The organism is Micromonospora sp. NPDC050695 (assembly GCF_040654415.1).
Taxonomy (GTDB): Bacteria; Actinomycetota; Actinomycetes; order Mycobacteriales; family Micromonosporaceae; genus Micromonospora.
In genome coordinates this window covers 57,672-170,768 of record NZ_JBFAHZ010000006.1, presented here as the reverse complement: position 1 = coordinate 170,768, position 113,097 = coordinate 57,672, and the positions used below count along the sequence as shown (strand labels likewise).

Below are 113,097 nucleotides of genomic sequence, written 5' to 3'. Positions count from 1 at the left end.
AGGGTGGTGACGTCGGCGCCGTCGAGAAGGTGGCGCAGCCGCTGCTCCGGGAAGCCGGGGTCGAGCGGCACGTAGGTGGCGCCTGCGGCGAGCGTGCCGAGGATGGCCGCGATGGTGCCGCCCCCGTGGGCGGTCAGCAGGCCGATCCGGTCGCCGGGCCGTACGCCGGCCGCGGCCAGCAGGTCGGCGTGCCCTCCGGCGAGACCGGCGAGGGTGGCGTAGTCGAGTGGATCGGTGTCGCCGAGCACGGCGGAGCGGTCGCCACCGCGGGCGGCGGACTCGCCGAAACGGTGGACCAGGGTCGAGGTCTTCATCTCAGAACGCGTACGAAGATCCACTATGGACGGACGCGCGGCGATGGACAGCGGTGATCATTCATCCCCCCCAGGACTTCACAATGGAAGGAGCATAGGGTTCGATGGGTGACGCGATAGATCATTGACTAGAGTCGACCCGAAGGGTCTACCGAAGGCTCCGACGAGGGACGGCGAACATCGTCCGATCATCCCCCTGGCGCGGCGCTTGATTTTCGCCTAAAGCGGCCAGCCGCAACCATTCTTCCGGCTCCGTATCATTTGCGTTGAGGAATTTCCCGGCCGAAAGCGCCTCGTCCGAATGACGACATCGAAGCGTTCAGTCCCCGACAGATGGCGGAACGGCAGGGGTCACGCCGCCATCCGGATCGCGCGACAGGCCGTCCACCATCTGCCGGAACTCGCGCACCGTGACGGCCTCGCGCAGGGTCGCGAAGACCGCCCCGGTGCCGGCTCGGGCGGTCGCCTCGTCGACACCGGCCCGCTCGCCGACCCGCCGCAGGAACTCGGCCGGCCCCGGAGCCGGCGGCACCGATCGGGCCGCGCTCCGACCCGCGCCGCCGAGGTAGCCGTCCACCTCGTCGGGGAGATGCCCGGCGAGGTCGGTGGCCGAGCCACCGGTCACCCGTTCGGCCATCGTCTGGAGAACGGCGCGCGCCACCACGGCGGCCTGCTCGGGCGGCAGCCCGGAGCGCCGGGACACCGCGTCGATGAAGCGGGGGAACCGCACACCGTCCTCCTGTCCACCACGGGTCGCGCGCTTACCCGGGCAGGCGGTCGGCAAACGGCGGTGCGGTCAGCGCAGTAGGCCGGTGGCCCGCAGGTGGTCGAAGATGATCTGGTCGACCGCGGAGGTGCGGTGCCGGTCGGCGTACTCCAGCCAGGCCGTCTCGGCGATCTCGTTCGCCGGGCGCAGGCGCCCCTCGTACCCGGCCCGGTAGCAGGTCATCCGCACGGTGACGCCGGCCGCGTGCCCGTGCGCCTGAGCCGTGAACGTGCCCAGGTGCACGGCGTCGCGCACGTCCACCTCGACGCTCAGCTCCTCGTCGATCTCCCGGCGCAGCGTCTGCAGGTCGGTCTCCCCCGGCTCGCGCTTGCCACCCGGCAGATACCACACGTCCTTGCCCCGCGACCGGGTGCTCAGCACCCGTCCGTCCTCGATGAGGATCCAGGCCACCTTGTCGATCTCGGACACGCCACCCTCCCGCCCGCGCAGAGCGGGCACGCTACCACCCGATGCCCGCCCGGAGCCCACTCAGTCGGCCAGCAGGTCGAGCAGCAGCGCCGCGGTCCACCCGAACGCCGGTGAGCCCAGCCCGACGCCGGTGTCCGGGTGGAAGTACTCGTGGCAGCCGGCACCGGCCACCAGTCCGATCATCGACCGGCGCAGCCCGGCCGCCAGCTCCGGGTGCCCGTGCACGGCGAGCCCGCGACGCACCAGCCAGCCGATGTTCAGCCAGCTCGGCCCCCGCCAGTAACGCAGCGGCTCGAAGTCCGCTGCGGTGCGGTCGTGGCTGGGCAGCGGCCGATCCATCCGCCGGGCCACCCCGAAGCGCGCCGACGTCGCCTCGACGACCACCGCGTCGACCTGCCGGGCCGGCAGGTCGGGCAGGATCAGCGGCGTCAACCCGAGCACCGTCCGGGCACCGACCAGCCGGCCGGTGCGCAGGTCACGCGGCTGGAACGTGCCGGTGCCCGGGTCGTACAGCCGGCGGACGAGGGCGTCGGTGATCCGGGCCGCCCGGGCGCGGTGCGGGCCCGGGTCGGCGCCGATGAGCGCGGCGATCTCCGCGAGGGCGTGTTCGGCAGCGCCGAACGCCGCGTTGAACAGCGGGCACTCCACCAGGAACGGATGGCCGTCGGCGAGGCGCCGGTCGGCGTAGCCGTGGTCGCGGTAGGCGTCGACGATCGCCAGGTAGCGCGCGTAGTCCAGGTCCGTGGGGCGGTGCGCGGCGTCGGCGTGCGCGGTGTCGTGCCGGCGGTACGCGCGCATCACCGCTGCCTCGGCCCGGACCGCGGCCATCGGCTCGTCCCAGGCGGGGCTGTTGTCCAGCCCGGACTCCCACGGGTGCACGATGCAGACCAGGCCGTCGCCAGCCACGTCCCGCCGCTCGGCCAGGTAGCGCTGCTGGGCCACCAACGCCGGATAGAGCCGGCCCAGCGCGGCCCGGCCGGCCTGCCCGGGTGCGCGCCGGTACGCCAGCCACGCCGCGAGCGCGTGCACCGGCGGCTGGACCAGGCCGGACGTGTCCACGGCCGGAGCGCCCTCCGCGTCCGCCGAGCGCCACAGATCCGGCCCCGGGAAGTACGCGCCGACCCGCAGCGCCGGGTTGAACACGATGTGCGGCACCCGCCCGTCGGCCCACTGCGCCCGGAACAGGCTCGCCAACTCCTGCCAGGCCCGTTCGGGGCGGACCTGGGCCAGCCCGACCGCGATGAACGCGGAGTCCCAGCTCCACTGGTGCGGGTAGAGCGTGCGCGACGGCACGGTGTGGTCGTGCTCCCAATTGGCCTCGAGCGTGTCGACCGCGAGCTGGCGCAGCCCGGCCGGGTCGGCGGGACCGCCGGCACGGGCCATCGTGGTCCCGCCGACGCGTGTCGGCCCGGCGTCGGCGCTCACGCGGCGGCCCGCCGGGGCAGCGCGTGCCGCAGCACCGTGGCGGCCTCCTGCAGGGCTCGGACCGGGTCGCCGCGCAGCCGGCACTCCAGGGCCAGCCAGCCCTGGTAGTCCAGCTCCAGCAGGGTGCGCATCAGTGCCGGCCAGTCGAGGTGCCCGGCGCCCGGCTGGAAGCGGTTGGAGTCGCTGACCTGCACGTGCCCGAGGTACGGCGCGGCGGCGCGCAACGCCCGGTGCACGTCGTCCTCCTCGATGTTCATGTGGAAGGTGTCGGCGACCACCCGCACCGAGGGCAGTCCGAGTGCGGCGCACAGCGCGACCGCCTCGTCGAGGCGGTTGACCATGTGGTCCTCGTACCGGTTGAGGGGTTCCAGAAAGAGGGTGACGCCCTCGGCCTGGGCGTGATCGCCCAGCTCGCCGAGGGCGTCGAGGAGGACCTGCCGGTCGCCGGCCGGCGGGCGCGGCGGCTCGAACGGTGGCAGCCGCCGGGAGAACATCCCCCAGGCCGCCGGTGTCATCACCCCGACGCCGCCCAGCTCGGCGATGACGGAGAGTTGGGAGCGGAGGTTACGGACGGCGTCGGCGGACCGGTCCGGGTCGAAGTCGCCGATGAAGTGGCCCATCTCGACGCAGACGGTGGGCATCACCACCCCGGCGGCGCGGGCCCGGCGCAGCTCGGGCAACCGGCGGGCGAACGCGAGGTCACCGCGACCGCGCAGCTCGATCCCCTGGTAACCGAGGGCGGCGGCGAGGGCGTACTTCTGGATCAGGTTGGCGCCCGGCAGGAGTTGTTCCTGGCAGGCCAGCGCGATGGTGATCATCTAGAACCTCAGCACCACTTGGAGGACGTCACCGGCGCCGCGGTCGAGCAGCGCGAGGGCGTCGGCGACCGCGCTGGCGTCGACGATGTGGCTGACCAGCGGCAACGGGTCGACGCTGCGCTCAGCCACCAGGTCCATGAAGGTCTGCGCGACCCGGTCTCCGGTCCACCGGCCGGCCATGCTCGGCGCGGGGGTGGGCCCGGAGACCTGGGCGGCCACCAACTGGATGCGGTTGTGGTGGAACTCCTCGCCGAGGCCGAGTGCGTCGGCCTGGCCCTGGTAGAAGCCGGCGGCCACGACCCGACCGGCGTGTGCGGTGGACCGGATCGCCTCGTGCAGCGCCGGGTACGCCCCGGACAGCTCCAGGCAGACGTCCGCGCCCCGGCCACCGGTGGCACCGCGCAGCACGGCGGCGGCCGACTCGGCGGACACGTCCACGGTGGATCGGGCACCGTAGCGGGCGGCGTGCTCCAGCCGGCCGGGCATCCGGTCGACGGCCACCACCCGGGCACCGGAGAGCACCGCGAGCCGGGTGGCGAGCAGCCCGATGACGCCCTGCCCGAAGACGCCGACCCAGTCGCCGAGGTGCAGGTCACCGGCGAGCACGGCGGTCAGGGCGATGGCGCCGGGCCGGGCGAAGACCGCGACGAGCGGGTCCAGCCCGGCGGGCAGCGGACGGACCGTGTCGGCGGCGAGCACCGCCTCGGCCCGGTGACCCCAGATGCCCCAGACGAGCTGCCCCGGATGCCGGTCGGCCACGTCGGGCGCGACCTCGATGACCTCGCCGACCTCCTCGTAGCCGAAGCCGATCAGCGGGTAGGGCACCGGCGTCTGGCGGGGGACGAACATCCGGGCGGCGTCGTCCCAGTCCTTGCTGAGTCGGGGGTTGCTGCCCCGGTAGAGGGTCAGCTCGGTGCCGGCGGAGATGCCCGAGTAGCAGGTGCGGACCCGGACCTGGCCGGGGCCGAGCGGATCCGGCGGGCAGGGCTCGAGGCTGATCCGTCGAGGCCCGGCGAGAGAGACCACCCAGTTGCCCATGTGTCACATCCCGGTAGCGCTGGGCTCCAGGATAGACACAAAATCGCAATATGTCTTGTTATTGATCTATCGAAGGTGTTGAATCCGGTATGTACCCTTCGAGAGGAGTGCCACCGATGTCAGCACCTCCGAGGCGGATACTCGCCACCACCCTGATCATGACACTGGCAGCGTCCACCCTGCTGGCCTGCGGAGATGACGGATCCGACAGCAACAGCAAAAAGATCACCGTTTGGAGTCTGGAGGACGTCGCCGACCGCGTCACCGCCACCAAGGCGATCATCGCCGACTTCACCGCCAAGACCGGGATCCAGGTCGACCTCGTGACCGTCAACGAGGACCAGTTCCCCTCGCTGATCGCCGCCAACGCCGCCGCCGGCGAGCTGCCCGACGTGGTCGGCTCGGTCTCCCTGGCCGGCATCCGTACGCTCGCCGGCAACGAGCTGCTGCACGCCTCGGCGAACGCGGAGGTCGTCGACAAGCTGGGCAAGCAGACGTTCTCCCCCCGCGCGCTGGAGCTGACCTCCGACGACGGCAAACAGCTCTCCGTGCCCAGCGACGGGTGGGGGCAGCTGCTCGTCTACCGCAAGGACCTGTTCGCCGCAGCCGGCCTGCCGGTCCCCGACACGTACGAACGGATCACCGACGCCGCGGCGAAGCTGAACACCGGCGGCGTCGCCGGGATCACCGCGGCGACCAGCCCGAGCGACGTGTTCACCCAGCAGACCTTCGAGCATCTGGCGCTGGCCAACGGCTGCCAGCTCACCGGCGACGACGGGGCGGTCACCCTCGACTCACCGCAGTGCGTCGAGGCGTTCCGCTTCTACGGCGATCTGATCCGCACCAGTTCGGTGAAGGGCGCACAGGACGTCGACACCACCCGGGCCACCTACTTCGCCGGCAAGGCGGCCATGGTGATCTGGTCGCCGTTCATCCTCGACGAGCTGGCCGGGCTGCGCAACGACGCCAAGCCGACCTGCCCGCAGTGCCAGGCCGACCCGTCGTTCCTCGCGAAGAACAGCGGGTTCGTCACCGCGATCAAGGGCCCGAACGGCACCGAACCGGCGCAGTACGGCGAGATCAGCTCGTGGGCCGTGCTGGACGGCGCGGCGGCCGACCCGGCGAAGTCCTTCGTGGAGTACATGCTCGGCGACGGCTACCCGCGCTGGTTCGGGATGTCCCCGGAGGGCCGCTTCCCGGTACGCAAGGGCACCCCGGCCGAGCCCGAGGCGTACCTCAACGCCTGGAACACCAGCCAGGCCGGCGTCGACGCCAAGAAGCCTCTCGCCGACGTGTACGGCGACGAGGTGCTGGCCACGCTGCGCCGCAGCCCGGACACCTTCCAACGCTGGGGGCTCAGCCAGGGGCAGGGCAAGCTGGTCGGCGCGATGCTCGGCGAACTGCCGGTGCCCAAGGTGCTGGCCGACCTCATCGCCGGCAAGTCCGACGCGGCAGCCGCCGCCGGTCGGGCCGAGAAGGACGTCGACGCCATCAAGCAGGGCGTCAATTGACCACCACCGCGCCCGGCCCCGGCCGCTCCCCCACCCGGGAGCGGCCGGCGCCGCCACGGCGCCGACCACTGACCCTGCGCCGCCGTGAGTCCCGTGCCGGGCTCGCGCTGGTCGCACCGACCCTGCTCGTCACCATCGCGGTCATCGGCATCCCGATCGTGTGGACCGTGCTGCTCGCCTTTCAGCGGGTCCGGCTCGCCACGCTGCGCAAGACCGGCCTGTTCGGCGAGTTCACCATGGACAACATCGACCGGGTGCTGCACACCCCCGGCTTCGCCGAGACGCTGTGGGTCACGTTGATCTACAGCATCGGCGGCACGGTCGGGTCGATCCTGCTCGGCCTGGTCGCCGCCCTGGTCGTCCGCCGGCCGTTCCGGGGCCGCACCCTGGTCCGGGCGTCCATGCTGCTGCCGTACGTGGCACCGGTGGTCGCGGTGACCTTCGTCTGGCAGGTGATGCTCGACCCGCAGCTCGGCATCGTCAACGAGTGGGGCCAACGCCTGCTGGGCTGGGACGCCCCGGTGCCGTTCCTCACCCAGGAGTCCACCGCGCTGGCCACGGTCATCGTGTTCGAGGCGTGGCGGTACTTCCCGTTCGCGTTCCTGTTCCTGCTGGCCCGGCTCCAGGCGGTGCCCGGCGAGTTGGAGGAGGCCGCCCGGGTCGACGGCGCGACCCCGACCCAACGGTTCCGGCACATCCTGCTGCCGCAACTGCTGCCGGTCATCGCCCTGCTGGGCGTGCTGCGCTTCATCATGACCTTCAACAAGTTCGACGACGTCTACCTGCTCACCGGTGGCGCGGCCGGCACCGAGGTGGTCAGCGTGCGGGTGTACGACTTCCTCACCGCGCGTACCGACATCGGCGCGGCGGCCGCGCAGGCGGTCGTGCTGGCCGTCGTCCTCATCGTGTTCGTGCTGATCTATCTGCGCTTCTTCGGACGGAGGGTCGGCTGATGGATCGGGACGTCGTCGAGACGGTGAGCCTGCGTTGGCTGCGCCGCCTGGTGATCGCCGCGTTCCTGGTGGTCACCGTCTTTCCCTTCTACTACATGCTGATGCTCTCGGTGCGCCCCATCGAGCGGCTGCTGCTCGACCCCGGCGCGCTCGTGGTGGGCTTCGGCGAGCTCACCGTCGCCACGTACGCCGAGGTGCTGAAGGCCACCGACGACGGCGGCCAGGGTTTCCTCACCTTCATCCGCAACAGCGGGCTGGTGGCCGTCGCGGCGACCGTGCTCACCCTGGTGGTGGCGATCCCCGGCGCGTACGCGGTGGCCCGGCTGCGGTTCTTCGGCCGTCGGCAGGTGGACTTCCTGTTCCTGGCGGTCTACCTGTTCCCGTCGATCGTCATCGCGATCCCGCTGTTCGTGGTCTTCACCCGGGCCGGGCTGCGCGGCTCCCTGTTCGGTCTGGTGCTGGTCTACATCTCGCAGACGTTGCCGGTCTCGGTCTACATGCTGAAGAACTACTTCGAGACCATCCCGGTCAGTCTGGAAGAGTCCGCCGCCATCGACGGCGCCGGACGGCTCGGCATCATCCGCCGCGTCAGCCTGCCCCTGGCCATGCCGTCGATCATGGCGGTCGCGCTCTACGACTTCATGATCGCCTGGAACGAGTTCCTCTTCGCGCTGCTGTTCCTGGTCGACAAACCCGACCGGTGGACGGTGTCGCTGGGGTTGTCCCTGCTCGCCGACGGGGTGGAGGTGCCCAAGACGGTGCTGATGGCCGGGTCGGTCGTCCTCACCCTGCCCATCGTGATCCTCTTCTTCGCCAGTGAACGGCTGCTCACCGAGGGGCTGACCAGCGGCGCGGAGAAGGGCTGAGCGACGGCGTACGGGCGCTGGGCGGCGGGCCGCCGCCCAGCGCCCCACCGTTCCTTGATCGGTGGCAGCTGAGCGACTCGACACGCCGGGCACCGCCCCGCTGAGCCGCCACCGATCGGTGCGCCCGACCGGCCTCACCCGTCGCGCCCCGTCCGGCGCGGTTACCGTGGCCGTATGGCCAACCCGACCCGCTGGGCGACCGACACCGGTCCGGAGCACTCGCAGTGGTACATCGACCGGTTCCGCAAGCTCGCCGCCGAGGGTGCGGACCTGGCCGGCGAGGCCCGTCTGGTGGACACCCTGGTCGCGCCGGGGTCGCGGATCCTCGACGCCGGCAGCGGCACCGGCCGGGTCGGCGCCGCGCTGGCCCAGCGCGGGCACACCGTGATCGGGGTGGACGCCGACCCCGCGCTGGTGGAGGCCGCCCGCGCCGATCATCCCGGCCCGCGCTGGCTGGTCGCCGACCTGGCCGAGTTGGACCTGCCGGCGATGGGCGAGGCGGAGCCGTTCGACGCCGCCGTGCTCGCCGGCAACGTCCTCGCGTTCGTCGCGGCCGGCACCGAGCCGGAGGTGCTGCGCCGGCTGGCCGGGCACCTGCGCCCGGACGGCGTCCTGGCGGTCGGCTTCGGCACCGAGCGCGGGTACCCGCTGACCGCGTTCGACGCCGACGCGGTCGCCGCCGGCCTGCGCCTGGAACACCGCTTCGCCACCTGGGACCTGCGTCCGTGGCGGGACGACGCGGCCTTCGCGGTCAGCGTCCTGCGCCGCCCGGCCGACTGACCCGCCACGTCCTCACCCGGGGGCGGCGACGGCCCGCGCGGCGGCCGGATCCAGGGTCGCACCGGCCGGCACGAGGCTCACCAGGCCGGCCGGCAGCCGCACCGGACGCACACCGCGGTAGCCGAGCATGGTGAGCACACCGCGGTCGGCCAGCACGTACCGCCGGCCCAGGTCGGTCACCACGGACACCGCGCCGCCGGACGCACCCGGCGCCGCGGCGGCCTCGACCACCGCGCCGCGACCCGGCTCCACCACCACGTGGTCGGCCAGGACCGCGCCGCCGGCCGGCGCGGTCCGTGGCACGGCCGCCAGGTCCGGCAGCGGTACGCCCCACCGCACCTCGCCCACCCCGCCGTCGTCGCCGACGCGCGTGCACAGGCCCGCGCCATCGGCCGCCGCGAGGCGGGGCGGGGCCGTCGGTGGGGCCGTCGGCCCGCTCGGAGCCAGGTCGGGCACCGTGGGAAGCGCGGCGAACTGACCGAGTGTCATGGGCGCGGGCTCGCCCTGCGCGGTGCTGGCCAGCAACAGCCCGGCCTGCAACTCGGTGATCCCGGCCAGCCCGGCGTCGAGCACCACCGCGTACTGCCGGCCGCCGCCGGAGTTGCGCACGAGGTAGACCTGACCGACCGTGGCACCCGGCACCCCGGTGCTGGGTCTGCCCAGATCGGGCAGGGCGAGCGGGGCCAGGTCGACGCCCGCGGGCAACGAGTTGAGCAGCGCGGGCGCCACCGGCACCGCGCGCGTGCGGGTGGTGGCCAGGGCCGCCAGCACCCGGTTGGGATCGCGGATCAGATAGCGCCGCTGGTGCCAGACCAGGTGCAGCCCACCGTCGGGATGACGCAGCAGCAGCGCGTCCTCGCCCAGCGGCTGCCCGCCGCCGGGTTCGGCGCCGATCAACAACGCGGAGTGGGGCTCCGCACCGCCCGCGCCGGCCGGGACCGCCGAGCACACCGTCCACGCCGTGGTCGCGAGGCGGCCCGGAGCCGGCAGCGAGTCCGGGGCGTCGGCGATGCCCAGCGGCAGACCGCGCGGCACGCCGTCGATCGAGCGTCGGGAGACGAGCACGGTCTTCGCGGAGTCCGCGCCGACGATCAGCAGCGCCGAGGCGTAGTTGAGCACCGGGTGTAGCTTCTCCTCGCGGTAGACGAACCGGGCGCCGGACTCCTTCTCCACGATCACCGCGCCCGGGTCACGCCACCCCTTGCCGCCGCCGGCGAACAGGCCGTAGAGCGCGAAGCCACCCAACCCGATCGCCGCGACCAGGACGCTGGCCAGGCCGGCGCCCGCCAGCCGCCGAAACGGCGACTGCGCGGGGTCGGTCTCGCGCATGACCAGGGCGGCGACCGCCCGCTGGACGCTGAACTGGTAGGAGTGCAGCTGGTCCTGCCGCGACGGCATGAGGTCCCTTCCCGCTGGATCGGCCGGGCACAGGATATGCGTTGCGTCGATGTCCCGTGGACCCTGCGTGGCCGGGCCGATCCCGACGGGTACCATCCGGGGACGAATCCGGCGGCGAGAGGGCACCGTGGGCGCGCGTTTCGAAGAGCTGGCCTGGCGGGAAACTCCGATCGGCGGGATCAGCCTGCGCCGGCGTCTCGACCCGGCGCTCCAGGTCGAGGTGTACGAGGTCAAGCTCGACGACGAGTACCTGATGTCCAGCCTCTTCCCGGTCGCGGAGATCGAGCTGGCCCGGCTGGGCCTCGCCGAGCTGGCCGGCGACGCCGTGGACGTGGTGGTCGGCGGCCTCGGCCTGGGCTACACGGCCAAGGCCGCGCTGGACGACCCGAGGGTACGGTCGTTGCTGGTGGTCGAGGCGATCGAGGATGTCATCGACTGGCACCGGCGAGGGCTGTTGCCGTTCACCGCTGGGCTCGCGGAGGATCCGCGGACCCGGTTCGTCCGGGCCGACTTCTTCGCGGCGGTCGCCGGCGACACCGGCTTCGACGCCGACGCACCCGGCCGGCGGTTCGACGCCGTACTGCTCGACGTCGACCACTCCCCGCGCAACGTGTTGCACCCCAGCCACGCCTCCTTCTACACGCCGGTCGGGCTGCGCCGGCTGGCCGCGCTCCTGCGCCCGGAGGGCGTCTTCGCGCTGTGGTCGGACGACCCGCCGGACGCCGAGTTCACCGCGACCCTCAGCCAGGTGTTCACGACGGCGCATGCCCACGTGGTCCCGTTCGCCAACCCCCTGACCGGCGGCCAGTCCGCCAACACGGTCTACGTAGCCCGCCCCTAACCTCCCACCCCACCCCCTCCCCGGCGTCACCCGCCCACGCCTCGCCCGCGCCCCCGCCCCCGCACCCCGCCCGCGCCCCGCCCGCGCCCCCGCACCGCTCCCCCGCGTCGATCTTGCACATTCTGTCGTCGTTCTGCCCCGTAGGTACCTTCTGTCGGGACAGGAAGTGCAAGATCGGCCGCGGGTCGGGCGAGGCCCGCGTCGATCATGGAGTCGTGGTGGGCGAAATGTTCATCTATGCCCCATTTGTGAGGCACCACAACTCCATGATCGACGCGGGGCGCGAGGGCGCGAGGGCGCGGGCTTGTGTTTTGGGGGGGCGGGATCGGGAAGGGGAGCCTTGGAGTCGCCGCATCGCGCCGCGGCTGGTCACTGGAGGTTCTGATGCGTGCCATGCTCTGGGTCGTCGGCGTTGTCGCCGGCGTGCTTATCCTGCTCGGGCTGCTCCTCGAAGCGGTCCGTTGGCTCATCATCATCGGGTTGATCGCGCTGGTCGTGGTGATCGTGCTGGGCGTCGTCAAGGGACGGCAGGCGATGCACCACCAGACCCGGCGACGCTGAGGCGCGGGTCGGCTCAGAACCAGTCCGCGCGCATGTCGAGGGCGGTCCGGTCCCGGCTGTCCAACAGGTCGAACTGCGGGCCGGTGCGGGCCAGCTCGACTGTGAGGAAGTAGCGCGCCGCCTGCCGCTTGCCGGCGTGGAACGCGTCCCCGGTGTCCGCCGAGGGCAGCGCCAGCGCCTGCTCGAGCCACATCCACGCCACCACCACGTGTCCGACGGCCTCCAGGTAGACGCTGGCGTTGGCCAGCGCCAGCACCGGATCACCATCGGCCCAGAGCCGGCGGGTGACCGCGACCACGCGGTCCACCGCGTCGGTGATCCGGTCGGCCCACTCGTCGGCCTCACCGCCGACCCGCCGGGCCCGCTCGATCGTGTCCCGGATCGTCCCGGTCAGCAGGTCGAGACCTGCGCCGCCGCCCATGGTCATCTTGCGGCCCAGCAGGTCCAGCGCCTGGATGCCGTGGGTGCCCTCGTGGATCGGGTTGAGCCGGTTGTCCCGGTAGTGCTGTTCCACGTCGTGGTCGCGGGTGTAGCCGGCACCGCCGAGCACCTGGATCGCCAGGTCGTTGGCGACCAGGCACCACTGCGACGGCCAACTCTTGGTGATCGGGGTGAGCACCTCCAGCAGCAGGTGCGCCCGTTCACGGTCGGCGTCGGCCGGCGCGGTCTTCTCCTCGTCGAGCAGCCGCGCGCAGTAGAGCACCAGCGCCAGCGCCCCCTCCACGTAGCTCTTCTGGGCCAGCAGCATCCGCCGGACGTCGGGGTGGTCGATGATCGGCACCTGCGGTGCGGCGGGGTCCTTGGCGCCGACCGGCCGGCCCTGCGGCCGTTCCCGGGCGTACGCCAGGCTCTTGAGGTAGCCCGTGTAGCCGAGTGCGGTCGCGCCGGCCCCCACGCCGATCCGCGCCTCGTTCATCATGTGGAACATCTGGGCCAGCCCCTGGTGCGCGGCCCCGACGAGGTGGCCCACCGCCCCGGGGCGGCCGCCCGGGGTGTGCCCGCCGTCGCCGAAGGTGAGCAGGGTGTTGGTGGTGCCCCGGAAGCCCATCTTGTGGTTGAGCCCGGCCAGCACCACGTCGTTGCGCTCGCCGAGCGACCCGTCCGGGGCCAGTAGCACCTTCGGCACGATGAACAGCGAGATCCCCTTCACCCCGGGCGGGCCGCCGGGGATCCGCGCCAGCACCAGGTGGACGATGTTCTCGGCCAGCTCGTGGTCACCACCGGAGATCCACATCTTGGTGCCGAAGAGCCGGTACGTGCCGTCGTCCTGCGGCTCGGCGCGAGTGGTGATGTCGGCCAGCGAGCTGCCCGCATGCGGCTCGGACAGGCACATGGTGCCGAAGAACCGACCGTCCAGCATGGGCCGGACGTACGCGTCGACCTGTGCGGCGCTGCCGTACGTGAGCAGCAGGTTGGCGTTGCCGAGGGTGAGCATCGGGTACGCGGAGGTGGCCACGTTGGCGGCCTGGAACCAGGCGAAGCAGGCTGCCGCGACGGCGTGGGGCAGTTGCAGGCCGCCGACCGACTCGTCCAGCCCGGCCGTGAGCAGGCCGGTGCCGGCGAAGCTGTCCAGCGCCTCGCGGATCTGGGGGATCAGCCGCACCCGCTGCCCGTCGAAGGTGGGTTCGGTGAGGTCGGCGGCCCGGTTGTGCGGGGCGAACTGTTCGGTGGCCACCCGCTCGGCGAGGTCCAGCGCGTCGTCGAAGGTCTCCCGGGAGTGCTCGGCGTAGCGGGGACGCTCGACGAGGTCAGACACCCGCAGCCAGTCGTACAGCAGGAAGTTCAGGTCGCGGCGGGAGAGCAGGTTGGACGGCACGGTACTCCTCAGCGGGCACGGGGTGTGTCGGTTCCGGGCGGCGGCCCGCGTCGCCACGGCCCATCCTGACGGATCTCTCGGGCGCACACCACCGCCCGCGGAGGCGGTGACGTGTCGTACCGGCCCGCTAGGGTCCCTGGCCGTGACCGCACCCGGAGACGTCGACCCCGAGGTCCTCGACCGGCTGCGCCCGGTCTGCCTCGGGCTGCCGGAGACCTACGAGGAGCCAGCCTGGGTGGGCACCCGCTGGCGGATCCGCAAGCGGACCTTCGCCCACGTGCTCACCGTCGACCCCGCCCGCCAGCCGGCGCACGCGCGCGCCGCCGCGCTGGACCGGCCGTCCTGTCTGCTGATCTTCCGGTCGCCGCCCGACGAGATCGCCGGTCTCCTGGGTTGCGGGTACCCCTTCTACAAGCCGGAGTGGGGTCCGAACGTGATGGGCATGGTCCTGGACGACGACACCGACTGGGGCGAGGTCGGCGAGCTGCTCACCGAGAGCTACTGCGTCCTGGCGCCGAAGCGGCTCGCCACCCTGGTCGACCGACTCGACTGAGCGCTGACGGTGCCCGTCGGCCGGCGTTCGCGGTGTCCGGCCCGGGGATACCGCGCGGGCGGCGGCCGGGCCGACCGGCGCCGGCGGCGGCGACGTGAGGAGCGGGCCCGTGTCCATGCATCCCACCGAGGAGGATCCTCGGTTGACGCCGGCGCTCACCGAGGACCGGGTGTGCACGGGTGTGACCACGCTGCGGGGGCGCGTCTTCCTGAGCTACCCGTCGGCGGAGGGGCCGGGTGTGCAGGTGGTGGAGGCCCTGCCCGACGGTGGCCGGATCCCGTACCCGGACGCGACGTGGAATCGGGCGGACCAGTCGCCGGACGCGGCGTTCGTGCACGTCAACGGGCTACGGGCCGGCCCGGACGGCCGACTGTGGATCATCGACTCGGGGGCGCCGCAGATCGGCGGCCAGCAGGTTGCCGGCGGCGCGCGGCTGATCGTGGTCGACGTGGACGGCGACCGGGTGGACCGCGTCTACCGCCTCGATGCGGCGGTACGTCCGAGCAGCTACGTCGACGACGTCCGGTTTCACGGCGACACCGCGTACCCGACGGGCGGTGGCTGTACTACCAACCGGCGTCCGGCGGCATGTCCCGGATCGGCACGCGCTGGTTGGACGACCCGACGGTGCCCGCCGACGAGCTGGCCCGCCAGGTGCAGCCGTGGTGCGAGACGCCCAGCACCGGCGGCACGGCGATCGACGCCACCGGCACCGTCTATCTCAGCGATGTGGAACGCCGACGAGTCCTCGCCGTGGCACCGGACCGCAGTGTGTGGACGGTCGTCGCCGACCCTCGCCTGGCGTGGGTGGAAGCTATGTGGCTCGACGCCGACGTACAGCTCTGGATGCCGGCGGCACAACTGCACCTCACCGCGGGGCTCAACGGCGGGCGGTCGGCGGTCGACTATCCGATCCGGGTCTACCGGATGCCGGTGGAAGCTGGCCCACCTCCGGTGGACCATTCCTGAGCGTACGGTCCGGGCGTGCACCCCAGGGGTGCCGAATCTCGGTGGAGCGGTCGGGCCCGATCGGTGACCATCGGGGTGTGTCCGTACCCGTCCGTCAGATCCGTGCGCGCCACTCGGCCGACACGATCACCGTGTACCAGGCGTACCCCCCGGAGGTCGCGCTGCCGGCGGTCGCCGCCGGCCGATTCGTGGCGCCCTTCAAGCGGGACCGGATGACCTGGATCAAGCCGTCCTTCCGGTGGATGATGTACCGCTGTGGCTGGGCCAGGAAGCCCGGCCAGGAACGCGTGCTGTCCATCGACATCACGCGGGAGGGCTTCGAGTGGGCGCTGGCGCGAGCCTGCCTGAGTCACTACGACCGGGAGGTGCACGGCGACCGGGCGACCTGGTCGCGGCAGCTGAGGAGCAGCCCGGTGCGGGTGCAGTGGGATCCGGAACGGACACTGCACCCGCGTGCCCTGCCGTACCGGTCGTTGCAGGTCGGGTTGTCCGGCGAGGCTGTCGCGCGCTACGTCGACGACTGGGTCGTCGCCGTCACCGACATCACCCCGACCGTGCACCGCGTCCGCGATCTTCTGCGCGCCAGTGAGGAGCGGGCGGCCCGGGACCTGCTGCCGGTCGAGCATCCCTATCCCCTGCCGGCGCAGGTCGCTGCCCGCCTCGACGTGACGAGCGACGGGTAGGCGTCGTCGGTACCCTGTCCCGCATGCATCGAAGCCGCGTGTACGCGTTGCTGATCGACGCTCCCGAGGCGGAGGCCGCCCGCTCGGCGGAGTTCTGGTCGGCGGCCCTGGGCGTGCCCACCCGCACCCATCCCAGCGAACCGCAGTTCGTCGGCCTGCACGAGGCGCTGCCGGGGCTGGTCACGGCGGTCCAGGCGGTCGACGACGTCGCGCGCTATCACCTCGACATCGAGACCGACGACGTGGCGGCCGAGACCGCGCGGCTGATCGGCCTGGGCGCCATTGAGGTGACGCGGTGGCTGGAGTGCCGGATCCTGCGGGCACCCGGTGGCCACCTGCTGTGCGTGCTGCCGGTGGAGAGCCCACCGGAGGTCTTCGCGGCGCAGGCCCGCACCTGGCCGTGAGCCGCCGGGGTTGTCACCGGTCGACGCTAGGGTCACGGCATGGCCGAATTCGTGTTGGTGGCGGGGGCGTGGTTGGGGTCGTGGGCATGGGACGAGGTGGTGCCGTCGCTGCGCGCGGCGGGCCACGGTGCCCATCCGCTGACCCTTTCCGGCCTGGCCGAGAGGCGGGACGCGCCCGCCGGGCAGCAGACCCACGTGCAGGACATCGTCGGTGAGATCGAGCGACGGGGTCTGCGCGATGTGGTGCTGGTCGGGCACAGCTACTCGGGCATCCCGGTGGGTCAGGCCGCCGAGCGGATCGGCGACCGGCTGGCCCGGGTGGTCTTCGTCGACTCGGAGGTGCCGGTCGACGGCGGGTCGTTCGCGTCCGGCTGGTGGCAGGGCCGGGAGGTGTTCGAGGCGCTGCTCGCCGACAACGGCGGCTACTGGCCGCCGGCGGGCCCGGCCGATTTCGACGGCCAGGGGCTCACCGACGGGCAGGTCGCCCGATTCATTGAGGGTGCCACCCCGCACCCGGGAGCGACGCTGACCGAGCCGGCGGTGCTCGATCGTCCGCTGGGCGGGTTGCCGGCGACGTATATCAAGTGCCTGCTCGACGGCCCGGAGCCCAACGACACCGTGGCCGAGCTGTTGACCAGCGAGCACTGGCGGCTGGTCACCATGGCCACCGGCCACTGGCCGATGTTCTCCCAGCCCACCGAGCTGGCCGAGCTGCTGGTGGCGCAGGCCAGCTGACCGCGGCGGCCGGTGTGGTCAGGTCGCCGGGTCGTCGAGGGTCCTGATGTGGCGTACCGGTGACGCGAGCAGCCAGAGCACGGCGACGGTGCCGCCCAGCCCGGCGACGGCCAGGGTCGGTCGCAGCCCGATGGTGGTGCCCAGCGCGCCGCCGAGCAGCGCGCCCAGCGGCCGGATGCCGTAGTTGACGGCGCTGTACGCACCGGCCCGACGGCCTCGCGCGTCGTCGGGCGTGACGGCGGCGATCAGGGCGTTGAGGTTGACGTCCATCAGCATCACCCCGACGCTGGAGACCAGCTCGATGGCCGCCAGCATGGCCACCTTCGCCCAGGTGGGGCCGGTGATCAGGGCGGTCAGCGCCAGCGGCGCGGGAAACAGCACCACACCGATCATCGCGGTGCGGCCGAGCCCGATGGCGCGCGAGATCCGTGGGGCGAGCGCGGCGCCGGCCAGCCCGCCGAGCGCGCCGACACCGAAGGCGACGCCGATGGCGCCGGGCGACAGGTGCAGGTCGTTGCTGGCGTACAGCACGAGCAGCGCGGCGGTGATGAAGGTGAAGAAGTTGACCGTGCTGGTGCAGCCGAGCGCGGCGCGCAGCACCGGGTGGCGCAGCACCAGCACGAGCCCTTCGCGGACCAGGCGGAGTGTGGACGGCTGGCTCGGCGGTGGAGGCGGCTCGGTGACCGGGATGCGACCGAGCAGCAGTGCGGAGCCGAGGAAGGAGACCGCGTCGGCGACGATCGCGACCGGCGCGCTGAGCGCCTGGACCAGCCCACCGCCGACCGCCGGGCCGGCGATGAAGGACAGTGACCGGCTCATGCTCAGCTTGCTGTTCGCGTCCACGTACGACGATCGCGGCACCAGGGCGACGAAGAACGCCTGGTGCGCCATGGCGAACAGCACCGCTCCGATGCCGGTGAGCAGCGCCACCAGGTAGAGCTGGGTGAGGGTGACCGCACCGAACAGGTAGGCCACCGGCAGGCTGAGCAGCACCCCCGCGCGGATCAGGTCCGCGATGATCAGGAGTCGGCGCTTGTGGGTGCGCTGGTCCACCCACGCGCCGAGGAACAGGCCCAGCAGGTTGGGCAGCCAGATCAGCGCGGTGAGGACGCTGACCTGCGCGGGTGTCGCGGCGAGCAGGGTGACGGCGATCAGCGGCAGGGCCAGTTCGCTGATCCGGTCACCGAACTGGGAGATCGTCTCGCCGATCCAGAAGGTGCGGAACCGCCGGTCGCGGTGCAGGGCCGGTGGGGGCGCGGTGTCGACGGTGGTCATGACGCGGGCCGGTCGTCGCCGGGATCGGGCAGCAGGTAGCGCAGCATCCGCACGAGTTGGGCACCGGCCGGTGGCGTGTCGTCGTCCTTGCGTAGCACGTACGGGGCGAGCAGCTCCTCGATCGCGGTCTCCAGGTGCCGCAGCTCGTCGGGGGTGGCGAGGAACTGCGTGTCGGCCAGTCCGGCCAGCCCGCGCCACTCGTCGTTCAGCCGGGGTTCGTCGTGCAGCATCCACTGTTGTGGTGTCTCGGCGTACCGGGCGAACATCTCGCCGCGCAGCTGCCGGCCGGCGGCCTGCCCCTCGGCGTCGTCGGGCGGCGTGAAGCGGAAACCGCGGGAGGCCGCCCGCCACCAGCGTTCCCGCTTGTTGGCGGTGCCCTGGGCGTCGAGGACCAGGCCGAACGTGGCGAGGTGCCGCAGGTGCCAGCTGACCACCGACGGTGTGGCGCCGACGTGCGGCGAGAGCCCGGTGGCGGTGGCCGGGCCGTGCCGCTGGAGCCGGTCGAGGATGGCCAGCCGGACCGGATGGGCCAGTGCGCGCAGGGCCTGCGGCTCGGTGATCTCGAAATCCCCGTACGGATTCTTGAGAGACATGTTTCGAAAGTAGTCTCTCAGATCAGTCGGGGCAACCCCGGCACCGTCGTCAGCTCACCCCCAGTCGAGCCAGCGGCTCGACCAGCTCGCGCTCCTCGTAGCTCAGGTGCGACAGCAGGGTGTCGGTCAGCAGGTTCACCGCGGCGCGCAGCGCGGCCAGACCGTCCGGCGCTCCGACGTACGCGACCAGTGCCTGATCGACCCCCTCCAGCACGTCGTGGATGACGTGGTGCTCCTGCTCCAGCCGGTCGATGACCGGACGCAACCGCGGGTCGGCCTGCCGCAGCCGCGGAAAGAGCGCCTGGTCCTCGATCGTGTGGTGGGTGGTGACGATGCGGCAGTACGACTCGCAGTAGGCACCGAGCGTCCACCGGTTCTGCCGCATGGTCATCGTGTTGATGTGGGAGCGGGCGGCACCGGCGTCGATCTCACCGGCGGCGACCTGCTCGATGAGGTCGTGGATCTGGGCCAACTCGCCGCGCAGGCCGTCGTGCACCTGTACCAGGTGCTGACCGTTGGCCTGCTCGTGCGCGGTGTAGGTGCGCGTCGGATCGGGCGCCGGCCCGGTCGGGCGGGCCGACTCGTCCCAGACCTGGCGGTCGCTGAGCCGCCGGCCGTCGTCGGGCGTCGGCACCACCGCGAAGGCCCCCGCGGTCACCCTCGCGCGGGCCGGCCGCGCGGGAGGCGCGACGACCGCCGCCGGCTGCGTCGCCGCGACAGGTTCGGCGGGGGTACGCGCCAAAGCGCCGCCACGATCGCGTTCGGCCGCCACCAGTTCGCGCACGGCGGGGGCCACCTCGCCGGCGAACCGGCGCAGGGCGTCGGGGTCGTCGCTGGCGAGGATGAACGTGCCGACGCCGTCGCCCAGCGCCAGCTCGGTCAGCTCCCGCACCCACTGCTCGGCCGGCCCGTCGAGCGGGCCGCGGCCGACGGTCGAGAACGTGCCGGAGATGTTGAGCAGCCGGCGGACGTCCCGGGGCGAGCGACCCGCCTCCCGCGCTGCCTCGTCGATGATCGCGTTGCCCTTGGCCAGGTCACCGGGCTGGAGGTAGCCCAGCGAGGGCAGCCAGCCGTCGGCCCGACGTCCGGTGAGCTGGAGCATGCGCGGCTTGTACGCGCCCAGCCAGATCGGCACCGCGTGGGCGGGGGCGGGACCGCGCTTGGCGCCGACGACCCGGTGGAACTCGCCGTCGACACGAACGCCACCGCGCGCCTCGGCGTCCCACATCTGCCGGATGACCTCGATGGCCTCCTCCAGCGCCCGTACACCCTCACCCGGGGTCAGCCGTCGACCGCCCATCGCCTCGATGGCGTCCCAGAACGCCCCCGCGCCGAGACCCAACGCGACCCGACCGCCGGTGAGCAGGTCGAGGCTGGCGATGCTGCGGGCGAGCACCGCCGGCGGGCGCAGCGGCAGGTTCGTGACGTTCGCGGACACGTGCACCCGACTGGTTCGCGCCGCGACGAAGCTCAGCAGCGTCCAGGTGTCCAGGAACCGCGGCTGGTACGGGTGATCCTGGAAGGTCACCAGGTCCAGGCCGGCCTGCTCGGCCAGGACGGCGAGGCCGACGGTGCGGTCCGGATCATCCGTGCCGGGTGTGGTGAACGAGCCGAAGACCAGGTCGTGGCCGTAGTCGCTCATCTGCGAGCCTCCCGTTCCGGGTAACGCGTCATAACCTCAACCTTATGTCATACAGAACATCTGCTTCCAACAAGGTATGCCGAACTGCGGTATTGTCGGGGTATGACGGGTACCACTGACCGGCGGGACCGGCCCGATCCGCTCGACGACGACCTGGGCTGGATGCTCGGGATCGTCTTCCGGGGCTACGTCCGGGCGGCCGAGCACGCCCTGGCCGACTTTCCCAGCGGCCCGCGCGGCTACCAGGTGCTCACCGCCGCGGTCAACGGACCGGCCCGCAACCAGGGTGCGATCGCCGAGGAACTCGGCATCGACCGTACGGTGCTCACCTACCTGATCGACGACCTGGAGCGTCCCGGGTTCGTCGCCCGTCGCGCGGACCCGGCCGACCGGCGCAGCCGGCTGGTCGACGTCACCGACGCCGGGCGGGCGGCCTGGGAGCAGCGGCAGCGGGCGCTGCGGCAGGTCGAGTCGCACCTGCTGGGGGCGCTCACCCCAGCCGAGTCGGCGACGCTGCGGGCCCTGCTGCAACGGGTCGCCTGTTCGGCCCAGGCGATCGACCCGCTACGCGACCTCTGCCAGGTGGTGGAGCAGGTGCAGCCCGAGCCGGCCGCGACCGGGGCCGGTGAGCGCAGGGCCGGACGCCGCCGCGGCACCACCTGAACCTCAGCGTCCGAGGGCGGCCGGCGGTCGGGACGGAGACGGCGGGGCCCGCCGGCGCCACCCGACCGTCGTACGGCGGGTGGCGCTGACGGGCCCCCTGGTGTGCCGGGTCAGCGAACGTGCACGAACACCGGGTTCGAGTAGAACCACAGGTCGTCCCACGGGCTCTCCAGCCCGTCGGCGAGCGGCTCGGCCTCGTCCGTGCTGGTGCCGCGCACCCGCGCGTACGTGTCGGCCTCGACGTCGCGCAGGGTGTGCCGGATGACGTAGTCCGCGCCCTGCCGACGCCAGTCGCGCGGACCGAACCGGGCCACCACCTTGGTGGTGGGGTTGGTGTCGGCGTCCAGGTTGGCGCTCGGCCCGGTGATCTGACCGACTATCAGGTCGACCCGGCGGACCTCGGGGCGGTCCCCGTTGGCGTTCACGCCGTCCAGCGGACGGAACCGGATCTCGATCTCGACATCGGTGCGGCTGCGGCGGCTGACCGTGATGGTCTCGCCCACCTCGGCCGTCCGCCCCTGCGACCTGGCGGTCACGTCGAGGCTACGGATCAGGTCACCGGTGGTCACCCAGATCCGGCCGTTGCGCAGGCCGTCCATGATGTCGCCGTAGTCCTGGCGGGCGTGCACGTAGGTCTTGCTGTACTCGCCCGGCCAGAAGTCCGAGCCACCGCGCGTCCAGTGCACGTGCGAGTCCGAGGTCGCGGTGATCCACCAGCGCCGGCCCTCACCGAGCAGCGAGTCCCAGAGCCCACCGACCCGGGCCGTCATCTGGTCGAAGCCACCGTAGGTGGGGTGGTTGCCGTACCCGCCGCGCTTGCCGCCGTTGAGCGGACCGGCCTGGTGCCCGGGCGCGCCCTCGAAGCCGATGTAGACGTCCGGGGCGGCGTTGTTGCCGTTGCGGAACTCGCGCGGGGTGTCCTGGCCGTATACGCCGAGACCGGGCGCCGAGCGGGACGCGTGGTGGGCGATGACCAGCGGCTTGTGCGGCATCCCCCGCGCGACCTTGAGGAACTCCACCATCTTGGCCTCGGTGTCACGGGCCGGGTCGGTCGGGAACGCGTCGTACTTGGCGAACCGGCTCTCCAGCTCGAAGAGCTGCTTCGCCTCGTCGTCGTGGCGCGGGATCATCAGCGTGTGGTGGTCCAGCGAGGGCGCGTCGAACTCCATGCCCCAGAACTGGAGCACCTCGGGGACCAGCTTGCGCGAGCGCAGCAGGTCCGGGTACGCCTGCTCGATGTTCACCTTCGAGTGGGTCGGTCCACCGTGGTCGGTGCACATGGCCCAGGTCAGGCCGAAGTTCTTGGCCATGATGGCGTTGGTGACGATCGGGTAGACCGCGTCCGCGCCCTTGTGGAAGACGATCGGGCTCTTCGTGGTGTCGAACTCGCCGCTGTACTCGGAGTGGACGTGGTGGTCGCCGGCACGCCACGTCCGGTTGCGGGAGCCGCCCCGGTCGTTCGCCTCGTCGGCCGGCCGGCGCTCCTCGTCGGCCCACGCCGCACCGGCGCCCACCAGCGGGCTGGCGGCGGCCAGCGTCGCGCCGACGCCCGCGTACTTGACCAGCTTGCGCCGGGACAGCTGCGCGTGCTCGGTCTCTTCGGACTGCTTGTCTCTCACGTGAGAGCCTCTCCTCGATCAAGCGGGTGCTCTTTCGATCAAGAAGCCTTGAAGAGGCCGATGAACAGCCGTTGTACGCGACGCGGGGCCACGATGAACACCCTGCTCCGGCCCCGGGTCAGGGCACCTGCCGGACGCCCTGGGCCGTACGGGCGGCCGACGGGTCATCACATCGATTTCCTTTTTGCCTGGTACCGACTGCGGCGCGTCGTGGTCAGATCCGGGCGCGCGGCAGCCAGCCCAGGAATCGGAGCCGCGTCCGGGGCAGGGGCAGCGTCGGCAGATCCTGGGCGGCGGCGACGAGGCAGGAGCCGAGATAGACGGCGAGGGCGGCCCGCGCGCCCCCGAACTCGGCGAGCAGTTGACTCTGCTTGGTCGCGCAGGGCCACTCCCGCCCACATCCGGTGCACGTCCAGCTTGGCGGGCTGGGCAGGTGTCCGGGCAGCGTCGTGCGCCGGTACCGGCCCACGACGCTGTTGTCCGCCCGCACCGCCGGGGCTCGGGGCCCGTGTTGCGATGCGTGGACAGGGACCGGGGGGCGGGCAGCGGGCAGGGGCGAGCCCCGAGTGTACGGCACACAGATCCGCTGTGGACCCGACGGCCCCGTGCCGGCGACCCCGATCCGGGACGAGGCGGGTGTCGAGCGGCGCCGGGCCGACGCCGGCCTGCCGACGCTGGCGAGCTACCTGGCCGAGATGACCACGATCTGCGCCCAGGACACCACCTAGTAGAGCGTCGTGTCTAACGTTCTGGGCATAGGTGGCGGAGTCGGGTGCGGGCGTCGCTGGTGGTGAAGTGCCAGTTCACCTGCCGCTGGTCGGTGTTGGTGCTGTTCTGCCAGGCGGCCAGTTCGGTCTTGAGGACATCGATGTCACAGGCATGACCCAGGAGTTGGTAGGGCTTCTCGTCCATGCACACCACCGGCGCCGCCGGATCATGCGGGCGGGCGTAGACGTTGAACCCAAGAGCAAGCGCCTACGTTGTCACTAGAGAGCCGTTCATGGCAAGAACAGGCAAGCCAGGCTCGACACAAACAACCTGGCAACAGACATCCGCTCGATTGAAAGGAAAAAAAATGAAACCGGTATCCTACGAACGTGCAGCGCAGCTATCAATGGCCTACATCGACTATTACGACCGGTGCAGGGAGGGTAGGTATGATTGGCTTCGAACTGTGCAGCTTACGGAAGCAGAGCGTACTTGCGTCGCCAGTTTTTACCAATACTACTGGGTCGGGGAAGGTCGGGAAGAGACTTTCCCTCATATGCCCGACGAATATCAGAATAAGGCAGTAGCGATAATGCATAAGCACCAGATGAGCGGCCTTCATGCTATAGACAATGTGGCTCCTCATCCAGAACAGCGGCAGTCAACACCACAACCGACGCACGCAACGCCATCGACGTCCGCAACACCAGCCCCGCACCCGGCATCACCGCCAGCACCGCGGCACCTAACACAGCAACAGCAGTGGACGTACTTTGCGCATCAGCAGTCCATGCACTTCCCATCGGCACCGACGCACGCAACACCACCGACGTACGCAACACCGCAGCACCAGCAGACTACTAATCGGAGGCCAGCCGGGCTGTGACCCACGGCCCCGGCGTTGGGAGTGCGGATCTAACGGGTGTTTCCCGCCTGACCCATCGGGCGTTGCGCGCCTGGTGAGGAGGGTGCCGTGATGACCGCGACACTGAACGACCAGACCGGACGTAAGAAGCGGGCGGAGCCGTCGGCGGAGGCGAAGGCCGCCGCCGAGCTGGTCCGGGCGGCGAAGGAACAAGGCCTGTCGCTGACCGGTCCGGACGGGCTGCTGAAGCAGTTGACCAAGACGGTCCTGGAGACCGCGTTGAACGAGGAGATGACCGAGCACCTCGGCTATGAGCACGCCGCGTCCGCCAGGTGCCCACCCGCATCCGGATCGGCACAACATGAGTCGGCTGGGATGGAGTCGGGCAACGTCGCCAGGGCGAAGACGGTGCTGACCGACGCGTCGGGGCCGGTGCAGATCGACGTGCCGCGGGATCGGGCTGGCACGTTCGAGCCGCAGATCGTGCGTAAGCGGCAGCGCCGGTTGTCAGGCGTCGACGAGGTGGTGTTGTCGTTGTATGCCAAAGGCCTCACCACCGGGGAGATCTCGGCGCACTTCGCCGAGATCTACGGCGCCTCGGTCAGCAAGGAGACCATCTCGCTGCACCGCATCGGCTGGTCGGTGCAGGTGCCTCGCATCGGCCCCGTCGAGCGTGACGAGGAGGCGGTCGCGACGTGGCGGCGGGAGGTGTGGCCGGCGGGAAAACGGTAGCGGCGCAGCGCGAGGCGTGATTCTGCTTCGAGGACGAGGCCGGTCAGACGCTGCGCCCACCGAAGGACCGCACCTGGGGCCGACGCGGCCACACTCCACAGATCCCGGTATCGGGCAAGGGCTCCGGACGAGTATCGATCGCCGGCCTGGCCTGCTACAAACCCGGCCAGCGCCCCGGTTGATCTACCGCACGATCACCCATCGGGGCCGCAAGAACGAAAGGCGCAGCTTCGGCGAACGGGACTACATCAGCCTGCTCGACGCCGCCCACCAGCAGCTGCGCGGGCCGATTGTGCTCGTCTGGGACAACCTCAACACCCACATCAGCGTCGCCATGCGGCAGATGATCGCCGCTCGAGACGGCTGACCGTGATCCGCCTGCCCGCCTACGCCCCCGACCTCAACCCCACCGAGCAGGTCTGGTCACACCTCAAGCGCAGCATCGGCAACCTCGCCGTCCGCGGCGTCGACCACCTCCTGGCGACCGTCCGCAACCGGCTCAAGCGCATCCAGTACCGCCCTGACCTACTCGAAGGCTTCTGACCCACACCGGCCTGGTCCTCGAACCCGACTCAAGCCGACCATTCTACTGCCGGTTCAGCGCAGGGCGCGGGCGAGGCGGCGGACCGCCTCGTCCATGAGGTCGGGTGCGGCGGCCGCGTAGGTGAGGCGCAGGTGCGCGGCCGGGGGTTCGGCGGCGTACCAGGGGCGGCCCGGAAAGACGATGACGCCCTCGGCGGCAGCCGCCGCGGCCACCGCCGCGTCGTCGGCGCCGTCGGGCAGGCCGACCCAGAGATGCAGGCCCCCGCGCGGGATCGACCGCGGGTACACGTGGGGAAGGTGTCGACGCAGCGCGGCCAGCAACGCCTCGCGGCGGGCCCGGAGCGCCGTGCTCAGGGCCCGGCGGTGCCGCGGCCACGCCGGGGAGGTGAGGAACTCCAGCGCCGCCTGTTGCAGTGGACCGGCCACGAAGAAGTCGTCGAGCAGGCGGGCCGCCCGCAGGCGGGCACCGGCCGGGCCGCGGGCGCCGATCGCGGCGACGCGCAGCCCGGGCGCGGTCGACTTGGTCAACGAGCGCAGGTAGATGACGTGCCCGTCGGGGTCGTCGGCGGCCAGCGGAGGTGGGGCCGGACCGTCGATGGTGAGGTCGCGCGCGTAGTCGTCCTCGATCAGGAACGCCCCGGCGTCGCGTACCGCGTCGGCGACCTGCGCCCGACGGTCGCCCGCCAGGGTCGCGCCGTGCGGGTTGGCGTGCAGTGGCTGGCAGTAGAAGAGCCGCGCCCCGGTGCGGGCGAACGCCGCGACGAGCTGGTCGGGGCGTACCCCGTCGGCGTCCGCCGGCACCGGCACCACCCGGAGTCCGGCCGCCCGGGCCACGGCCAGCGCGCCCAGGTAGGTCGGCGACTCGACGAGCAGGGCGTCGCCGGGGGCGGAGAGCGCCCGCAGCGCCGACGACAGCGCGGCCTGCCCGCCGGGGCAGATCACCATGTCCTCGGCCCGCAGGCCGGCCCCGGCCTCGCGGGCGAACCAGGCGCGCAGGTCCTCGCGCCCCTCGACCGGCCCGCGCTGCCAGGTCGCGGGCTGACGGGCGGCACGGGTGAGGGCGGCGCCGAGCGCGGCGGCCGGCTGGAGATCCGCGTCCAGGTAACCACCGGAGAGCGGGATCGCACCGGCGCGGGGTAGCGCCAGTAGCGCCTGCATCTCGTCCTCGCCGGCCGGGCGGGGGCCGAGCGCGACGGTCTGCCAGGACAGGTCGGGTACGCGCCGCTCGTCCGGCGGGGCGGCCACGAAGGTGCCCCTGCCGGGTCGCGCCTCGATCAGCCCCTGGGCCACCAACCGGCGGATGGCCTCGGCGACGGTGACCGGCGAGGCCTGGTGCCGGGCGGTCAGCTCCCGGACCGAGGGCAGCCGGGTGCCGGGTGCGGCGGCGGCCACCAGCCGGCGTAGATCTTGGATAACGCGCTGCGCTGCGTTATCGTTCTCCATGAGGGACAAGAGTAGCGCTACTGCAGCCGCCACGATAACAACGGATCGGGCCGGCGGCCTCGCCCTCGGCGCGCTGGGCGTGCTCGGTTTCAGCCTCTCGCTGCCCGCCACCCGCCTCGCCGTGCAGCAGCTCGACCCGTGGTTCGTCGCGTTCGGTCGGGCCGTCGGCGCGGGGCTGCTGGCGTGGGCGTACCTCCGGCTCACCGGCGCGCCGCGGCCCACCCGGGGGCAGTGGCGGCGACTGGTGGTCGTCGCCCTCGGCGTCGTGGTCGGCTTTCCGTTGTTCACCTCACTGGCGCTTCTCACGCAGACCTCGGCGCACGGCGCGGTCGTCATCGCCGCGCTGCCCGCCATGACGGCCGTGTTCGCGGTGCTGCGCGCCGGCGAACGTCCGCCACCGCTGTTCTGGGTCGCCAGCGCCGGCGGACTGCTGGCGGTGCTCATCTTCCTCGGTGCCAGTGGTGCGGTACGCGGCGCGTTCACCCGGCCCGACGCGTTCCTGCTCGCGGCGGTCGTGCTCTGCGGGCTGGGCTACGCCGAGGGTGGCGCGCTCGCCCGCGAGATGGGCGGCGCCCGGACGATCTGCTGGGCGTTGCTGCTCGCGCTGCCCGCGACGGTGCCCATCACGGTCGTCGCCGCGGTGGCCGACCGGCCGCACGCCGACGCCGTCGGGTGGTCGGCGTTCGGCTACCTGACCGTCGTCTCGATGTTCCTGGGCTTCTTCGCCTGGTACGCGGGCCTGGCCCGGGGCGGCATCGCACAGGTCGGCCAGGTCCAGCTCGCGCAGCCGGTGCTCACCCTCGGGTGGTCGGCGCTGCTGCTCGGCGAGAGCGTCACCCCCGCCTCGATCGGGGCGGCGCTGGTGGTGCTGGGATGCGTCGTGGTGATCCAGCGCACCCGCCGGTCGGCGCGCCCGGCGGGTGCGGACCGACCCAGTCCCGCTCGGGTCTAGTCCCGCTCGCGCTCGCGGGCCGTCTGCAACTCGGGCACCGCCGCCTCCAGCAGGTCGGCGAGGCCGCGTAGCTGCTCGGCGACCCGCGTGCCGAGGGGGGTCAGCGAGTATTCGACGCGCGGCGGGATCGCGGTGAGCACCTCGCGGGTGAGCATGCCGTCGCGTTCGAGGGTCTGCAGGGTCTGGGAGAGCATCCGCTCGCTGACCCCGTCGATGCGCCGGCGTAGCGCGTTGAACCGGTACCGGCCCTCGCCGAGCGCGAGCAGGGCGAGCGAGGCCCACTTCGAGGTGACGTCCTCGAAGGCGGCGCGGGAGGTGCAACCCCGCGCGAAGACATCGCTGACGAGTTCCTGGGTAGGCCCCGCCGGGTCCTGGGCCGGCATGTCGTTCACCTCACCAGCCTACCCGACGCTTACCAACCGATAGTGCTGTAGATTCGTAAGTGCTTGCAGACCGTCATCGCCCTACCGGAGGTTTCCATGCCCACCTATGCCGTCACCGGCGCCACCGGCCGGCTCGGCCGCCTGGTGATCGAGCAGCTGCTCGACACCGGCGTGCCCGCCAGCGAGATCGCCGCCATCGTCCGCACCCCGGAGAAGGCCGCCGACCTGGCCGCACGCGGGGTCGAGGTCCGCCGGGCCGACTACGACGACCCGTCGACGCTGCCCGGCGCCGTGGCCGGCGTCCGCCGCCTGCTGCTGATCTCCGGTGACACGCCCGGCCAGCGGGTCGCCCAGCACACCGCGGTCATCGACGCGGCCAAGCTCGCCGGCGTCGAGCGCCTGGTCTACACCAGCATCCTGAAGGCCGACACCACCACGAACCCGCTCGCGCCGGAGCACAAGGCCACCGAGGAGGCCCTCGCCGCGTCGGGCCTGCCGTACACGGCGCTGCGCAACAGCTGGTACACCGAGAACTACACCGACCAGCTCCCGCAGTACCTGCAGACCGGCGCGATCCTCGGCGCCACCGGCGGCAGCAAGGTCTCCGCCGCGCCCCGGGTCGACTACGCGGCCGCCGCGGCGGCGGCGCTGACCCGCGAGGAGGACGGCAACGCCGTCTACGAGCTGGGCGGCACCGCGTTCACCTTCGACGAGCTGGCCGACGCCGTCAGCGAGGTCACCGGCAGCACGGTCGTCCACCGCGACCTGTCGGCCACCGAGCTGGCGTCGACCCTGCAGAACGTCGGGCTCGACGCCGGCACCGCCGGGTTCGTCGCCGCGCTCGACCACTCGATCGCCCTCGGCGAGCTGGCGACCGACAGCGACGACCTCAGCCGGCTGATCGGCCGGCCGAGCACTCCGCTGCGCGACGCCATCCGGGCCGCGCGGGCCTGACCGGCCGCGGTTCGTCCGGGCGGGCCACGGGGGTACGCCCTCCGTCGCCCGCCCGTCGCGCGGTCACTCCGCCTCGTCGTCCGGTTCGGTGAGGTCGGCCAGCATGTCGGCCGCGTCCCGGTTGCCGCTGTCGGCGAGCCGTCGAAGTTCGCCGACATCGGCCCTCTCGGCCGCCAGCTCGACGAGCTGGTCGACCGCGTCCCGGTCGCCGTTCGCGGCCCGTTCCCGCATGCCGACAAGATCAGAATCTGACACGCGCACCCCTCTCCCCACCGAAACCTAGACCAGCCGAGGTCGCCCCGGACGGTGGAACGCCCGACCGCGCTCGGCTCAGGTCGCTTCCGGTTCCGGGGATGCGGTGAGCAACCCGGTCAGCAGGCTGCGCAGCGCCCGCTCGAAGAGGTCCGTGCGGGGCGGTGCCGCCGGGAGTTGGCGGAACGCCGTGACCAGGTGCGGGTACGCCGCGAGGTCCGCGCCGGCGAAGCCGGGCGGCTCGGCCGCCTCGCTGCGGGCGAAGAGGCTCACCACGCCGGTCATCATGGCGATCGCCTCGAACTTGGCGGTGACGGCGCACCCCACGGGTTCCAGGATCCGGATGCAGGTGTCGAACCAGGCCAGGCTCTCGGGGCCGACGCCGGACGGCCGGTGAATCACGTCCAGCAGCCACGGGTGGGCGCGGAACAGTGCCAACTGCCGGCGGGCCAGCAGCAGCATCGTGTCCAGCCAGTCGACCTCCGCCCGCGGGTACGGCCGCAGCTCCCCCACGACCCGGTCCGTCATCAGGTCCAGGAGGTCGTCGCGGGACGACAGGTACCGGTAGAGCGAGCCGGCGCCGGTGCCGAGCACGTTGGCGACGGCGCGCATGGACACCGCGGCGATCCCCTCGGCGTCGGCCAGGGTGATGGCGGCCGCGACGATGGCCTCGCGGCTGTGCGTCGGGGCGGGGCCACGGCTGCCCCGTTCGGGTCTGGCCCAGATCGGCTGCCGGTCGGTGTCGCGGTCGCCGGGTCTCCGGGGTGCGTCGGTCACCGACCCACTCTAAATTGCGAACGATGTTCGCAGTTAACGGGTCCGTCCGCGTTCCTTGATCTTGGCTAGGCTGGCGGCCATGCCCCCGCACCGCCGGCCCGCGCTGGCCGACGCCTGCGCGCGGCTCGCCCGATCACGTCCCTGCGAGATCGGCATCGTCGTCGTCATCCTCGCCAACGGGATCGTCCTCGGCCTGGAGACGTACGACGGGCTGATCCCCGCGGGCACCGCGCTGCACGGACTGGAGCTGCTGTTCCGCGCCGTCTTCGTCGTGGAGATCGGCATCCGGCTGGCGGCCTACGGCCGACGTCCGCAGGACTTCTTCCGGCACGGCTGGAACGTCTTCGACTTCGTCGTGATCGCGGCCATCTTCATCCCGGGCCTGCACGGCGACTCGGCGCTCCTGCGCGTCGTGCGGGTCGCCCGGATGGTCCGGCTGGTGCGGTTCTCGCCGGGCCTACGCACCATCGTCTCCGCGCTGTGGCGCAGCCTGCCGGGCGTCACCGGGTTCCTCGCGCTGGCCGTGGTGACGCTCTACGTGTACGGGATGGCCGGCTGGCTGATCTTCGGCAACCGCTACCCCGACGAGTACGGCGACATCGGACGGTCGCTGCTGACGTTGTTCGTGCTGCTGTCGCTGGAGACACTGCCCGACCTCATCGAGCAGGGCCTGGCCATCTCACCGTGGACGGTGCTCTACTACGTCAGCTACGTGGTGATCACCGTCAACCTGCTGCTCAACATCCTCATCGCGGTCATCGTCAACTCGATGGAGGAGGCACGCCGGCTGGAGATGACCGAACGGCTGGCCCCCGGCTACGACGAGGACGGCGACGGCGTACCCGACGAGGTGGACCGCATCGCGCTCACCCAGCGACTGGACGACCTGCGGGCGGTCATCGCCGAGCTGGAACGGGAGCTGCGCATCGACCGGGAGGACGGGCACGGCCGGGCGCACCGCGAGGACGCCCACTCCAGGCGGTGATCCGGCGCCGTCCTGCGGCGTACCGTGGAAGCGCCATGACCTCCGAATCCAGCGCCATCCGTGCGGACCTCCGTCGACGACGTGACGAGACCGCGGCCCAGGTGGCCGCACTGGAGGACGACCTGCGGAGCCTCTTCGAGGCGTCCCGGTCGTCCAACGCCGACGACGAACACGACCCCGAGGGCAGCACGATCGCGTTCGAACGGGCACAGCTCACCGCCGTCCTGGACGCGGCACGCCGGCGCCTCGCCGATCTGGACGCGGCCCTGGACCGCGTCGACGCCGGTGGCTACGGCGTGTGCGAGCGGTGTTCCCGCCCGATCCCGGCCGAGCGGCTGGCCGCCCGCCCGTCGGCGCGTACCTGTGTGGCCTGCGCCAATCGACGGTGACGGCGCCCCACCGGACCAGGCGGGCCGCCGTCACCGTGCAGGTGGTCAGCTGGCGCAGCAGCCGCCGGCGGACGCGCTGTCGACGGCGACGAGGCTGAGCAGCCCTCCCGTGACGCCGGTCGCCAGCCCTCGTCCGGCCGGCTCGGGCTCCGCCGCCGACGCGCAGCAGCTGTCGCCGGTCGCCGAGTCGGCCGCGGTGCTGGTGCACACGCCAGTCTCGGGAAGGTCGAGCTGGACGTCGCGGGCGGCGGCCCAGTCCCCGGCGAGGGCCGCGACGACGGAACGGACCTGCTGGTAGCCGGTGGCCATGAGGAACGTCGGCGCCCGACCGTAGGACTTCATGCCGACGGCGTGGTAGCCGCTCTCCGGGTGGGTGAGTTCATCGACGCCGTGCGGAGGCACGGTGCCGCAGGAATGCTCGTTCGGGTCGATGAGCGGGGCGAGCGCGCGGGTGGCGCCCAGCACCGGGTCCAGGTCCAGCCGTAGCTCGGAGGTGATCGAGTGGTCGGGGCGGAAGCCGGTGGCGGCGACGACCCGGTCCACGAGCACCGACTCCTCGCCGCCGTCGGCGTGCCGGACGACCACCTTGACGCGCCCGCCGGCCGGGGTGAGGGCGTGCACCCAGAAGCCGGTGAGCAGCCGGATCCGGCCGGCGTCGACGTGCTCGCGCAACCGCGAACCGAGCGCACCGCGCGCCGGCAGCGCGTCGGCGTCCCCGCCGCCGTACGTCCGCGCGGGCGTGGCGGTGCGGATCGCCCAGGTCACCTCGGTGTCGGGCTCGGCGGCGGCCAGGTCCGCCAGGGACAGCAGGGTGTTCGCGGCGGAGTGGCCGGCGCCCACCACGAGGGTGTGCCGGCCGGCGAAGCGGTCCCGGTCGACGCCGAGCACGTCGGGCAGCGCGTGCTCCAGGTACGCGGCGACATCGGCCTCACCCCGGGCGGGCAGGCCGGACGCCCCGAGGACATTCGGGGTGCCCCAGGTGCCGGAGGCGTCGATGACGGCGCGAGCCAGCAGCTCGGTGCCGTCGGCGAGGCGGACCAGGAACGGGGTGGTGTCGCGGCCGGCGCTGCGCAGCCGGTCGAGGCCGAGGCGGCTGATCGCCTGGACCCGGGCGCCGTAGCGCACGTGCGGCTTGAGCTGCGGCAGCTCCGCGAGCGGCTGGAGGTAGGCGGTGGCCAGCTCCGCCCCGGTCGGCAGTGCTTCCGGGTCGGGGGCGACCCAACCGGCCTCGTCGAGGAGCCGACGGGCGGCCGGGTCGATGTTGTAGCGCCAGGGTGAGAAGACCCGGACGTGCCCCCACTGCCGCACGGCGGCGCCGGGGGTGTCGCCGGCTTCCAGAACGGTGTACGGCAGGCCGCGTTCGTGCAGGTGAGCGGCGGCGGCGAGACCGGTCGGGCCGGCACCCACGACCACGACGGGAAGGTTGTCCAGAGCGTTCATCGGGAGACTCCTTGTCAGGTGACGGTGGGGCTGCGGCGTTCCAGCAGGACGACGTCGCGCCAGCGGCCGTGGTGGCGGCCGACCCGCTCCCGCACGCCGATGACGCGGAAGCCGGCCCGCTCGTGCAGGGCCAGGCTCGGGGTGTTCTCCGGGAAGATGCCGGACTGGATCGTCCAGATGCCGGCGGCCTCGGTCGACGCGATCAGCGTGTCGAGCAGCAGTCGGCCGACCCCGCGCCCCTGGGCTGCCGGGTCGACGTAGACGGAGTGTTCGACCACTCCGGCGTAGACCGGGCGGCTCGATGTCGGGGTGACGGCGATCCAGCCGAGGATGGTGTCGTCGGGCTCGACGGCCACGAAGCGGTGCTCGGTCAACCGGCTGGCGTCGAACGCGGCCCAGGTCGGGGCGGTCACCTCGAAGCTGGCGTTGCCGGCGTCGAGGCCGGCCTGGTAGATCGCCAGGACCCGGTCGGCGTCACGGGTGGCCATCGGACGCACGGTGAGGGTGGCCATGGGCGGGCTCCGTTCGGTGTCGGCGCGCTTCGCGGGCACTGTCTCGACGTCTGTCGAATCAGACACTTGCACACTGATTAGATCTCTGTCAACCTAGAGCAATGTCGAAACAAGCGGCCGTGGACGCGCCCTGCTGCCCGCCCCTGACCGAACGGCGTGTGCCGGCCGAGACCGCCGCCGTGCTCGCCCCCGCGTTCAAGGCGCTCGGCGACCCGGTCCGTCTCCAACTGATGTCGATGATCGCCTCGGCCGAGGGCGGGGAGATCTGCGTGTGCGACCTGACCCCCGCGTTCGACCTGACCGGCCCGACCATCTCGCACCACCTGCGGACGCTGCGCGAGGTGGGGCTCGTCGACGCCGACCGCCGCGGCACCTGGGTCTACTACCGCGCCCGCCCGACCATCCTGCGCCAGCTCGCCGGGTTGCTCGGCGCCCTGCCCGCCGGTGACACAGTCGACGAGCCGCCGCACCAGGCACCGGCCCGACGGGATTGTTCGTGAGCACCGGCACGATCCCCCGGACCGACCCGGCCGGGAGTGCGGTGGTCGGTCGCCTCTCCCGACTCGACCGGTTCCTGCCGGTCTGGATCGGGCTGGCCATGGTCGCCGGGCTGCTCCTCGGCCGGCTGATCCCCGGCCTGGACAGCGCGCTCGACTCGGTGACGATCAGCGGCATCTCGCTGCCCATCGCGATCGGCCTGCTGATCATGATGTACCCGGTGCTGGCGAAGGTCCGCTACGACCGGCTCGACACCGTCACCGGTGACCGGCGGCTGCTGGTGTCCTCACTGGTCCTCAACTGGCTCGTCGGTCCCGCCGTGATGTTCGCCCTGGCCTGGATCTTCCTGGCCGACCAGCCCGCGTACCGCACCGGTCTGATCATCGTCGGCCTGGCCCGCTGCATCGCCATGGTCATCATCTGGAACGACCTCGCCTGCGGCGACCGGGAGGCCGCCGCCGTCCTGGTCGCGCTCAACTCCGTCTTCCAGGTCGTCGCCTTCGGCCTGCTCGGCTGGTTCTACCTCTCGGTGCTTCCCGACTGGCTGGGGCTACCCGGCGCCGAGCTGACCATCTCCGCCTGGGACATCGCCCGCAACGTGCTCATCTTCCTCGGCATCCCGCTGCTCGCCGGCTACCTCACCCGCCGCCTCGGCGAACGCGCGAAGGGCCGCACCTGGTACGAGGCCCGCTTCCTGCCCAGGATCGGCCCCGCCGCCCTCTACGGCCTGCTGTTCACCATCGTGATCCTGTTCGCCCTCCAGGGCGACGCCATCACCAGCCGCCCCCTGGACGTCGCCCGCATCGCCCTGCCCCTGCTGGTGTACTTCGCGCTCCTGTGGGCCGGCTCCTACGCCCTCGGCCGGGCCATCGGTCTCGGCTACGAACGCACCACCACCCTGGCCTTCACCGCCGCCGGCAACAACTTCGAACTTGCCATCGCCGTCGCGATCGGCACCTTCGGCGTCGCCTCCGGCCAGGCCCTCGCCGGGGTCGTCGGCCCGCTGATCGAGGTGCCCGTCCTGGTCGGACTGGTCTACGTCTCGCTGTGGGCGCGCCGCCGTTTCTTCACCACCGGATGATCGAGAGGCACCATCATGAGCGACAAGCCCAGCGTCCTGTTCGTCTGCGTGCACAACGCCGGCCGGTCCCAGATGGCCGCCGGCTGGCTGCGCCACCTCGCCGGTGACGCCGTCGAGGTCCGCTCGGCCGGCTCCGCGCCGGCCGAGACGGTCAACCCCGCCGCCGTGCAGGCCATGCGGGAGGTCGGCATCGACATCACCGACCAGACCCCCAAGCTCCTGGAGTACGCCACCGCGGAGTCGTCGGACGTCATCATCACGATGGGATGTGGGGACGCCTGCCCGGTCTTCCCCGGCAAGCGCTACGAGGACTGGAAGCTCGATGACCCGGCCGGCCAGGGCGTCGAGGCCGTCCGACCGATCCGCGACGAGATCCGTGACCGGGTGGAGAAGCTCCTCGCCGGGCTTGCCCGCTAGGACCTCCCGCACACCACGCGCCGGGACGGCGTCTCAGCGGCCACCGGCGGCCAACTCGGCGAGCATCCCCTCGCAGCTGCGGACGACCACCTCCGCGCCGCGTCGCTGGGCCAGTGGGAGCACCGGATCCTCCGCCCGGTCCCGCCACCGCCACTGCGCGTCGGCGGCGACCTCCCAGAGCCGTTGCGCGGTCGCCTCGTGCTCGACGCCGAGTCGGGCGGCGAGCCCCACCCCGTCGCCGCCGATCAGCCGCTGCGCCTCCGCGGCCAGCTCGGCGTCGAACCCGAGTCGGGTGTGGCGCAGCGCCACCAGCAGGCGCAACTCCCGGAACTCGTGGGCGCCGGCGAGGATCTGCTCGATCGCGCCGGCCAACTCGTCGGAACCCCGCACCGGTTCGGCCCGCAGCAGGGCCTCCACGGCGGCCAGCGCCGACCGGGCTTTGAGCGTGTCGCGGCGGTCGATGAAGCAACGGGTCATCGACTCCCGCAGCTCGGTGAGCCCGCTGCGCCGGATGAGTTCGGCGGAGAGCTTCACCCGGTCGTCGAAGCCGGACCGGATCAGGGTGGTCGCCAACCGGATCCCGAAGAGCCCGAAGCGGTCCAGCAGGGCGGTGCGCAACTGCGGGTCCATCGCGACCGGCAGTTCGCCACGGCTGAAGCGGTCGGCGGAGAGCAGGTGGGCGTCCAACTCCGCCCGGGGCACCCGGGCCAGCGTCGCGAGGGCGGCGACATCCGACTCGCTGAGCATCCGACCGGCCAGGCCGATCGACCCGCTGCACGCCACCACGTTCACGGCGAGGGTGCCCACCCGGGGATCGCGGTAGTGCCGTCGAGCCAGTTGACGTGCGGTGAGCAGGCCGTCGATCCGGCCACCGCCGGTCTCGTCGGCCCGGGACAGCACCATGATCACGTTCACCGGGGCGGCCTGACCGACGGCGCTGTCCCGGCCGGACTCCAGCACCCGCAGATCGCTGTCACGACCATCGCGGGTCAGGAACAGCACCGCGTCCGCGTCGCGCAGCACCCGATCCATCACCGACACGCGACCCCGCTCACCGGCGCCGGTCAACGCCGGGGTGTCGATCAGCGTGACCTGGCGCAGAGCCCGCGTCGGCCACTGCACCACGATGTCGCGTACCTCCCCCGCGCGCCAGCCCAGATCCACCCGCATCCCGGTCGCCGACTTCACCACGGTCAGCTCCTGCGCGGGCTGACCGACCGGGTACGCGGTGGCGCGCGGCGCGGCGCCGTCCTCGTACCAGGTGAAGGCGCCATCGGCGCCCTCGACCGGCGCGACCTCCTCACCCATCAGCGCGTTGAGCACCGTCGACTTCCCGCACCGCCAGGGGCCGGCGACCGCGATCCGCAGCGGCTCCTCCAGCCGGGCCACCTGGTGGCGCAACTGCCCGACGGCCCGGGGATTGTCCCGGTAGAGGTCGAGGGCCTGGTGCAGCAACCCCCACGCCGCCTCGTCCAGACGCACCCCGACGGTCATGCCCGAGGCTCCAACTGCACCCCAGTGGCACGGGCACCGCTCACCTGTTGGGCCTGCTCGTAGAGCGCGGCCAACCGGGTCATCTTCAGTCGGATCTCGCGCTGCCGCTGCTCGCGTAGGGCGACGTCGGTGTCGGCCTCCTGCTTCGCGCTGCGGAACGACTGGACGATGGCCTCCTGAAGCTCCTCGGTGAGCCCGGTGAAGTGGTCCCGCAGCATCCGCTGCACCTGCCGCACGGCGTCGCGGCAGTCCCGGATGACGCGCACGAAGACGTCGTCGACGTGCCGCTGGATGGCCGTCTTCACGGTCGCCTGCCGACGGCGCAGCAGTTGCTTGCTCTCGTCACGGATGCTCTTGCCGCCGAACAGCGCGCCGATGCCGACCGAGACCGGGTTGATCATCGGCATTCCGGCCAGGGTCGTCGCCAGGCCGAACATCAGCATGCCGCCGTACGAGCCCTTCATGCCGGTGAACAGCTTCTGACCGGTGGTGAACCGGTCGACCTTCGGCCGCTCCAGCTCGGGCAGTCGTTCGCCGATGTCGTCCGGCATCGTCATCGACCACGGTGGCAGCACGTCGTAGCCGTAGCGGGTGAAGTTGGCAGCCACCCGGCGGGCGATCCAGTCGCAGCGCTGGATCAGCCACTCGTGGTTCGCCTCCGCCGCCTCCACCAGGCTGCGCTCCAGCCAGTCCTGGAAGGTGTCCCAGGCGACCAGCGGATCCGCCGTGTCGAACGCCTCGTCCACCGCCCGCAGGATCTGCCGGGTCCGGTCACGCAGGTCGTACTCGATGTCGGAGAGCAGGTCGGCGACCTCGTCGTTCAGGGTGTTCTGCCAGCGGGTGGAGCAGCGGCGCAACTCGTCCACCTCACGCTGGGCGGCGTGCAGACGGGAGATCGGCCCGGACTGCTCCTCGGCCTCCTGGGTCGCCAGCTCGGCACGCAGCGGCGCCGCCAACTGCTCCACCACCGTCCGGGCCACCGCCTGCACCGCCACCCGGGCCACCTGATCGGCCTTGCCGGACATGTCCCGCTGCAACCGGGCGATCAGCGCGGGGAAGCCGGACTCCGCATTGAGGACCCGGTCATCGGCGGCGGCCGCGCGCAGCCGCAACGCCGCCGAGACCGGGATGACCGGCGCCGGGATGCCGGCGTCGGCCAGGTGCTGCCGGTTGCGCTCGGCCACCGCACGCCAGTCCGCCACGAGGTCGGTCTTGCTCTGCACCACCACCACGTTCGGGTGCGAACGCATGACGTGCAGCAGCATGTCCAGCTCGGTGACGGAGAGTTCCCGGGTGGAGTCGGTGACCAGCAGTACCGTGTCCGCGCGGCCGGGAGACGCGACCGTACCCGCGCCACCGACAGCGGCGACCTCGTCGGTGCCGGGAGTGTCCACCAGCACCAGTCCGGCACTGAGCAGGGCGCGGGGCACGCCGATCTCGACGTACGCCGGACCGCCCCCCGGCCGACGCCCGACGGTGCCGGCCACCCCCGCCGCGACCTGGTTGAGCGCCACCGGCGTCCGCTCGATGGCGACGGCGGCCGCGGTGCCGGCGGGCCGCCCCGGCGCCGGTGGCGGAGCCTGGGCCACCGCGGCGTACGCGGCCTCGGCGTGCTGCACCACGGTCGGCAGGACGGTGGTGCGACCGTCGCCCACCGGGCAGGCCGGCGCGTTGATGATCGCGTTGATCAGCTGACTCTTGCCCTGGTTGGGCTCGCCGACGACCAGGACGCGCAGCTTCGGGTCCAGCAGCTGGGCACGCTTCTGCCGCACTGTCTGGAGCAGGTCGTCCCGCCCGTGAGAGCTGCACGTACGGGCGATCTCGTCCAGCACGTCCAACCAGATCCCCGCCATCACCGCACCAAGTGTGCTGATTTCGGCTCAATTATCAAGAGGGACCGGTTGGGGAACTGGAGAGGGCCGGACCGCCCGATACGGTCCGACCCCCCGCTCCAGGTGGGAAAACCCGTCAGAGCAGGCCCCCGGTGATACCGAGCAGGCCGTGGTCCGACGAGGCGGGGCCACCATCGTGCGTGTCGCCGAGCACACCGTCGGTGACGCCGCCGGTCACGTCACCGACCGTGCCGGTGACACCGGGGAGGAGACCCTCCACCTGGTGCGTCACACCATCCACAGTGGACGGAACATCCAGCGGCGGGACGACGCCGCCGTGGTCACCGAGGCCCAGCCCGCCCAGAGTCTCGCCGACACCGAGGGAGCCGACGACACCGCCGAGGTGACCCTGGGTGCCGGACAGCACGCCACCGGTCACGTCGCCGCCCAGCAGGCCGTGGTCGGTGGTGTCGAGCAGACCGGCCGGGTGGCCGACGGTGCTGGTGACGTCGCCGAGCACCGGGTCCGCGATGCCGTCCACCGGCTGCACCACGTCGGCGTCGAGGGTGTGCGCCACGTCGTTCACGCCGGTCAGGTCGGTGTCCAGGCCGCTCGGGCCAACGCCCAGCCCGATCCCCGGCAGCACGGTGACCCCGGCCGCGACGGTGTTCGGGTCGACCGCGATGGCACCCAGCACGCCCGCCTTGACGTCCACTCCGCTGGGCGAGCTGGTGATGCTGATCTGCTGGGCCACACTCTGCAGCTGGCCGACCACGTCAGTGGTGTCGGTCACCAGCGGGTCCAGTCCGAGGTGGCCGATGGCCGGGGCGAGCGGCGCGACCGCCCCCGGCGCGTAGTCGACCACCAGCGGGACGACGTCCTGCACGTCCGCGGCGGTGATGTCGGTGAGCCCCGCGGCGTGCAGCGCACCCTCCGGGTCGAGGTCGAACGCCGACCGCGCGTCAGGGTTGGTCAGCAGGTCGAGCACGAAGTCGTGGAGGGTCTGTTGCGAGTCCATGTGCCGGTTCTCCTCGGATGTGGCGTCAGCGACCGTCTTGCGTCGACACGAACGCTACGAGTGGGGGGCGCCCCCGGACATCGGGGCTCGACCCGCATCCGATCCGGCTGAACTAGGGGCTCCGTCGCCTCGTACGTTAGGGGGAGATGGGGAAACCGTCCCAGCCAGATTAGGGTCCCGACCAGGGAGCGATCTCTGGTACGAACGTAGGAGCCCGCGGGGGGTCGCCGGGGGTGGTCGTCGGCGCGAGCGCCACCGACCGGCCACCTCACGGGGAGAGAAGAGACGGATGCGGTACGTCCTGGGGATAGACATCGGAAGCACCAACACGGCCGCCGCCGTCGCACGGCGTAACGGCACGACCTGGACGCGCCCCGAGCCCGTCGGGCTGGGCGCCGACTCGCCCCTCGTCCCGTCGGTGCTGTACCTGTCGGAGGACGGCTCGTTGCGCGTCGGTGAGCCGCCGACCGACGACGGCAGCCGCACCACCCGGGACTTCGTCCGCCGGATTGGCGACGACGTGCCCCTGCTGCTGGGCGGCGAGGCGTGCGCGCCGCAGACACTGACCGCCGAACTGGCGGGGTGGGTGGTGGAGCGGGTGCACGCCCTGGAGGGCGGGCCCGCCGAGGCGATCGTGCTCAGCCACCCGGCGGGTTGGCGCCCGTACCGGCGGGATCTGCTGCACCGAGCACTGTCCGACCTGGGCCTGCGGCACGTGACGCTGCTGCCCCGCACGGTGACGGTGGCCGAGAGCCACGCCGCCCGCGGGTTCGCGGGTACGACGGCCGCGGTCTACGCCCTCGGCGGCAACAGCTTCGAGGCGGCGCTGGTGCGGCGTACCCCGCGCGGCACGTACGAGGGGTTCGGCACCCCGCAGGGCCTCGACCCGATCGGCGGCGCCGACTTCGACGAGGCGCTGGCCACGCACGTCCGTACCGTGCTGGCCCGGGAGTTGGCGGCCACCGCGCGCCGCGGCACCCAGGCCGCACTACGCGGGCTGCGCGCGGAGTGTGACCGGGTCAAGCGGGAACTGACCGTCGACCTGACCGCCGACGTGGTGCTGAGCCTGCCGGGCGGCGCCGCGCGGATCCCGGTGACCCGGGCACAGTTCGAGGACATGATCCGCCCGACGGTGCAGGCCACCGTCGACCTCCTGCTCCGCACGGTGCACGGCGCCGGCCGGGCACCGGAGCAGCTCGACGCCGTCCTGCTGGCCGGCGGTTCCGCCCGCATCCCGCTGGTCACCGAGCTGATCGGCGCGGCTCTTCCGGTGCCCGTCGAGGTCCAGCCGGACGCGCAGCTGACCGCCGCGACCGGGGCTGCCATGGCCGCCTGCCAGGTGGTGTCGCCGCGCCGGCCCGCGCCGGCCCGCGACCCGGCACCGGTACGGCCCCGGGCGGGCGGTGCCGGTCCCGCGCGGGCCAGCCTCCCGGTGCCGCGCCGCCCGCACCACGACACCACCGTTCCCGCTGCTCCCCCTCCCCGTCCGCCGGTCCGGATCCTCCCCCTGGACCTGCCGAAGGCGTCCCGTCTGGCGTTGACCCTCAGCCGGGGACGCGAAGGATGACCACAATGATCATGAACGACGTCGCCGAGTCCCGACTGCTGCTGGGCAGTGGGCCACGCTCCCTTCTGGACCTGGTCGCCCGGGATCCGAGGGCCGCCCTCACCGTCGGGGTGTCCGGGCCCGGCGGCCACGGCAAGACCGCGCTGCTCGCCGAGGTCGCACGGCTGCACCAGCGGGCCGGCGTCACCGTGCGGACGAGCGCTCCCGAGCCGGGTGAGACGGTCGACCCGGACGCGCTGGTGCTGGTCGACGACGCGCACCTGCTCGACGACGACCGCCTCGGCGCGCTGCTGCGACTGGTGGCCGGCCGCCGCCACCGGCTGGTGGTGGCGTACCGCCCGTGGCCCCGGTCGGCTGCGATCACCGAGCTGGCCGACGTGCTGCGCCGCGACGGGCAGGCGGTGCTGCTCGGCCCGTTCAGCCGGGAGCAGACCGCGGCCCACCTCGCCTCGATGCCCGAGCTGGGCCGACGCGACGACCTGGTGGACTTCGTCCACACGCAGACCGCCGGTGTGCCCCGCGACGTGGAACGGCTGGCCCGAGGGCTGGCCGGGGCGGACACTCCGGGGGAGCCACCACGGTCCGTCCTGCTCGAGTTCGGTCCGGATCTGGACGCTCAACCCACCGCCGTGCGGCGGCTGCTGCTCGCCGTCGCGGCGGGCGTACCGCTACCGGTGAGCATGCTCGGCGCCCTCCTCGATCAGGAGCCGGAGGCCGTGGACGGACTGATCGCCACGACCAGAGCGGCCGGGCTGATCGGCGCGGACGGCCGGCTGGCGCCGATCGTTCGGCGGGTCGTCACCACGCTCAGCCCGGCCACCGACCGCACCGCCGTGTGGCGCCGCCTCACCGAGTTGCAGCTGGCACGCGCCGGCGCGGTGCTGCCGCTGGTCCGATCCCTGCGAGCGGTCGGCGCGCTCGCCGACTGCCCGGCCACGACGCTGACGGCCGCCGCCACGGAGGCGCTGGCCGACGAGCCGGCGTTCGCCGCCGACCTGTTCGCGGCGGCCACGGCGGCGGGCGCGCCGGCGAGCGCCCAGCAGGCGCTCGCCACCGCCCTCGCCGGCAACCTCGACGAGGCGCTGCGCCTGGCGGATCGGCTACTCGCCACCGCTGCGCCGACCGACCGCGCCGAGGCCGCCGTGGTGGCCGCGACCGCCCTGGCGCACCGCGGGCACGTCGGTCGCAGCGTGGAGTTGTACCGGTGGTCGGGCAGCGCCTCGTCGGTCGCGTTCGCCACCGTCGGCGGTCTCGCCGGCGGCGATCTGAGCGCCGCCGCTACGGCGCCGGCCGACGACCCGGCCGGCGAGCCACCCACGTTGCAGGCCAGCGCCGCCCGGTTGATGGCCGACGGGGTACGCGACAGCGTCACCGGCCCGCCGACCGCCGCCCTGTCGGCGCTCGTGCAGGCCGCCGCTCTGCTGGAGCCGGACGGCCGGGCCGCGCTCCTGCCGGACAGCCCGGCGGCGCTGGCCGCCCTCACCGCCGTGCACTGCGGTGAGCTGGAGATCGCCGAGCGGGTGCTGCACCGGGCCCTGGCCGCCGGGGTCGGGGGTCCGCTGATGACCCGCCGGCACCGACTGCTACAGGCCTGGATCCTGATGGTGCGGGGCCAGACGGCCGCCGCCGCCGACCGTCTCGCCGCCGCCACGGTCGACGGGCGGCCGCTGGAGTCCCGCGATCTGCTCTTCGCCGCCGCGCTGCGGATGGGCATCGCCCGGCGCAACAGCGACCTCGGAGCCCTCAAGAACGGTTGGGGGCAGGCGCTGGAGGCGGTGGTGCGGCACCCGGTGGACCTGTTCACGCTGCTGCCGCTGGGTGAACTCGCCATCGCCGGCGCCCGCCTGGGTGACCTGGCCCGACTGGAACCGTACCTGCGGGAGGGCCGCTCCCTGCTCAACCGACTGGACGATCCGCCACTGTGGAGTGTCCCGCTGCACTGGAGCGGCCTGCACGCGGCGATCCTGACCGACGAGCCGGCCGTCGCCGACGACCACGTCGCGGCGCTGCTCGCCGCCGCCGACCACAGCCGGTACGCGGCCGTGGTCGCGGCGGCCGGCGAGAGCTGGGTGGAGGTGCTGCGGGGCGCGGTCGACCCGGTGCGGGTGGAGGCCGCCGCCCGGGGGCTGCACGACACCGGGCTGTGGTGGGACGGCGCGCGACTCGCCGGGCAGGCCGCGATCCGTACCGCGGACCGGCGGGCCATGACCACCCTGCTCGAATGCGCGCGAGCGTTGCAGGGCCGCCCGGCCGGCGCCGACGCCGGGCAACGGCCGACCGGCGGCGAGAGCACCGCGCTGGTCGCCGACGCCATCGCCGGTCCCGCCCAGCCGGGGCTCAGCGACCGGGAGTACGAGGTGGCCGAACTGGTGCTGGCGGGGCTGACCTATCGGGAGATCGGCGATCGGCTCTTCATCTCGGCGAAGACCGTCGAGCACCACGTCGCCCGGATGCGTCACCGACTGAACTGCGCCAACCGCGCCGAGCTGCTGGCACTGCTGCGTACCGTCGTCGCCGACCGGGCCAACAGCACGGCCGGTCAGCCGTGGCCGCGGCGGTCGACCCGATGACCCGAGGAGGGATCCGGGCCAGACTCGTCGCGTTGGCGGCCGTGCTGATCACGCTCTGGTCGTACGCGGCCTACCTGACCGGTCAGGACGCGGCCGACCTGCTGCGGGTCCGGGCGCTGGCCGAGACGCTGGGCCAGCCGATCGACCGGCTGGTCCTGGGCCTGCAGACCGAGCGGAGGCTGACCGTCGAGACGATCGCCGGGGCCGCGTCGACGGAGTCCGCGTTGGCGGGGGCGCGCGCCGGGACCGACCGGGCGGCGGCCGAGGTTCGCGCCTTCACCGACGGCCACGACCTTCGGCTGCTCACCGCCGACGCGGTCCGGGACCGGGCCGACGAGCTGGTCCGGCGGCTGAACGGCCTGGGCACCATCCGATCCCAGGTGGACGCCGGGCGGCTCGACCGCGCCGGGGCCGTCGACGGGTACGACCAACTCGTCGCCGTCGCCTTCGCCGTGTACGGCCCGGAGTGGGGCGCCTACGAGAGCGACCTGGCCGCCGACACCCGCACCGTGATCGCGCTGGCCCACGCCCGCGAACTGCTCGCCCAGGAGGACACCCTGGTCAGTGCCGCGTTGGCCGGTGACCGACTCGATCTCGACGGGCGGCGTCGACTGGCCGCGCTGGTCAGCAACCAGCGCTACGCGCGCGCCGAGGCGGTCGCGGCTCTGCCGGGCGGGCAGCGGCGGTTCACCGAAGGGCCGCCGTTCGGGGACCTGCTCGCCCTGGAGGACGTGCTGTCGCGCACGGACACCGCCAGCGCGGTCGACGGGATCACCCGGGCGAAGTGGCGTACGACGGCCGACGGTGTGCTCGGCGCGCTGCACGAGCTGGTGACGACGGCGGCCCGGGACAGCGTCGAGCGGGCCACGCCGGGTGCCGCCGTGCTCGTCGCCCGCACCGGCGCAGTGCTGGGGATCGGGCTCATCGCGGTGCTCGCGGTCCTGCTGAGCTGGGTCGGCCTGGCCCGACGGCTGACCGAAGGGCTGGTCCGCTCCCCCGCCGATGCCCCGGCGCTGCCCGTGCCGCCGCCATCGGTCGACGACGCGCCGGCCCCCACCCGCGAGGCCCCGGCCACCGACGGCGCCGCCGCCCGGGAACTGGTGCTGCGGCTGACCCGCCGCAACCAGGTCCTGCTCCGCGACCAGCTCAGCCTGCTGGACGGGATGCAGCGGCGGGAACGGTCCGCCGAGGAGACCGACGAGCTGTTCGCGCTCGACCACCTCACCACCCGGGTCCGCCGCAACGTGGAGACGGTGATCACCCTGAGCGGCGCGACGCCGGCCCGCCGCTGGCGGCGACCGATGCCACTGCTCGACGTCGTCCGCGGCGCGGTTGCCGAGGTGGCCGACTACCACCGGGTCCTCATCGCGCCGCACTGGCCGTGGTCCCTCGCCGGCCCCGCCGTCACCGACGTCGTCCACCTGCTTGCCGAGCTGGTCGAGAACGCCCTCGCCCACTCACCGACGGACACCACCGTCCGCGTCGGCGGCGAACAGTGGCCACAGGGCTGCGCCGTCCTGGTCGTCGACGACGGCCCCGGCCTCGACGCGAGCGCGATGGCCGACGCGAACCACCTGCTGGGCGGTCCTCCGTCAGCGGACCCGCCGGCCGGCCCGGCGGGCCTCTACACCGTCGCCGTACTGGCCGCCCGCTGTGGCGCGCACGTCTCGCTGCGGCGCAGCCAGCGCGGCGGGACAGCGGCGGTGGTCCTCCTCCCGACCGGTCTGGTCACGGTGCGCGACACCGACGACGAGCCGGCGAGGCGTCATCCCGGTGCCCCGCCCGCGCGGGACGGGGGCACCTCGGGCGCCCACCTACCGACGCGGATCCGCCAACCCGGGCCGATGGCGCCCATCCCCGGCAGCGCCGGCCCCGACACCGTCGAGTTGCCGGTCGCGAGAACAGCAAGGAGACATCGATGACGCACGCAGTGGCCACCGAGGACAGCCTGACCGGTGCCCTGGACCGGCTGGTCGATCGGGTGCACGGCGCGGAGTTCGCCGTGGTGCTCTCGCCCGACGGCCTGCCGCTCGGCGGTTCCCGCCAGGTGGGGGCGAAGCTGGCCGAGCAGATCTCCGGCATCGTCGCCGGCCTGCTGGCGCTGGGGCTGGCCGCCACCCGCACCTGCGACGGGGGTGGGCTGCGGCAGATCGTGGTGCAGATGTCCCGGGCGTTCCTGTTCGTCGCCACCATCCGCAACGGAACCATCCTCACCGTACGGATCGCCGGTGACGACGCCGAGGTCGGCGACATGGCGTACGAGGTGGCGCTGTTCGTCGGGCAGGCCGAACGGCACCTGCCGGTCCGCCTCGAACCGGCCTCCTCGGTGAAGAGCGGGGACGCCGGTGTCCACCAACGACTCCGCTGACGAGGCGTGGTACGACGACGACGCGGGCCCGGTGGCTCGGCCGTACACGATGACCGGCGGGCGCACCGCCCCCGAGCGTGGCCGGTTCGATCTGATCTCGCTGGTCGTCGCCCGGCGGACCGCCAACCCGCGGACGCCGCTCTTCCCCGAACAGGCGCGGATCGTCGAGTTGTGTCACCATCCAGTGTCGGTGGCCGAGCTGGGCGCCGAACTGGACCTGCCGTTGGGGACCGTCCGGGTGCTCCTCGGTGACCTGCTCGCGGCCGGCCTGATCGAGACGCACGAACCGCCGACGCTGTCGGAGCTGCCGTCCGCGGAGCTGCTCGAGTCGATACTCGTCGGGCTACGCGCCCTGTGAGCGACCGGGCGGAGCGCAGTCGCGCGTCCGGTGACGAAGTGAGGGGGAGAAAGGCAGTGCCGGCACCACCGCCGCAGCCACGTCGTACCGTGGCGATCATCCTGCTGGACCGGGTCGTGGCCCTCGCCGCGGCCACACGGCGGGTGTTCACCGGTCAGGGCGACATCTCGCGGGCCACCTGGGTGGCGGTGATCTCGGCGCTCGGGGTGCTGGTCGCGACGACGGTCTCCGTCGTCGCGGTGCTGCGGTCACCGGAGAAACTGGCGCCGGTGACGCTCAACCCGCCACCCTCGGTCGACCAGGTCGGGACACCGCCGGCCGGTACGCCCCGGGCGCACGCGATCCCGGCGGCCACCAGCCCACCGGCCGTACCGCCGGGCTCCCCCACCGTGGCGCCGACCGCCGGAGCCGCGACCACCGGGCCGTCGCCGTCGGCCGCCACGACCGCGCCGAGCCCGGCCGCCCTGGGCGCCGAGTTCGCCATCGCGGACACCGCCCTGCTCAGCTACGGCGCCAGCGTGACGATCAGCAATCCCGGCCAGGTGCCGGTGCCGCAGTGGAAGCTGGCCGTCACCCTGCCCCGGGAGTCGCTGCGGGTGAGTGAGGTCGAGGGCGCACGAGCCGTCCAGGATGGTGCGGTGTGGACGTTCGTGCCGGACGGCAGCGTCGGGCTGGTGCCCGGTGGCGCGTCGGTGCGGGTGACGTTCCGGGTGAACGGCGCACCGGTCGGCGCCGCCCCGACGGCCTGCACGATCGACGGGGCGGCGTGCACCGGCCTGCCGGACTGACGGCGGGGCCACACGTCCGGCCTCAGCCAGCGACCACGGACGGCTCGGTCCGCACCGTCTCGCGCGGCAGAATCGGCAGCGCCGGCGCGAGAGCCGCCAGCATGAGCAGGCCACCGACCGCGAGCAGGTCGAGGGTGACAGCCGGCAGCACGATGCCGACGAGCAGCAGGGGAACGCTCCACCACGGCAGCCGCCGTCGGGCCGCGAGCATGCCGGTGAGGACGAGCAGCCCGACGAAGAACAGCTGGGGTACGACGTCGTAGACGGCCATCTCGACGCCGGGGATGTCCTTGAAGTCCCTGCTGAGCGCCGACATCTCGGCCCGGTCCGCCGCCAGCAGCCCCTCCACCATGTCGGCGCCGAACTGCACCATGGTCGCGGCGAGCCCGACCAGCGTCACCGCCACCACGCCGGTGCGCCACCGACCGGCCGGCAGCAGACGGGACAGCGCGACGACGGCCGGCACGAAGAACACCATGCCGGCGAGGCCGGCCAGGTGCGCGGCCTGCCAGTCGAGCCCCGGGCCGTACACGTCGTCGGATCTCCCCCACAGCCGGACGAGCCCGTAGGCCACGATGCCGACCGGGCCGGCGACCACAGAGAGCGCAGCGTGTTTCATGCCCGCCATCATCTGGCCGCCGGTGCCCGCCCGACCTCCGGGCGCAGCCCCGGTCCGACCCCTGATCCTGGTGTCAGGTCTTCCACCGAGCAACCCTGAGCCCTGGCACGCCCCGCTACGCGCGTGGCCACACCTGGATCAGGAACTTCTCGTGACCGGCCGGGAAGCTCGGCCCCCCGTCGTCGTCCATCGACGCACACAACGCCTCATCGATCTCGACAGGCTCAATGTGCCACCTGTCGAACGCTCGGCCGAGCTCCTGCCTCCCACGGACGTAGAGACGCGCACGGTAACCACCCGCCGCCGGGATCTCGATGAAGAGGTCGGTCGGTCCTTCGGTCACGATGCTGGCACGGAGGTCACCCGCGAATAGCTCGCAATCACTGGCGTCCTGCTCCTCCCACCCATCGTTCGCCGCGGGCGAGACCGGTTGCTGGGGAGGCTCCCCTGTCCACAATTGCAGGGTCACCTCGGCCTCGTGACCGCTCCCGGCACTCCTGACGGCGAGCCAACCCGTGCCGCCGCTCAATCGGCCTTTGATCGGAGGGCGAGGGTGTTCATATGTGGTGGTTGCAGGGGTTTGAAGGTAGAAAGATGAGTATTCAACGAAGACGAGCCCGGACGAATGAGCCGCCGGCGTGGATGGCGAGAGATGCACGAGCCGTCGCGGCCGGCTAATTAGCGGGCCGAGGTGTCCCGGACGGGTCGCACGTGCCGGAAGGCGGCCAGCAGGGCGGTGACGAGGCCGGCCGCCAGCAGAATCCTGACCACGTTGAACAGCACCGTGTCGCCCGTGGAGTGCGGCGGGAAGATGTCCTTGATGAGCCAGCCGACGCCCAACCCCAGCCCCAGGCAGGCGTGCATAGCCGCCCGCAGGCGCGGCGAAGGCTGCGGACGCCCGAAGATCCGGGGCACCCTCGTGCCGCCACGGCTCCTGGCGAAGAGCACAGCGGCGAGGGCCAGATTGGCCGCGGCGACCACCCGGCCAGAACCACGTCCACGGATCCCATGAGGCCACACGCTAGCGGAGGGACGCCAGCGGCCAGGTTTCCGGAGATCGGCTCATGCCGACCGAGCGCATCGCTGGACCATCCCGGCGGGCGATGCGGCGGGACGTCGGCGATGCTGGGCGCATGGAGTACGTGTCCAGAGTGCCGCGACCGCCGCTCGACGGGCTGATCGACGACCTTTACTACCTGGAGGGCACGTCGCCGTACGCCCGGCTGATGCTGCCGGCAAGTCCGGCGGCGTTCCTCATCGTCAACCTCGGGGCACCCTTGCGCATCCGCGCGGGCACCGACATCGAGACGGCCGAGTACGCCGACGGCTGCGTGGTCACCGTGCCCACCCGCGCGTTGGAGTTCGGCTACCCGCCCCGGACCCGGTCCGTCGGCGTGCACTTCAAGCCGTGGGGGGTGGCGCCGTTCCTGCCGATGCCCGCGGCCGGGCTGTGTGACCGGCCGGTGACGATGGAGCAGGTGTGGGGTCGATCGGCCGTCGCCGAGCTGCGCGACCGGCTGGCCACGGCCGACGGACCGCACGAGATGCTGACGGTGCTCGAGGAGGGGCTGATCCGCCGGCTGCATGAGACCGCCGGCCTGGGGCTGGTCCGCCATACCGGCAGCGTCATCGCGGCGACCGGCGGCGCGGTGGCGATCGGCGACCTGAGGGTTTCCGCCGGTGTCAGCAGCACCCATCTGGCACAGCGGTTCAAGGAGCTCGTCGGCGTCACGCCGAAGCGGCTGGCCCGCTCCTACCGTTTCGCCGCCGCCGTGTTGGCGATCAACCCCGCCGAACCGATCGACTGGGGCGAGCTCGCCAGTCGCGCTGGCTATTTCGACCAGGCCCACTTCGGCCACGAGTTCCGGGCCTTCACCGGGCTGACACCGACCCGGTACGTCGACGTCCGGCAGCGGTTCCTGCGCGAACATCCCGGCCACGTGCTGGACAACTGGCCGCTGCCGGCCGATTGATTTCGTACCAGAGCGACGGCTCAGGGCACGCTAACTTGGGGGCACCCAACGCAGAGGAGAGCCCGTGGGCACGGTGGTCATGTACAGCTCGGTGTCGGTGGACGGCTTCATCGCGGACGAGAACGACCAGCCCGGGCCGCTGTTCGACTGGCTGTCCAGCGGTGACGTCCCGTTGGACGACAGCGGCGTGCTGAAGGTGTCGCAGACGTCCTACGACCACACCCGGCCGTACTGGGACTCGATCGGGGTGACAATCGTCGGCCGCCGCGTGTTCGACATGACGGACGGCTGGGACGGGAAGCCTCCGGGCGGGATCGACCACGTGGTCGTCGTGACGCACCGGCCGGCGCCCGAGGGCTGGGATCCCGAGGCGCCGTTTCACTTCGTCGACGGCGTCGAGGCAGCCGTGGCCAGGGCGCAGGAACTCGCCGGTGACCGCATCGTCGAGGTCGCCGCCGGTGACGTCGGCGGCCAGGCGCTCGCCGCGGGCCTGATCGACGAGGTACGCATGGACGTCGTACCCGTCGTGTTCGGGTCCGGCAAACGCTACTTCGGGTCGGCCCACGCCCAGCACCTGCTGGAGGACCCGGACGTGGTGCAGGGCAACCGGGTGCTTCACCTGCGCTACCGGGTACGCCGTTGACCGACCTGAGCGGGCACACGAAGAGCCCGCCGCGCTCGTGCTCCTGCGCGCGTCCTCGATCACGTGATGCTCAGCAGTCGTCGACGAGCCGATTCACCTACTGAGCATCACGTGATCGAGGATCTGCGGCGGTCAGAAGTCGTCGTCGAACGCCACGGTGCCGGTCACTCCGACCTGGTAGGCCGACACCCGCCGTTCGAAGAAGTTGGACAGTTCCTGCACGTCCTGCAACTCCATGAAGGCGAACGGGTTGGCCGACCCGAAGTGCGGCGCGATGCCGAGTTGGGCGAGGCGCCGGTCGGCGACGTGCTGGAGGTACTCCCGCACGTCCGCGAGGGTCAGCCCGGGTACACCCTGGCCCACCAGGTCCTCGGCGAACTGGACCTCACACTCGACGGCCTCGGTGAGCATCTGGCGGACCTGGTCGGCGAGGTCGTCGTCGAACAGGTCGGGCTCCTCGGCGCGGACGGTGTCCACCACGTCGAACGCGAACGCCATGTGCATGGACTCGTCGCGGAACACCCAGTTGGTGCCGGAGGCGAGGCCGTGCAGCAGGCCCCGGGAGCGCAGGAAGTAGACGTAGGCGAACGCGCCGTAGAAGAACAGCCCCTCGATGCAGGCGGCGAAGCAGATCAGGTTGAGCAGGAACGTGCGCCGGTCCTCCCGGGTCCGCAGCTCGCGCAGGTCGTGCAGGGAGTCGATCCAGCGGAAGCAGAACTCGGCCTTGCGGCGGATCGACGGGATGTTCTCGATGGCCGCGAAGGCCGCGTACCGCTCGGTCTCGTCGGGCACGTACGTGTCGAGCAGGTTGAGGTAGAACTGGACGTGCACCGCCTCCTCGAACAGCTGCCGGGACAGGTAGAGGCGGCCCTCGGGGCTGTTGACGTGCTGGTAGAGGTTGAGCACCAGGTTGTTGGCGACGATCGTGTCGCCGGTGGCGAAGAACGCCACGAGGCGGCTGACGAGGTGCCGCTCGGCCGGCGAGAGCTTGTCCAGGTCGGCGAGGTCGGCGTGCAGGTCGACCTCCTCGACCGTCCAGGTGTTGCGGATGGCGTCGCGGAACCGGTCGAAGAAGTGCGGGTAGCGCATCGGGCGCAGGGTGAGGTCCATCCCGGGGTCGAGCAGCATGTGCGTGGTCCTCGTGTCGGTGGTGGCGTCGGCGGCGGTCACTGGCAGGCCTCGCACGACTCGGGGTTCTCCAGCGAGCAGGCCAGCGCATCCGCGTCGACAGCGCCGACAGCGGTGGCAGCGCCGACAGCGCCGACCGCGCCGAGGGCGCCGACAGCGGTGGCAGCGCCGACCGCGCCGAGAGCACCGGGCGCGCCGACGGCGACGGTGGCCTGCTGGATCCGCGTGGCGGGGCGCGAGCGCAGGTAGTAGGTGGTCTTCAGGCCGGCCTTCCAGGCGTACAGGTACATCGAGGAGAGCTTGCCGATGGTGGGCGAGGCCAGGAACAGGTTCAGCGACTGGGACTGGTCGATGAACGGCGCGCGGGCGGCGGCCAGGTCGATCAGCGCCCGCTGCGGCAGCTCCCACGCGGTGCGGAACAGCTCCCGGACGCCGGCGGGCAGCTCCGGGATGTCCTGCACCGAGCCCTCGGCACGCTTGATCGCCGAGCGGATCTCCTCGGTCCACAGGCCACGGGCCTTCAGCTCACCGACCAGGGCCGTGTTGACCTGGAGGAACTCCCCGGACAGGGTTTCGCGCTTGAACAGGTTGGACACCTGCGGCTCGACGCACTCGTAGCAGCCGGCGATCGAGGCGATGGTGGCGGTCGGGGCGACAGCCACCAGCAGCGAGTTGCGCAGCCCGTACGCCTCGACCCGCTCGCGCAGCGCGTCCCACCGCGCGGTCTGCGTACCCTCGACGCCCCACAGGTCCGGCTGGAGCTGGCCCCGCGCGGCGCGGGTCTGCGGGTACGCCGGGTGCGCGCCGAAGCGGCGCGCCACATCGGCGGAGGTCTCCAGCGCGGTCAGGTACAACTCCTCGCTGACCCGGGTGGACAGCTCCCGCGCGGCCGGCGAGTCGAACGGGAGCCGCAACGCGAAGAACACGTCCTGAAGGCCCATCAGCCCGAGCCCGACGGGGCGCCAGCGCGGGTTGCTCGCCGCCGCCTGTGGGGTCGGGTAGTAGTTGATGTCGATGACCCGGTCGAGGAACGTCACGGCGGTGCGGACCGTGGCGCGCAGCCGCTCCCAGTCGAGGTCGCCGTCGGCGAGGTGGGCGGCGAGGTTCACCGAGCCGAGGTTGCACACGGCGGTCTCGGCGTCGCTGGACACCTCGATGATCTCGGTGCACAGGTTGGACAGGTGCACCACGTCGCCGTCTTCGGCGGTCTGGTTGCACAGCCGGTTGGCGGCGTCCTTGAAGGTCATCCACCCGTTGCCGGTCTGGGCGAGGGTGCGCATCATCTTGCCGTACAGCTCCCGCGCCGGCACCTGCCGCACGTAGCGGCCCTGTGCCTCGGCGGCCCGGTACGCGGCGTCGAACCGCTCCCCCCACAGGTCGGGCAGCTCGGGCACCTCGTGCGGGTCGAACAGCGACCACACCTCGTCGGCCTCGACCCGGCGCATGAACTCGTCCGGGATCCAGTTGGCCAGGTTCAGGTTGTGGGTGCGGCGGGCGTCCTCGCCGGTGTTGTCCCGCAGTTGCAGGAACTCCTCGATGTCCGGGTGCCACGGCTCCAGGTAGACGCAGGCCGCGCCCTTGCGCCGGCCGCCCTGGTTGACCGCGGCCACGCTGGCGTCCAGCGTGCGCAGCCACGGCACGATCCCGTTGGACTGCCCGTTCGTGCCGCGGATCAGCGCGCCCCGGGACCGGACCCGGGAGTACGCGATGCCGATGCCGCCGGCGAACTTGGACAGGTTCGCGACCTGCGCGTACCGCTGGTAGATGGAGTCCAACTCGTCGCGCGGGGAGTCGACCAGGTAGCAGGAGGACATCTGGGTGTGCCGGGTACCGGAGTTGAACAGCGTCGGTGAGCTGGGCAGGTAGGCCAGGCTGGACATCAGCCGGTAGAAGCCGACCGCCTCGTCGGGGGTGGTGGACAGGCCACAGGCCACCCGCAGCAGCCAGTACTGCGGAGTCTCCAGCACCAGCCGGGTGCTCGGGTGGCGCAGCAGGTACCGGTCGTAGACCGTGCGCAACCCGAAGTACTCGAAGCGCCGGTCGCCGTCCGGGTCGACGGCGTCGTCGAGCATGGTGGCGTGCGCGGCGACGAACGCGGCGGTCTCGTCGCCGATCAGGCCCTCCGCGTGACCGGTCCGGATCGCCGCGCTGAACGAGGTGACGCCCTGGCGGCGGACCTCCTTGTCGACGTAGACGGCCAGCAGGCGGGCGGCCAGGCGGGAGTACTGCGGCTCTTCGCCGATCATCTCGGCGGCGGTCTGGATGGACAGCCGGTCCAGCTCGGCGGTGGTCGCGCCGTCGTAGAGGCCGCTGATCGTGCGGGTGGCGACCCGCAGCGGGTCGACGTCGGTGAGGTCGTCGGTCCACCGCTCGACCGCCCGGACGATCCTGTTGACGTCCACCGCCTCGGTGGCGCCGTCGCGCTTGCGGACGCGCATCTGCGTCCGGCGGGGGGCCGCGCCGCTGGCGGCCGGGGCTACCTCGGTAACTGTCACCACTCGCTCCTCGGAGTTCGAGACCTGATGGTCCGGACACGAGGAGACAGACACCGGCGGACGCCACGCCGCGACGGCGTGGGTCAGGTGGCGTCGGCCGTCCCACGCGGCCTCGGACCGCCGTACGCCCGGGTGTGGGCGTACGGCGCGCTGGCAGGTCTTCGGACTCGCGGGCACGACCGGGTTCGCCGGTCTCCTACTGGCCGTCGCTTCCCAGGCCGTGTGGTGGCCCAGTGCTGATGACGGCGGTCGTTCCCACTCACCGCTGCGGGACAGTCCCGGATTTCCACCGGGTTCCCTGTTGCCTCGACCACTCCGGGTGAGCGGCCGAACCAGCTGCGCTCGACACCATATATAGGGACGCCGTGGTTGTCACACCCCACATGTCGGGCCGGGCGTGTCGGTGACACCCGTCACCGGAGGGCGGGTCAGTTCCCGACGGTGACCGGCTGCGGCACGCGCGAGCGGCGTTCGACCGCGAAGCTGACTGCCGCCAGGCCCAGTCCGAGGATCGCCAGGACCACGCCCACCCAGGCCGGCGCGAGGTAGCCGAACCCGGCGGCGATGGCGACGCTGCCCAGGGCGGCGCCGAGGCTGTTCGCGATGTTCATGGCCGACTGGTTCATCGCCGCGCCCATCAGCTGGGCGCCCGGCGCCACCGTGATGAGGCGGGCCTGCAGGACCGGCCCCAGGTAGAGGCTGGTCGCGCCGACCAGGAACGCGCCCACGAACAGGCCGGCGGGGTTCGACGCGACGAGGCCGAACACGGCGATGCTCACGATCATCGCGACGAAGCCGACGATCATGCTGCGGCGCAGGTCCCGGTCCGCGAGCCAGCCGCCCAGGGCGTTGCCGACGGTCATGCCGAGACCCACCGCGACGAGCGCCCACGGCACGGTCGCGGCGGAGAGGCCGGCGACGTCGGTGGTGACCGGAGCGATGTACGTGTCGACCGCGAAGAAGCCGGCGAAGCCGATCGCCCCGGTGGCCGCGACCAGCCACACCTGCCTGGTCCGCAGGGCCCGCAGCTCGGCGGCGGGCGAGCCCTCCACCGCCGCGGCGACCTCCGGGACGACCGCCAGCACGGCCAACAGGGTGAGCACGAAGACCCCGGCGATGACCAGGTACGCGGTGCGCCAGCCGGCCGCCTGCCCGAGTCGGGTGATCAGGGGTACGCCGACCACGTTGCTCACGGTCAGTCCGCTGAGCACGGCGGCGAAGCCGCGGGCCTCGTTGCCGGGGCCCAGCAGGGTCGCTGCGAGCAGGCCGGCCGCCCCGAAGTACGCGCCGTGCGGCAGGGCCGCGACGAACCGTGCCACCAGCACCAGGTCGAACGTCGGGGCGGTCGCCGACGCGACGGTGCCGACGGTGAAGAGGACGAGCAGGCCGAGCACCAGCTTCTTGCGGGGCAGGCGCGCGCTCAGCGCGGCGATGAGCGGGGCGCCCACGACCACCCCGAGCGCGTACGCGGTGATCATCCAGCCCGCGCGGGCCACCGCGTCGGACGGCGACCGCGCGTACTGCTCGGACAGCAGGTCGCGGCCGATGTCGGGCAGCAGGCCCATCGCCACGAACTCGGTCAGACCGACGGCCACACCGCCCAGGGCCAGGGCGGCCACCGCCGAGAGCCGTCGATTTCTGCTCAATCCATCCACCGGGAGAATTTAGCAACAGCGTTGCGTAATAGGGTGGCGAGATGACGCGCACCACAGCCGACGTGACGTTCCTGCGCGGCTACAACCAGGCGCTGGTCATGGCGGTGGGGCGTACCGTGCCGACGTTCGAGCGGTCGACCATCGTCCAGGCCACCGGCCTGACACCACAGGCGGTCTCCAAGGTGATCGCCCGCCTGACCGCCGACGGCCTGATCCGTACCGCCGGCGTCCGCCGCCCGGGCATCGGCAAACCCGCGGTCGTCTACGAGCTGGTCCCCGACAGCCGGTACGCCATCGGCGCCCACGTCGCCCGGCGCACGCTGCGCCTGGTGCTCGTCGACCTGGCCGGCGCGGTGCACCACTCGGCGGTCAGCCCGCTGCCCGACGACTTCACCCCGCAGCAGCTGCTGCACGCCCTGCGCACCGGCATCGGCGCGATCACCGCGGGCCGGGATCTGCGGGGCCGGCTCACCGGCGTCGGCATCGGGATGATCGGCCCGCTGGACCACGAGCACGGCCTGGTCCGCGACGCCCACGGTCTGCGGCACTGGCACGACGTACCGCTGCGCGAGCTCGCCGAGGCGCACCTCGGCCTGCCGGTCCACCTCGACAAGGACGTCACCGCGGGGGTCACGGCCGAGGCCTGGCGGCACGGCGGAACCTTCGGCGACGCGGTCCTCATCATGGTCGAGTCCGGCATCGGCGGCGGCTTCTGGCTGGGCGGCACGGCCCACCGGGGCGCACACACCAACGCCGGCGAGTTCGGCCACACCGTCGTCGAACTCGACGGCCCGCTCTGCGTGTGCGGACGCCACGGATGCCTGGAGATCGTGCACAACCGGGCCGCCGAGGCCGGCGACATCGCCCGGGCCGCGCGGGTCCTGGCGGTCGGCGTCGTCAACCTGCTGCAGACCCTCGACCTCGCCCACGTGGTGCTGGCGGGCGCCGACCTGCTGCGGTACGCGCAGCCCTACCTCGCGGCGGTCGAGGAGGCCGTGCACACCGACGTGCCGCGCGCCGACTGGCTCACCACCGACGTCACCCTCTCCAGCCTGGGCGCCGACGTGATCGCGGCGGGCGCCGCCATGCAGGTCCTCGACCGGCACTACGGCGTGCCGGAACTCGCCCTGCTCCAGGGGTGACGATCAGCGGTTCAAAGATTTGATGTATCGGGCCAATCGGCGAGGCGACCACAGCTCGCGATCCCTCATCAAAACGCACGTCCGAGTCCATCGACGTCGTTGACGCACCGGATCAAGCCTCCGTATACTCCCAGTGATCATCCGATCTTTCCCCGAGCCGGGCGAGGAGCGCATGCCGCAGATCACTGCCGTCACCGTCGAGGACGTCCGCTTCCCCACCTCCCTGACCGCCGACGGGTCCGACGCCATGAACAAGGACGGTGACTACTCGGCGGCCTATGTCGTCCTGCACACCGACGGCGTGGACAGCGCGGGTGCGCCGCTCGCGGGTCACGGGCTGACCTTCACCATCGGCCGAGGCAACGACATCGTCGTCGCGGCGGCCGTTCACCAGGCCCACCGCCTGGTCGGCCTGGACGTGGCGACGATGGCGGCGGACATGGGGGCGGTCTACCGCCTGCTCACCTCCGACTCGCAGCTGCGGTGGCTCGGGCCGGAGAAGGGCGTCGTCCACCTGTCCCTCGCCGCCGTGCTCAACGCCTCGTGGGATCTGGTGGCCCGTGCCGCCGACAAGCCGCTGTGGCGGCTGCTCGTCGACATGTCCCCCGAGCAACTCGTCGACATCGCGGACCTGCGTTACCTGTCCGACGCGCTGACCCGGGACGAGGCGCTGGCCATCCTGCGCGCCAAGGAGGGCACGAAGGCCGATCGCCTCGCCGAGCTCGACCGGACCGGCTATCCCGCGTACACCACCTCGGCCGGCTGGCTCGGCTACGGCGACGACAAACTGCGCCGGCTGTGCCAGGAGGCGGTCGACTCCGGCTACGGGTACGTGAAGCTCAAGGTCGGCGCCAACCTCGACGACGACATCCGCCGCTGCGCGATCGCCCGGCAGATCCTCGGCCCGCACCGCAGCCTGATGATCGACGCCAACCAGGTGTGGGACGTCGGTCAGGCCATCGAGTGGGTCAAGGCTCTCGCCCAGTTCAACCCGCTCTGGATCGAGGAGCCCACCAGCCCCGACGACATCCTCGGCCACGCGGCCGTTCGCCGCGCCGTCGCGCCCATCGGGGTCGCCACCGGCGAGCACTGCCACAACCGGGTGATGTTCAAGCAGCTGTTCCAGGCCGAGGCCATCGACTTCTGCCAGTTGGACACCGGCCGGCTGGCCAGCATCAACGAGATCGTCGCGGTGCTGCTCCTCGCCGCGAAGTTCGACGTCCCCGTGTGCCCACATGCCGGCGGCGTCGGTCTGTGTGAGATGGTCCAGCACGTGTCGGTGCTCGACTACGTGGCGATCTCCGGCGATCTCACCGGCCGTGTCACCGAGTTCGTCGACCACCTGCACGAGCACTTCACCGACCCGTGCGTCATCCGGGACACCGGGTCGGGCAGCGGTTACGTCCTGCCCGAGCGGCCCGGCTACTCCACCCGGATGCGGACCGAGTCGGTCGCGCTCTACCGGTTCCCCGACGGCCACTACTGGGCCGCGGCGGACCCGACTACCGTGTCATCTCCGGAGCCGTACGTGATCGCGGGTGGAACGGCCACCCCCGCCGGCCGCTAGGAGGTGTCATGTCCCGCACCGACGAAGTGGTCAACGGCATCAAACGGATGATCCTCGAAGGGCAGTTCAAGCCCGGCGACCGGCTGCCCATCGAGAAAGACCTCGCCGAGTCGCTCGGCGTCTCACGGGGATCGCTGCGCGAGGGCATGTCGGCCCTGTCCATCCTCGGCATCGTCAACATCCGCCAGGGCGACGGCACCTACGTCACGAACCTCGACGCGCCGCAACTGCTGGCCCCGATGGGCTTCGTCGTGGACTTCCAGGGCCAGGGCGACCCGCGGCACATCCACACCGTCCGACGGCTGTTGGAGTGCGAGGCCGCCCGGCTGGCGGCGACCAGGATCACCGACGAGGCCCTCACCCAGGCAGGGGAACTGCTCGACGAGGCGGCCCGGATCGCCGGTCAGTCTCCACAGGACCACGAACGAATCATGGAGATCGACATCGCCTTCCACCGGATCATCGCCGTGCACGCCGAGAATCCGGTGCTCGTCGGCCTGATCGAGGCGTTCGCCGGGCGCACCCTGCGGGGGCGCTTGTGGCGGAGCCTGCACGAGGAGGGCGCGGACCGGCGTACCCACGACGAGCACGTGGCGATCCTGAAGGCCCTCGTGGCACGCGACCCCGAACGGGCCCGCATCCGGATGGCCAACCACCTGATCGGGGTGGAGGAGTCGTTGCACTGGTTGCCCGACGAGGGTGACGCGACCGCCGAGACCCCCCGGACGTGAAGGTCCACCCTCACGACTGCACGTCGAGCAGCCCCACCTCGTACAGCGCCGTCCAGAGCTGATCCGGGACGTCGGCGTCGGTGCGGCGCAGGGTTTCGGTCACCTGGGCCGCGTCGCGCATGCCGACCACCGTGGAGACCACGGCCGGGTGCCGGCGGACGAACGCCAACGCCGCCTCGGGCAGGGTGACGCCGTACGCCCGGCACACCTGCGCCGCCCGCCGCGCGTGCTCGATCACCTCCGCCGGGGCCTGCTGATAGTCGTAGACGGCGTCGGACGGCGGCATGTCCCGGGCCAGCAGCCCGGAGTTGTAGACCCCCGCGATCACCACACCGACGCGGCGGGCCTGCGCGGCGGGCAGCAGGTCGGTCAACGCACCCTGCTCCAGCAGGGTGAACCGGCCGGCGCACATCACCACGTCCACATCGGTCTCCGCCACGAACCGGGCCAGCATCGCGGACTGGTTCATCCCGGCCCCGATCGCCCCGATCACACCCTGCTCGCGCAGCTCCACCAACGCCGGCACCGCCTCGTACGCGGCCTGCTCCCAATGCTCGTCCGGGTCATGCAGGTACACCACGTCGATGCGGTCCAGGCCGGTACGCCGAAGGCTGGCCTCCAGCGAGCGTCGTACGCCGTCCCGGCTGAAGTCCCAGACCCGCCGGTGCTCGGCCGGCACATCGAACCCGTCCGGATCCCGCAGATGCGCGGTCTCCGGCGACGGCACCAGCAACCGGCCGACCTTCGTCGACACCACGTACTCGTCGCGCGGGCGGGAGCGCAGCGCGGCACCCAGGCGCCGCTCCGACAGGCCGAGCCCGTAGTGCGGCGCCGTGTCGAAGTACCGGATCCCGCCGTCCCACGCGGCGTCCACCGCGGCGGCGAAGTCCTCGTCCGACGTCACCCGGTAGAGGTTGCCGCCCTGCGAAGCGCCGAAGCCCAGCGCGGTGAGGTGCGGCTGACGGCCCGTCACCGGCCGAGCCAGCCGCCGCCGACGGCCGGGACGATGCCGGTGTATGCCACCGCGATGCGGACCTGCCCGGGGCCGGGCGGCTGCAGGGCGCGGTCCACGATCGCGGGATCGGGCGCGCCCCGGCGGACGACTGCCGTCACCGATCCTCCCGTTCCCTACTGGTGCTTCCGGTCATCGCGGCGACCAGGTCGTCGGTGGTCACCTCGTCGGCGCGCAACCGGGCCGCCCGCCGGCCGAGGCGCAGCACCTCGACCCGGTCGGCGATCTCCAGCACCTGCGGCATGTTGTGGCTCACCAGCACCACCGACATGCCGGCGTCACGGGCGCGCCGGACGACGTCGAGCACCCGTCCGGTCTGGACGACGCCGAGCGCCGCGGTGGGCTCGTCGAGGATGACCACGTTGGTCGCCCAGATGATCGCCCGGGCCACCGCCACGCACTGCCGTTGCCCACCGGACAACACGGCGATCGGGGTGGTGACCCGGGGAATTCGTACGCCCAGCTCGTCCAGCGCGGCGGCGGCGCCCTGCCGCATGGCCCGTTTGTCGAGCAGCCCGAGCCGGCCGAGCGGCCCGGAGCGCAGGATCTCCCGCCCCAGGTACAGGTTGGCCGCCACGCTGAGGTCGTCGGCGACGGCGAGATCCTGGTAGACGGTTTCCACGCCCGCGCGCCGGGCGTCGACCGGGTTGGAGAACTGGACGGGACGACCGCCCACCCGGATCTCACCCTCGTCGGGCGGGTGCACACCGGACAGCGTCTTGATCAGCGTGCTCTTGCCGGCGCCGTTGTCGCCGATCAGCGCGACGACCTCACCCCGGTGGACCGTGAAGTCGGCGCCGCGCAGCGCCTCGACGTGCCCGAACCGCTTGACGATGCCGCGGGCTTCGAGGACCGGCGGTTCCGCGGCGGCCGGGCTCTCGTCGGTGTCGGTGAATGCCGTTGGGGTCGCGCCCATCACTGCACCGGGGGGTTGGCGCAGCTGGGCTCGAGCACCGCCTTGATCTCCGCGGAGTCGATGTTCTCCTTGGTGACGAACGTGACCCCGGTGTCGGCGGACGCCAGCGGCGCCTTGTCCCGGAGGTGCTTGACCATCTTGTCGACCCCGAAGTAGCCCATCTTGAACGGGTTCTGCACGACCAGCGCCGAGATCTGACCGCTGCGCACACCGGCGATCTCGTCGGGGGCGGCGTCCCAGCCGATGATGACCACCTTGCCGGACTTGCCGGCGGCCTGGATCGCCTGCGCGGCGCCGAGCACGCTCGGCTCGTTGGCCGCGAAGACGCCGGCGAGGTTGGGGTTGGCGGTGAGGATGTTCTCGGTGACCCGCCGTGCCTCGTTGACGTCACTGCGGCTGGGCTGCTGACCGACCAGCTTCAGGTTGGGGAACTGGGCCAGGCCGGCCTTGAAGCCGTCGACCCGCTCGGTGTTGGTCTGCGATCCGGGCTGGAACTCGACCAGCGCCACCTCGTGGTTGCCGGGGCCGAGTTCGGTGGCGAGCAGCTTCGCGGCCTCGACCGCCGATGCGCGGTTGTCGGTGGCGAAGAGCGGAACGGCCGACGGCTGCGGGCTGGTGCCGGAGTCGATCATCGCGACCGGGATGTTGGCGGCGAGCGCCTGGTCGGTGGCCGGCGCCAAGGCGCGGGAGTCGGTGGCCGCGTAGACGATGCCGTCGACCTTCTTGGTGACGAAGTTCTGGATCAGGTTGACCTGGCCCTCGACATCGGTCTCGGTCGTCACCCCGTCCCACTGGACGGTGACGTTGCCCGCGCGTTGCGCGGCGCAGTCGGCACCCGCCTTCACCGTGTTCCAGTAGTCGGCCCCGACGGCCTTCGGCACCACGGCGAGCTTCAGCGGCCCGCTCGCGTCCTTGGTCGCGCCGTCGCCTCCGTCGCGGACCTCGACCCCGCCGCAGGCGCTGAGCAGAGCAGTCGCCGCGGCGGCAGCCAGGATGGCTCGTGTGCGCAGGAGGTGCCCTCGCGCGCGCCGGCTGGTGGTGGTGTGTGCCATGGTGTGTGTCCTTCCTCGTTCGGACTCTCGAAATGGCATGTCAACCCCGTGCTTGCAGCCGCCGGCGGCGGTACTGGTCGAAGTAGACGGCGGCCCAGATGATCAGGCCGACGATCACCTGCTGGTAGTGGATGCTGATGTCGAGCAGGACGGCGCCGTTGCGCACCAGGGCGATGAGGAAGGCGCCGATGATGGACCCGACGATCCGGCCCTGCCCGCCGAAGAGGCTGGCGCCGCCGATGACCGCGGCGGCGATGACGTCGAGTTCCAGTGAGATGCCGTAGTTCGGCTGACCCGAGTTGACCCGGGAGGCGGCGATCATGCCGCCCAGCCCGACCAGGACCCCGGCCAGCACGTACACCCCGGTCAGGTAGCGACCCACCCGGATGCCCGAGCGGCGGGCCGCCTCCAGGTTGGAGCCCATCGCGTAGGTGTACTGACCGAACCGGGTCTGGGAGAGCAGGAAGGCGACTCCGACGGCCACGAGGGCGGTGATCACCACGGCGAACGGGATGCCGATGATCTCGCCGTTGCCCAGCAGCTGGAAGGACCGGGGCAGTCCGTAGACGCCGACCGCGCCGGTGATGATGAAGACGAGACCGCGACCCACCGACATCGTCCCCAGCGTCGCGATGAACGGCGGAATTCGGGCGATGGTGACCAGCAGCCCGTTCACCAGCCCGGCCAGCGCGCCGACGCCGATTGCGACCGCGGTCGCGGCCCAGAGCGGGAAGCCGAGGTCACGGACGACCATCGCCCCGGCGACGCCGGCGAGGGCGGCGACCGACCCCACCGACAGGTCGATGCCCTTGGTGATGATGACCATCGTCTGCGCCGCGGCGATGATGGCGATCACTGCCGTCTGCGCCCCGATGTTGAACAGGTTGTCCACCGTCAAGAAATAGGGACTGGCGAAGCTCAACGCGATGAACAGGACGACGAGCGCGGTGGCGGCGGTGAACTCGGAGACGGCGTGCGAGATCCGTTCTCGGAACCAGTCGCTGAGTTCGCCGCGCTGCCTGCCGGCGGTTGCCTCGACGGTACTCATCGTCGGACCTGACCTCCCCAGCCGTGGCTCCGACACCCGACGGATCACCGCCGGTGAGCGGAGCACCTGTGAGAACCGAGCCTCCTCGGCAGGGAGAGCACGAACCGAAGCCCGCATCACCGTCGAGATAGGTCGGATGTTTCGCTCGATCAGGCGTTACCATGCCATGCATTCAGGTATGTTGCCAAGGTCTTACGACCATGTTTTGCCATCGTTATCCGAGCCGCCGGCCGCATACGTCCGATCAAACTGCCACCACCACGACGGCCCCGGACGTGGCACCGCCGGACGTCGGCGATGCGGCCCACTCGGGCGTCCACACCGGAATGTCGGCAGGATGCGGCGAGGTGGCGAGCCACGCACACGGCATCGTGGATCGACCATCGTCGGCCCGTGCATCTTATCGATAACACACGATGTATCGATACCGGATCGCGAAGGCGTCCGCGCCGCGGCCGGACCCAGAGGTGGTGGTGCGCGTCGACGATGCCCGACGCGAGCGGGTCGCTGGTCGTCATCGGCCACGCCCTGGTGCGCTCAGGCACCCGCCCGGCCGGTGGATCGGTCGGCAGCATTGACGTGTTAGCGGTAACAGGCACCTACCATCGGCCCGCAGCCGGATCGGACCCGCGCACCGACAGAGGCGGTGGCCACCATTGGCATCGAGCTTTGGTATGACGAATCAGCCGACACCGATCCGGCTCGAACAGCCACCGACCAGCCGCACCCGCACCACGACCGCAGGCACCGACGGCTTCGGGTCCGGGCCCGTGCGGCCGGGTTGACCGCCCGAGGCGGCACCGATACCGTCGACCCACTATCTGCGGCGACGCGAGGGAAGCCGGTGTGAATCCGGCGCGGTCGCGCCACTGTGAGCGGTCCACCGTTTCGACGGAGGCCCGCGAGCCAGGACGCTCGGTCGTCCGCAGCCTTGCGATGGGGACGCGTCATCCCCGGGGAGGTTCGTGTACGCATGTCCAGTTCCACGTCCAGCCAGCCGTTGGTGCACCCCGCTGGCACCGCACGTCTTCTGTGGACGGTCCTGACGACCGTCGCCGTGCTCACCCTGCTGGCCTACCTTGTCGCCTTCGACCAGGGCGCGGTCTCGCGCAGCGGCATGTACCTGCACGAACTCATGCACGACGGGCGGCACCTGCTGGGTGTCCCGTGCCACTGAACACCACCACCGCTCCCCCGTTCGTCACCGTCCTCGTCCGTGGCCTGCTCGCCGGACTGGTAGCCGGCCTGCTCGCGGGGGCGTTCGCCTACGTCGCCGGTGAACCGCGGATCGAGGCGGCCATCGCGATCGAGGAGGCGGCCACGCACGCCGAGCCGGCCGCCGGCGGGCACCAGCACGAGGACGCCCTGGTCAGCAGGAGTGGTCAGCGGGGTGGGCTGTTCCTGGCCACCGGCCTGTTCGGTGCCGCGATGGGTGGCCTGCTGGCCACCGCGTACGTCCTGCTGTCGCGCCGGCGACGCGCCTACGACGACGGACGGTCGGGGCTGCTGCTGGCCGGCGCGGCGCTGCTCGGCGCGGTGATCGTGCCGTTCCTCAAGTATCCGGCGAATCCGCCGGCGGTCGGCGACCCGGCGACCATCAACCAGCGCACCGTCACCTACCTGCTGATGGTGGTGCTCGGCCTGGTGGCGGTCTGGGCGGGCTCGTTGGGCTACCGGGCGGTCGGCGTCGGGGCACCGACGTGGCTGCGCGTGGCCGCAGCCGTCGGCGGCTTCCTGCTGGTCACCGTGGTGTCGTACGTGGTGATGCCGTCCTTCCAGGAGGTCCCGGCCGACTTCCCGGCGACCCTGCTGTGGGACTTCCGGCTGGCCTCGCTCGGCACCCAGGTCGTGCTCTGGACCGGGATCGGTCTGCTGTTCGCGGCCCTGATGCACGACCGGTGCCGGGCCACGAGCGCGGCGCCGGTGACGTGACCGCCACCAGCCTGCGGCTGGTCGCACACGGGCACACCGCCGCCCTGCGCAGGGCACGCTTCGGCGGAACGGACGACGGTCTGGACGAGGGTGGCCTGCGGGCCGTCCTCGCCCTGGCCTGCGCCCCAGAGGGCCGGTGGGGACACCTGGGCGCCGCCGATGTCGGGCTGTCCAGTCCCGCGGCGGCGGCCGTCCAGACCGCCGACGCCCTCGGCCTCACGCCGACCGTCGAGGCGGCGCTGACCGACTGCGACTACGGCCACTGGACCGGACGGTCACTCGACGACGTCGCGGCCGACCAACCGCAGGCGCTGCACGAGTGGCTGTCCACACCGGACGCGGCACCCCATGGCGGCGAGTCCGTGACCGCGGTGCGGGACCGCGTCGGCCACTGGTTGGACGGGCAGCGCGGACGCGGGCGGCGGGTCGTGGCCGTCACCCACCCGCTCGTCATCCGGGTCGCGGTCGTGCACGCCCTCGGGCTCCCGACGGCGACGTACCGCCAGGTGGACGTCGAACCGTTGGCGGTCGTCCGACTCACCGACCACGGCGCACGATGGCAGCTACGACTGGCCGCACCCGCGACACCGCGGATGTCCGCCTGAGCGTCGGCCCGGCCGGCAGGCCGTGGCCATCCTTCTGGACGGCCACGGCCTGAGCCCGGCTCCGGGCGCCTGTCAACGGCGGCCGAGGATGGGCGTCAGGACCGAGGCGGCCAACAGGTACGCCCCGAGCACCCAGCTGATGTCGCTGGTCAAGACGCTCAGGGCCCTTCCGATGGTCGGCTGCGCTCTCCTTCGGAGTCGGCCTGACATCGTTGTCATCGAGCTCGTGACGATGAAGGCGGGAGTTAGGGGGACTGCCGCTGATAGTTCCGGGCAGGGCACAGCGATGTCAACGGGTTGATCACACCGAAACGTCACGGTGGCGGTCGTCAGGCGAACACCGGCCGAACCGACGACGGGCGGTGCGGCGGGAGGCTGACCGCCGGCACCGCCATGTCGCCGTCCGTCCGTCGCCTGGCGATCCGGCCCGTGTCCGCCGTGGACAGACTCCCGCATCCGCCGACGCACGCGGCAGAGGAATACGACCCGGGTCTGACAGAGGGGGCCGAAGGTCCCCCCAGGAGCGGTACGGCGGCACTGATCGGCAGCCCGCGCGGCGAGTGGAATAGGGGCGACACCGACGAACGAGAAAGGACGTGGACACCATGACCGCCACTCAGCTCCCCACGACTCCCCGGCACGACACCCCCGCCGGACGCAACGGCACCACGGTGACCGCTCCCGCGACCGTCATCACCACCACCGAGACCAGGACGCAGAAGGCCACCCGGTTCACCCTCGCCGGCCTGCGCATCGCCCTCGGCTGGATCTTCCTCTGGGCCTTCATCGACAAGGTCTTCGGGCTCGGCTTCGCCACCAAGGCCCAGGGCGCCTGGATCGACGGCGGCAGCCCCACCAAGGGCTTCCTCGGCAACGCCGTCACCGGCCCGTTCGCCGACGTGTACAAGGGCTTCGCCGGCGCCGCCTGGGCCGACTGGCTCTTCATGATCGGCCTGGCCGCCATCGGCACCGCGCTGATCCTCGGCATCGGCCTGCGCGTCGCCGCGGTCGCCGGTGGCCTGCTCCTGGTCCTCATGTTCACCGCGGTGCTGCCCCCGGAGAACAACCCCGTCATGGACGACCACCTGATCTACGCCGGTGTCCTCGCCGTCCTCGCCCTGACCGCCGCCGGCGACACCCTCGGCCTCGGCAAGCCGTGGGCCAGGCTCCCCCTCGTCCAGCGCCTACCCTGGCTCCGGTAACCACCACGGATCGTCCACGGTCGGCACCCACCGGTGCCGGCCGTGGACGTCGTCGTGCCGGTGCGCCGGACACCGCCGCGACCCTGAGGGTGCCGTCGAAACTTTCGGGTGTTTTCCGGATCGAACTGAGTCGATCTTTATTCGGTGCTGGATGGGCTCTTCGTCGTCTGACACCCGACCCGCGCGTCCGCGCCGCTGCGGTTCCGGAGCCCTTCCGGAACTTGTTGACGTGCCGGAATTCTCGCTGTAATACTTCGATTCATTGAGGTCGATGCGATCAGTTCGTCGGGTACCAGTCGACCTTCCCACCCATACCCACCTGTCCGTGGCGCGCCGCCGCATGTCCGGCGCGCGTTCGGGCCTGGTTGAAGGGGCACCAGATGAGCACTGTCTCCGCTGGCGTGGTCGCCGGTCCCAAGCGGCTTCGTGCGGCGCTCGCCGTCCTCGCCACCGCCGTCGCGACCTGCGGCGTCGTCATCGCCGCCACCGCCACCGCGTCAAGCGCGGCCGCCTGCAACGGCTACGTCGGGCTGACCTTCGACGACGGACCGACCGGCAGCACCGGCGCACTGCTGAACGTGCTGCGCGCCAACGGCGCACGGGCCACCATGTTCAACGTCGGGCAGAACGTGCAGAACAACCGGTCGGCGGCGCAGGCGCAGGTGGCCGCTGGCATGTGGGTCGGCAACCACAGCTGGAACCACGCGCACATGACCTCGATGAGCCAGGCGCAGATGCAGTCCGACCTGTCCCAGACCAGCTCGGCCATCCAGTCGGCCACCGGCAGCCGGCCGCAGCTGTTCCGCCCGCCGTACGGGGAGACCAACGGCACCCTCCAGTCGGTCGCCTCGTCGCTGGGCATGCGCCAGGTGATCTGGGACGTGGACTCCCAGGACTGGAACGGCGCCAGCGTCAGCCAGATCGTGGCCAACGCCAGCCGCCTGCAGAGCGGCCAGGTCATCCTCATGCACGACGGCATCCAGAACACCCGGGACGCGATCCCGCAGATCATGGCAAACCTCACCAGCCGCAACCTGTGCCCCGGCATGATCTCGCCGTCCACCGGCCGGGCGGTCGCGCCCGACGGCACGACCCCGCCGCCCGGCACGACCCCGCCGCCCGCCGGCAGTTGCTCCGCGACCGCGACCACCACCAACGTCTGGGGTGACCGGTACAACACCTCGGTGACGGTCAGCGGTGCCACCACCTGGGCCGTGGTCGTGGCCCTCACCGCACCGCAGACGGTCGCCACCACCTGGAACGGCACCCCCAGCTGGGACGGCAGCGGCACCGTCATGACCATGCGATCCAACGGCAGCGGCAACACCTTCGGCTTCACCACGATGTTCAACGGCAACAGCGGCGCCCGCCCGCAGATCCGTTCCTGTACCGCCGGCTGACACGCCGTCGGCTCCACCGGTCGTGCGTGGCGACGCGGCGGTCGCCACGCACGACCACTCCCCTGCCCGCCGATGTGCCGACGCACGGGATGCAGCCGCGGCCGTGAAGTGCGTACAGTTCCGGGTCGGACGTGGGCGGGCCGGGGGAAACCGGCGTGGGGAACGGGACGAGACAAAGGCGCATGACGGCAGACAGCATTACCGAAAACGGTCAGCATGGGATCGACCGCAGCCGACTGGAGACCTGTCTCAGCGTCTTCGAGGCGTTGGAGTCCCTGCCGCCCGACCACCCCGACGTGGTGCGTGTGCAGCGGGCCACCGCGAAGCTCTACAAGATCATCAAGCAGCGGCGACGTGAGGAACGGCGCGACGCCATCCTCGCGGCCGACCGTGCGGTGACGGAGGCCACCGCGACCGGCGCTCCGGGCCGCATCGACGACGAAACCCAGGGCATCCCCCTCGCCTCGCCCACCGAGGGCACCACGGCCGGCTTCCTGCACAACCCGCGCGGCTGCTACGTCTGCAAGCAGCGCTACCGCGAGGTCGACGCCTTCTACCACCAGCTCTGCCCGTCCTGTGCCGCGCTCAACCGGGAGCGCCGCGACGCCCGCACCGATCTGACCGGTCGGCGCGCGCTGCTCACCGGCGGCCGGGCGAAGATCGGCATGTACATCGCGTTGCGGCTGCTGCGCGACGGCGCGCACACGACGGTGACCACGCGGTTCCCCCACGACGCGGTGCGCCGGTTCGCCGCGATGCCGGACAGCGCGGACTGGCTGCACCGCCTGCGGATCGTCGGGATCGACCTGCGCGACCCCGCCCAGGTGATCGCCCTCGCCGACTCGGTCAGCAGCCAGGGGCCACTCGACATCCTGATCAACAACGCGGCGCAGACGGTTCGCCGCTCCCCCGGGGCGTACGCGCAGCTCATCGCCGCGGAGGCCGCGGCCCTGCCGGACGGGCCGCTGCCGGAGCTGATCACGTTCGCCAAGCCGGACGGCCACGGTGCCCCGGCGGGCAGCCTGACCGTCGGCCCGCAGTCGACCGCGCTGACCCCGCACGCGCTCACCGCCCTGGCGTTGACCAGCGGCTCCGCTTCACCGGAACGGATCGCCGCGTCCACCGCCATCGACGCCGGCGGCCTGGTGCCGGACCTCGACTCGGTCAACAGCTGGGTCCAGCGGGTGCACGAGGTCGACCCGGTCGAGCTGCTCGAGGTGCAGCTCTGCAACGTGACCGCGCCGTTCGTGCTGGTCAGCCGACTGCGACCGGCGATGGCCGCGGCGCAGGCGCGCCGCAAGTACATCGTGAACGTCTCAGCGATGGAGGGTCAGTTCGGTCGCGGCTACAAGGGGCCGGGGCATCCGCACACCAACATGGCCAAGGCCGCGTTGAACATGCTGACCCGGACCAGCGCCCAGGAGATGCTGACCGACGGCATCCTGATGACCAGCGTCGACACCGGCTGGATCACCGACGAGCGGCCCCACCCGACGAAGATGCGGCTGGCCGACGAGGGCTTCCACGCCCCACTCGACCTGGTCGACGGCGCGGCCCGGGTGTACGACCCGATCGTCCGTGGTGAGCTGGGCGAGGACCTGCACGGGGTCTTCCTGAAGGACTACGCCCCCTGCGCCTGGTGATCGATGTTCCCACCGCTCGACGAGGAGAAGGTACATGTCATCCGACCATGACCAGTGGCCGACGCTGGACGAGCTGCTGCGCGAGGAGAGCGAGCTGGAGCTCGCGAGCCTGACCGAGACCGACGCGTTCGAGTTGGGCGTGCTCGCCGTCACCGCCGCCGCGCAGCAGCGGCTCCCGATCTCGGTGGGCGTGTGGCGGACCGGACGCCAGCTGTTCCACAGCGGTCTGCCGGGCTCGACGGCGGACAACGACGGGTGGCTGCGCCGCAAGGGGCGCGTGGTGCTGCGGTTCGAGCGCTCGTCGCTGTACATGGCCCGGCTCTGCCAGGACAAGCAGACGACGCTCACCGAGAAGTTCGGCCTGCCGGCCTCGCGGTACGCGGCTGCCGGCGGCGCGGTGCCCCTGCGCGTTCGCAGCGCCGGCGTCGTGGGCTGGTTCGGAGTGTCCGGCCTTCCGCAACTGGACGACCACCGCTTCGTCGTCGACGTCCTCCGCAAGCTTCCGGGCTAGCCGCCCGGTCGGCCCCGGCGGCCGCACCGCGAGGCCGCCGGGGCCGTGCCGCCGGACCGATCGTCATCGCGCCAGCACCGGGGCCGCACGAGCGTCGTGCCCAGCTCGAAGGTCTGCGCGGGTCAGTGGCGGGCGCGCCGGTTGGCGCGCAGGGCACTCAGGATCAGGCCGGGCGAGGCCAGCGAACTCGGATGCTCCCGCATGGAGACGACCTCGTTGAACCGCCGGGCGACCCCGACGTCGGTGACCGTCGCCTCGACGATCTGCCGGCTCGCCCAACTGGAGAGCCGGTAGCCGCGCGGATAGGGCCCGTCGACGTGGGGCCGCGCCAGGTCCGCCGAGGTCGAGATCGACCAGGCGGCGTCCACCACGACCTTCTGCATCTCCAGGTACGAGCGGGCGGGCACGCTGAGATCCGGCTTGGATCGCAGGTACGTCGACAGGCACGCCGCGTGCAGAGCCGCCGCCGTCATCCCCTGCCCGTACACCGGATTGAACGACGCGACGGCGTCACCGACGCTGACGAGCCCGGCGGGGAACCGCTTGATCGCGTGGAAGTCCCGTCGCCGGCTGTCGGCGTGCGCGTAGGTCCGCACGTCGCCGAGCATCTCGTTGTCGGCCACCGCACCGAACTCGGGCGGGAACTGCTCGCGCAGCCGGCGGACGAAGTCCTCGGCGGTGCGACCCGGTCGATCGTCGCCGTACCCGGCCATCATGGCCATCCACTGACCGTCCTCGATGGCGAAGTACGCGGCACCGGCCACGTCGGCTTCCATCTGCGGGCTGTGCAGCGCCAGGACGACCGTCGACGCCGGGTTCGCCTCGGTGCGCCGGAACAGCGCGGTCGCGTAGTTCAGGTGCACGGTCATCCGCCGGGTGACCGGCCGCTCCCAGCCGGCCTGCTCCAGCCAGTCCGACAGTCTGCTCGAACGCCCCATGGCGTCCACCACGAGGTCGGCGCTCTCGGCGCCCGGTGCCCCGTCGCAGCGGACCCCGGTGACGGCGGTGCCATCGAACACGAGGCCGGTGGCGCGGGCGGCGACGGTCTTGACGTTGGGCAGCCGCAGCACCTGCTGGCGGATCAGCCCCTCCAGCAGCGGTCGGCTGCCCGCCAGGCTGTCGGCGTCGTCGGGCACGACAACCTTCAGCCGACCGTCGAAGTAGTTGCGTCTGGCCTCCGGGGGCGCCTCGACCGCCCCGTTGGCCACGGCCGCTTCGCGGAAGCCGGGGAACAGGCGTTCGAGGTGGAGGAAACCGCCGGGCAGCAGCGCGTGCAGCTGGGTTCCCTGCGGTACGCCGGGCCGATCCCCGGACACCTGCAGGTCGTCCCGCTCGATGATGATCACGCTGTCCGCGTAGTCGGACAGCACCCGGGCGGCCAGCAGACCGGCGACGCTCCCGCCGATCACGACCGCCTTGCCCAGGACCGGGGTCGCCTGGTCGGGAGGTCGCACGGCGTTCAGCACGGCGAAGACCTGAGCCGGAGAGAGGGACATCGTGCTCTCCAAGAGATGCGAGGCATGGTGACCGTGCCGTACTCGTCGGCGGGTGCGGCACGGACGGGACGGTGGACGGTCGTCGCGATTGCCCGACGATCGTTGCACACGGCCGGATGCTGCCTTGACAGCTCCACGCGGTTGTCGGATAGCGGCCAGGATGCTGGACGAGGCCGACCTTCGGGTGGAGTGACCCGGGTGGTTCCGTGATCGCGACCGACGCCGCCGGTAACAGGGTCGGGTTCGGCTCGGCCGGGCAGACCCCGGCGGCGTCCGACCCCGTCCGCGCCGCCGTCGGTGACCTGCTCGCCAGGACGGTCACCTGACCGACCGCCCGGCGCCGCGCGGATCGCGGCGTCCCCGCCGGTGAGCAGCGCCGCCGGTTATGCCGCCACCGCGGCGGCGTCCGCCGTGGTGCAGCCACTGGCCGAGCTCTGGCTGTGCGCGATGACCGCGTCGAGCCGGTCCCTGGCCTGCACGAGTCGAGTGATCTGCTCGTCGATGCGGGCGCGTTCGGCGTTCAGCAGGGCGCGGGACTGCGGCGTGCTGACCTTCGCGTCCACGCAGGGCAGGAGGTCCAGGATCGTCCTGCTGGACAGGCCGGCCGCGTACAGCATCTGGATCAGGTGCACCCGGTCGGCGGCGGCATCGCCGTAGTGGCGCTGGCCGCCGTTGCTGCGGGTGGACGCGAGCAGCCCCTGCTCCTCGTAGTAGCGCAGCGCTCGCACCGACACGCCGGTGCTGCTGGCGAGCTCACCGATCCGCACGATCTCTCCCCCTCACCTGGTGACGCCGGCACAACACTTGCCTCTAACGTCAGCGTCAGGTTCCAGCGTAGCCCCCGCGACGGACCGTCATTGAGCACGGGCCGCCGCGACCGCCGCTGGACCGAAAGCGCCGTGAGTCGGCTCGATCGTTGGCGGCTGAGCAATTCGACACGCCGAGCATCGCGCTGCTGAACTGCCACCGATCCCCGACTCGATCCGAGCGAGGTCTCCCACGCCAGCGGACCGGGAGGGTTGGGGCACCCCTCCCGGTCCGGACGGCAGCGACGTCCGTCGCAGTCGGTCAGCGGGTGTACGGACCGTTGACGACACCGCTGATCTGGTGCTGAGCGGTCTTGTCCTGCGCCCGGTCGGCGGTCGAGCCGGCGGGGGCGGTGTGCACCTTGCTCGTGTCGAAGTCGTAGGCGCTCTCCGCGTGCAGGATCTGGTCGATGCCGCTGACCTCGTCCTCCCGCCGCACCCGGAAGCCGATCGTCATGTCAATGATCTTGACGAGCAGCCACGTCAGTGCGACCGAGTACGCGGCGACGGCGAAGGCACCGACCGCCTGCTTGAGCAACTGCTCGGCACCGGCACCGGCGACGAGGCCGTCCGTGGTGTCGAACACTCCGATGAGGAGCGTGCCCACGAAACCGCCGACCGCGTGCACCGCCACGACGTCCAGCGAGTCGTCGTAGCCGAACCGGTCCTTCAGGCTGACGGCCCAGGCGCAGACGACGCCGGCGATGACACCGATGGCGATCGCACCCCAGGTGTTCACGACCGCGCAGGCCGGGGTGATGGCCACCAGACCGGCGACCGCACCCGACGCGGCGCCCAGGGAGGTGAAGCCACCCTTGCGTACGCGCTCCCAGACGAGCCAACCGATCATGCCGGCACCGGCCGCGACCTGGGTGTTCATGAAGGCGACGCTGGCGGTGCCGTTCGCGGCGAGGGCCGATCCGGCGTTGAAGCCGAACCACCCGAACCACAGCAGGCCCGAGCCGAGCATCACCAGCGGCAGGCTGTGCGCCCGCATCGACTCCCGCTTGAAGCCGACCCGGTTGCCGAGGACCAGGAGCGCGCCGAGGGCGGCCATGCCGGCGTTGATGTGGACCGCCGTGCCTCCGGCGAAGTCCTTCACGCCGAGCTTGAAGATCCAACCGTCGGCCTGCCACACCCAGTGGGCCACCGGGAAGTACACCACGGTCACCCAGAGGGCCACGAACAGCATCCACGCGCCGAACTTGGCACGGTCAGCGATCGCCCCGCTGATCAGCGCCGGCGTGATGACGGCGAACATCATCTGGAAGACCGCGAAGGCGAGCACCGGAATGCTGCCCGTCAACGTGGTGTCCGAGATCCCGCTCATGCCCACGTTGGCCAGGTCACCGACGAGCCCACTGCCACCGACGTCCTCGCCGAAGGCGAGCGAGTATCCGTAGGTCACCCAGAGCACGCTGACGATGCCCAGGCTGATGAAGCTCATCAGCAGCATGTTGAGCACGCTCTTCACGCGAACCATGCCGCCGTAGAAGAACGCCAGGCCCGGGGTCATCAGCATGACCAGCGCGGCGCTGATCAGCACGAATGCGGTATCACCCGCGTCGAAGCCGTCTGGCATCGAGATGTACTCCATGTCTTGATAACTGCCGCGTCAGTGCGGCGTGGTTGGAATGTCGTCCGTGAGCGCGGACCGCAGACCTCACACAAGGTCGGCGGCCTCCAGGGCGCTGCAGCAGGTGTCGACGATGAGGCGGGTGACGGTGTACGGGTCGACGTTGGCGTTGGGCCGGCGGTCCTCGATGTAGCCCTTCTTGTCGATCTCCACCTGCCACGGGATGCGCACCGAGGCGCCGCGGTCGGAGACGCCGTAGCTGTACTCGTTCCAGGGAGCCGTCTCGTGCGCGCCGGTCAGGCGGGCCTCGACGCCGGCGCCGTAGCTGCGGATGTGCTCCGCGGGCTTGTCGCCCCGGCCGAGGGCCTCACAGGCCTCGATGATCGCCGTGTAGTTCTCCCGCATGGCACGCGTCGAGAAGTTGGTGTGGGCGCCGGCGCCGTTCCAGTCACCCCGCGCGGGCTTCGGCTCCAGGGTCGCGGAGATGCCGAACTCCTCGGCCGTGCGGTGCAGGAGCCAGCGGGCGACCCACAGCTGGTCGGCGACCTCCAGCGGGGACAGCGGGCCGACCTGGAACTCCCACTGGCCGGGCATGACCTCGGCGTTGATGCCGGAGAGGGACAGGCCCGCGGCGAGGCAGTTGTCCAGGTGCTTCTCGACCACGGCGCGGCCGTAGATCTCGTCGGCGCCGACGCCGCAGTAGTAGCCACCCTGCGGGGCCGGGTAGCCGCCGTCCGGGAAGCCCAGCGGGCGGGAGCCCTTGAAGAAGGTGTACTCCTGCTCGATGCCGAACAGCGACTCCTGGGCCGCGAACTGCTCGGCCACCGGGCGCAGCAGCGCCCGCGTGTTGGACTCGTGCGGGGTGCCGTCGATGTTGAACACCTCGCACAGCACCAGCAGGTGCGCACCGCCGCGGATGGGGTCGGCGTAGGTGGCGACCGGCTCGAGGACGCGGTCGGAGCTGCTGCCCTCGGCCTGGTTGGTGCTGGAGCCGTCGAAGCCCCACGTGCCCGGCGCGACGCCGTCCTCGATGATCTTCGTCTTCGACCGGAGCTTCGCGGTCGGCGTGGTGCCGTCGATCCAGATGTATTCAGCCTTGTACGCCATGGGTCTCTTTCTCCTGTGTCCGGGCCGGATGGCCCACGAAATCGTGATCGGTCGAACCGGCGTCTCAGACCGCCGCGAGCGGCTCGTCGGTTCGTAGGAGGTGGGTGGCTGACGCCCGGCTTTCGCCCAGCGTCGAGGTGAGCACGGTGACAACGTTGTCATGTGCTCCTCGCTCGGCGTCGGAGAGCGCGGTGCCTCCCCAACGGTCCCGCAGCGTCGGATCGGCCCCGCGGTCCAGGAGGTACTGGACCACGTCGAGGTTTCCGTCGGAGGCCGCGAGGTGCAGCGCGGTCCGCCGGTCGTAGTCGGCGGAGTTCGGATCCTTCCCCGCCGCGAGCGCGAGCCGGACGTACTCCAGATCGCCGTGACTGGCGGCCCAGAGCAACCGCGTGGTCGACCCCACCTCGTCCTCGTTCCTCCCGCGCCGCGGATCGCGCTTGCCGGAGTCCTCGCCGGCGGCCAACGAGTCGTAGACGTGGAAGTTGAACCGGTTGATCAGTTCCTTGCAGAACGCGACCCCCCGGACGGAGTTGCCGAGCGCGTCGAGGCGCGGCGACCAGACGCAGATGCCCATCACGCCGGGAACCACGATCATGAGTCCGCCGGAGACGCCGCTCTTCGCCGGCAGGCCGATGGTGAAGGCGAACTCACCGGAATAGTCGTACATCCCGCACGAGGACATCAGCGACAGACACTTGCGCGCGGTGTCGGCGGAGAAGATCCGCTCCCGGGTGAGGGGATTGACACCACCGTTGGCGAGCGAGGCGGCCACGACCGACAACGACCGGGCGTCGACCTCGATGGAACAGCACTGGAAGTAGAACTCCAGCGTCTCGGTGAGGTCGGTCCCGTCCGGAAAGGCCTGGTGCTCGCGCATGAAGTACCCGAGAGCGAAGTTCCGATCCGCCGAACGCCGTTCCGAGAGATAGACGGCATTGTTGAAACCGACCGTCCCGCCCCCGGCCAACCGGCGCCACGTCTCGGCCACGTGGTCGAAACGGTCGGCCATCTCCCAACTGGGGCGCAGCAGCGAACAACACATGATCGCCCCAGAATTGATCATCGGGTTGTGCGGAAGCCCCTCGTTGTTCAACGTCAACTCGTTGAACCCGCGACCGCTGGGCTCCCGCCCGACGTGCCGGTGCACCTGTTCGGCACCGTGCTGCTCCAGCGCGAGACAGTAGTTGATCGGCTTGCAGACCGACTGGACGCAGAACGGGGTCTCCGCGTCCCCCACCGCGGCGCGCTGGCCGTCGGTGGTGCACAACGCGATGCCGAACTTCTCCGGATCCACCCGGCCCAACTGCGGGATGTAGTCGGCGACCCGCCCATCCTCGACATCCCGGAGGCCCTCGAAGATCGCGAATATCTCCGTCTGCAACGCGGCGAAGTCCGGAATGACGAGGTCCCCGCGAAGTGACCTCTCGATGACACCGCCACCCGTCCTGCACAGCGCGATGAAGCCGGCCAGATCGATCCGCGCCCGACCGTCGGCGCTGGTGGCGGCCCGCACCTCGACCAGGCGCGGGTCCGTCTCGGAGATGCCCGCAACGCGCAGCCGGTCCACGAGTTCGGTCACCGCGACCGTGCCGTCGGTGTCCACAGCAAAGGACGCGAACAGCTTCCCGTACTCGGCGGCGGCGAAATCGTCGATACCGGACGGCTCAACGCCGCGGGTCCACGCCTGATCGAGGCGGCGCGGCGCGGTTCTGGTCTTCTTCATCGCGGGCATGGCGCGGGTTCAACTACTCCGTAAATGTTGGCAACGGCGTGGTGGCGACGCCATGTCCCGGCAGTCGCGTTCTGGTGACAGTCGACCTGTCAACCTTCCACGCTTGCAAAGACTAGGGAGGGCCGGTGTACGACCGCTTTATTCCGACTGACCGGCGACTGACGTCCGCAACCGCACCAACGCGGATGTCGAGACACGTGACTACATTGGGGCAGCGGTGAACCACCGCTGCTCGGGTTTCGTGACAGGTACGGTGAATTTCCAGACCGTAGAGAGTGAGCAGGTTGTGAGAATCCTTGTGGTGGGCGCCACTCAGGGCATCGGTCGCGAATTGGCCGCCGAGTACGCCAGGCGGGGTGACGAGGTGACCATTACCGGACGGGCAGCGGAACGGGCCGAGGCCGAGGCGAAGCGACTTCACGCCGAGACCGGGGGTCACGTGTCCGGACTGGCGCTCGACCTGTCCCAGCCGGAGTCGGTGGCGGAGGCGCTGAGCACGGTGGAGCGGGTGGACCGGGTCGCTGTCGCCGGCATGATCCGAGACCGCAACACCGTCGGGTCCTTCTCGGTGGAGGACGCGGTGACGCTCGCGACCACCAAGATCGTCGGCTATGCCGCGGTGGCGGCCGCCCTGCGCGACCGCCTCGCACCGGGTGCCGCCGTGCTGCTGTTCGGTGGGATGGCGAAAGACCATCCCTACCCGGGTTCCACCGTGCTGTCCACCGTCAATGCCGGGGTGATGGGCATGGTGCGCACCCTGAGCGTGGAACTCGCCCCGGCGCGGGTCAACTCGATCCACCCGGGCGCGGTCGCCGACAGTCCCGCGTGGGTGGACAAGCAGGCCATCCTCGACCCCCTGCGCAAGATCTCCCTGACCGGGGAGCTGCCCACCATGCGGCAGATCGTCGACGGATGCGTCTTCCTGCTGGAGAACGCGGCCGCCAACGGTGTCAATCTCACCCTCGACGCCGGGCGCGCCTAGCGTCGGAGGCCCGCGATCTCGGCTGTCCTGAACCCCGGTCGGCGGTTCAGGGCAGCCGGGCGGGCACCCGTGCCGCCATCGGCCGGCCCGCGAGCCGGCGCAGGGCGATGATCTCGTACCCGTTGAGCGCGAACACCGACGGCATCACCCTCGCGTCCGGCACGTCGTTCTCGATGCACGCCGACTTCTTCAACGCCTGGAAGGACGAGGCGCTCGCCGCACGGGTGCGCAACTGCCTCGACCAGGGCGTGAAGTGCAACTCGGCCGGCAACTTCTAGCGTGATCGTCAACCCGGGGCCGGTGTCTCAGCCCCGGGTTGACGATCACAGGCATCGGTCGACGTCGCCGACAGCGACGCGGTACGACGGCGGCGGCCGGTCACCCCTCGATCCGGGGCGGCCGGCCGCCGTCGCGTCGATCGGCTAGAGCCGGGCAGCACCCGCCTCGGTGGCCGCCTGCACGGCCGAGGTCCGGCGAACCTCCGCCCGCTCGTCGCCGGCGCTCTCCCGATCCGGGTCGGCAACCCGGGCGGCCCGGTTGGTGGTCGCGGCCGCCTGGTCACCGGTCACGCCGCCGCGGATCCGGTTGTTCGCGGCCACCTGGGCGGCCGGGTTGTTGCCCGTCACGGTCAACCCACCATTGATGATGTTGTCGTCGACGGTGACACCGCCAATGGTGTTGGTGACGCTGACGTCGGCACCCCAGTAGCCACCGGAGGCGCAACTGTCGAGGGTGCCGTTCGGGCCGAGTTGGACGCCGCCCAGGTTGCCGGCAAACGTGGCCCGACCGCGGACCGCGCTGCCGCACAGGACACTGCCGGTGGCGCTGTTGAGCACCGACAGGGTTCCGTCGACGAACGAGTCGTGCACGTCGGTGTAGTAGGTGCCGGTGCTGCTGACGTTGCGGTCCACCTGGGTGCCCCGGTCGAGTCGGACCTCGCCGGCGCCGACGGTGACGTTGCCGGTGATCGTCGCCGCCTCGGCGAACAGGAAGCTGTCGATGGTCGCGGTGCCCTTCGGCCGTACGGTCACGGCACCGGTGCGGGCGTCTTTGAGGAAGACGCCGTACCCTCCGGCGGCCAGCACCACCTGGCCGTCGACGGTCGTCTCGGTGGCGTCGAGGTAGCCGTCGGCCGCGACGCGGACCTCGCCGCTGACCCGCCCGCCGGTGACCACGAGGTTGGCGCCGGCGGCGACGGTGACGTTGCCGGTGATCGTGGTGCCGGTCAGCGCGCAGGACTCGCCGGCCGGCACGAGCAGGTCGTTGGGCACGGTCACCGCACCGCCGGTGCCGATGCAGTGGGTGACCAGGTCGGCGTGGGCGGTGGGCGCGACGGCCAGCACCGAGGCGGCGACGACGGCGCTCACGGTGGCCAGCTTGGCGACGGTACGTCCGGGCATCGTGGTACTCCCTGTCGGTGAGATTCGAGGACTCATGCGCCGACGTCCGATCGGGCCGCGGCGCGGACGATGGCGCCCTGCTGGCGCTTGTTGAGCGTTCCGCCGGTCACCAGCGCGGTGGTGACCGCCTCGACGTGCCGGACGAAGTCGGCGTGGCCGGGGTAGTCGGCGTGTTCGTCGATCAGATCGTTGATGGTGCAGCCGTCACCCGTGTCGGCGTTGGCCACTCCGGTGTCGTCGCCGTCGATGATCACCGTGGCCCGGGTGTCGGACTCGGGGCAGGCGTCGGTGCCGCCGGCCACCACCGTGAACGTCGCCGACTGCTCGGCCGAGGCGTTACCGGCGGCGTCGGTCGCCCGGTACCGCAGGGTGTGCGCGCCGACGGCCCGGACGGAGACCGGAGCGGCGTACGCGGTCCAGGCCCCGGCGTCGAGCGCGTACTCGACGGATGCGACACCCGAGCCGGCGTCGGTCGCGGTGAGGGTGACGGTGGCGGCGACCACGTACGCGCCGTCGTCGTTGCGCTCGCCGGTGACCGTGGCGGACACCGCGGGTGGCGTGGTGTCCTCCTGCGGCGGGGCGACGACGGTGAAGTGGGCCATCTGCTCGGCCGAGGTGTTTCCGGCGACATCGGTCGCCCGGTAGTGCAGCATGTGCATCCCGGTCGCGGTCACCACGAACGGGTTCGTGTACGCGCTGAAGGCAGCGCCGTCCAACGCGTACTCGATGGTGGCGACGCCGGATCCGGCGTCGGTGGCGGTCAGCGTGGCGGTTGCCGTACCGATGTAGTTGCCGTCGCTGTCCTTCTCACCGGACAGCGCGGCCGTGACCACCGGTGCGGTGGTGTCCTCCTCGGTCGGCTCGACGATCCGGAACGACACCGAGCCGACGGTGCTGGTGTTGCCGGCCTGGTCGGTGGCACGGAACTGCACCGAGTGGTCGCCGACCGCCGTCACCCGCACCGGCTGCGTGTACGGCTGGAAGCTGGTGTCGTCGACCTGGTACTCGACGGTGTCCACACCGGAGCCGGCGTCGGTGGCCGTGACGGTCACCGTCGCCGCGCCGACGTAGTTGCCGTCCTGGTCGCGGTCACCGGCCACGGCGGCGGTGACCGTCGGCGGCGTGGTGTCGCCGCCTCCGCCGCCGTCGGTGACCACCAGTTCGCCGACCATCTGGCTGTGGCCGGGGATCGAGCAGAAGTAGCGGTAGCGGCCCGGGGTCAGCGTGACGGTCGCCTGGTGGCGGCCGTCGTTGGCGTCGAACGGGCTGGCCAGGATGTTCAGGGTGACGTCGTGGTTGTAGCCCTCGGTGGTGGTGTCGAAGGTCAGCGTGTGCGGCATGCCGGTGGTGTTGCCGGTGGCCGCGCTGTTCTCCCAGATGATCGTGGTCGCGCCGGCCACCGCCTGGGTGGGCGCGGACTTGTAGCGGGTGATGTCGTCGTCGGCGGTCCAGGTCAGCACCTGGTCCGCGGCGACGCGCGGGGCGGCGGTGGCGGGCGTCGCGGCCAACGGGGTCACCGTGAGCAGCAGCGCCGACAGCGCGGCCGTGAGTCGTCGGATCATCGTCTCTCCTAGAGTTCCCGCACGCGGACGTTGCGGAACTCGGTCAGGTCGTTGTCGCCGTGGTTCTGCAGGCCGATGAAGCCGCGGAGGAACTGCCGCAGGTCGGTCGGCGGGTCGCCGGCACGGGAGGACTGCTTGCCCGGCGTGTTGTCGAACTCGTTGATCACCACGCCGTTGCGGATCATCGTGTAGTGCTGCCCGACCACGCGGATCTCGTAGTCGTTCCACTGCCCCTTCGGGGTGACACCGGCCTGGGCGAGCGGCACCGGGTCGAAGTTGTAGACCGAGCCGGTCTTCTGCGGCTCGCCGGTGTCACCGTCGTAGATCTGGATCTCGTGTCCGCAGTAGATCGCCACCCACGCCTGGGAGGTGCGGGCCGAGCCGACCGTGCCGCAACTGCCCGGTGGCCGCTGCTCCAGGGGGATCCGCGGATCCGGGAAGCGGGTGAAGACGCCGGTGTTGGCCCGGCCGGTGCCCGGCGCAATGTCCTTGAACTGCACCTTCAGCGAGAAGTCCCCGAACTCCCTGGTGTGCCAGAGCATGCCCAGACCACCGCTGGAGCGCAGCGCGCCGTCCGGCTGGATGCTGAACGACCCGGATGGCGCCTGCTGCCAACCGAGCAGCGACTCGGCGGTGCCGTCGAAGAGTGGCTCGTAGCCGGTGCGACCGTCGCGGCCGATGTCGGACGCGGCGGCCAGGCGGGTGAGCGTGCCGACCTCGCGGGCCGTCAGCAGGTCGTCGTCCTGCAACGCGCGGGTCACCGCGGTCACGTGCCGGACGAAACTGTTGTGATCGGCCCAGGTGCTCTCGTCGTCGAGCAGGTCGTTGACGGTGCACCCCTGCCCGACCGTGCGGCTGGGCACCCCGGTGTCGGTGTCGCCGAGCCACACGTTCTGCCGGGCGTCCGGCACCGCGCAGCCCACGGTGACGGCGGTCTGCACCGTGGCCGTCTCGCCGTCGGCGTACGTGACGGTGAGCTTCGCGGTGTAGGTGCCGACCCGGGCGTACGTGTGCCGGGGGTTCGCCTCGGTGGAGGTGGCGCCGTCGCCGAACTCCCACCGGTAGCTGACGCCGCCGGATCGGGAGCCGGTGAAGGCGATGGTCAACGGCTTGTTCTGGACGGCCACCGAGGTCGCGGCCGGTGCCGGCGTGGGCGCGCCGCCGGTGTACGTGATCCGGATCAGCTTCTGGTTGGGGTGCAGGCTGAAGAACCCGCCTCCGTAGTCCAGCAGGTAGAGCGCGCCGTCCGGGCCGAACTTGGCGTCCATCCAGCTCTGCAGCCGGTTGTCACCGTTGCCGCTGGGGATGATGGCCCGCAGCGACTCGGCGTACACCGGTGGGGCGGCCTGTGGCACGCCGGCCTCGTCGACGGTGACCGCGACCCGGTTGGCGGGGTTCGACTGGTCGCCGATGAGCCACTTGCCGTCCCAGTGCTCCGGCCACGCCACGCCGCTGTCGGTGTCGACGAGGTCCCGGTGGTAGGTGGGGCCGGACATGATGGCCTGCCCGCCGCCGCGCAGGTACGGCTGGGTGTAGGTGGCGTCCGCGGCGACGTACGTCGGGAGGCCGCTGCCGTCGGTCCGCTTCGGGAACACCGGCCCGCCGCCGCCCGGCGAGTACCAGATCATGTTGTCCCGGGCCGCCGGGATGTCCTCCAGACCGGTGTTCCGCGGTGAGGTGTTCCGGAGGTTGTCGCAGTCGTACCAGCCGGTCAGCACCTTCGCGTCGGTGTTGCTGCGGTCGCGGTACGGCTGCCGGTTGCCCATGCAGTACGGCCAGCCCTGGTTGCCGGCGGACGTGATGATGGTGGCGGTCTCGTACTTGGCCGGACCCAGGGTGGGGCTGGGCGTCGACGCGTCCGGGCCGACCCAGCCGGCGGTGAGCCACTGGTGCACCGGGTCGATCTGCAGGCGGGCGATGTTGCGCACGCCCATCACGTAGATCTCCGGTCGGGTCTTCTCGGTGCCCGGTGGGAACAGGTTGCCCTCCGGGATGGTGTACGTCCCGTCCGCCTCCGGGTGGATCCGGATGATCTTGCCGGCCAGGTCGTTGGTGTTGCCCGAGGTACGCCGGGCGTCCTGGAACGAGATCCCCTGGTACTCCTCGGTCCAGTTGTTGCCGGAGTAGCCCTCCGATCCCTCGGAGGAGTTGTTGTCGCCGGAGCCGACGTAGAGGTTGCCCTGGGCGTCGAACGCCATGCCGCCGCCGGCGTGGCAGCAACTGTGGATCTGCACCGGGAACTGCAGCAGATCCTTGCGGGTGGCCTGGTCGATGGTCTGCGTCGTGCGGTCGTAGGTGAACCGGGAGATGGTGCGCTGCCCGACCCGCTTCACCCGGTCGATCGACTCGTGCGGCATCCAGTAGACGTAGAGCCAGCCGTTGTCGGCGAACGCGGGGTCGGGCACGATGCCGAGCAGGCCCTCCTCGTTCTTGACCAACTCGGAGCCGCTGCCCCGGTTGCCCATCACCTTGAGGGTGGTGAGGAGCTTGACCTGCTTGCTGCGCGGATCCCAGGAGTGGATGGTGCCGCAGCCGAGGCCGACGTTCGGGTTGTTCCAGTCCGCGACCGGGCCGCTCGGGCAGGCCGCCTTGCCGACGTAGAACACCGTGCCGTCCGGGGCGATGGTGAGCCCGTGCGGCTCGCCGATCTGGTCCAGCTGCCCGGTCTGGTTGGCCGCGGTGAGCCGCTCCACCTTGTAGTTCGCGGCGATCGTCGCCTGGCAGTCGCCGCGTACCCGGCCGGTGGTCCAGTTGAGGGCGCCGGCCAGGTGGGTGCGGAACGCCTCCTCGCCGTAGCTGCCCTCGGTGTGACCCATGCCGGTGTAGAACGACCGGCCGCCGTCGTAGTCCCGGCACCAGGACACCGGGTGGAACGGGCCGTTCGCGGCCGGACCCGGGTCGTAGTGCCGCTCCTGCACCTGCGCCAGGGTGTGCACGGTGCCGATCGGGTTCGGGTCCCAGTTCTCCCAGCGGTCCGACCGGGTGACGGTCAGCGGCAGCGACGCCGTGGCCGGGTGTTCGCGGTCCAGGATGTCGACGACCGCGCGGTTCACGGCGGGCGCCGGCGGTGCGGTGGTGCTGCCCGTGAACAGGCGCAGGTCGGCGAGCTGGGCCAGCGGCTCACCGCTGTTCGCGGTGATGGTGAGCCGGTAACGGGTGAACTCCTGTGGCGTGGCGATGTCGAACCGGCGGGTCTGGAACCGGTCCGGGAAGGTCTGCCCGGTGCGTCGGTCCAGATCGGACCAGTTCTGTCCGTCGGTGGAGCCCTGCAGGGTCCAGTCCTTCGGGTCACGCCCGGCGGAGTCGTTGGCCGACGTCAGCGCGTACCCGGTGATCCGCTTGGCGGCGGCCAACTCGTACGCCACCCAGGCCGTCGGGGTGCGGACCAGCCACTTGGTGTTGGCGTCACCGTCGGTGAGCTTCTCCTTGGTCTCGTTGGGCCCGTTCTCGCCGCTGGCGGTCACCCGGGCCACCGGTTCGGCGACCGGGATGGCACCCGCCGGGCGGGTGCCGATCAGGCCGGTGAACCAGGTGGAGTCGACCTGGGCGCGGGCCGCGTCGGCGATGCCGACGAACCCTCCGCCTGCCTTCATGTAGCTCTGCAGCGCCGACTCCTGGTCGCGGTTGAGCGCGGCGCCCGTCGCGGAGAGAAACACCACGCTGCGGTACGCGGACAGCCCGGCCGCGGTGAACACACCCGGGTCCGTGGTGGCCGTGACATCGATGTCATTACTGACAGCAAGCTGTCGGATGGTGTCCACGGCGCGCGAAACCGGGTCCTGCTGCTCGGCCACCGGCCCGTGGAACACCAGGACCGCGGTCGGCGTCTGCGGCGTCGACTGTGGTGTTACGGGTCGTGGCGCGGCTGCCGCCGTCGTCGCCGGGATCAGTGTCGCGATGGCCGCTACCGCGGCGAGGGCTCGTCGTACGTGTCTGGTCATCCCCGTCCCCACTTTCGGTCAGCTTCCGTGCGTGTGGGTGTGGCCCTGGAACCGGTGGATCGCCTCCTCGGCACCGGGCGGCATGCTGCCGTCGGCGTTGCGCACCAGGAAGATCCCGGCCATCCCGCCGTCGGAGTGGAACTGCACGTGGCAGTGGTACATCCACGCCCCGGGGCCGACGCCCTCCCCGGCCAGCACCTGGAAGCCGAACGAGCTGCCCGGGTTCAGGTCCTTGTTGTCGATCACCAGGCTCGGATCGCTCGGGCCCTCCAGCATCCCGGTGCGGTTGTCCGCCCAGCGGTGCGCGTGCAGGTGGAAGGTGTGGAAGGTGCCGCCGTGCCCGATGGCGATCCACTCCACGCGGTCGCCGAGGTTCGCCTCGAACATCGGGGTGTCCGGTGCCATCCGGTTGTTGATCATCATGTCGTTGAACACGACCGTGAACTGCTTCGCGGGCAGCATGTCGCCGCGTCGCCGGACGATCAGCGCCCCGTACAGGCCCTTCGCGACACCGGCGGTGCCGTGGTCGGTGCCCATCGCGTGATCGTGGTAGTGCCAGTAGCCGGCGCTGCCCGGCATGTACCGCCGGCCCGCCGCGGCCACCATCTCGTGCGAGCGCCAGACGTACGTCCGGGTCTCGCCGGGGTTGTTGAACGAGGCGTTGAACGGACTGCCGTCCGAGTCGGTGCTGTAGTCCACCCCGTGCGGATGGATGGACAGTCGCTGGTTGGTGGTGTTGACCAGGGTGATCTCCAGCGTGTCACCCTCGTACATCTCCAGGATCGGCCCGGGCACGGTGGCCTGACCGGGTGCGAGGCCGTACCCGAACAACCCGTCGGGCAACTGCTCCGCGTAGATGGTGACCTTCTTCGTGACGCCGGCGGCGGCCCGGGCTGGGCTGCCTCCGAACGCGGTGCCGAGCGTGGGGGCGGACGCGCCCAGCGCTCCGGCGGCGAGCGCCCCGGTGGCGAGCGCCCCGGTGGCGATCAGTGATCGGCGGGACAGGTGGCGGTGGGAGCCAACGGCATGATCGTCCATGGGTCTCCGTTCCCGACCGGGCGAAGACGCGACGAAGGGCAGGGTGCATCGACCGCCGAGCACGGGGCGGAAGCACGACTGAGGGTGAGGCTCGTCGCGGGCTTTGCTCGGAAGACTCAGAACTTTCGGTGGATGACAGCAACTTATGTAATCCATCGACGAAAGTACAGGTCTTATTGCAAAAAGATTACCTTGACATCACGACGTGTTTCGATCGATCATCGACCTGCCCCACACGGGGATCAGCAGGTCGTCGCCGTCGTCACCGCACGCGGCGTCCGCCCGCCGACGCAGGCCGGCGGACGGACGTACGCGACGTGGCGGTCAGATGGTGTGGCGGTCGTCGGCCGGCAGGCCGGGGGCCTCGGGCGGCTCGGGCGACTGGTCGGGCAGACCGAGCTGCGCGACACGCGTCGGGTCGAGGACCCGGGAGAGGAACGCACGGGTTCGTTCGTGCTTCGGTGCGCCGAGCACCTCCTGCGGCGGCCCCTGCTCGACCACCACCCCACCGTCCATGAACACGACCCGGTCGGCGACGTCGCGGGCGAACGCCATCTCGTGGGTCACCACCATCATCGTCATGCCGTCCTCGGCCAGCTTGCGCATGACGGTGAGCACGTCGCCGACCAGTTCCGGGTCGAGCGCGGAGGTCGGCTCGTCGAAGAGCATCAGCTTCGGCTCCATCGACAGCGACCGGGCGATCGCCGCCCGCTGCTGCTGCCCGCCGGAGAGCTGCGCGGGGAACGCGTCGGCCTTGTCGGTCAGCCCGACGCGTTCCAGATTGGCCCGCGCGATCCGCTCGGCCTCGGCACGGCCACGCCGCAGCACCCGGCGCTGCGCGATGGTGAGGTTGTTCAGCACGGTCAGGTGCGGGAACAGGTTGAACGACTGGAAGACCATGCCGATGCCACGGCGTACGGCGTCGACCTCGACGTCCGGGTCGGTCATCTCGACGCCGTTCACCCAGATCCGGCCGGCGGTCGGCTCCTCCAGGAGGTCGACGCAGCGCAGCAGGGTGGACTTGCCGGAGCCGGACGGTCCGATGACGCAGACCACCTCGCCCTGGCCGACCTCGAAGTCGATGCCCTTGAGCACCTCGAGCGGCCCGAAGGACTTGTGCAGGTCGCGGATCTCGACGGCGGGGCGGGATGGCGTGGTCGTCATGCGGGTCACCGGGCCTTGGCGTAGCGGAGTTCGAGGCGTCGTACCACCTGGGACAGCGGCAGGGTGATCACCAGGTAGGCGAGGCCGGCCACCAGCAGCGGGGTGGCGTTCACCCGGTCGTTGAGCATGTCCCGACCGAACTTGGTGATCTCGATGGTCTGCGCGGTCACACCCAGCACGTAGGCCAGCGACGAGTCCTTGGTGAGCAGGATCAGTTCGTTGGTCAGCGGCGGGATCACGATCCGGAACGCCTGCGGGATGACGATCGTGCGCATGGCGGTGAAGTGCGACATGCCGAGGGTGCGCGCCGCCTCCATCTGACCCTTGGGGACGGCCTGGATGCCGGCCCGGATGGTCTCCGCCATGTACGCGGCGGCGGTCAACCCGAGGCCGATCGCGATCGAACCGAACACACCGCCCGGGATCTCGCGCTCCGGGAAGGCGATCGGGATGCCGTAGCCGACGAGGAACAGCACCAGCAGAGCGGGCAGACCCCGGAACAGCTCGATGTACGCCGTCGCCACCCAGCGGTACGGCGCCACCCGGGACAGCCGCATCAGCGCGAGGACGGTGCCGAACACGAGACCGAAGGCGAACGCGCCCAGCGTGTAGAGGACGGTGTTGCGCAGCGCGACGGTGATGATCGTCGGGAACATCGACCTGATGATGTCGACGCGGAAGAACGCGTCGCTCAGCCGGCCCCAGTCCGCGGCGAAGAGCACCACGGCGATGACGGCGATGAAGACCAGGTACTGGATGCCGAGGGAGAGTCGTTCCCGCTGGCGGCGTCGCAGCTTCACGTTCGCTCGTTGCCTTCCCGGAGGTTGCTGACGGGAAGGGCGCGCGAGACGCGCGCCCTTCCCCACGGAGCCTGGATCAGGCGTTCGGCCGCTTGCCGATCCACTTCTCGTAGATCGTGTTGTACGTGCCGTCCTGCTTGGCCTTGGCCAGCGCCTCGTTGATCTTCTTGAGCAGCTCCGGGTTGCCGTCCTTCTTCACCGAGAAGCCGTACTGCTCGCCGGTGTCGAACTCGGCGGCGACCTCGAACCCGCCCGGGTTGTTCTTGAGGTACTCGGTCCAGACGGGCAGGTCGTTGATGGCGGCCTCGACCTGGCCGTTGGCGACGGCCTGCTGCAGGGCGGCGAGGTCCTCGAACTCGACGATCTGCAGGCCCTTCTCCTTCTCGAACTTCTTGGCGTAGTCACGGCCGGTGGTGGCCGCCTGGACGCCGAGCTTCTTGCCCCGAAGGTCGTCGAGCGCCTTGTACGGCTTGCCGGCCTTCACCAGCATCGCCTGCGTCGCGTCGAAGTACGGGTCGGAGAAGTTCATCACCTTCTGGCGTTCGGCGGTGATCGTCATGCCGGCGGCGGCGGCGTCGCACTTGCCGGTGTTGAGGTCCTGGCCGGACTTGATCCCCTCGAACGGGGTGTCGATGATCGTCTGCTCGACGCCCAGGTCCTTGGCGACCAGGTCCATCACGTCGACGTCGAAGCCGGTCACCTTGCCGCTGGCGTCCTTGGACTGGAACGGCGGGTACGGCAGGTGGGTGCAGACGGTCAGCTTGCCCGCCTGGACCAGCTTGACGCCGTTCGCCTGGACCTCACTGTCATCCTTCTTGGCGCATCCCGCGGTGACCGCCAGGGCGGCGATCGTCGCGACGAGTCCGGCCTGGCGGACTGCGCTTGAGAACCTCACGGCTGTGTCCCTCCGGTGCGGCTCCCCTTGTCGCGGGCAGCCAGGTTGGTGCGAAGACTGTGTGACAGGCGACGGTACCTGATTCGGCGGGCCGCACCCAGATCACGCCAGGTCGGTGGGACCGGCACAACAGTCGCAGAGCAGGTGAATCGGACACCCGGCCAGCAACCGGGCGGCTTCTCCGGTCTGGACGCGGTGGATAACCTGTTCGCATGGGAGAGCCGGTGTCCGGGAGTGATCCCGATGGCTGACGCCGACGACGTCCGACATCTGGCCCGGTCGCTGCCCGACGTCGTCGAGATCGACAGCGAGGGCTTCGACTTCCGGGTCACCAACAAGGGTTTCGTGTGGTCCTACCCCGAGCGCCGGCCCGGGGAGCGCCGCCGCATCCGGACCGACGTCGCGGTGCTCTACGTGGGCGACGAGGCGGAGAAGCAGGCGCTCCTGCTCGGCGAGCCCGAATTGTTCTTCACCACCCCCGGGTACGACGGGCTGCCCCTGGTGATGCTGTGGCTGGATCGGGTGGACGTGGAGCGTCTGACGGAGCTGGTCACCGACGCGTGGCGGATGCGAACCTCCGCTCACTCCGAGTAGCAATCTCGGCACGAGACGTGCCACCCTCGTCTTATGTCGGACGGGGACCAAAACATTTGTGGGGTTCCTACAACTGAGGGCCGGTTGGTTCGGTGATTGCGCCATGGCGCCGCCCGCCGACAGCCGGAAAAGTGATCACTGCCGGGAGTCGTCCACTCGCGGCGCGCAGGTCATGGTCTACCAAAGGGGTCAGTCGGGTGTTCAACCGTATCGCCATCGTCAACCGAGGTGAGGCCGCCATGCGGCTCATCCACGCGGTCCGCGAGCTGGCTGCGGAGACCGGCGTTCCGCTCGAAACCGTCGCCCTCTACACCGACGTCGACCGCACCGCCACCTTCGTACGCGAGGCGGACATCGCCTACGACCTCGGGCCGGCGTCCGCCCGCCCGTACCTCAATCTCGCGACGCTGGAGCGCGCCCTGGTCGAGACGGGGGCCGACGCCGCGTGGGTCGGCTGGGGTTTCGTCGCCGAGGACCCGGCGTTCGCCGAGCTGTGCGAGAAGATCGGCGTCACCTTCGTCGGCCCGAGCCCGGAGGCCATGCGCCAGCTCGGTGACAAGATCGGCTCGAAGCTGATCGCCGAGAAGGTCGGCGTGCCGGTCGCCCCGTGGAGCCGCGGCGCCGTCGAGACCCTGGACGCCGCGCGCGCCGCGGCGGCCGAGATCGGCTACCCGCTCATGCTGAAGGCCACCGCGGGCGGTGGCGGACGCGGCATCCGCGTCATCACCAGCGAGGCCGACCTCGCCGACGCGTACGAGCGCACCAGCCAGGAGGCGGCACGGGCCTTCGGCAGCGGCATCGTCTTCCTGGAGCGCCTGGTCACCGGTGCGCGGCACGTCGAGGTCCAGGTGATCGCCGACGGGCAGGGCACCGCGTGGGCACTCGGTGTCCGGGACTGCTCAGTGCAGCGCCGCAACCAGAAGGTCATCGAGGAGTCGGCGTCGCCGGTGCTGGACCGGGCGCAGGCGGCCGAGCTGAAGGCGTCGGCCGAGCGGCTCGCCGTGGCGGTCGGCTACCGGGGCGCGGCCACCGTCGAGTTCCTGTACCACCCGGGCGACCGGCTCTTCGCGTTCCTCGAGGTCAACACCCGCCTCCAGGTCGAGCACCCGATCACCGAGCTGACCACCGGGTTCGACCTGGTCAAGGCCCAGCTGCACGTCGCCTCCGGCGGGCGGCTCGACGGCGCTCCCCCGGCGGAGCGCGGGCACGCCATCGAGGCCCGGCTGAACGCCGAGGACCCCGACCGCGACTTCGCGCCGTCCCCCGGCCGCATCTCGCGGCTCGACCTGCCCAGCGGCCCCGGCATCCGGGTGGACACCGGCGTGAGCGAGGGCGACACCATCCCGGCCGACTTCGACTCCATGATCGCGAAGATCATCGCGTACGGCCGCGACCGCGACGAGGCGCTGGGCAGGCTGCGCCGGGCCATGGCGAACACCACCGTGATCATCGAGGGTGGCGCGACGAACAAGAGCTTCGTGCTCGACCTGCTCGACCAGCCCGAGGTGATCGACGCCAGCGCGGACACCGGCTGGATCGACCGCGTCCGTGGCGAGGGCCGACTCGTCGCCCATCGGCACAGCGCGGTCGCCCTCGCCGCCGCCGCCATCGAGGCGTACGAGGAGGAGGAGCGCGTCGAGCGCCAGCGGCTGCTGTCGACGGCGTCCGGTGGGCGCCCGCAGGTGCAGCACGCCAGCGGTCGACCGCTGGACCTCAAGCTACGCGGCGCCGACTACCGCACCCGCGTGGCACGGGTCGGCGCGCACCGGTTCCGCGTCGGCATCGAATCCGCTGGACTGGTCCGCACCGCCGACGTCGAACTGGACCGCTTCGACCGGCACACCGGCCAGATCGTCGTCAACGGCATCCGGTACCGCCTGCTCACCGGCACGTACGGGCCGACGCACCTGGTCGAGGTGGACGGTGTCACGCACCGGGTCAGCCGCGACGAGGGCGGCGTTCTGCGCTCTCCCATGCCCGCGCTGGTCGTCGCCACGCCACTGGAGATCGGTGACGAGGTCGAGGCGGGCGCACCGGTGCTGGTGCTGGAGGCCATGAAGATGGAGACGGTGCTGCGGGCGCCGTTCAAGGCGCGGCTCAAGGAGTGCGCCGTCTCGGTGGGCAGCCAGGTGGAGGCGGGCGCGCCGTTGCTGCGCCTGGAACCCCTCGCCGACGACGCCGCCGAGGCCGTGGCCGACACCGCCACCGCCGTCGAACTGGACCTGCCGACCTCCGCCGCGCAGCTGCCGGCGTACCAGCGCAGCCGGCGCGGTCAGGAGGACCTGCGCGGCCTGCTGCTCGGCTTCGACGTCGACCCGCACGACGAGCGCCGGGTGCTCGACGACTACCTCACCGCGCGGCGGGCGGCCGCCGAGGACGGCCATCGTCCGCTGGCCGCCGAACTCGACCTCGTCAACGTGTTCGCCGACCTCGCCGAGTTGAGCCGTAACCGGCCGACCGGCGAGGACGGCGGCGCGCACGTGCACAGCGCCCGCGAGTTCTTCCACACCTACCTGCAGAGCCTCGACGTCGAGCGGGCCGGCCTGCCGGACGCGTTCCAGGCCAAGCTCGCCAAGGCCCTCGGCCACTACGGCGTCACCGACCTCGAACGCTCCCCCGACCTCGAAGCCGCCGTGTTCCGGATCTTCCTGGCCCAGCAGCGCGCGTCCGCCGACGCGGCCGTCGTCGCGACGCTGCTGCGGGCCTGGCTGCGGGAGACCCCGCCGGACGAGTCGCTGCGCGAGCCCGCCGGCCTCGCACTGGAACGGCTGATCGCCGCGACGCAGGTGCGCTTCCCCGCCGTCGCCGACCTCGCCCGCGGTGTGGTGTTCGTCTGGTTCGCCCAGCCGCTGCTGCGCCGCAACCGCGCCCGCGTCTACGCCGAGGTCCGTGGGCACCTGCGACACCTGGACGCGCACCCGGGCTCGCCCGACCGCGCCGAGCGCGTCGCCGAGATGGTCCGCAGCACCGAGCCGCTGGTCCGGCTGCTCGGCCAGCGCCTCGTCCGTGACCACCTCGACAACACGGTCATGCTGGAGGTGCTCACCCGGCGGTACTACGGCAACAAGGCACTCACCAGCGTGCGCACCCACACGGTCGCGGACTGCTCGTTCGTGGTCGCCGAACGCGCCGACTCCAGTGTGGTCTCCACCGCGGTGAGCTTCGACGCGTTGGACGGCGCCCTGCGCGGGCTCGCCGACCTGGCCGCCGGCGAGGACTCCGTCGACGCCGACATCTACCTCGGCTGGGAGAACCAGCCGGAGGACTTCGACGCGATGGCCGCCGCGCTGCTCGACGTCATCACCGCGCACCCGCTGCCGCCGCAGGTCCGCCGGCTCACCGCCACCGTCGCGGGTCGCGGCGGTGCGGTGATGCACCACCACTTCACGTTCCGCCCATCCGGCGCCACGATGACCGAGGACCGGCTGATCCGCGGCCTGCACCCGTACATCGCGCAGCGGATGCAGCTGGAGCGGCTACACAAGTTCGACCTGACCCGGCTGCCGTCGTCGGACGAGGAGGTCTACCTCTTCCAGTGCGTGGCCCGGGAGAACCCGGCCGACGAGCGCCTCGTCGCGTTCGCCCAGGTCCGCGACCTGACCGAACTGCGCGAGCAGGACGGCCGGCTGGTGGCGCTGCCGACCACCGAGGACGCCATCGCGGCCTGCCTCGACTCGATCCGCCGCGCCCAGTCCCGCCGACCGTCGAAGACCCGGTTCAACACCAACCGGATCGTGGTCTACGTCTGGCCGCCGAGCGAGCTCACCCGCGAGGAGATGGAGATGATCGCCGGGCGCGTGCGCCCGACGACCGTGGGCGCCGGGCTGGAGGAGATCCTGTTCATCGCCCGCCAGCGCGACCGCCGCACCGGCGAGCTGACCAAGATCGCCGTACGGATCTCCTTCGACGCCACCGGTGGCGCGGAACTGGCCGTCGGTGAACCGCCGGTGGAACCGGTCGAGCCCCTCGACGAGTACCGGCTGAAGGTCCTGCGGGCGAGCAGCCGCAACACGGTCTACCCGTACGAGCTGACCGGTCGGCTCGGCGACTTCGTCGAGCACGACCTCGACGACGAGCACGTGTTGGTGCCGGTGGACCGGCCCAAGGGACGCAACCGCGCCGCGATCGTCGCCGGCGTGGTCACCGCGCCGACCGCACGGCACCCGCAGGGCGTCACCCGGGTGGTGCTGCTCGGCGACCCGACGAAGTCGCTGGGCGCGCTGTCGGAGCCGGAGTGCCGGCGGGTGATCGCCGCACTGGACCTGGCCGAGCAGCTGCGGGTGCCGCTGGAATGGTGGGCGCTGTCGGCCGGTGCCCGGATCTCCATGACCTCCGGCACGGAGAACATGGACTGGGTGGCCGCGGCCCTCAAGCGGATCGTCGAGTTCACCCAGGCCGGCGGTGAGATCAACATCGTGGTCGCGGGCATCAACGTCGGCGCCCAGCCGTACTGGAACGCCGAGGCGACGATGCTCATGCACACCAAGGGCGTCCTGGTGATGACACCGGACTCGGCGATGGTGCTCACCGGCAAGCAGTCGCTCGACTTCTCCGGTGGCGTGTCCGCCGAGGACAACTTCGGCATCGGCGGCTACGACCGGGTGATGGGGCCGAACGGCCAGGCGCAGTACTGGGCGCCGAACCTGACCGCCGCGCGGGACGTGCTGATGGCGCACTACGACCACACGTACGTCGCGCCGGGCGAGGACGCGCCACGGCGGGCCACGACCACCGACCCGCTGGACCGCGACATCTCCACCTTCCCGCACGACGTGGCGGGCAGCGCCTTCGCCACCGTCGGCGAGATCTTCTCCGCCGAGGCCAACCCGGACCGCAAGAAGCCGTTCGACATCCGTACGGTGATGCGGGCCCTCTCCGACCAGGACCACCCGGTGCTGGAACGCTGGGCGGGCATGGCCGACGCGGACACGGCGGTCGTGCAGGACATCCACCTCGGCGGCATTCCGGTCTGCCTGCTCGGCATCGAGTCCCGCTCGGTGCCCCGGCACGGCTTCCCGCCCACCGACGGCCCGGACACCTACACGGCGGGCACGCTGTTCCCCCGCTCGTCGAAGAAGGCCGCGCGGGCGATCAACGCGGCCAGCGGCAACCGGCCCCTGGTCGTGCTGGCGAACCTGTCCGGCTTCGACGGTTCGCCGGAGTCGATGCGCAAGCTCCAGTTGGAGTACGGCGCCGAGATCGGCCGGGCGATCGTGAACTTCCGCGGACCCATCGTCTTCTGCGTGATCTCGCGCTACCACGGTGGAGCGTTCGTGGTGTTCTCCAAGGCGCTGAACCCGAACATGACGGTCCTCGCCCTGGAGGGCTCGTTCGCGTCGGTGCTCGGTGGCGCCCCCGCCGCCGCGGTGGTGTTCTCCGCCGACGTCAACGCCCGTACGGCGGCCGACCCCCGGGTGCGCGACCTGGAGGGCCGCGTGGCCGCCGCGTCCGGCACCGAACGCGCCGCGTTGACCGCGGAACTCGACGAGCTGCGGTCGTCGGTGCGTGCGGAGAAGCTCGGCGAGGTGGCCACCGAGTTCGACCGGGTGCACAACATCCAGCGTGCCGTCGAGGTCGGCTCGGTGGACGCGGTGATCCGCGCCGCCGAGATGCGCCCGCGCATCATCGACGCCATCGAGGCCCGCCTGGGTTAGCGCGTACTGCCCCTCCGGCGGCCAGCCGCATCAGCCGGCCGCCGGAGGGGCGGCATCGTCAACTCCCGCTGACCGCCGCGCCGATCGCGAGGGCCACGGCGAGCCAGACGACGGACGCGACGACCGTGACGCCGAGCATGGCCGCCGCCTTGGCGGCGGACGGGATCGGGAGACGGGCCACGGCCAGGTTCGCCCCGACGCCCAGCGCGCCGATCAGCCCACCGAGGGCGCCTCCGACGGCGACCAGCAGGATCGGCAGCAGGACCAGGACGCGCAGGATCACCGGAATGGCGGGACCGGTCCGATGGGGCACGCCGTTGACCTCCACCGTCGGGTAGGGGTCGGCGAACGCGTTGCGGACCGTGGCGTCGATGGCGCCACCGGAGGCTGCTGGCAACGCGTACCGGCGCCTGCCGGTCCTGGGGGCCGGCACGCCGCCGACGGTGACGGCCGGACGGCCCCAGAAGGCGTTGGTGGTGACGACGATGGGGCCGGCCACGCCAGCCACGCTGATCGGTTCTGATTTCACCGGCGTGATCCTAGGGCCAGGTCAACGATCCCACGGCCCGGGCACGGCTCTCAGCCGATCCGCTGCTCCCGGCTCGGCGGGCCCTCGGCCCGCCAGGCGGCGGCGAGATCCTCGCGAGCACGGGCGACGCGGGACCGGATCGTGCCGACCGGGCACTGGCACACGTCCGCGGCCTCGGCGTAGGACAGCCCGAGCACCTGCGTGGCGACGAACGCCTCCCGACGTTCGCGGGAAAGGCCGGCGATCAACTGGTCCAGGGTGACGGCGTCGTCGGCGCCGGCGACGACCGCGCCGGCGGCCTCGGCCGCCGCCTGCCAGTCCGGCACCGACGCCACCCTCGGGCGGGCCACCGCGGCCCGGACGTGGTCCACGGCGACGCGCCGGGCGATGGTGAACACCCAGGTCCGCGCCGAGGAGCGGCCGGCGAAGCCGGGCAGGCTGCGCAGCGCCCGCAGGAACGTCTCCTGGGTGAGGTCGTCGGCCTCCCCCGGCCCGGCGAGGTGCGACAGGAACCGCCGGACCTGACCCTGGAGTGCCCGGACGAACGCCGCCGCGGCCTGCGGGTCGCCCTGCCCCGCCTCCCGCGCCCACCGGGTCACCTGCGCGTCGTCGGCAGCGCCGTTCAGCACCGACCACCGCCCTGCGGCGCAGGGGAGGTGGTCGGGCGAGATGAGCGGGAACGCGTCATCGGCTCAGGTCCTCCGCGTGGGTGTGCCGTCGTCGGGGCACGACCGGTCAGCCGCGCACCATGGTTGTCGTCGGCCGGTCCGGAAAAGTTCCCGACGCCTCCGGAACGCGGCGCGTCCACCTCGGTCGGATCAGACGTCGGGCGGGGCGGGATGGGTCCGGCGCGAGACGGCCGCCAGCGTCGCGGTCACCGCGCCCCGGTTACGCAGCGCCCGCAGGGGCAGCGCGGCCAACCACAGCACGTCGCCGCACCCGACGGTCTGCCGCGTGCCGCCGACCGCCTCCAACTCGATCTGGCCCTGCTCGACCACCACGATCGCGTCGCGCCAGTCGGCCTCGTCGTAGTCGAGCACACCGCCCGGGGGCAGGGTCACCACCCGCAGCTGCAGGTCCGGTCTGAGCCGGGAACGCAGGAAGGACAGTGGCCCCTCACCATCGCCCATCAGCGGGCGACACGTGGGTCGGGCAGCACCTGCGCTCCAGCGTGCGGGGCCCGCCCCGCCTGAACGACAGTCAATGCCAGTCCCCGTTCCGCCTGGCGGCGTCTCGCCGCGACCGACGTGCTTGCTGATATGACGGCCGGGGACCGGAAAACTCATCGCCACCGGCCGGTCCGCGACCACGCCGTGCCGGGCGCCGAAGGGTGCGCAACAACGAAGAAGAACCGCACCGCCGAGACACCTAGTGTCGTGCTGAGTATCCAGCTCTGTGGATGGAGTGCAGATGAGTGTGGTCAAGGGGAACACCTCGCGTCGCGGTGTGCTCGGCGCGATCAACGGAGCGCACCACCGCGCGATCCTCGGGTTGTACATGGTGATCGTGCTCGCCCACTGGGCCGAACACCTGGTCCAGGCCTACCAGATCTGGGCGCTCGGGTGGGCCCGCCCGCAGGCACGCGGCGTCCTGGGCATGCCGTTCCCCTGGCTGGTCAGCTCGGAGTGGCTGCACTACGGGTACGCGATCGTCATGCTCATCGGCCTGTTCGCCCTGCGTCCCGGCTTCGTCGGTCGGGCCCGTACCTGGTGGACGGTCGCGCTGGTGATCCAGTTCTGGCATCACATCGAGCACCTGCTGTTGCTGTTGCAGGTTCAGCTGGGCTTCCTGCTGCCCGGCGCGACCGCGCCGACCAGCCTGGTCCAACTCGTCGTGCCCCGCGTCGAGCTGCACCTCTTCTACAACTCGATCGTCTTCATCCCGATGCTCGTCGCGATGTACCTGCACCTGCGCCCGAACGACAGTGAACTGTGGCAGATGCAGTGCAGTTGCGCCCCCACGGCCCAGCGGCGGATGACGCTCGCGCCGACCGCCGGCTGAGCGGGCCGCGTTGTCCGCCACGCGCCGTACCCTGGCGGTCGTGACCGCCCTGGCCTCGGTCGGCATCGCCGTCGTCGTCGGGGCGGTCGTCCGTCAGTCGGACGACCGACCGGCCCGGGTGCTGGCGGTGGCCCCGGCCGGCGACACCGCCCTGGCGACCACGCCCGGCGAGGTCACCCTGCGGCTGTCGACCGGCGCCGACCCGGCGCTGTCGCACATCACCGTGCGCGACAGCGCCGGAGAGACGGTCAACGACGGCCGGCTCCGGACCACCGGGGAGACCGGGTTACGCCAGCCGGTCCGCGCCGACCGCTCCGGCGACTACACCGTCGCGTACCACGTCACCTTCACCAACGGCCAGGATGCCAGCGGCGCGCTGCGGTTCAGCGTGGGCACCGGCACGGCGCCCCGCGACACCGGCGAGATCCCCGACGCCATACCGGGCAGCGCCGGCCACGGACACGGCGTCGATCCGGTGGGCGCCACCCTGCTGGTCGTGGACGGGCTGGTGCTCCTCGTCGTCCTCGTCCTGCTGCTGCGTCGACGACCGTCCACCGGGTCCGAGCCCCTGGTCCACTGAGCGGCGAAACCCTGCGCCGGGCCGGCTGATGCCGGCCCGGCGCGTCGCGTTCGTGCTGCACACAGGCCGATCGGGAGTGGACGACCAGGGTGCGGCAACTACCTGGCGGCTCGGCCGCGCCGGCCGGGCTGATCGACGGCGTCCACATCGAGCTGGTGGACAGTCGGTGCCGCGGGCCGGGTCTCGTGCGAGCACACGGATCGGGCCGGGTGCGCGCGGCACCCGGCCCGATCGTAATCGGTCGGCGGTTACGGACGGCTGTGGCGGCGCGATCCTCGCCGGGGCGCCCGGGACGCCGAGCCGCTCGGCGCCAGGCCCGGCGGGAGCAGCCCGGCCTCCGCCGCCGGCTTCACCGGGCCGGCCTTGCCGATGCCCAGGTTGCGTGTCCCGGTGCCGGGCAGCAGCTTCTCGCCGCCGGGTACGCGGACGGTCCGGTGCTGGCCCTGCGGCGTACGGAACACGTCGGCCGCCAGGCGGGAGCGGGGGATGTCGGTGTTCAGGGCGATGATGTCTCCGAGCGACTTGCGGTAGTCGATCTTGAAGGCGGCCCGGATCAGGGGCAGCAGCGGGTCATTGCCGTAGTAGAACCGGTCCCCGTCGCGCATCGCGGTGAACTGCTTTTTCCAGATGGCCAGCTGCAACTCACCGAACTCCCGACCCGGCAGGTTGGGCTCGGCCATCATGCCCACGAACGCATCGAGCCGGTCCACACTGCCGTACACGGCCTTGAGCCGGGCCGCGAGCGGCGTACGACGGTCGGCGCGGACGGCGTCGTCGGCCGCCGCCGTGGTGCGCCGCCCGGCGGCGTTGTACAGGGCGGTGAAGTCCAGGCTGTCCAGATCGTCGATCTCCGCACCGGGGGTGAGCTCCGGGTCGGCCGGGAAGGACTCCGACGACTCCCGGGTGATCGCCGCGAACGACGACTTCGTCGGCAGCCCGTAGGCGGTCCGCATGTCGTTGTAACTCGGCATGCCGTGGTCGCGGCTGCGGGCGATGTCGATCGCGCCCAGATCGTTGCGGCCCGGCAGGCAGGGCGGCAGAGCCGGATCGTCCGCGCAGGTGGGGTTGCCCGGCACGGGGACGAAGAACGGGAAGCTGCGCAGCATGTTGCTGATCATCTCGTCGTTGCGGGTTTGCGGGCGCAGGCCGACGCCGTGCAGCATCGGTCCGAGTTCGAGCAGCTCCAACAGGTCCGGGTTGAAGAAGGCGTCCTCACCGAGCGGGATCATCAGCCGGACGGTGTCGCCCTCGGTGGTTACCTCGACGTCCAGCTCCCGCAGCCGGTCGAGGGTCTGCTGGTCGTAACGGCCAGCCTCCACCTCGAGCCGGAAGTCACCGCGGATCTGGCTGTGCGCGCGGTACCCGACGGTTGCGAACTCGTTGCTCACCGACACGTCCACGGTGCGCTTGTAGCCGGTGTAGCGGGGCAGGTCGACGCCGAGCGCCGGCAGGAACTGGGTGTAGGTGATGTGCTGCTGCTCGGCGATCACCACCGCTCGGGCGATCTCGAACCGGTCCTGCTCGGGGAGCCACGTCGGCAGCTGCGCGACGATCCGGTTGTGCTCCCGGGCGAAAAGGGTCTGGATGGCCAGCAACGCCGGGTTCTCGTTGGCCCGCTGGTCGCCGGCGACCGCGGCCTTCTCCGGGGTGTTGAACAGCTGCCCGCCGGCGACCATGTTCGGGGCGGTGGCGGCGTCCCCCCGGGTGTCGCGCCGGGGCAGGTAGCCACCGGGCATCAGCAGCGTGGCCTTGTTGTTGCGCACGTCGCCGTCGACGGCGCCCTCGCGCATCCAGTCCAGCCGTTCGTTGCTGTTGCTGTAGACGGTGGCCGCGTCGAGGTAGGAGCTGACGGTGTTGATCTGCTCCCGGGGCGTGGTGACGCCGGTGTCGTCGGCCGGCCGGGACCGGTCGAACGGGACGATGCCGATGTCGTTGCGGAACGACTCCATCGGATCGTTGTTGTCGAACGGGATGTTGCGGGTCTCACCCGGAGGGCTGACCAGCCGCCGGCCGAGCCGCTGAGCGATGGTGTGGTCGACGAACTGACCCCACACGAACCCCCACTGGCTCACCGCGTTCGGCGAGTAGATGTTCACGTCGGCGTCGTTGAAGATCCGGTTGCTGACGTACCGCTCGGGCGGCAGGTCGACGATCTCGCTGATGCCGTCGGCGTACCAGGCCGGTCCGACCCGGGGATAGATGGTGTCGATCTTCCCCCAGCTGGGGTTGGCCCGGTTGTTGCCGTACCCGTCGATGCTCTGCACCTCCCACAGGCCGAGGATCCGGTCCGAACGGGTGGCGCCGGCCTGGGCAGGACCGCTCAGCCCCACCCCGGCGGCCACCACGAGAGCGACGACCGCGGCCTGGGCCGCCCTGGTTGATCGGGCCCGACCACGCCGGCCGGATGCGACTACGCGCATGCCCATCTCCTCCCCTTTGACTTGACGAACACGATGGGACGGAGGCTGGCGACCTCGGCGATCCCATCGCCGGCACCGAACGCCTCATACAGCTGTCGATCTCCCCGGTAGTGTCGTCGCCACCCGCGCGGGTGCGCTTCTTCCGCCGTGCGGAGCGGGACGGTCACCGGTTGATCAGGGCCGGCCGGCCGGGGACGGAAGCGGCCCGACGAGGGGGCGCCGCTCCGACGACCAGATGTCGAAGTCGCTGTCGGCGTTGAGGATCGCCTGGTGCAGGCGCTGGACCGGAGCGCCGGGTTCGAGGCCCAGCTCGCTGACGAGGTTGCCCCGCACCCGGTGGAAGACCTCCAGCGCCTGGGCTCGTCGGCCACTGAGGTGCAGCGCCCACATGTACTGCGCGTGCAGCCCCTCGTGCAGCGGGTTCTCCACGATCAGGGCGGCCAGCTCGGTCAACACCTCGCGGTGCATGCCCAGCCGCAGCTCGGCGTCCACCAGGTACTCCAGAGTGACCAGCCGGGACTCCTCCAGTTGCCGGCGGCGCGCCTCCAGCAGCCGTCCCACCGGCACGTCCACCAGAGCCCGGCCCTGCCACACCCGCAACGCCTCGGACAGCTGCCGGACGGCCCCGTCGTCGTCCCCGCCGGCCAGCGCCTGCCGCCCCCGCAGGGCCAGCAGCTCGTACCGGCGCAGGTCCAGGCCGGTCAGGCGGGTGCGCAGCAGGTATCCGCCGGTCCGGGTCTCCAGCAGATCGTTGCTGACCGCCGCGACCGACCAACCGGTCGCCGCCGCGAGATGCTTGCGCAGACTGAGGATGTACGTCTGCACGGTGGTCGACGCGCTGGCCGGCGGGTCCTCGCCCCAGAGTTCGGTGCTCAGCGAGGACGCGGGCACCAACTGGTCGGCGTGCGCGATCAGCACGGCGAGAACGTTGCGCACCTTCGGTGCCGTCGGGGTCCAGTCGACGCCACGCACCCGGACGGACAGCGGCCCCAGCACGGCCATGTCGATGGGTTGACCCGTAGCTTCCACGCGCGCCACCTGCTCGTATCGACTGTGAGCGGACACTCATGGTCATTGGCGGCGCGTCGGGTACGCATCCTCTACCGTGCCGGCCGTCGCGGTGCCGTGGTCACGGGCCCTTGAGCGAGCTTCAACCAGCCGTCGAGCGGTGCGCCCTACGCTTGCCGGCACCGGTCGGCCCCGCCGACCCGATCATGGCCCCCCGCTTCGTACGGCCCGGCCGCGGAGCCGGGGCGCGTCCCGGCCCGCCGCCCGTCGCGGGCCGGTGAGGAGGTGTGGGGATGATCGATCCGACGACCACCGCCGGCGCGACGCGAGTCGCGGTCCTCGGGGCGACCGGCTGCGTCGGGCGTGCGGTCTGTGTCGCGTACGCCCGCGGCGGCGCCCGGGTCGTCGGCATCGCCCGGACACCGCCACCCCGCGCCGAGTACCCCTTCCGGTCCCTCGACCTCGCCGCCACCGCGCCCGCCGACCTGGCCCGGATCCTCGCCGAGGAGGGGGTGGACACGGTGGTGAACGCCGCCGGCGGGTGGGGACGCGCCGAGGAACTGCGGCGGGGACATGTGCGGCTCGTCCGCCGGCTCGTGGCGGCCCTCGGCGCGATGGAGACCCGGCCCCGGCTGGTGCACATCGGCTCGGTCCACGAGTACGGCCCGATCGCCGAGGGCACCAGCGTCAGCGAGAACACTGTGCCGCGGCCGGACAGCGCGTACGGCCGGGTGAAGCTGGCCGGCAGCCGGATCGTGCTCCGGGCGGCGCAGGCCGGCACGGTGGACGCCGTGGTGCTGCGGGCGGTCAACGTGTACGGCCCGTACACCACGCCCACGAGTTTCCTGGGGGCGCTGCGCGAGCGGCTGCGGCGGGCCGGGCCGGAGGGGTTGACGGTGCGCGTCGCCCCGGCCCGCCGGGACTTCGTCGACGCCCGCGACCTGGCCGACGCGGTGGTCCTCGCGGGCCGCGCTCCGGTCAACGGCAAGGTGATCAACATTGGGCGCGGCGTCGCCGAGGAGGTTCGGGAGCTGGTGCAGGTCCTGTTGGAGACGGCCGGGCTCCGACCGGGGGCGGTGCCCCTGGTCGATGCCCCGGTGTCCAGTAACGGTGGCGCGTGGACCCGGGCCGACATCCGTCAGGCCCGGTGTCTGCTGGGGTGGTGCCCGCGGGCCGGGGTACGGGAGTCGATCGAGGCCCTGTGGGAGCAGGGCTGAACGTCAGCGCCGAGTGGTCACGAAGCCGCGGATGGTGTCGATGACGAAGTCGGCCATCTCCAGCGTGATGCCCGGATACACGCCGATCCAGAAGGTGTGCTCGGTGACGAAGTCCGAGTTGGCCAGGTCCCCCACGATGCGGCACGGCACGTCCTGGTACGCCGGGTGGCGGGTCAGGTTGCCGGCGAAGAGCCGCCGGGTGCCGATCTTCCGGTCCTCCAGGCACGCCACCAGCTCCTGGCGGGTGAACGGCGCCTCGGGCCGGACGCTGATCGGGAAGCCGAACCAGCTCGGGTCGCTGTCCGGGGTGGCCTGCGGCAGCAGGAGGCCGGGCAAATCCGCCAGCCCCTCGTAGAGGCGACGGAAGTTGCGCCGCCGGGCCTCGATGAACTCCGGCAGTCGGCGCAGCTGACTGAGCACCAGCGCGGCCTGCGGATCGGTGGCCTTCAGGTTGTAACCGACGTGCGAGTAGACGTACTTGTGGTCGTAGCCGGCGGGCAGGGTGCCCAACTGGTAGTCGAACCGCTTGAGGCAGGTGTTGTCGGTGCCGGGCTCGCACCAGCAGTCCCGGCCCCAGTCGCGCAGCGACTCGACGATCCGGGCCAGTTCGAGGCTGCCGGTCAGCACGCAGCCGCCCTCGCCGGCGGTGAGGTGGTGCGCCGGGTAGAAGCTCACCGTGGTCAGGTCGCCGAACGTGCCGGTCAGCCGACCGCGGTACGTCGAGCCGACCGCGTCGCAGTTGTCCTCGACGAGGTACAGGTCGTGTTCGGTGGCGAGGTCGGCGATCTCCGCGACGGGGAACGGGTTGCCGAGGGTGTGCGCGATCATGATGGCCCGGGTACGCGGCGAGATCGCCTCGGCGACCCGCTCGGCGGTGGTGTTGTAGGTGCCCAGCTCCACGTCGACGAAGACCGGCACCAGACCGTTCTGCAGGATCGGGTTGACCGTGGTCGGGAAGCCCGCGGCGACCGTGATCACCTCGTCGCCGGGCTCCAGCCGCGCCTCACCCAGCTTCGGTGAGGTCAACGCGGTCAGCGCGAGAAGGTTGGCCGACGAGCCCGAGTTGACCAGGTGCGCCTTGCGCAGCTTGTAGTAGGCGGCGAACGCGCTCTCGAAGCGCCGGGCGCTGATGCCGGCGGCGATCCGCATGTCCAGTGCGGCCTCCACGAAGGCCGCGCGGTCGTCCTCGTCGAGCACCGCCCCCGACGACAGGATCGGCGTCACCCCGGGCACGAAGTCTCCCGGCTCCTGCTCCCGGTGGTACTTCCGGGTCTGCTCGAGCACCAGCTCCTTCAGCGATGTCATCTCCGCGCCCTCTCCGCTCCACGATGGGTACGCCCATGGTCAACGGCGCCGGTCGAGGATGCGTCGAGGAACGGTGGAGGCACCGCCGGCCGGGTCGTCCCGGCCGGCGGTGCGGCCCGTCAGGCGCGGCGCCCCAGGTATGCGAGGAGCTTGGTCTGCTCGTCCGCGTCGGGCGGCACCTCGAGGGCGGGCCCGCTGACCATGCGACTGCGCACCACCTCCTCGCCGACCATCCGAAGCGCCTCCCACGCCTTGTCGATGTCGGCCTGCTCGATCCGCTCGTCCTGGTCGGTGGCCCGGGCCAGGTCCCAGCCGTGCACGACCAGCTCGGTGGAGACCGCGCTGTCGATCGCCTGGGAGAAGGTGCGCAGCCCGAACCGCCCGTCGAACTCCGCGCGGGCCTGCTCGGGGTCGTTCAGGCTGGTCTCGATCTGGTCGCGCACCCGCACGAACGCCTTGTACGGGTCGACGTCCACCCCGGGGCCCTCCGGCACCGGCAGGTCGACCATGTTCAGGTGGATCTCGTTCATCTCGACGACGTGCGCGACGAGGTCACGCACGGTCCACTCGGTGCAGGGCGTCGGCCCCGACCACGCGTCCGCTCCGACCGCAGCGATCCGGTCGGCGAACTGCGCTCCGAGTCGGGCGTACCGGTCAGCGACGGCTTGTTCCTCCGCCGTGAGACCCGCACCGCTCACCGACGGACCAGCCGTCCGTCCGGGCTTCACCGTTGACATACCGCTCTCCTGCCACTCGACGTCAGGTGGCCCCGGCAGACGCCTGTCCTGGCGCCACCGGGGCCCTACCTGTACGACGGTCGGCAGGCGGGAAAGTCATCGCCGCGCGGCCCGGCTCGGCGTGTCGTACACGAGTTGGCCTGCGGCGACACGGCGCGGGAGGGGCGGACGGGGCCGCCCGTGACTCAGTACTCGACGACGGCGCGGAACCGCGCCTCGCCCTTGGCGACCCGGTCGACGGCCTCGGCGACCCGGTGTGCCTCGAAGGTCTCCACCCACGGTGTGACCTTCCCCGCCGCGACGAGGTCCAGTGCCTCCCGCAGGAGGTGCGGGCCACCGTGGGTGGCGCCGGTGATCCGCTGCCCCTGGGAGAAGAACGGGTAGGCCATGGCCGGCGGGATGGTGAACGGTTCGATGCCGTCGATGCCGGCCAGCACCATCCGCCCCTGCACACGCAGCCCGGCCAGGCAGGCCGCGGCCGCCCGGTGGGACGGTGCGGTGAGGACGACCACGTCGGCGCCACCGGCGGCGCGCAGTTGCTCCCCGTCGGCGACCACCAGATCGGCGCCGAGCCGGCGTGCCGCGTCGTGCTTGTCCGCCGAGCTGGTCACCGCGATCGTCTCGTGCCCGCACGCCTTCGCGTACTGCAGGGCCAGGTGGCCGAGCCCGCCGATGCCGATCACGGCGATCCGGTCCTGCGGGCGGGGCTCCGCCGCGCGCAGAGCCGACCAGGCGGTGTAACCGGCGCACATCACCGGGGCGGCCAGCTCCCAGGCGAGCCCGTCGGGCAGGAGCACGGTCGACTCGGCGGCGGCCACCAGGTATTCGGCGTGCCCGCCCGGCGCGGTGAACCCGGTGGTCGTCGGCGCGGGGCAGTTCAGCGCGGTCTGGCCGGTCACCGGGAGGCCGAGGCGGCAATAGTCGCAGCGACCGCAGCCGGACCGTACCCAGGTCACCCCGACCCGGTCACCGGGCCGTCGGCTCGTCACCCCCACGCCCACCTCGACCACCTCGCCGACCGGCTCGTGCCCGGTGACGGCCGGGTCGACCGCCGGGAACGGCAGCATCCCCCGGGTGGCCAGCACGTCGTTCACGCACACCCCGCACGCCCGCACCCGAACGAGCACCTCGCCGGGGCCGGGTGAGGGATCCGCCACCTCACGCAACTCCCAGGCCACGTCGACTCCCGGCACAACCGCCGCTCTCATCACGAACCACCACCCGTCCTGTGCACGACTCGAAGGAGGAACTGTCCGGACGCCACGGCGTCAGACCGTCGGCGCGGACGGGATGCTGGCCCGCCCGTACCGCCCCTGCATGCTCGCCCCGCACCAACCGCCGGTACATCCTCGCGATTGCCGCACCACCGGGGCCGTCACGGCGATCCGGTCAGGACCGCCGGTCGGCGAGCGCCACCAGCGTCGCGACGATCTCGTTGGGTCCGGGCGTCGCCTGCCACGCCTCGCGTAGCGCGGTGGCCCCCTCCCGGAAGGCCGGCTCGGTGAGCACCCGCTGGATCTCCGCCCGGATCTCCTCGACGGTCTGCTTCTGGTGGTCGATCCGGAGTCCGGCACCCTGCTCGGTGACAAAGCTGGCGCAGGGAGTGGCCAGCAGGTTCTTCTCCGGGTGCAGCCACCCGGCCGCCTCCTCGACCGCCTCCTCCGTCGCGGTGGCGCCGAACTCCCGGCCGGCCCGGTAGGTGCCGCTGTCGGCCTCGGCCGGCGCGGCCGTCGCGGGCCGGAACAACAGCGAGTCGTCGGTATCGCAGACCAGTTGCGGGATGCCCGCGGCGACGGCGGAGCTGAGCGTCCCCATGCCGCCGTGGTGCACGAGCGCGTCGCAGGTGGGCAGCAGTTGGGTCAGCGGCACCCACTCGATCGCCCGCACGTTGTCCGGCAACGTGTCCACGGCCGCCAGTTGCAGCGGACTGAGGGTGGCGACCACCTCGACGTCGAGGCCGGCCAGGGCGGCGAGCAGTTTGGGGGTACGGCCCCAGTCACCGGCGACGTACCGGCGGGTCGATTCGCCCAGCGACACGGCGATCCGGGGCCGGTCCTGCGGGCGGGAGTACAACCAGCGCGGGAAGACCGCCGCGCCGGTGTAGGGAACCTTGCGCACCGGGACCTTCACCGTCGCGGTGGGCAGGCTGAGGCCCTTGGGCAGCGGGTCGACGGTGAACTGTCCGAGCAGGAGTTCGTCGTCGACGCTCACCCCGTACCTCTCGGCGAGCGGACGGACCAGGTCGGCCAGCGGGTCGTCGGCGAGCCCGGCGGCGCGTACCGCGGTGCGGTGCGCGGCCAGCCGCTCCTGGCTGTACGCGAAGTAGTCCAGGTTGCTGCCGAGCAGCCGCCCGTGCGCGGCTCCCGCGGCCCGTGCCGCCACCGCTCCGGCCGGGAAGACCAGATCCCACAGGACCAGGTCCGGCCGCCACGCGCGGGCGAACTCCACCAGGTCCGGCGCGTCGGACAGGTCGGCGCGGACGTAGTCCGAGGCGGGGTTGAGGTTCCACTGGTAGAAGGCGATCCAGTGCTCGCGTTCCTCCGGGCTCAGCCCCATGGCCCGCGCGTACGCGTTGACCTCCTCCGGGGTCGGCGGCTGCCGGGCGTCCTCGCGCAGCCGCGGCTCGGGCGCCCCGGCGTCACCCAGCGCGACCGGGACCAGGCCGGTGCTGGCGATGGTGTCGGCGAAGCCCGCGTGGGACGCGACGCGGACCTCGTGCCCGGCGGTCTGCAACGCCCAGGCGTACGGCACCACCGGGTAGAGATGCGCCACGGCGGGATAGACGGTGATCAGCACGCGCACAGGGTCCTCCTTGGGCACACGGGATGGCTCCGGTCGGTCTGGTGATCAGGATGCCGACACCGCGCCGGCCCGGCTTCTCCTGCAGTGCGCAGGCCGGCAGCCGTCCGGCCGACGGGCGGCACCATCGGTTGGCGGTGGGCAATCGGGAAGTTGCCGCCGTCTCCCGGCCGGTTGGACGATGAGCGCCGGACGACATCGGATCCTGCGGGCGATGTGTGTGTCAGCACGCGCAGACGACCCGTGGTCAGTGAGGGGTGACCCATGGCGATGCCCGAAGCCGTCGACGTGCCGGCTTTCCCGATCCCCCGGGAATGCCCGTACCGGCCGTCGGCCCGTCACGTCGGCCTGCGGGCGGACAGCCCGATGACCAAGGTAAAGCTCTACAACGGACGGACGGCCTGGCTGGTCACCGGGGCAGCACAGGCCAGGGCGGTGCTCTCCGACTACCGTCGGGTGTCGATCCGCCCGTACCACGGCAACTACCCGCTGCTGAACGAGGAGTTCGAGAAGGTCGTCGACAGCGGCTACGCGGACGTGCTGTTCGGGGTGGACCCGCCCGAGCACACCAAGCAGCGCTCGATGATCATGCCGAGTTTCACGCTGCGTCGTACCGCGCTGCTGCGCGACGACATTCAACGCATCGTCGACGAGAAGCTGGACGAGATGCTGCGCCACGGCGCACCGGCGGACCTGGTCTCCATGTTCGCCCAGCCGGTGCCCTCGATGGTGATGAGCACCGTGCTCGGCGTGCCGTACGACGAGCACGAGGACTTCGAGACGCCCGCGCACAAGCTCTTCGTGCCGGAACTGGCCGAGGAGGCCACGGCCGAACTGGGCGAGTACCTCGACCGGCTGATCCAGAAGAAGGAGAACGACCCGGGCGCCGGGGCCGTCGGCCTGCTCGACGACCTGATCGCCAACCACCTGCACACCGGGGAGCTGACCCGCTCGGAACTGGTGCACATCGCCATGGCGATGCTGGTGGCCGGCACCGACACCACCACCAACGTGATCTCGCTGGGCACGATGGCGTTGCTGGACAACCCCGAGCAGTGGGAGGCGCTGCGGGCCGACCCGGAGATCGTGCCCGCCGCCGTCGAGGAGATCCTGCGCTACGTCTCCCTGGTCGAGGCGTTCGCGCGGGTGGCGGTGGAGGACATCGACCTGGGCGACGGCAACGTGATCCGCAGCGGTGAGGGCATCCTGATCAGCTGCGCCGGGGTCAACTTCGACCCGGCGCACGTCGGGGAGCCGGACACGTTCGACATCCGCAGGTCGGCCAAGCCGAGCTTCTCGTTCAGCCACGGCATCCACCGCTGCCCCGGCGACAACCTCGCCCGGCTGGAGTTGGAGATCGCCTTCAAGACGCTGGTCGAGCGGATGCCGAACCTGCGCGCGGCGGCCCCCCTCGACGCTCTGCCCAGCAACAACAACGACGGCACCCTGCAGCGGCTGTACGAACTGCCCGTGCTGTGGTGACCGGCCCCGACGGCCACGAGGCGAAGGAGCAGCATGGCACAGCCCCGCACCGACCAGGCCGGTGACGTGACCGGCAAGGCCCTGGAGTACCGCGGCGTCGCCTACGACGCCGGTACGAACTTCGCCACCGGTCAGGGCGACCTGTCCCGGATGGCGTGGAGCAGGCGACAGATGCTGGAGGAGCTGAGCCTGATCAGCGACCAGCTCAACTGCAACTCGATCACCATCTACGGCAGTGACCTCGGGCGGCTGCGGGAGACCGCGGAGGCCGCCGTCGAGCGGGACCTGCACGTACGGTTGCAGCCCCGGCTCGTGGACCGGCCGCAGGGCGAGGTGCTGGATCATCTCGCCGAGGCGGCCCGGCTCGCCGAGGCGCTACGCCAGCAGGACGCCCGGATCGACCTGACGGTCGGCGCGGTGCACCTGCTGTTCACTCCCGGCATCGCCGACGGCGAGCAGTACCACGAGCGGATGGCGAACGCGTACGCCGACGCGGACCATCACCTGCTCAAGCCGACCGGCCGGATCGACTTCGCCGAGGCGGCGCCCCGGCTCAACGAGTTCCTGGCCAGGGCCAGCGGGGTGGCCCAGCAGGTGTTCGCCGGGCCGATCAGCTACTCGGCGGCGCCCTTCGAGCAGGTCGACTGGTCGCTGTTCGACCGGATCGGGTTGATGTGGCAGTACCTGCCGACGTACCACACCCCCGAGCAGCACCGGGCGGTGCTGGACAGCTACCGCCGCTGGGGTCTCCCCATCCAGGTCGCCGAGTTCGGCACCGCCACCTACCAGGGCGCGGAGCAGAAGGCGTTCTTCTTCTGGGACGTCGTCGACCGCTCGGGTGACACGCCACTGGTGTTCGACGGCGTGGTCCGTGACGAGGGCCGGCAGGCCGCCTACCACCTGCGGATGTTCGAGCTGTTCGAGCAGGCCGGGGTGAACGGCGTGTGGATCTCGGAGTTCATCCACCCGACCCACCCCCACTCCCCCGACCCCCGCCTCGACCTGGACACCGCCAGCATGGCGATCGTCAAGACCATCCGGGACGACTTCGCCGACACGAGTTCGACCTACCGGGTCGAACCGAAGGAGTCCTTCCACGCGGTCGCCGACCACTACGCGCACCTCGGCTTCCAGGCGGCCCGCCGCTGACCCTCCCGGCCGACCGGGACACCGTCCGGCCCGACAACCCACCGTCACCGCAGCCCGCGCGTCCGCGTCGGCACCCGGCCGGGGGACCTCGATGGTCCCCCGGCCGACCGGCGTCCCACCGTCGGCGCCGGGCCCGACCCCTCAGGGAGCACCATGCGAACCGCGCACCGGACCTGCCCGATCTGCGACGCCGTCTGCGGCCTGCGGCTTACCCTCGACGACCACGACCACGTCACCGCCGTCCGGGGTGACCCCGACGACCCGTTCAGCGGCGGGTACGTCTGCCCGAAGGGTGCCAGCCTCGGCCGGCTCGACGAGGACCCGGACCGGCTGCGCACGCCGATGGTGCGCGACGGGGACCAGTGGCGGGAGGTGACCTGGGAGGAGGCGTTCCGCCGGGTCGACGAGGGCCTGAGCGGGGTGATCGCCGAGCACGGCCGCGAGGCGCTCGCCGTGTACTTCGGCAACCCGACCTACCACACCATGGCGGGCTTCATGTACCGCGAGCCGCTGACCCAGGCGTTGGGCAGCCGCAACATCTTCTCCGCCAGCACCATCGACCAGATTCCGAAGCACGTCTCGACCGGCTACATGTTCGGCGACCCCTTCGCCATCGCCGTGCCCGACGTGGACCGGACCGACCACCTGCTGATCATCGGGGCGAATCCGTTGGAGTCGCACGGTTCGCTCTGCGCCGCACCGGACTTCGCCGGCCGGTTGCGGGCGCTGCGGGCACGGGGTGGCCGGGTCGTCGTGGTCGACCCGCGCCGGACCCGGACCGCGGCGTTCGCCGACGAGCACCTGCCGGTCCGACCCGGCACCGACGCGTTCCTGCTCCTCGGGATCGTCCACACGCTGTTCGCCGAAGGGCTGACCCGGGTCGACATCGAGGTGGAGGGGCTCGACGAGATGCGCGCGCTGGCCGCCGAGTTCAGCCCGGAGGCGGTCTCCCCGGTCTGCGGGGTCGGCGCCGCCGACGTCCGGCGGCTCGCCCGGGACCTGGCCGCGGCCCCCACCGCCGCCGTCTACACCAGGGTGGGTACGTCCACCGTGGAGTTCGGCACGGTGGCCCAGTGGTTGGTCGACGTGGTGAACATCCTGACCGGCAACTTCGACCGCCCCGGCGGGGTGATGTTCACCCGGACGGCGGCGCTGGAGATCTTCCGCACCGGGCAGCCGTTCGCCACGGGCCGCTGGCACAGCCGGGTCCGCAAGCTGCCGGAGGTGCTCGGGGAGATCCCGGTGGCGACCCTCGCCGACGAGATCGACAGCCTGGGCGAGGGGCGGATCCGCGGGTTCGTCTGCATCGCCGGCAACCTGGTGCTCTCGGCGCCGAACGGGCCACGGCTCGACCGGTCGCTGCCCGACCTGGACTTCATGGTCGCGATCGACCCGTACCTCAACGAGACCACCCGGCACGCGGACGTCATCCTGCCGCCGCCGCGGATCCTCCAGATGCCGCACTACGACTTCCTGCTGCTGATCGTGACGGTCCGCAACTACACCCGGTTCTCGCCGCAGATCCTGCCGCTGGCACCGGGCCAGCCGTCCGAGGCCGAGATCATGGCCCGGCTGCTGCTGATCATCTCCGGTCAGGGCGCCGACGCCGACCCGGCGCTGGCCGACGAGGCGATCCTCGACGCGGTGCTGCGCGGCGGCACCTCCGTACCGGGCTCACCGTTGGCCGGCGCGGACGTGGCGCAGCTGCGCGCCGAGCTGACCGGTGACAGCGGCCCGGAGTTGATGCTCGACGCGATGCTGCGGCTCGGCCCGTACGACCTGTCGCTGGAGAAGCTGCGGGCCAACCCGCACGGCATCGACCTGGGTCCGCTGGAGCCGCGCCTGCCGGAGCTGCTGCGCACCGCCTCGGGGCGGGTCGAGCTGGCCCCGCCGCAGCTGACGGCGGACGTGGCGCGCCTGCGGGCCCGCTTCGCCGGGCCGCAGCCGGAGTTCCTGCTCGTGGGCCGCCGTCAACTGCGCTCGAACAACAGCTGGCTGCACAACACCTCCACCCTGGTGGGCGGCAGCAACCGCTGCACCCTGCACGTCAACCCGGCCGACGTGGCCCGGCTCGGGCTCGACGGGCATGCCGTCGTCCGGTCCGCCGCCGGCGAGGTGGTCGTCGCGGTCGAGGCGAACGACACGGTCATGGCCGGCGTGGTGAGCCTGCCGCACGGCTGGGGGCACCGCCGGACCGGCCAACGGCTGGCGGCCCTGGACCCCGGGGTGAACGCCAACGCGCTCACCGACGAGACGGTCGTGGACGTGCTG

107 protein-coding genes and 2 riboswitches (2 of these 109 running past the window's edge) are annotated in these 113,097 nt (G+C 71.7%); of the genes, 51 read left to right on the top strand and 56 right to left on the bottom strand.

Annotation, left to right across the window (positions count from 1 at the left end):
* From AB0H52_RS06790 to AB0H52_RS06765, 6 genes are all read right to left on the bottom strand, one after another.
* A protein-coding gene (locus AB0H52_RS06790; protein ID WP_151488457.1) for an AMP-binding protein crosses the window boundary here: on the bottom strand, positions 1–314 show its 5' portion. Its footprint begins 3,268 nt before the window's first position; 314 of the gene's 3,582 nt are visible here — the first part of the coding sequence; its start codon is at positions 312–314; its stop codon lies beyond the left edge, outside the window.
* A gap of 319 nt (positions 315–633) precedes the next feature.
* Positions 634–1,044, bottom strand: coding sequence for a DUF2267 domain-containing protein (locus tag AB0H52_RS06785; protein ID WP_192580146.1), 411 nt, complete (start codon positions 1,042–1,044; stop codon positions 634–636).
* Between the two features lie 66 nt (positions 1,045–1,110).
* On the bottom strand, positions 1,111–1,509 hold the full coding sequence (locus AB0H52_RS06780) for an NUDIX domain-containing protein (protein ID WP_151488455.1): 399 nt from the start codon (positions 1,507–1,509) through the stop codon (positions 1,111–1,113).
* A 60-nt stretch (positions 1,510–1,569) separates the two neighbouring features.
* Positions 1,570–2,892 carry a hypothetical protein gene (locus tag AB0H52_RS06775; RefSeq protein ID WP_151488489.1) on the bottom strand — a complete coding sequence of 441 codons (1,323 nt, stop codon included), beginning with the start codon at positions 2,890–2,892 and terminating at the stop codon, positions 1,570–1,572.
* Positions 2,893–2,930: 38 nt separating this feature from the next.
* A complete protein-coding gene (locus AB0H52_RS06770; RefSeq protein ID WP_192580145.1) occupies positions 2,931–3,752 on the bottom strand; it encodes a sugar phosphate isomerase/epimerase family protein in 822 nt (273 codons plus the stop codon).
* Complete coding sequence (locus AB0H52_RS06765; RefSeq protein ID WP_151488454.1) at positions 3,753–4,790, bottom strand: zinc-binding dehydrogenase; 1,038 nt, start codon at positions 4,788–4,790, stop codon at positions 3,753–3,755. It abuts the gene before it with no gap.
* 116 nt (positions 4,791–4,906) lie between these two features.
* Between AB0H52_RS06765 and AB0H52_RS06760 the strand changes: the two genes are divergently transcribed.
* The 4 genes from AB0H52_RS06760 to AB0H52_RS06745 all read left to right on the top strand — a co-directional run bounded on the left by AB0H52_RS06760 (position 4,907) and on the right by AB0H52_RS06745 (position 8,900).
* Positions 4,907–6,301 (top strand): extracellular solute-binding protein, encoded by a 1,395-nt coding sequence (locus AB0H52_RS06760; protein WP_151488453.1) that lies wholly within the window; start codon positions 4,907–4,909, stop codon positions 6,299–6,301.
* On the top strand, positions 6,298–7,254 hold the full coding sequence (locus AB0H52_RS06755) for a sugar ABC transporter permease (RefSeq protein WP_151488452.1): 957 nt from the start codon (positions 6,298–6,300) through the stop codon (positions 7,252–7,254). The genes AB0H52_RS06760 and AB0H52_RS06755 overlap by 4 nt, the downstream gene beginning before the upstream one ends.
* The gene (locus AB0H52_RS06750; protein WP_151488451.1) at positions 7,254–8,120 is read left to right on the top strand and encodes a carbohydrate ABC transporter permease; all 867 of its coding nucleotides are present in this window, start codon (positions 7,254–7,256) and stop codon (positions 8,118–8,120) included. Before AB0H52_RS06755 ends, AB0H52_RS06750 begins: the two co-directional genes overlap by 1 nt.
* Before the next feature lie 174 nt (positions 8,121–8,294).
* Positions 8,295–8,900, top strand: a complete 606-nt coding sequence (locus AB0H52_RS06745; RefSeq protein WP_151488450.1) for a class I SAM-dependent methyltransferase — start codon at positions 8,295–8,297, stop codon at positions 8,898–8,900.
* 12 nt (positions 8,901–8,912) lie between these two features.
* On the opposite strand, the gene eccB is transcribed toward AB0H52_RS06745, so the two are convergent.
* Positions 8,913–10,298: a type VII secretion protein EccB gene (eccB, locus tag AB0H52_RS06740; protein ID WP_151488449.1), complete on the bottom strand. Its 1,386-nt coding sequence runs from the start codon at positions 10,296–10,298 to the stop codon at positions 8,913–8,915.
* A gap of 127 nt (positions 10,299–10,425) precedes the next feature.
* Here eccB and AB0H52_RS06735 point away from each other — a divergent pair, with 127 nt between their 5' ends.
* Entirely contained in the window at positions 10,426–11,139 is a 714-nt protein-coding gene (locus AB0H52_RS06735) for a spermidine synthase (RefSeq protein ID WP_357945709.1), read from the top strand.
* 384 nt (positions 11,140–11,523) lie between these two features.
* Entirely contained in the window at positions 11,524–11,700 is a 177-nt protein-coding gene (locus AB0H52_RS06730) for a hypothetical protein (RefSeq protein WP_192580455.1), read from the top strand.
* Between the two features lie 13 nt (positions 11,701–11,713).
* On the opposite strand, the gene AB0H52_RS06725 is transcribed toward AB0H52_RS06730, so the two are convergent.
* Positions 11,714–13,516: an acyl-CoA dehydrogenase gene (locus AB0H52_RS06725; RefSeq protein ID WP_357945706.1), complete on the bottom strand. Its 1,803-nt coding sequence runs from the start codon at positions 13,514–13,516 to the stop codon at positions 11,714–11,716.
* Positions 13,517–13,658: 142 nt separating this feature from the next.
* Here AB0H52_RS06725 and AB0H52_RS06720 point away from each other — a divergent pair, with 142 nt between their 5' ends.
* On the top strand, positions 13,659–14,069 hold the full coding sequence (locus tag AB0H52_RS06720; protein ID WP_151492416.1) for an MmcQ/YjbR family DNA-binding protein: 411 nt from the start codon (positions 13,659–13,661) through the stop codon (positions 14,067–14,069).
* 346 nt (positions 14,070–14,415) lie between these two features.
* Here AB0H52_RS06720 and AB0H52_RS06715 read toward each other — a convergent pair whose 3' ends face one another.
* Positions 14,416–14,601, bottom strand: a complete 186-nt coding sequence (locus tag AB0H52_RS06715) for a hypothetical protein (protein ID WP_357945703.1) — start codon at positions 14,599–14,601, stop codon at positions 14,416–14,418.
* 56 nt (positions 14,602–14,657) lie between these two features.
* Here AB0H52_RS06715 and AB0H52_RS06710 point away from each other — a divergent pair, with 56 nt between their 5' ends.
* The 4 genes from AB0H52_RS06710 to AB0H52_RS06695 all read left to right on the top strand — a co-directional run bounded on the left by AB0H52_RS06710 (position 14,658) and on the right by AB0H52_RS06695 (position 16,860).
* Positions 14,658–15,038, top strand: coding sequence for a hypothetical protein (locus AB0H52_RS06710; RefSeq protein ID WP_151492418.1), 381 nt, complete (start codon positions 14,658–14,660; stop codon positions 15,036–15,038).
* Between the two features lie 77 nt (positions 15,039–15,115).
* Positions 15,116–15,721 carry a DUF4291 domain-containing protein gene (locus tag AB0H52_RS06705; protein WP_357945700.1) on the top strand — a complete coding sequence of 202 codons (606 nt, stop codon included), beginning with the start codon at positions 15,116–15,118 and terminating at the stop codon, positions 15,719–15,721.
* A 23-nt stretch (positions 15,722–15,744) separates the two neighbouring features.
* Positions 15,745–16,125, top strand: a complete 381-nt coding sequence (locus AB0H52_RS06700; RefSeq protein ID WP_357945697.1) for a VOC family protein — start codon at positions 15,745–15,747, stop codon at positions 16,123–16,125.
* 39 nt (positions 16,126–16,164) lie between these two features.
* Positions 16,165–16,860, top strand: a complete 696-nt coding sequence (locus AB0H52_RS06695; protein WP_151492421.1) for an alpha/beta hydrolase — start codon at positions 16,165–16,167, stop codon at positions 16,858–16,860.
* Between the two features lie 18 nt (positions 16,861–16,878).
* On the opposite strand, the gene AB0H52_RS06690 is transcribed toward AB0H52_RS06695, so the two are convergent.
* From AB0H52_RS06690 to AB0H52_RS06680, 3 genes are read right to left on the bottom strand one after another with little or no spacing between them, the layout of a single operon-like run.
* Positions 16,879–18,135: an MFS transporter gene (locus AB0H52_RS06690; RefSeq protein WP_151492422.1), complete on the bottom strand. Its 1,257-nt coding sequence runs from the start codon at positions 18,133–18,135 to the stop codon at positions 16,879–16,881.
* On the bottom strand, positions 18,132–18,728 hold the full coding sequence (locus tag AB0H52_RS06685) for a helix-turn-helix domain-containing protein (protein ID WP_151492423.1): 597 nt from the start codon (positions 18,726–18,728) through the stop codon (positions 18,132–18,134). The genes AB0H52_RS06690 and AB0H52_RS06685 overlap by 4 nt, the downstream gene beginning before the upstream one ends.
* Before the next feature lie 49 nt (positions 18,729–18,777).
* Positions 18,778–20,370: an LLM class flavin-dependent oxidoreductase gene (locus AB0H52_RS06680; RefSeq protein WP_357945692.1), complete on the bottom strand. Its 1,593-nt coding sequence runs from the start codon at positions 20,368–20,370 to the stop codon at positions 18,778–18,780.
* A 102-nt stretch (positions 20,371–20,472) separates the two neighbouring features.
* On the opposite strand from AB0H52_RS06680, the gene AB0H52_RS06675 reads away from it, so the two are divergent.
* Positions 20,473–21,033, top strand: coding sequence for a MarR family transcriptional regulator (locus AB0H52_RS06675; protein WP_357945689.1), 561 nt, complete (start codon positions 20,473–20,475; stop codon positions 21,031–21,033).
* Between the two features lie 110 nt (positions 21,034–21,143).
* Here AB0H52_RS06675 and AB0H52_RS06670 read toward each other — a convergent pair whose 3' ends face one another.
* A complete protein-coding gene (locus tag AB0H52_RS06670) occupies positions 21,144–22,652 on the bottom strand; it encodes a phosphoesterase (RefSeq protein ID WP_151492425.1) in 1,509 nt (502 codons plus the stop codon).
* A gap of 214 nt (positions 22,653–22,866) precedes the next feature.
* Positions 22,867–23,121: a hypothetical protein gene (locus AB0H52_RS06665; protein WP_357945686.1), complete on the bottom strand. Its 255-nt coding sequence runs from the start codon at positions 23,119–23,121 to the stop codon at positions 22,867–22,869.
* On the opposite strand from AB0H52_RS06665, the gene AB0H52_RS06660 reads away from it, so the two are divergent.
* On the top strand, positions 23,057–23,380 hold the full coding sequence (locus tag AB0H52_RS06660; RefSeq protein WP_357945683.1) for a DUF6624 domain-containing protein: 324 nt from the start codon (positions 23,057–23,059) through the stop codon (positions 23,378–23,380). The genes AB0H52_RS06665 and AB0H52_RS06660 overlap by 65 nt on opposite strands.
* A 13-nt stretch (positions 23,381–23,393) precedes the next feature.
* Here the strand turns inward: AB0H52_RS06660 and AB0H52_RS06655 are convergent, their stop codons facing one another.
* A complete protein-coding gene (locus AB0H52_RS06655) occupies positions 23,394–23,564 on the bottom strand; it encodes a hypothetical protein (RefSeq protein WP_225854112.1) in 171 nt (56 codons plus the stop codon).
* Between the two features lie 772 nt (positions 23,565–24,336).
* Here AB0H52_RS06655 and AB0H52_RS06650 point away from each other — a divergent pair.
* The 3 genes from AB0H52_RS06650 to AB0H52_RS06640 all read left to right on the top strand — a co-directional run bounded on the left by AB0H52_RS06650 (position 24,337) and on the right by AB0H52_RS06640 (position 25,500).
* A complete protein-coding gene (locus AB0H52_RS06650; protein ID WP_151487888.1) occupies positions 24,337–24,957 on the top strand; it encodes a transposase in 621 nt (206 codons plus the stop codon).
* A gap of 178 nt (positions 24,958–25,135) precedes the next feature.
* Positions 25,136–25,324, top strand: coding sequence for a transposase (locus AB0H52_RS06645; protein WP_225854111.1), 189 nt, complete (start codon positions 25,136–25,138; stop codon positions 25,322–25,324).
* A gap of 2 nt (positions 25,325–25,326) precedes the next feature.
* A complete protein-coding gene (locus tag AB0H52_RS06640) occupies positions 25,327–25,500 on the top strand; it encodes a transposase (protein WP_255473633.1) in 174 nt (57 codons plus the stop codon).
* 54 nt (positions 25,501–25,554) lie between these two features.
* On the opposite strand, the gene AB0H52_RS06635 is transcribed toward AB0H52_RS06640, so the two are convergent.
* A complete protein-coding gene (locus AB0H52_RS06635) occupies positions 25,555–26,943 on the bottom strand; it encodes a PLP-dependent aminotransferase family protein (RefSeq protein WP_357945678.1) in 1,389 nt (462 codons plus the stop codon).
* Here AB0H52_RS06635 and AB0H52_RS06630 point away from each other — a divergent pair.
* The gene (locus AB0H52_RS06630; protein WP_151487886.1) at positions 26,942–27,895 is read left to right on the top strand and encodes a DMT family transporter; all 954 of its coding nucleotides are present in this window, start codon (positions 26,942–26,944) and stop codon (positions 27,893–27,895) included. The genes AB0H52_RS06635 and AB0H52_RS06630 overlap by 2 nt on opposite strands.
* On the opposite strand, the gene AB0H52_RS06625 is transcribed toward AB0H52_RS06630, so the two are convergent.
* Positions 27,892–28,278, bottom strand: a complete 387-nt coding sequence (locus AB0H52_RS06625; RefSeq protein ID WP_151487897.1) for a helix-turn-helix domain-containing protein — start codon at positions 28,276–28,278, stop codon at positions 27,892–27,894. The genes AB0H52_RS06630 and AB0H52_RS06625 overlap by 4 nt on opposite strands.
* A 96-nt stretch (positions 28,279–28,374) precedes the next feature.
* Here AB0H52_RS06625 and AB0H52_RS06620 point away from each other — a divergent pair, with 96 nt between their 5' ends.
* The gene (locus AB0H52_RS06620) at positions 28,375–29,232 is read left to right on the top strand and encodes an SDR family oxidoreductase (protein ID WP_151487885.1); all 858 of its coding nucleotides are present in this window, start codon (positions 28,375–28,377) and stop codon (positions 29,230–29,232) included.
* A 63-nt stretch (positions 29,233–29,295) separates the two neighbouring features.
* Here AB0H52_RS06620 and AB0H52_RS06615 read toward each other — a convergent pair whose 3' ends face one another.
* Both AB0H52_RS06615 and AB0H52_RS06610 read right to left on the bottom strand, forming a co-directional pair.
* On the bottom strand, positions 29,296–29,487 hold the full coding sequence (locus tag AB0H52_RS06615; RefSeq protein WP_151487884.1) for a hypothetical protein: 192 nt from the start codon (positions 29,485–29,487) through the stop codon (positions 29,296–29,298).
* A gap of 75 nt (positions 29,488–29,562) precedes the next feature.
* Positions 29,563–30,261, bottom strand: a complete 699-nt coding sequence (locus AB0H52_RS06610; protein ID WP_151487883.1) for a helix-turn-helix domain-containing protein — start codon at positions 30,259–30,261, stop codon at positions 29,563–29,565.
* 79 nt (positions 30,262–30,340) lie between these two features.
* Between AB0H52_RS06610 and AB0H52_RS06605 the strand changes: the two genes are divergently transcribed.
* Both AB0H52_RS06605 and AB0H52_RS06600 read left to right on the top strand, forming a co-directional pair.
* Positions 30,341–31,246 (top strand): ion transporter, encoded by a 906-nt coding sequence (locus tag AB0H52_RS06605; RefSeq protein ID WP_151487882.1) that lies wholly within the window; start codon positions 30,341–30,343, stop codon positions 31,244–31,246.
* A 35-nt stretch (positions 31,247–31,281) separates the two neighbouring features.
* A complete protein-coding gene (locus AB0H52_RS06600) occupies positions 31,282–31,635 on the top strand; it encodes a TraR/DksA C4-type zinc finger protein (RefSeq protein ID WP_151487881.1) in 354 nt (117 codons plus the stop codon).
* Between the two features lie 45 nt (positions 31,636–31,680).
* On the opposite strand, the gene AB0H52_RS06595 is transcribed toward AB0H52_RS06600, so the two are convergent.
* Together AB0H52_RS06595 and AB0H52_RS06590 are read right to left on the bottom strand one after the other, a co-directional pair.
* Positions 31,681–33,075, bottom strand: coding sequence for an FAD-dependent oxidoreductase (locus AB0H52_RS06595; protein WP_357945672.1), 1,395 nt, complete (start codon positions 33,073–33,075; stop codon positions 31,681–31,683).
* Between the two features lie 14 nt (positions 33,076–33,089).
* Complete coding sequence (locus tag AB0H52_RS06590; RefSeq protein WP_151487879.1) at positions 33,090–33,587, bottom strand: GNAT family N-acetyltransferase; 498 nt, start codon at positions 33,585–33,587, stop codon at positions 33,090–33,092.
* A gap of 101 nt (positions 33,588–33,688) precedes the next feature.
* On the opposite strand from AB0H52_RS06590, the gene AB0H52_RS06585 reads away from it, so the two are divergent.
* Genes AB0H52_RS06585 through AB0H52_RS06575 form a run of 3 tightly spaced genes read left to right on the top strand, consistent with a single transcriptional unit; the run spans position 33,689 to position 35,583 of the window.
* Positions 33,689–34,087, top strand: coding sequence for a metalloregulator ArsR/SmtB family transcription factor (locus AB0H52_RS06585; RefSeq protein ID WP_225854110.1), 399 nt, complete (start codon positions 33,689–33,691; stop codon positions 34,085–34,087).
* The gene (gene arsB / locus AB0H52_RS06580) at positions 34,084–35,166 is read left to right on the top strand and encodes an ACR3 family arsenite efflux transporter (RefSeq protein ID WP_192580107.1); all 1,083 of its coding nucleotides are present in this window, start codon (positions 34,084–34,086) and stop codon (positions 35,164–35,166) included. The genes AB0H52_RS06585 and arsB overlap by 4 nt, the downstream gene beginning before the upstream one ends.
* 15 nt (positions 35,167–35,181) lie before the next feature.
* Positions 35,182–35,583, top strand: coding sequence for an arsenate reductase ArsC (locus tag AB0H52_RS06575; RefSeq protein WP_151487878.1), 402 nt, complete (start codon positions 35,182–35,184; stop codon positions 35,581–35,583).
* Between the two features lie 33 nt (positions 35,584–35,616).
* Here AB0H52_RS06575 and AB0H52_RS06570 read toward each other — a convergent pair whose 3' ends face one another.
* The 3 genes from AB0H52_RS06570 to AB0H52_RS06560 form a co-directional block, all read right to left on the bottom strand.
* Positions 35,617–37,077 (bottom strand): hypothetical protein, encoded by a 1,461-nt coding sequence (locus AB0H52_RS06570; protein ID WP_357945668.1) that lies wholly within the window; start codon positions 37,075–37,077, stop codon positions 35,617–35,619.
* Positions 37,074–38,930, bottom strand: a complete 1,857-nt coding sequence (locus AB0H52_RS06565) for a dynamin family protein (protein WP_151487876.1) — start codon at positions 38,928–38,930, stop codon at positions 37,074–37,076. Before AB0H52_RS06565 ends, AB0H52_RS06570 begins: the two co-directional genes overlap by 4 nt.
* Before the next feature lie 115 nt (positions 38,931–39,045).
* Positions 39,046–39,927: an IniB N-terminal domain-containing protein gene (locus tag AB0H52_RS06560; protein WP_225854109.1), complete on the bottom strand. Its 882-nt coding sequence runs from the start codon at positions 39,925–39,927 to the stop codon at positions 39,046–39,048.
* Positions 39,928–40,216: 289 nt separating this feature from the next.
* Here AB0H52_RS06560 and AB0H52_RS06555 point away from each other — a divergent pair, with 289 nt between their 5' ends.
* The 6 genes from AB0H52_RS06555 to AB0H52_RS06530 are packed head-to-tail and all read left to right on the top strand — an operon-like array spanning position 40,217 to position 47,578.
* Positions 40,217–41,494, top strand: a complete 1,278-nt coding sequence (locus tag AB0H52_RS06555; RefSeq protein ID WP_192580106.1) for an Hsp70 family protein — start codon at positions 40,217–40,219, stop codon at positions 41,492–41,494.
* A gap of 5 nt (positions 41,495–41,499) precedes the next feature.
* Complete coding sequence (locus AB0H52_RS06550) at positions 41,500–44,064, top strand: LuxR C-terminal-related transcriptional regulator (protein ID WP_357945663.1); 2,565 nt, start codon at positions 41,500–41,502, stop codon at positions 44,062–44,064.
* Positions 44,061–45,986, top strand: a complete 1,926-nt coding sequence (locus AB0H52_RS06545) for a nitrate- and nitrite sensing domain-containing protein (RefSeq protein ID WP_357945660.1) — start codon at positions 44,061–44,063, stop codon at positions 45,984–45,986. Before AB0H52_RS06550 ends, AB0H52_RS06545 begins: the two co-directional genes overlap by 4 nt.
* On the top strand, positions 45,983–46,432 hold the full coding sequence (locus AB0H52_RS06540) for a roadblock/LC7 domain-containing protein (protein WP_278122984.1): 450 nt from the start codon (positions 45,983–45,985) through the stop codon (positions 46,430–46,432). The genes AB0H52_RS06545 and AB0H52_RS06540 overlap by 4 nt, the downstream gene beginning before the upstream one ends.
* Positions 46,410–46,790 carry a DUF742 domain-containing protein gene (locus AB0H52_RS06535; protein ID WP_151487871.1) on the top strand — a complete coding sequence of 127 codons (381 nt, stop codon included), beginning with the start codon at positions 46,410–46,412 and terminating at the stop codon, positions 46,788–46,790. Before AB0H52_RS06540 ends, AB0H52_RS06535 begins: the two co-directional genes overlap by 23 nt.
* Before the next feature lie 56 nt (positions 46,791–46,846).
* Complete coding sequence (locus AB0H52_RS06530) at positions 46,847–47,578, top strand: cellulose binding domain-containing protein (protein WP_192580105.1); 732 nt, start codon at positions 46,847–46,849, stop codon at positions 47,576–47,578.
* 22 nt (positions 47,579–47,600) lie between these two features.
* On the opposite strand, the gene AB0H52_RS06525 is transcribed toward AB0H52_RS06530, so the two are convergent.
* The 3 genes from AB0H52_RS06525 to AB0H52_RS06515 form a co-directional block, all read right to left on the bottom strand.
* Positions 47,601–48,197: a hypothetical protein gene (locus AB0H52_RS06525; RefSeq protein WP_151487869.1), complete on the bottom strand. Its 597-nt coding sequence runs from the start codon at positions 48,195–48,197 to the stop codon at positions 47,601–47,603.
* Positions 48,198–48,312: 115 nt separating this feature from the next.
* Complete coding sequence (locus AB0H52_RS06520) at positions 48,313–48,666, bottom strand: hypothetical protein (protein ID WP_151487868.1); 354 nt, start codon at positions 48,664–48,666, stop codon at positions 48,313–48,315.
* Positions 48,667–48,875: 209 nt separating this feature from the next.
* The gene (locus AB0H52_RS06515; RefSeq protein ID WP_357945655.1) at positions 48,876–49,178 is read right to left on the bottom strand and encodes a hypothetical protein; all 303 of its coding nucleotides are present in this window, start codon (positions 49,176–49,178) and stop codon (positions 48,876–48,878) included.
* Positions 49,179–49,330: 152 nt separating this feature from the next.
* Here AB0H52_RS06515 and AB0H52_RS06510 point away from each other — a divergent pair, with 152 nt between their 5' ends.
* Together AB0H52_RS06510 and AB0H52_RS06505 are read left to right on the top strand one after the other, a co-directional pair.
* Positions 49,331–50,170, top strand: a complete 840-nt coding sequence (locus AB0H52_RS06510; protein WP_151487866.1) for a helix-turn-helix domain-containing protein — start codon at positions 49,331–49,333, stop codon at positions 50,168–50,170.
* A 64-nt stretch (positions 50,171–50,234) separates the two neighbouring features.
* On the top strand, positions 50,235–50,813 hold the full coding sequence (locus tag AB0H52_RS06505) for a dihydrofolate reductase family protein (RefSeq protein WP_151487865.1): 579 nt from the start codon (positions 50,235–50,237) through the stop codon (positions 50,811–50,813).
* A 132-nt stretch (positions 50,814–50,945) separates the two neighbouring features.
* On the opposite strand, the gene AB0H52_RS06500 is transcribed toward AB0H52_RS06505, so the two are convergent.
* The 3 genes from AB0H52_RS06500 to AB0H52_RS06490 all read right to left on the bottom strand — a co-directional run bounded on the left by AB0H52_RS06500 (position 50,946) and on the right by AB0H52_RS06490 (position 56,091).
* Entirely contained in the window at positions 50,946–51,941 is a 996-nt protein-coding gene (locus AB0H52_RS06500; RefSeq protein ID WP_151487894.1) for a ribonucleotide-diphosphate reductase subunit beta, read from the bottom strand.
* A 38-nt stretch (positions 51,942–51,979) separates the two neighbouring features.
* Positions 51,980–54,379: a ribonucleoside-diphosphate reductase subunit alpha gene (locus AB0H52_RS06495; RefSeq protein WP_225854114.1), complete on the bottom strand. Its 2,400-nt coding sequence runs from the start codon at positions 54,377–54,379 to the stop codon at positions 51,980–51,982.
* A gap of 191 nt (positions 54,380–54,570) precedes the next feature.
* Positions 54,571–54,788: riboswitch (cobalamin riboswitch) on the bottom strand.
* A 76-nt stretch (positions 54,789–54,864) separates the two neighbouring features.
* On the bottom strand, positions 54,865–56,091 hold the full coding sequence (locus tag AB0H52_RS06490; protein WP_151487863.1) for an MFS transporter: 1,227 nt from the start codon (positions 56,089–56,091) through the stop codon (positions 54,865–54,867).
* Between the two features lie 41 nt (positions 56,092–56,132).
* Between AB0H52_RS06490 and AB0H52_RS06485 the strand changes: the two genes are divergently transcribed.
* The 3 genes from AB0H52_RS06485 (at position 56,133) to AB0H52_RS06475 (ending at position 59,531) form a co-directional block, all read left to right on the top strand.
* Complete coding sequence (locus AB0H52_RS06485) at positions 56,133–57,233, top strand: ROK family protein (RefSeq protein WP_151487862.1); 1,101 nt, start codon at positions 56,133–56,135, stop codon at positions 57,231–57,233.
* Positions 57,234–57,405: 172 nt separating this feature from the next.
* Positions 57,406–58,800 carry an L-fuconate dehydratase gene (locus AB0H52_RS06480; RefSeq protein WP_151487861.1) on the top strand — a complete coding sequence of 465 codons (1,395 nt, stop codon included), beginning with the start codon at positions 57,406–57,408 and terminating at the stop codon, positions 58,798–58,800.
* A gap of 8 nt (positions 58,801–58,808) precedes the next feature.
* Complete coding sequence (locus tag AB0H52_RS06475; RefSeq protein WP_151487860.1) at positions 58,809–59,531, top strand: FadR/GntR family transcriptional regulator; 723 nt, start codon at positions 58,809–58,811, stop codon at positions 59,529–59,531.
* Positions 59,532–59,541: 10 nt separating this feature from the next.
* On the opposite strand, the gene AB0H52_RS06470 is transcribed toward AB0H52_RS06475, so the two are convergent.
* From AB0H52_RS06470 to AB0H52_RS06450, 5 genes are read right to left on the bottom strand one after another with little or no spacing between them, the layout of a single operon-like run.
* Positions 59,542–60,504 (bottom strand): aldo/keto reductase, encoded by a 963-nt coding sequence (locus tag AB0H52_RS06470; protein WP_225854107.1) that lies wholly within the window; start codon positions 60,502–60,504, stop codon positions 59,542–59,544.
* Complete coding sequence (locus AB0H52_RS06465; protein ID WP_357945649.1) at positions 60,501–60,644, bottom strand: hypothetical protein; 144 nt, start codon at positions 60,642–60,644, stop codon at positions 60,501–60,503. Before AB0H52_RS06465 ends, AB0H52_RS06470 begins: the two co-directional genes overlap by 4 nt.
* Positions 60,641–61,459: an ATP-binding cassette domain-containing protein gene (locus tag AB0H52_RS06460; RefSeq protein WP_357945646.1), complete on the bottom strand. Its 819-nt coding sequence runs from the start codon at positions 61,457–61,459 to the stop codon at positions 60,641–60,643. Before AB0H52_RS06460 ends, AB0H52_RS06465 begins: the two co-directional genes overlap by 4 nt.
* Positions 61,459–62,511, bottom strand: coding sequence for an ABC transporter substrate-binding protein (locus AB0H52_RS06455; RefSeq protein WP_151487857.1), 1,053 nt, complete (start codon positions 62,509–62,511; stop codon positions 61,459–61,461). The genes AB0H52_RS06460 and AB0H52_RS06455 overlap by 1 nt, the downstream gene beginning before the upstream one ends.
* Before the next feature lie 40 nt (positions 62,512–62,551).
* On the bottom strand, positions 62,552–63,559 hold the full coding sequence (locus tag AB0H52_RS06450) for an ABC transporter permease (RefSeq protein ID WP_357945643.1): 1,008 nt from the start codon (positions 63,557–63,559) through the stop codon (positions 62,552–62,554).
* A gap of 836 nt (positions 63,560–64,395) precedes the next feature.
* A riboswitch (cobalamin riboswitch) is annotated at positions 64,396–64,474 on the top strand.
* A gap of 58 nt (positions 64,475–64,532) precedes the next feature.
* Here AB0H52_RS06450 and AB0H52_RS06445 point away from each other — a divergent pair.
* The 7 genes from AB0H52_RS06445 (at position 64,533) to AB0H52_RS06415 (ending at position 70,852) form a co-directional block, all read left to right on the top strand.
* Positions 64,533–64,736 carry a CbtB domain-containing protein gene (locus tag AB0H52_RS06445; RefSeq protein ID WP_151487855.1) on the top strand — a complete coding sequence of 68 codons (204 nt, stop codon included), beginning with the start codon at positions 64,533–64,535 and terminating at the stop codon, positions 64,734–64,736.
* Positions 64,727–65,491 carry a CbtA family protein gene (locus tag AB0H52_RS06440; RefSeq protein WP_357945640.1) on the top strand — a complete coding sequence of 255 codons (765 nt, stop codon included), beginning with the start codon at positions 64,727–64,729 and terminating at the stop codon, positions 65,489–65,491. The genes AB0H52_RS06445 and AB0H52_RS06440 overlap by 10 nt, the downstream gene beginning before the upstream one ends.
* Positions 65,488–66,096, top strand: a complete 609-nt coding sequence (locus AB0H52_RS06435) for a histidine phosphatase family protein (protein ID WP_151487853.1) — start codon at positions 65,488–65,490, stop codon at positions 66,094–66,096. The genes AB0H52_RS06440 and AB0H52_RS06435 overlap by 4 nt, the downstream gene beginning before the upstream one ends.
* Before the next feature lie 596 nt (positions 66,097–66,692).
* Positions 66,693–67,298, top strand: a complete 606-nt coding sequence (locus AB0H52_RS06430; RefSeq protein WP_357945637.1) for a hypothetical protein — start codon at positions 66,693–66,695, stop codon at positions 67,296–67,298.
* A 380-nt stretch (positions 67,299–67,678) separates the two neighbouring features.
* Complete coding sequence (locus AB0H52_RS06425) at positions 67,679–68,698, top strand: polysaccharide deacetylase family protein (protein WP_151487851.1); 1,020 nt, start codon at positions 67,679–67,681, stop codon at positions 68,696–68,698.
* Between the two features lie 182 nt (positions 68,699–68,880).
* Entirely contained in the window at positions 68,881–70,341 is a 1,461-nt protein-coding gene (locus AB0H52_RS06420) for an SDR family oxidoreductase (protein ID WP_151487850.1), read from the top strand.
* Between the two features lie 34 nt (positions 70,342–70,375).
* Positions 70,376–70,852 carry a heme-degrading domain-containing protein gene (locus AB0H52_RS06415; protein WP_151487849.1) on the top strand — a complete coding sequence of 159 codons (477 nt, stop codon included), beginning with the start codon at positions 70,376–70,378 and terminating at the stop codon, positions 70,850–70,852.
* A gap of 122 nt (positions 70,853–70,974) precedes the next feature.
* Here the strand turns inward: AB0H52_RS06415 and AB0H52_RS06410 are convergent, their stop codons facing one another.
* The 5 genes from AB0H52_RS06410 to glsA all read right to left on the bottom strand — a co-directional run bounded on the left by AB0H52_RS06410 (position 70,975) and on the right by glsA (position 77,560).
* Positions 70,975–72,348 carry an FAD-dependent oxidoreductase gene (locus AB0H52_RS06410; RefSeq protein ID WP_151487848.1) on the bottom strand — a complete coding sequence of 458 codons (1,374 nt, stop codon included), beginning with the start codon at positions 72,346–72,348 and terminating at the stop codon, positions 70,975–70,977.
* Positions 72,349–72,731: 383 nt separating this feature from the next.
* Entirely contained in the window at positions 72,732–73,115 is a 384-nt protein-coding gene (locus AB0H52_RS06405; RefSeq protein ID WP_151487847.1) for a MerR family transcriptional regulator, read from the bottom strand.
* Between the two features lie 301 nt (positions 73,116–73,416).
* The gene (locus tag AB0H52_RS06400) at positions 73,417–74,736 is read right to left on the bottom strand and encodes an ammonium transporter (RefSeq protein ID WP_357945632.1); all 1,320 of its coding nucleotides are present in this window, start codon (positions 74,734–74,736) and stop codon (positions 73,417–73,419) included.
* Positions 74,737–74,817: 81 nt separating this feature from the next.
* Positions 74,818–75,837 (bottom strand): glutamine synthetase, encoded by a 1,020-nt coding sequence (gene glnII, locus AB0H52_RS06395; RefSeq protein WP_151487845.1) that lies wholly within the window; start codon positions 75,835–75,837, stop codon positions 74,818–74,820.
* 64 nt (positions 75,838–75,901) lie between these two features.
* On the bottom strand, positions 75,902–77,560 hold the full coding sequence (glsA, locus tag AB0H52_RS06390) for a glutaminase A (protein ID WP_225854105.1): 1,659 nt from the start codon (positions 77,558–77,560) through the stop codon (positions 75,902–75,904).
* A gap of 310 nt (positions 77,561–77,870) precedes the next feature.
* On the opposite strand from glsA, the gene AB0H52_RS06385 reads away from it, so the two are divergent.
* Both AB0H52_RS06385 and AB0H52_RS06380 read left to right on the top strand, forming a co-directional pair.
* Positions 77,871–78,551 (top strand): SDR family oxidoreductase, encoded by a 681-nt coding sequence (locus tag AB0H52_RS06385; protein WP_255473632.1) that lies wholly within the window; start codon positions 77,871–77,873, stop codon positions 78,549–78,551.
* Between the two features lie 122 nt (positions 78,552–78,673).
* On the top strand, positions 78,674–78,829 hold the full coding sequence (locus AB0H52_RS06380; RefSeq protein ID WP_151487842.1) for a DUF1996 domain-containing protein: 156 nt from the start codon (positions 78,674–78,676) through the stop codon (positions 78,827–78,829).
* 144 nt (positions 78,830–78,973) lie between these two features.
* Here the strand turns inward: AB0H52_RS06380 and AB0H52_RS06375 are convergent, their stop codons facing one another.
* The 7 genes from AB0H52_RS06375 to AB0H52_RS06345 all read right to left on the bottom strand — a co-directional run bounded on the left by AB0H52_RS06375 (position 78,974) and on the right by AB0H52_RS06345 (position 89,351).
* Positions 78,974–79,951, bottom strand: a complete 978-nt coding sequence (locus AB0H52_RS06375) for a hypothetical protein (protein WP_151487841.1) — start codon at positions 79,949–79,951, stop codon at positions 78,974–78,976.
* Positions 79,952–79,983: 32 nt separating this feature from the next.
* Positions 79,984–81,513 carry a plastocyanin/azurin family copper-binding protein gene (locus AB0H52_RS06370; RefSeq protein ID WP_151487840.1) on the bottom strand — a complete coding sequence of 510 codons (1,530 nt, stop codon included), beginning with the start codon at positions 81,511–81,513 and terminating at the stop codon, positions 79,984–79,986.
* 8 nt (positions 81,514–81,521) lie between these two features.
* Positions 81,522–85,454 (bottom strand): ThuA domain-containing protein, encoded by a 3,933-nt coding sequence (locus AB0H52_RS06365; RefSeq protein WP_151487839.1) that lies wholly within the window; start codon positions 85,452–85,454, stop codon positions 81,522–81,524.
* Positions 85,455–85,472: 18 nt separating this feature from the next.
* Entirely contained in the window at positions 85,473–86,492 is a 1,020-nt protein-coding gene (locus AB0H52_RS06360) for a multicopper oxidase domain-containing protein (RefSeq protein WP_357945625.1), read from the bottom strand.
* A gap of 324 nt (positions 86,493–86,816) precedes the next feature.
* On the bottom strand, positions 86,817–87,656 hold the full coding sequence (locus tag AB0H52_RS06355) for an amino acid ABC transporter ATP-binding protein (protein ID WP_151487837.1): 840 nt from the start codon (positions 87,654–87,656) through the stop codon (positions 86,817–86,819).
* Between the two features lie 5 nt (positions 87,657–87,661).
* The gene (locus AB0H52_RS06350) at positions 87,662–88,456 is read right to left on the bottom strand and encodes an amino acid ABC transporter permease (RefSeq protein ID WP_151487836.1); all 795 of its coding nucleotides are present in this window, start codon (positions 88,454–88,456) and stop codon (positions 87,662–87,664) included.
* A 76-nt stretch (positions 88,457–88,532) separates the two neighbouring features.
* Complete coding sequence (locus AB0H52_RS06345; protein WP_151487835.1) at positions 88,533–89,351, bottom strand: basic amino acid ABC transporter substrate-binding protein; 819 nt, start codon at positions 89,349–89,351, stop codon at positions 88,533–88,535.
* A gap of 243 nt (positions 89,352–89,594) precedes the next feature.
* Between AB0H52_RS06345 and AB0H52_RS06340 the strand changes: the two genes are divergently transcribed.
* Positions 89,595–89,945, top strand: coding sequence for an MmcQ/YjbR family DNA-binding protein (locus AB0H52_RS06340; RefSeq protein ID WP_192580103.1), 351 nt, complete (start codon positions 89,595–89,597; stop codon positions 89,943–89,945).
* A 197-nt stretch (positions 89,946–90,142) separates the two neighbouring features.
* A complete protein-coding gene (locus AB0H52_RS06335; RefSeq protein ID WP_357945620.1) occupies positions 90,143–95,599 on the top strand; it encodes a carboxyl transferase domain-containing protein in 5,457 nt (1,818 codons plus the stop codon).
* Between the two features lie 58 nt (positions 95,600–95,657).
* Here the strand turns inward: AB0H52_RS06335 and AB0H52_RS06330 are convergent, their stop codons facing one another.
* The 3 genes from AB0H52_RS06330 to AB0H52_RS06320 all read right to left on the bottom strand — a co-directional run bounded on the left by AB0H52_RS06330 (position 95,658) and on the right by AB0H52_RS06320 (position 97,258).
* Positions 95,658–96,128: a hypothetical protein gene (locus AB0H52_RS06330; RefSeq protein ID WP_151487832.1), complete on the bottom strand. Its 471-nt coding sequence runs from the start codon at positions 96,126–96,128 to the stop codon at positions 95,658–95,660.
* 50 nt (positions 96,129–96,178) lie between these two features.
* Positions 96,179–96,754, bottom strand: coding sequence for a sigma-70 family RNA polymerase sigma factor (locus tag AB0H52_RS06325; RefSeq protein WP_151487892.1), 576 nt, complete (start codon positions 96,752–96,754; stop codon positions 96,179–96,181).
* A gap of 192 nt (positions 96,755–96,946) precedes the next feature.
* Positions 96,947–97,258, bottom strand: coding sequence for a hypothetical protein (locus AB0H52_RS06320; RefSeq protein WP_151487831.1), 312 nt, complete (start codon positions 97,256–97,258; stop codon positions 96,947–96,949).
* A 280-nt stretch (positions 97,259–97,538) separates the two neighbouring features.
* Here AB0H52_RS06320 and AB0H52_RS06315 point away from each other — a divergent pair, with 280 nt between their 5' ends.
* Positions 97,539–98,129, top strand: coding sequence for a hypothetical protein (locus AB0H52_RS06315; protein WP_151487830.1), 591 nt, complete (start codon positions 97,539–97,541; stop codon positions 98,127–98,129).
* A gap of 40 nt (positions 98,130–98,169) precedes the next feature.
* Positions 98,170–98,709 carry a copper resistance CopC family protein gene (locus tag AB0H52_RS06310; RefSeq protein WP_192580102.1) on the top strand — a complete coding sequence of 180 codons (540 nt, stop codon included), beginning with the start codon at positions 98,170–98,172 and terminating at the stop codon, positions 98,707–98,709.
* A 248-nt stretch (positions 98,710–98,957) separates the two neighbouring features.
* Here AB0H52_RS06310 and AB0H52_RS06305 read toward each other — a convergent pair whose 3' ends face one another.
* Positions 98,958–101,129: a peroxidase family protein gene (locus tag AB0H52_RS06305; protein ID WP_225854103.1), complete on the bottom strand. Its 2,172-nt coding sequence runs from the start codon at positions 101,127–101,129 to the stop codon at positions 98,958–98,960.
* Positions 101,130–101,303: 174 nt separating this feature from the next.
* Entirely contained in the window at positions 101,304–102,158 is an 855-nt protein-coding gene (locus AB0H52_RS06300; protein ID WP_225854102.1) for an AfsR/SARP family transcriptional regulator, read from the bottom strand.
* A 272-nt stretch (positions 102,159–102,430) separates the two neighbouring features.
* Between AB0H52_RS06300 and AB0H52_RS06295 the strand changes: the two genes are divergently transcribed.
* Complete coding sequence (locus tag AB0H52_RS06295; RefSeq protein WP_151487828.1) at positions 102,431–103,354, top strand: NAD-dependent epimerase/dehydratase family protein; 924 nt, start codon at positions 102,431–102,433, stop codon at positions 103,352–103,354.
* A 3-nt stretch (positions 103,355–103,357) separates the two neighbouring features.
* Here the strand turns inward: AB0H52_RS06295 and rfbH are convergent, their stop codons facing one another.
* The 4 genes from rfbH to AB0H52_RS06275 all read right to left on the bottom strand — a co-directional run bounded on the left by rfbH (position 103,358) and on the right by AB0H52_RS06275 (position 108,198).
* Positions 103,358–104,659: a lipopolysaccharide biosynthesis protein RfbH gene (rfbH, locus tag AB0H52_RS06290; protein WP_151487827.1), complete on the bottom strand. Its 1,302-nt coding sequence runs from the start codon at positions 104,657–104,659 to the stop codon at positions 103,358–103,360.
* A gap of 119 nt (positions 104,660–104,778) precedes the next feature.
* Entirely contained in the window at positions 104,779–105,396 is a 618-nt protein-coding gene (locus AB0H52_RS06285) for a TIGR03086 family metal-binding protein (RefSeq protein ID WP_151487826.1), read from the bottom strand.
* Positions 105,397–105,581: 185 nt separating this feature from the next.
* Positions 105,582–106,604 (bottom strand): alcohol dehydrogenase catalytic domain-containing protein, encoded by a 1,023-nt coding sequence (locus tag AB0H52_RS06280; RefSeq protein WP_151487825.1) that lies wholly within the window; start codon positions 106,602–106,604, stop codon positions 105,582–105,584.
* A gap of 181 nt (positions 106,605–106,785) precedes the next feature.
* Positions 106,786–108,198: a nucleotide disphospho-sugar-binding domain-containing protein gene (locus AB0H52_RS06275; RefSeq protein ID WP_151487824.1), complete on the bottom strand. Its 1,413-nt coding sequence runs from the start codon at positions 108,196–108,198 to the stop codon at positions 106,786–106,788.
* 261 nt (positions 108,199–108,459) lie between these two features.
* Here AB0H52_RS06275 and AB0H52_RS06270 point away from each other — a divergent pair, with 261 nt between their 5' ends.
* From AB0H52_RS06270 to AB0H52_RS06260, 3 genes are all read left to right on the top strand, one after another.
* Positions 108,460–109,677 carry a cytochrome P450 gene (locus AB0H52_RS06270; RefSeq protein ID WP_225854101.1) on the top strand — a complete coding sequence of 406 codons (1,218 nt, stop codon included), beginning with the start codon at positions 108,460–108,462 and terminating at the stop codon, positions 109,675–109,677.
* A 33-nt stretch (positions 109,678–109,710) separates the two neighbouring features.
* Positions 109,711–110,826, top strand: coding sequence for an abortive infection protein (locus AB0H52_RS06265; RefSeq protein ID WP_357945611.1), 1,116 nt, complete (start codon positions 109,711–109,713; stop codon positions 110,824–110,826).
* Between the two features lie 153 nt (positions 110,827–110,979).
* Positions 110,980–113,097, top strand: partial view of a molybdopterin-dependent oxidoreductase gene (locus tag AB0H52_RS06260; RefSeq protein WP_357945608.1) — the 5' portion only. The gene runs 66 nt beyond the window's last position; only the first 2,118 of its 2,184 coding nucleotides appear in the window; its start codon is at positions 110,980–110,982; its stop codon lies off the right edge, out of view.

What these genes read in the sequence shown, in the direction of transcription:
- AB0H52_RS06775 (WP_151488489.1), bottom strand. Translation starts at nt 2,892, where the DNA reads ATGGCCCGTGCCGGCGGTCCCGCCGACCCGGCCGGGCTGCGCCAGCTC.
- AB0H52_RS06770 (WP_192580145.1), bottom strand. Translation starts at nt 3,752, where the DNA reads ATGATCACCATCGCGCTGGCCTGCCAGGAACAACTCCTGCCGGGCGCC.
- AB0H52_RS06765 (WP_151488454.1), bottom strand. Translation starts at nt 4,790, where the DNA reads ATGGGCAACTGGGTGGTCTCTCTCGCCGGGCCTCGACGGATCAGCCTC.
- AB0H52_RS06760 (WP_151488453.1), top strand. Translation starts at nt 4,907, where the DNA reads ATGTCAGCACCTCCGAGGCGGATACTCGCCACCACCCTGATCATGACA.
- AB0H52_RS06750 (WP_151488451.1), top strand. Translation starts at nt 7,254, where the DNA reads ATGGATCGGGACGTCGTCGAGACGGTGAGCCTGCGTTGGCTGCGCCGC.
- AB0H52_RS06745 (WP_151488450.1), top strand. Translation starts at nt 8,295, where the DNA reads ATGGCCAACCCGACCCGCTGGGCGACCGACACCGGTCCGGAGCACTCG.
- eccB (WP_151488449.1), bottom strand. Translation starts at nt 10,298, where the DNA reads ATGCCGTCGCGGCAGGACCAGCTGCACTCCTACCAGTTCAGCGTCCAG.
- AB0H52_RS06730 (WP_192580455.1), top strand. Translation starts at nt 11,524, where the DNA reads ATGCGTGCCATGCTCTGGGTCGTCGGCGTTGTCGCCGGCGTGCTTATC.
- AB0H52_RS06710 (WP_151492418.1), top strand. Translation starts at nt 14,658, where the DNA reads ATGTCCCGGATCGGCACGCGCTGGTTGGACGACCCGACGGTGCCCGCC.
- AB0H52_RS06700 (WP_357945697.1), top strand. Translation starts at nt 15,745, where the DNA reads ATGCATCGAAGCCGCGTGTACGCGTTGCTGATCGACGCTCCCGAGGCG.
- AB0H52_RS06695 (WP_151492421.1), top strand. Translation starts at nt 16,165, where the DNA reads ATGGCCGAATTCGTGTTGGTGGCGGGGGCGTGGTTGGGGTCGTGGGCA.
- AB0H52_RS06690 (WP_151492422.1), bottom strand. Translation starts at nt 18,135, where the DNA reads ATGACCACCGTCGACACCGCGCCCCCACCGGCCCTGCACCGCGACCGG.
- AB0H52_RS06685 (WP_151492423.1), bottom strand. Translation starts at nt 18,728, where the DNA reads ATGTCTCTCAAGAATCCGTACGGGGATTTCGAGATCACCGAGCCGCAG.
- AB0H52_RS06680 (WP_357945692.1), bottom strand. Translation starts at nt 20,370, where the DNA reads ATGAGCGACTACGGCCACGACCTGGTCTTCGGCTCGTTCACCACACCC.
- AB0H52_RS06675 (WP_357945689.1), top strand. Translation starts at nt 20,473, where the DNA reads ATGACGGGTACCACTGACCGGCGGGACCGGCCCGATCCGCTCGACGAC.
- AB0H52_RS06655 (WP_225854112.1), bottom strand. Translation starts at nt 23,564, where the DNA reads ATGGACGAGAAGCCCTACCAACTCCTGGGTCATGCCTGTGACATCGAT.
- AB0H52_RS06650 (WP_151487888.1), top strand. Translation starts at nt 24,337, where the DNA reads ATGACCGCGACACTGAACGACCAGACCGGACGTAAGAAGCGGGCGGAG.
- AB0H52_RS06630 (WP_151487886.1), top strand. Translation starts at nt 26,942, where the DNA reads ATGAGGGACAAGAGTAGCGCTACTGCAGCCGCCACGATAACAACGGAT.
- AB0H52_RS06635 (WP_357945678.1), bottom strand. Translation starts at nt 26,943, where the DNA reads ATGGAGAACGATAACGCAGCGCAGCGCGTTATCCAAGATCTACGCCGG.
- AB0H52_RS06625 (WP_151487897.1), bottom strand. Translation starts at nt 28,278, where the DNA reads ATGCCGGCCCAGGACCCGGCGGGGCCTACCCAGGAACTCGTCAGCGAT.
- AB0H52_RS06620 (WP_151487885.1), top strand. Translation starts at nt 28,375, where the DNA reads ATGCCCACCTATGCCGTCACCGGCGCCACCGGCCGGCTCGGCCGCCTG.
- AB0H52_RS06605 (WP_151487882.1), top strand. Translation starts at nt 30,341, where the DNA reads ATGCCCCCGCACCGCCGGCCCGCGCTGGCCGACGCCTGCGCGCGGCTC.
- AB0H52_RS06600 (WP_151487881.1), top strand. Translation starts at nt 31,282, where the DNA reads ATGACCTCCGAATCCAGCGCCATCCGTGCGGACCTCCGTCGACGACGT.
- AB0H52_RS06595 (WP_357945672.1), bottom strand. Translation starts at nt 33,075, where the DNA reads ATGAACGCTCTGGACAACCTTCCCGTCGTGGTCGTGGGTGCCGGCCCG.
- AB0H52_RS06590 (WP_151487879.1), bottom strand. Translation starts at nt 33,587, where the DNA reads ATGGCCACCCTCACCGTGCGTCCGATGGCCACCCGTGACGCCGACCGG.
- AB0H52_RS06585 (WP_225854110.1), top strand. Translation starts at nt 33,689, where the DNA reads ATGTCGAAACAAGCGGCCGTGGACGCGCCCTGCTGCCCGCCCCTGACC.
- AB0H52_RS06575 (WP_151487878.1), top strand. Translation starts at nt 35,182, where the DNA reads ATGAGCGACAAGCCCAGCGTCCTGTTCGTCTGCGTGCACAACGCCGGC.
- AB0H52_RS06570 (WP_357945668.1), bottom strand. Translation starts at nt 37,077, where the DNA reads ATGACCGTCGGGGTGCGTCTGGACGAGGCGGCGTGGGGGTTGCTGCAC.
- AB0H52_RS06565 (WP_151487876.1), bottom strand. Translation starts at nt 38,930, where the DNA reads ATGGCGGGGATCTGGTTGGACGTGCTGGACGAGATCGCCCGTACGTGC.
- AB0H52_RS06560 (WP_225854109.1), bottom strand. Translation starts at nt 39,927, where the DNA reads ATGGACTCGCAACAGACCCTCCACGACTTCGTGCTCGACCTGCTGACC.
- AB0H52_RS06555 (WP_192580106.1), top strand. Translation starts at nt 40,217, where the DNA reads ATGCGGTACGTCCTGGGGATAGACATCGGAAGCACCAACACGGCCGCC.
- AB0H52_RS06550 (WP_357945663.1), top strand. Translation starts at nt 41,500, where the DNA reads ATGATCATGAACGACGTCGCCGAGTCCCGACTGCTGCTGGGCAGTGGG.
- AB0H52_RS06545 (WP_357945660.1), top strand. Translation starts at nt 44,061, where the DNA reads ATGACCCGAGGAGGGATCCGGGCCAGACTCGTCGCGTTGGCGGCCGTG.
- AB0H52_RS06540 (WP_278122984.1), top strand. Translation starts at nt 45,983, where the DNA reads ATGACGCACGCAGTGGCCACCGAGGACAGCCTGACCGGTGCCCTGGAC.
- AB0H52_RS06525 (WP_151487869.1), bottom strand. Translation starts at nt 48,197, where the DNA reads ATGAAACACGCTGCGCTCTCTGTGGTCGCCGGCCCGGTCGGCATCGTG.
- AB0H52_RS06510 (WP_151487866.1), top strand. Translation starts at nt 49,331, where the DNA reads ATGGAGTACGTGTCCAGAGTGCCGCGACCGCCGCTCGACGGGCTGATC.
- AB0H52_RS06500 (WP_151487894.1), bottom strand. Translation starts at nt 51,941, where the DNA reads ATGCTGCTCGACCCCGGGATGGACCTCACCCTGCGCCCGATGCGCTAC.
- AB0H52_RS06495 (WP_225854114.1), bottom strand. Translation starts at nt 54,379, where the DNA reads ATGCGCGTCCGCAAGCGCGACGGCGCCACCGAGGCGGTGGACGTCAAC.
- AB0H52_RS06485 (WP_151487862.1), top strand. Translation starts at nt 56,133, where the DNA reads ATGACGCGCACCACAGCCGACGTGACGTTCCTGCGCGGCTACAACCAG.
- AB0H52_RS06480 (WP_151487861.1), top strand. Translation starts at nt 57,406, where the DNA reads ATGCCGCAGATCACTGCCGTCACCGTCGAGGACGTCCGCTTCCCCACC.
- AB0H52_RS06475 (WP_151487860.1), top strand. Translation starts at nt 58,809, where the DNA reads ATGTCCCGCACCGACGAAGTGGTCAACGGCATCAAACGGATGATCCTC.
- AB0H52_RS06460 (WP_357945646.1), bottom strand. Translation starts at nt 61,459, where the DNA reads ATGGGCGCGACCCCAACGGCATTCACCGACACCGACGAGAGCCCGGCC.
- AB0H52_RS06455 (WP_151487857.1), bottom strand. Translation starts at nt 62,511, where the DNA reads ATGGCACACACCACCACCAGCCGGCGCGCGCGAGGGCACCTCCTGCGC.
- AB0H52_RS06450 (WP_357945643.1), bottom strand. Translation starts at nt 63,559, where the DNA reads ATGAGTACCGTCGAGGCAACCGCCGGCAGGCAGCGCGGCGAACTCAGC.
- AB0H52_RS06445 (WP_151487855.1), top strand. Translation starts at nt 64,533, where the DNA reads ATGTCCAGTTCCACGTCCAGCCAGCCGTTGGTGCACCCCGCTGGCACC.
- AB0H52_RS06425 (WP_151487851.1), top strand. Translation starts at nt 67,679, where the DNA reads ATGAGCACTGTCTCCGCTGGCGTGGTCGCCGGTCCCAAGCGGCTTCGT.
- AB0H52_RS06420 (WP_151487850.1), top strand. Translation starts at nt 68,881, where the DNA reads ATGACGGCAGACAGCATTACCGAAAACGGTCAGCATGGGATCGACCGC.
- AB0H52_RS06415 (WP_151487849.1), top strand. Translation starts at nt 70,376, where the DNA reads ATGTCATCCGACCATGACCAGTGGCCGACGCTGGACGAGCTGCTGCGC.
- AB0H52_RS06410 (WP_151487848.1), bottom strand. Translation starts at nt 72,348, where the DNA reads ATGTCCCTCTCTCCGGCTCAGGTCTTCGCCGTGCTGAACGCCGTGCGA.
- AB0H52_RS06400 (WP_357945632.1), bottom strand. Translation starts at nt 74,736, where the DNA reads ATGCCAGACGGCTTCGACGCGGGTGATACCGCATTCGTGCTGATCAGC.
- glnII (WP_151487845.1), bottom strand. Translation starts at nt 75,837, where the DNA reads ATGGCGTACAAGGCTGAATACATCTGGATCGACGGCACCACGCCGACC.
- glsA (WP_225854105.1), bottom strand. Translation starts at nt 77,560, where the DNA reads ATGAAGAAGACCAGAACCGCGCCGCGCCGCCTCGATCAGGCGTGGACC.
- AB0H52_RS06375 (WP_151487841.1), bottom strand. Translation starts at nt 79,951, where the DNA reads ATGCCCGGACGTACCGTCGCCAAGCTGGCCACCGTGAGCGCCGTCGTC.
- AB0H52_RS06370 (WP_151487840.1), bottom strand. Translation starts at nt 81,513, where the DNA reads ATGATCCGACGACTCACGGCCGCGCTGTCGGCGCTGCTGCTCACGGTG.
- AB0H52_RS06365 (WP_151487839.1), bottom strand. Translation starts at nt 85,454, where the DNA reads ATGACCAGACACGTACGACGAGCCCTCGCCGCGGTAGCGGCCATCGCG.
- AB0H52_RS06360 (WP_357945625.1), bottom strand. Translation starts at nt 86,492, where the DNA reads ATGGACGATCATGCCGTTGGCTCCCACCGCCACCTGTCCCGCCGATCA.
- AB0H52_RS06355 (WP_151487837.1), bottom strand. Translation starts at nt 87,656, where the DNA reads ATGACGACCACGCCATCCCGCCCCGCCGTCGAGATCCGCGACCTGCAC.
- AB0H52_RS06340 (WP_192580103.1), top strand. Translation starts at nt 89,595, where the DNA reads ATGGCTGACGCCGACGACGTCCGACATCTGGCCCGGTCGCTGCCCGAC.
- AB0H52_RS06320 (WP_151487831.1), bottom strand. Translation starts at nt 97,258, where the DNA reads ATGGGCGATGGTGAGGGGCCACTGTCCTTCCTGCGTTCCCGGCTCAGA.
- AB0H52_RS06315 (WP_151487830.1), top strand. Translation starts at nt 97,539, where the DNA reads ATGAGTGTGGTCAAGGGGAACACCTCGCGTCGCGGTGTGCTCGGCGCG.
- AB0H52_RS06305 (WP_225854103.1), bottom strand. Translation starts at nt 101,129, where the DNA reads ATGCGCGTAGTCGCATCCGGCCGGCGTGGTCGGGCCCGATCAACCAGG.
- AB0H52_RS06295 (WP_151487828.1), top strand. Translation starts at nt 102,431, where the DNA reads ATGATCGATCCGACGACCACCGCCGGCGCGACGCGAGTCGCGGTCCTC.
- rfbH (WP_151487827.1), bottom strand. Translation starts at nt 104,659, where the DNA reads ATGACATCGCTGAAGGAGCTGGTGCTCGAGCAGACCCGGAAGTACCAC.
- AB0H52_RS06285 (WP_151487826.1), bottom strand. Translation starts at nt 105,396, where the DNA reads ATGTCAACGGTGAAGCCCGGACGGACGGCTGGTCCGTCGGTGAGCGGT.
- AB0H52_RS06280 (WP_151487825.1), bottom strand. Translation starts at nt 106,604, where the DNA reads ATGAGAGCGGCGGTTGTGCCGGGAGTCGACGTGGCCTGGGAGTTGCGT.
- AB0H52_RS06270 (WP_225854101.1), top strand. Translation starts at nt 108,460, where the DNA reads ATGGCGATGCCCGAAGCCGTCGACGTGCCGGCTTTCCCGATCCCCCGG.
- AB0H52_RS06265 (WP_357945611.1), top strand. Translation starts at nt 109,711, where the DNA reads ATGGCACAGCCCCGCACCGACCAGGCCGGTGACGTGACCGGCAAGGCC.